Source organism: Arthrobacter sp. Z4-13 (genome assembly GCF_054792705.1).
On the sequence record NZ_CP096459.1, the window covers coordinates 228105 to 340939 of the forward strand.

Consider the following 112835-nt stretch of genomic DNA (forward strand, 5'->3'; position numbering starts at 1 on the left):
GCGGCTCGATCTTCTCAACCTGCCCCAGCGCCTGGCCCAAATCCGTTTCCGCCGAAAGATACAGCGATTCAGCCACCGCGTCGATGCGCTCGGCACGGAGCTTCACCTGCGCCGCGGACTCCTCGCCGGTGACATAGAGGACGTCCTGCGCCGTCCGGGCAAACTTCGCAGCGACGTCCAGCAGCAGCGTTGACTTGCCCACGCCAGGTTCACCGGCCAGCAGGATGACGGCCCCCGGCACCAGGCCGCCGCCCAGCACCCGGTCCAGTTCATCGACGCCGGTAGGCAGGAACGCAGCAGTGGTCGCGTCCACCTCGGCAATTCGGCGGGCGGGCTCCGCAACCGTTGTTGCCGCCGTCGTACGCGCAACGGCGGTCCCCGTTTCCTCAACGGTGCCCCACGCCTGGCACTCGCCGCACCGGCCCACCCATTTGACGGTGGTCCAGCCGCACTCGGCGCACTTGTAGGCGGGCGCCTTGGAAGCCCGGAAAGTCTTTGTTGCCATGGGTTCCACCCTAGTGGCGGGCACTGACATTCCCCGCTTGCGCTGGCAGACCAGGCGGCCGGGCAAACCAAAGCAAACCGGGGAAAGCACTTGCCGGTGACCGCGCCCACCTGTATAGTCGAACGTCGAAGGCAATTTCGCCTACAGGATTGTTACCCGGAAACGGGGCAAGACCTGAGAAGCACAATACGTGCGTCTCGGGTCTTTTTTTATGCCCAAAAATAGACAGAGAGGTCTGACATGCCAAGTGTGGACTACCGGTCGCTGGCCGAGGATATCTTGCAGGGAGTGGGCGGCGAGAAAAACGTCGCCAGCGCCACCCACTGCGCAACCCGGCTCCGGCTCAAGCTGCGGGACGACGCAAAAGCGAATACGGCCGCCATCGAAAAACTGCCCGGCGTGATCACTGTGATGAAGGCCGGCGGACAGTACCAGGTGGTCATCGGCAACAACGTCCCCACGGTCTACGCCGAGCTCGGCAAGATCACCAAGCTGACCGGAGACGAGGCCGGTTCAGACGATGAACCGGTTGCGCACGGCAACCTCTTCAACCGCTTCATCGACCTGATCTCCTCGATCTTCTCCCCGGTCATCTGGCCGCTGGCCGCAGCAGGCCTGCTCAAGGCATTCCTTAGTATGGCCACCCAGTTCGGCTGGCTGGACCCCGCGTCGCAGACCAACGTGATCCTGGCAGCCACAGCGGACGCCCTCTTCTACTTCCTGCCGATCTTCCTGGCAGTCACCGCCGCGAAACGGTTCAAGACCAACCAGTTCACGTCAATGGCCATCGCCGGCGCACTGGTCTACCCGAGCATCGTGGCCCTCGCCGCGCAGGCCGAACCGGTGAACTTCGCCGGCATCCCCGTGGTGATGATGAACTACACCAGTTCCGTCCTCCCGATCATCGTGGCGGTCTGGCTGCAGGGCTACCTGGAGCGCTTCCTCACCCGCGTGCTGCCGTCGGCCATCCGCAACTTCACCACGCCGCTGCTGACCCTGCTGGTTATGGTCCCGTTGGTCCTGCTGACCGTCGGTCCCGTCACAACCCTTGCCGCCCAGGGCCTCTCGGCAGGCATCAACGCGGCCTTCACCTTCGCGCCGTGGCTCGCCGGCGGCATCATGGGCGGTTTCTGGCAGGTCTTTGTCCTCTTCGGCCTGCACTGGGGCCTGGTTCCGGGCATGCTGAACGAGATCGCCACCCAGGGCTACTCCCTCCTCCTCGGTCCGCTGCTGGCAGCCGTGCTGAGCCAGGCCGGCGCAACCCTCGCTGTCATGTTCCGCACCCGCAACAAGGCCCGCCGCGCCGTTGCCGGCCCGGCAGCACTGTCCGGATTCCTTGCAGGCATCACCGAACCCGCCATTTACGGCGTCAACCTGCCGCTGAAGAAGCCGTTTTACTTCGGCATCGCGGGCGGCGTCATCGGCGGCGCGATCGCAGCTGCCGGCGGCAGCGGCGCCACGGCGTTTGTGTTCCCGTCCCTCCTCGGTCTTCCCGCCTTCAGCACCGTCGGCAACTTCGCCCTGCAGCTGTTGGGCACGGGCGCTGCAATCGCCATTGCCTTCCTGTTGACCTTCTTCTTCGGTCCCCGTGAGGAGGCAGCGGCAGCGTCCGACGCCGGCACCTCCGTTCCCGAAGCCGCTGCGGATATGCAGGCGGCAACTGAGCCCGTCCCGGCTTCCGCTGCGACCGCCGAGACCGGCACTGCCACCGGCAGTGTCCAGATCCTCGCGCCCGTTGCCGGGCAGGCGGTGGCCCTGGCCGACGTCAAGGACAAGGTGTTCGCGTCCGGGGCCATGGGCAAGGGCCTGGGCATCATTCCGGCCGACGGCCGCATCTACTCGCCGATCTCCGGCTCCATCAAGGCGGCCATGAAAACCGGCCACGCCTTCGGCATCAAGTCCGATGACGGCGTGGAGGTCCTGGTCCACATCGGCATCGACACCGTCCAGTTGCAGGGCCGCGGTTTCGAGTCCGCCGTCACCCGCGGCCAGCAGGTCCGCGCAGGCGACCTGCTCGCCGTCGTCGATCTTGGCGTGGTGACCGAAGCGGGCTACGACACCACCACCCTGGTGATGGTCACCAACACTGCCCAGCTGGGCAGCGTGGAGCCGGTGGCCGGCGGCACGCTTGCCCAGGGCGACACCGCCATCACCGTCCAGGTCTGAGTCCACCTCCCGTCTCCACTTTCCAGTCCTACTGATGAAGGAATGATTACTGTGACCACCACTTTCCCCGACGGATTCCTCTGGGGCGGCGCTACCGCCGCCAACCAGATCGAAGGCGCCTACAACGAGGGCGGCAAAGGCCTCTCCATCCAGGACGTGATGCCCAAGGGAATCACCGAAACTCCCACGGAAGGCCCGACGCCGGAGAACCTCAAACAGGTGGCGATCGACTTCTACCACCGCTACGAAGAAGACATCGCCCTCTTCGCGGACCTGGGATTCAAGGTGTTCCGCTTTTCCATCGCGTGGAGCCGGATCTTCCCGCTCGGCGACGAGGAAACCCCCAACGCCGAGGGCCTCGCGTACTACTCCCGGCTCCTTGATGAACTCGAGAAGCACGGCATCGAACCGCTGGTGACCATCAGCCACTACGAGACCCCGCTCCACCTGGCACGGAAGTACAACGGCTGGACCAACCGCGAGCTGATCGGCTTCTACGAACGCTACTGCCGCACCCTCTTTGAGCACTTCGGCGGCCGGGTGAAGTACTGGCTGACGTTCAACGAGATCAACTCGGTGATCCACGAGCCGTTCCTGTCCGGCGGCATCCCCACACCCAAGGAACAGCTCACCAGGCAGGACCTCTACCAGGCCATCCACCACGAATTGGTGGCTTCGGCGCGGGCCACCAAGCTGGCCCACGAACTGATGCCCGGCGCCCAGGTTGGTTGCATGATCATCGCCCTGCCCACCTACCCGCTGACGCCGGACCCCTCCGACGTTGTGGCCGCGATGCACACGGGGCAGGACAGCTACGCGTTCGGTGACATCCACTGCCGCGGCGAGTACCCCGGCTACCTGCTGCGCTACTTCCGTGACAACGGCATCGAGCTGGACATCACCGCGCAGGACCGCGAGGACCTGAAGAACACGGTGGACTTTGTCTCCTTCAGCTACTACATGAGCATCTGCGAGACGGCCGATCCCGCCAAGAAGGTCAAGGGCCCGGGAAACATCATGGGCGGCGTTCCCAACCCCACCCTCAAGGCTTCCGAGTGGGGCTGGCAGATCGACCCGCAGGGCTTGCGGGTGGCGCTCAATGACTACTGGGACCGCTGGCAGAAGCCGCTCTTCATTGTGGAAAACGGCGTCGGCGCCAAGGACCAGCTCGTGGAGGTGGACGGGGCCAGGACCGTCATCGACGATTACCGCATTGCGTACCTCAACGACCACCTGGTGCAGGCCCGTGAGGCCGTGGACGATGGGGTGCAGCTCCTGGGCTACACCGCGTGGGGATGCATCGACGTGGTCAGTGCCTCCACCGCGCAGATGAGCAAGCGCTACGGCTTCATCTACGTGGACCGCAACGACGACGGCACCGGCTCCCTTGAGCGCTACCCGAAGAAGTCCTACGGGTGGTACAAGGAAGTCATCGCCACCAACGGCGCGAGCCTGAAGAACTAGCGCCAGTCTGAAAGACTAGCGCCAGCAGAGTCTTCGGACAGGTACGGTGGCCAACAGCGCCCCAAAGCCGCCGTATCTGTCCGAAAACTCAAGGCTGGCCACCGGTTCCGCTCAATGACGAAAGGAGGACGACGTGGAGGTGTTGCGCGTTTTCAACAACAACGTCGTCCTCGCCCGTGCCGCCGACAGGGGAGAGGTCATCCTCACCGGCCGCGGCATCGGGTTCCAGGCCAAACCCGGCCAACAGGTGGATGAAGCCAAGGTGGTACGCGTCTTCGTTCCGGAGGACGGGCGCAACGCCGATAACTTCGGCGCCCTGGTGGCAGCCATTCCGCCCGAACACATCGCGCTGGCCGACCAGGCGCTGGAAATTGCCCGCGGCGGAATGGCAGGGCCACTAAACTCCACCACCGTTGTGGCGCTCGCGGACCACCTGAGCTTCGCCATCAAGCGGTTGCAGCAGGGCCTGAACATCGAATACCCGCTCCGGGCCGAGATTGCCCACCTGTACCCGCACGAGCTGCGGATGGGGCAGCAGATCGTTGGCTTCGTCAACGACAGGCTCGAGGAACAGCTGCCCCGCGACGAGTCCGTTGCAGTGGCACTCCACCTGGTCAATGCAGGCTTCGCCAGCGGCGACCTGTCCTACACCTATCAAATGACCGGCGTCTTCGCGCAACTCTTCGAGGTCCTGGAGCAGGCCTATGGGCGGGCGTTCGACCGGGAAACAGTCAACGCCGCCCGCTTCATCACGCACCTCCGCTACTTCTTTGTGCGTGCGCACACCGGACGGCAGTTGGCGGAAGGAGCAACCGGACTGGGGTCGGCCATCCGCGAAGCCTACCCAGAGGCGTTCGGCACCGCCTTGAAGCTGCAGGCTGTCCTGGAACTCCGCCTCGGCCAGCCTCTCACCGATGACGAAGTGACGTACCTGACCCTTCACGTGGCCCGAATGGCCGACGACCTGCGCCTCAGCCAGGGTGCGGAAACCGGCCGCTAAAGCGCAGGAAGCACGTCCCGCGCCTCACGCGCGTCCATGCCGGCGGCCTCCAGCAGGTCCACCATCAGCGGGCGGTACAGCATCACCACGGTTTCGCCTTCCAGCCTCTGCACCTCCAGCAGCTTCGGATGCAGGCGCAGGGCTATCTCGCTCAGGTCCCGGCGGGCGGTGCGCAGGTGGGCGCGGCGGACGCCGTCGTGCGTTTCCGCCAGGCCCAGTGAAAGCTCATCAATCGCGGCAGCCGTCTCCTGCAGCACCTCCGCGATGTTTTCCGTTGCCTCGTCGGAAAGGGCTGCGTGGTTGATGGCGCTGGTCAGCCGGCGCGCAAAGACCCGGCTGTTCCGCAACGCCAAATCGATGAAATCCAAAGACTCCTTCAGCCGGTCCAGTTCTTCCCTGTGCCTCCTGTAAGCAGGGGCAAGCCTGGCCACCTCGCCGGACGCCCGCAGGGAATGCCGCATGCCATCCACCAGCGGCTGGCAGTTCCGGCCGCGGACCAGCGCGTGCCAGGCCCTTGTCGAATCGCTGTCCACCAGGGCATCGGCACATTCACGCAGTACTTCGGCGAGCTCGTGCAAAAGTTTTTGGACGTCCCTGCGGGGCTCCCGGCGCGGGTCCTTGGGCGCCAGGATAGTCACCAACAGGGCGAACAGCCCACCGATCACTGCGTCGATGCTCCGTGTGAACGGCCCGCCGGACGGCGCCGGCAGCAGCACTACCAGCAGCGACTGCAGGGCCAGCTGGGTGGTGAAGATATTTCCGCTGTCCAGAAAGCGGGCCAGCAGGATGGAGAACAGAAGGACGACGGCGGCCTGCCAGATCCCGCCGCCCAGCCAATGCAGGAGCAGATCACCTACCGCGATCCCTATAGTGCAGCCCAGTCCCACTTCCAGCACGCGCCGCAGCCGCGGCTCCCGCGAGAAACCCAGGGCAATCAAGGAGGAAGTGGCTGCGAACAGGGGGCCGGAGTGCCCAAGGACGTACTCGGCGAAGGCATAGGCGCCCACGGCGCAGACCGTCATCTGGACCCCCGGAAACAGGGAATTGCGGCTGCGGATCAGGCCAGTGCGGATACGTCCGTGCAGGAAACGCCTGCCTGCTGAGAGTCCTGCTGCGGGAGCCATGACGTCCAGTCTATTGCTGCCCGGCCGGAATACTTTCCCACCTGCGTACTACGGCCGGACATGTGATCTGCGCAATGGGAACCCGGTACTTGTAAGCCAAAATCCCGCCGTCGTTAACGTTCCGTTCACTTTGGGCAGCCCATCCCTTTACCTGCGCCCCCTAACTTCGATGAAGGTACAAAACGTACGCATCGCGCTGCAGGGTTCTCCGTCCCTGTCCGCACTGAATAACCCTGGAAGGGGTACATCTAGTGAAGGCACTCCGCTTCGGCCGCCACGCGGCTATCGCTGTTATCGCAGCCGGCGCTCTCGCGCTCACCGCCTGCGGTTCAGACAACGCCACGGGCACCGCACCCGCCGGCACCCAGACGTCCGGAACCAAGGTCACCGGCACCCTCACCGGCATCGGCGCTTCCTCCACCGGTGCAGCCATGGACGCCTGGAAGGCCGGCTTCGCGTCCGCAAACCAGGGCGCCACCGTGCAGTACTCCCCGGACGGCTCCGGCGCAGGCCGCAAGGCCCTCATCGACGGTTCGGCACAGTTCGCCGGTTCGGACGCCTACCTCAAGGACGAAGAGCTCGAGAGCTCCAAGGCCGTGTGCGGTCCCGACGGCGCCATCAACATCCCGGTCTACATCTCCCCGATCGCCGTGGCCTTCAACCTCCCCGGTATCACCGAGCTGAAGCTCGACGCCGCCACGGTGGCCAAGATCTTCCGCGGCGAAATCGCCAAGTGGAACGATCCCGCCATCGCGGCCCTGAACGAGGGCGTTGCCCTGCCCGACCTCAAGGTCACCCCGGTGAACCGCTCGGACGACTCCGGCACCACCACCAACTTCACCGACTACCTGGCCTCGGCAGCTCCTGAGGTCTGGACGGACGAGTCCGATGGCGTCTGGCCTGCAACCCTGCAGGGCGAGAACGCCAAGGGCACCTCCGGTGTGGTCAAGACCGTCACCGACACCCCCGGTGCCGTGACCTACGCCGACGACTCCGCTGTTGGCGGCACCCTCGGTACCGCGTCCATCAAGGTGGGCGAGGAATTCGTCAAGATCTCTGCTGAAGCAGCAGCCAAGGCCGTGGAAGCAGGCACGCCCGTTGAAGGCCGCGCCAGCACCGACGTTTCCATCAAGCTGGACCGCAAGACCACCGCTGCCGGCGCTTACCCGGTGGTCCTCGTTTCCTACCACGTGGTCTGCAGCGCATACGACAAGCAGGAAACCGTTGACCTGGTCAAGGCCTTCGAGAACTACGTAGTCTCCGGGGAAGGCCAGCAGGCCGCCGCGGATTCCGCCAAGTCCGCACCGCTCTCCCCGGCCTTGGCCGAGAAGGCTACCGCGGCCATCGAGTCCATCAAGGTCAAGTCCTAATAACCGCTCTGAAACCGGGTTCCCCGCCTGCCGAGAGGCAGTGCGGGGAACTTGGCTTTGGACACAGCCTCTTCCCCTCCCAGTAATCGATCGAAGGGCCGTCGAATGACCGCCACCTCCCTGACCAGCACCCAGGGCGCCGGCCGCGCCGGGGACAAAATCTTTTCGGGTGCCGCGCTGGCCGCCGGCTGCCTCATCCTCGCCGTCCTCTTCGGCGTCGCACTTTTCCTGGTGGTCCAGGCGATCCCGGCGCTGACCGCACCGGCCGCCGAGATCCAGGGCGGTGAAGGCTTCTTCGCCTACATCTGGCCCATCGTGATCGGCACGCTTATCGCAGCCGTCATCGCGCTGGTCATCGCCACGCCCATCGCCATCGGCGTCGCGCTGTTTATCTCGCACTTCGCCCCGCGCGGGCTCGCGTCCGGCCTCGGGTACGTCGTGGACCTGCTCGCTGCCATCCCGTCGGTCATTTACGGCGCCTGGGGTGCAGCGTTCCTGGCCAAGGAAATCTCCCCGGCCTACAACTGGCTCGCCGCAAACATGGGCTGGCTGCCGATCTTCCAGGGCCCGGCCTCGGCCACCGGCAAGACCATCCTCACGGCCGGCATCGTCCTCTCCGTCATGGTGCTGCCCATCATCACCTCACTGTCCCGCGAGATCTTCCTCCAGACCCCCAAGCTGCATGAGGAAGCCGCCCTTGCCCTGGGCGCCACCCGCTGGGAAATGATCAAGATGTCAGTCCTGCCCTTCGCCCGCCCGGGCATTATCAGCGCCGTCATGCTGGGGCTGGGGCGCGCCCTCGGCGAGACCATGGCCGTCGCCCTGGTGCTGTCCTCCGGCGCCCTGACCGCAAGCCTGATCCAATCCGGCAACCAGACCATCGCGGCCGAGATCGCCCTGAACTTCCCTGAGGCCAGCGGACTCAAGGTCAGCACGCTGATCGCCGCCGGCCTGGTCCTGTTCGTTATCACCCTGGCCGTGAACATGATCGCGCGCTGGATCATCACCCGGCACAAAGAATTCTCGGGAGCCAACTAAATGACCTCCACGCTTACTCCCGTCCGCAGCAAGCGCTCGGCGCTTACCAAGGGCCAACTGCCCAAATACGCGCCCTACGTGGTCCTGGCCGTCGCGCTGATCGTTGCTGCGGCCATCCTCGCCCTGGTCGGTTTCAATCCGTTCGGCTGGGGCATCGTCTCCGCGATCCTGTTCGCTATCGGCCTCGTGTCCTGGAGCGCAGCGGTGGAAGGTTCCCGCAAGGCGAAGGACAAGCTCGCCACCTGCCTGGTGGTGGGATCCTTCCTGGTGGCCCTGCTCCCGCTCTTCTCGGTGATCTGGACCGTGCTGGTCAATGGTGTACCTGGACTACTCACCCCGGGCTTCCTCGGCACCTCCATGAACGGCGTCACCGGTGTTTTCGACAACCGTGCAGTTGAGCAGGGCACCCCGGTCCTGGGCGGCATCTACCACGCCCTCCTGGGCACTGTGCAGATCACGCTGCTGGCCACCGCCATCTCAGTCCCGGTGGGGCTGCTGACCGCCATCTACCTAGTGGAGTACGGCAACGACGGCCGGCTCGCACGGGCCATCACGTTCTTCGTCGACGTGATGACAGGCATCCCGTCCATCGTGGCCGGCCTCTTCGCCGCAGCCTTCTTCTTCGCCGTGGTGGGCCCAGGCACCAAGACCGGCGCCGTGGCCGCCGTCGCGCTGTCCGTGCTGATGATCCCCGTGGTGGTGCGGTCCAGCGAGGAAATGCTGAAGATCGTTCCCAATGAACTGCGTGAAGCCGCGTACGCCCTGGGCGTGCGCAAGTGGCGGACCATCGTCAAGGTGGTCATCCCGACGGCGATCTCCGGCATCGCGTCCGGCGTCACCCTGGCGATCGCCCGCGTCATCGGCGAAACCGCGCCCATTCTGGTGACCGCGGGCTTCGCCACCAGCATCAACTCCAACGTGTTCAGCGGCTGGATGGCCTCGCTGCCCACGTTCATCTACACCCAGATCCTGAACCCCACGTCACCGGCCAACCCGGACCCGTCGTCACAGCGGGCCTGGGGTGCCGCCCTGGTGCTGATCATCCTGGTGATGATCCTCAATCTGGGCGCACGGCTGATCGCCAGGGTCTTCGCCCCCAAAACAGGCCGCTGACCGCCTGCTCCTTCCGGTCCTCCGGGCCGGACAATAGACTTCAATTCATACCCAGTTAGTGAAGGAACATCATGTCTAAGCGCATCGACGTCAAGGACCTGAACGTGTACTACGGCGATTTCCTCGCGGTGGAAGACGTCACCATCAACATCGAGGCCAAGTCCGTCACCGCGTTCATCGGCCCGTCCGGCTGCGGTAAGTCCACCTTCCTGCGGACCCTGAACCGCATGCACGAGGTGCTTCCCGGTGCCCGCGTGGAGGGCGAGGTCCTGCTCGACGGCGACAACCTGTACGGCCCCGGCGTGGATCCCGTCACCGTCCGCTCGCAGATCGGCATGGTCTTCCAGCGGCCCAACCCGTTCCCCACCATGTCCATCCGGGACAACGTGCTGGCCGGCGTGAAGCTGAACAACAAAAAGATTTCCAAGGGCGAGGCCGACGTCCTGGTGGAACGCTCGCTGAAGGGCGCGAACCTGTGGAATGAGGTCAAGGACCGCCTGGACAAGCCCGGGTCGGGCCTCTCGGGCGGCCAGCAGCAGCGGCTCTGCATTGCCCGGGCCATTGCCGTGGAACCGCAGGTGATCCTGATGGATGAGCCCTGCTCTGCACTGGACCCCATCTCCACCCTGGCCATCGAGGACCTCATCAACGAGCTCAAGGACCAGTACACCGTGGTGATCGTGACCCACAACATGCAGCAGGCAGCCCGCGTCTCGGACCGGACCGCTTTCTTCAATATCGCGGGCACCGGCAAGCCCGGCAAGCTGATCGAGGTCGGCGACACCCACACCATCTTCAGCAACCCCACCCAGAAGGCAACTGAGGACTACGTCTCCGGCCGGTTCGGGTAAAGCCGCAGCCTGAGTAGCCGCTGTCGGGCGCTACTCAGGCACTTCCAGCTGGAAGCCGCACCGGCAGCGCAGGACCCTGGTGGGAAGTGAGACGGCGCTGAGTCCGCCGCTGCCGCTGCCGGTGCGGTAGCAAAGGCGTTCAATTTCGAACCCGGCTGCCTCCATGGGGAAGCCGCAGTGGACGTACTCATCACCGAACAGGATCACCTTGGCCATCCAGCGCACCTGGTGCAGGGCCGCGGCCACGTCCGCCGCATACGCCAGGTGTTCATGGAACCGGCGGCAATCACTGCAGGTGTAGGAAACGGTGACCAGGTCGCCGTTGGCTGCCCCCATCGCTGCGATGGCGTGGATGGTGAGGTGGTGTTCCGTCCCGCAGATTTCGCATTCCATATGCCGTGGCTGGGGCAGCGAGTGCCGGGGATTCGAGTTGGACACGAGGCCTGCTCTTTTCCGCGCTGTGCATCCGGGCCGCCGGTATTCTGCAGCGGCGTTGGTCCGCGGCCCTGGACCCGGGGCGGCGGATGTCGGCCCCGGCAGCGGCGCGTGGGGGCGTACTTTCGAATCTACGTCAGACGGGTCAGCCTGTATAGGGCAGCATATTTCCACCGGATGGAAAGCCAGGTTCCTCTGGCCGCTGACGGTGACGCTGACGCCGTCGTCCCAAGCCCGGAAACGCGGTGGCTCCGCTCAGTTCGCCAGCGGGGACAATGCCAGGGCCAGGACAAAGGCAAGGGCAGCCGTCGCCGCCGGCGTCAGGATCCAGAGCGCCACGATGCGGATCACCAGCTTCCGGTTGGTCACCGAAAAGTTCTGGTTCTCGCCGGCTCCCAGCACCCCGGAGGTGACTGTATGCGTGGTGGAGAGCGGCCACTGCAGGCCAATGGCACCCACAAACAGCATGATGGCGCTGAAGATCTGCGCCACCGAGCCGCGCAACGGATCAACCTTGGTGATTTTGTAGCCGATGGTGTGCGAGATCCGCCAGCCCCCGTACAGCGTGCCGGCAGTGATCATCACCGCCGTCAGCAGCGCCACCCACACGGGAACAGTGCCGCCGTCGGAATAGCCCGCTGCCAGCAGGGCGAGGATCAGCACGGCGCTGATCCGTTGCCCATCCTGCAGGCCGTGGCCAAAGGCCACCGCCCCGGCAGCTATGGACTGGCTCCGGCGGAACCGCTGGTTGACCACGTTGGGTTGTGTATAGCGGGCAGCCCAGGTGGCCGGGTACACCAGCAGGAAGGCGCCGCTGTAGGCCACCAGCGGCGACAGCACCAGCGGCAGGACCACCTGGAACAACAGGGAGTGGTCCGCCCCGCCCACGCCGGTCCCGCCCACTGCGAGGCTGGCGAGCCCGGCCCCGGCAAGGCCACCCACCAAAGCGTGCGTGGAAGAGGCCGGAATGCCCCGCCACCACAGCAGGATGCCCCAAACGACGGCACTGCCCAGCCCGGCGAGCAGGATGCTGAGGCCGTCCGTCCCGGCGGGCAGGTGGATCCAGGTCTGGCTGACAGCCACGGCCAGGAGGGCGCTCAACAGGGCGCCAAGGAAGTTAAAGAAGGCAGCCAGCAGCACTGCCACGCTGGGTGTGAGTGCGCGGGTCCGGACGGCTAGTGCCACCGAAGTGGAGACGTCGCGGAAACCGTTGACGAACGCGAATACGGCTGCCAGCAGGACCACCGCGCCGAAAGCGACTGCCGTCACCTCAGGATTCCTTGACGATGATGCTGCCTACCTGGGTGGCAATGCGCCGCATGTCCTTGGTGACGTCCACCAGCTGGTTGGCGACATCGCGGTTCCTTGAGTACTGCGCCCACTTCATGTCACTGATCATGTCCGCCACCCACACCCGGTGCGTCCGTTCGGCGCGCTTGGCCAGGCGAAGGATCTCGATCCAGTAATCCTCCAGGTCGTCCAGGTTGTCGAGCCGCCGCATGGCGTCCACGGTGAGCTCGGCCTGCCTGCTGATGATTTCCAGCTGGTCCGCGGCACGCTTGGGCAGCCGCTCCAGCCGGTACAACGCCACGAGTTCCCCAGCGGCATCCAGCTTCTCGATGGCCTCATTGAGGTAGCGGGACAGGGCGTACATGTCTTCGCGGGGGAGCGGGTTTACAAAGCTGGTGCGCATGTGGGTCAGGAGGGCAAAGTGCAGCTCGGCGGACCTGGCCTCGTGGTTGTGCATGTCTTCGACAAGCTTGCTGTGCTCTGCGGCGGGTACGCCGAGGATTTCGGCCAGGGTGGCGCTGGCCAGCACGATCTGCTGCGCCATCTGCGATAAGAGGTTCAGCCCGGCGGGCTCCTGGGGAAAAAGGCGCAGCTTCACGTAGTAACCGGTCTCCGGGATAAGTACAGGGCGGAAGTTGCCTGCCGTGTGACTTGACCCCGGCGCGCAACTGACGCTAACTCTACCGGCCTGTAACTGCACCCCCGAAATGGGCAAACAGGAAACGGGCAAACGGCAATTGGGCAGAAAAATGGTGCCGAACCGGATACGCCTCTCGGCGGTAGGCCGCTCTAGGCGGCTGAATGTTGAAGCCCGGGGGTTTCGCGGCTCGGCACCAGTTTCAGTGTTCTACGTTGGTTGGCCCAAGTCAACATTGACAGATACGGGCCCTTGGGCCAGTGGGGTTCGGTCAGTCCAGCTCACCCAGGCGCCATGCGTTGGCAGCGTGCTCGAGGTCCTCAGCGGTTTTCACCAGCTGATGGGAGTTGCGGGTGAGCCTGCTGGCGTGCGCCTCGTTGCCGTGCTCGGCACCGTCGGCGAGAGTGGCCTGGCCGAGGGCCACCACGCGGCAGAAGGCAGCGGAACGTTCCAGCGCAACGTCGAACTCGCCGTCGAACGCGCCCGAAAGGATGGCGTCAGCCATCACTTTCATTTCGTCAGCTCCGGGAGGTTCGGCGGCGCCGGCTACCACGTTGGAGACCTGCGCGGTGTCCTTGCCCGCGCGGAAGTACACCGAGATGCGCTCCGGGTCCTGGACGGTGGCCGCGCGCAGGGCATACAGCCGCCACAGCGCGCCGGGCAATGAACGGGCCGGGCTCTCGGCCCACATCTCCGCGATCGCCTCCAGGCCCTGCTCGTCGGCAAGCTTGACCAACCGATCGGTCACCACGGGGTCGTCGCTGTCCCGCCCGTGGCGGACCAGCGCCTGGGCAGCCAGGTGCGCGGCTTCGGACACGCGGGCGGGGTCGGCGCCGCCGGCGAAGGGTTCGAAGTCGACGGGCGCGAAAGGCTTCGGCTTGTGGTGCCGGTTGGCGCCGCCGTAATGACTGGAACCTGTTTGCTCGCTCATGCCCCCCACGCTACTCCTGTGCCCAGCGGGAAATCGAGCATCAGGACATTGCCGCCGGGCGCCATCGCAGGCCCGACGGCGGGGCCAGGCCTGTGTGCGAATGGTGCCCTGGCCATGGGTTAGAGTATTAACGTCCAGAAATGGATGGGCCGGGTTGGCCGGCACATTGTGCCGAAGCAGCCCGGCTGGGGCCTTTAGCTCAGTTGGTAGAGCATCGGACTTTTAATCCGTGGGTCGTGGGTTCGAGCCCCACAGGGCCCACTCTTTTAGCGAAGAGCGGGAAATCCCCCGGCAGCCTCCCCGAGGCCGCCGGGGGATTTTTTGTTGGCGGCAACCGGCACAATGGGGACATGACAAAAAGCAGCACCGGCCGGCTGCCGCGTCTTGAGGACGTGGCCGAACTTGCCGGCGTCTCGCACCAGACCGTTTCCAGGGTGGTCAACGGCCACCCCAATGTCAGCAAAGCAACCCGCGACAAGGTCGAGGCGGCCATCGCTGAACTCGGCTACCGACGGAACACCGCAGCCCGCAGCCTCGTCACCCGGCGCTCGCAGACTATCGGTGTGCTCGGCAGCGAGCTTTCCCAGTACGGCCCGGCCAACACCCTGCTCGGAGTGGAGCAGGCCGCCCGGGACGCCGGCTACTTCGTCAGCATTGCCGCGCTGCGTTCCGTGGGCAGGGACGCGATCTTCGATGCGCTGCGGCATTTCCTGGACCAGGCGGTGGACGGGATCGCCGTCCTGGTGCCGCATACCGAAACCCTGCGCATCCTGGAGGAGTTCAATCCCGGTGTGCCGGTGGTGGCCGTCGGCTCGGTGGGCAACGAAGCCGTGAGCGGGGCGATGGTGGACCAGAGGCGCGGGGCGGAGATCGCCGTCGGGCATCTCATCGAACTGGGACACAGCCGGATCGGGCACGTTGCCGGGCCGGCGGACTGGATCGACGGCGCCCTGCGCACCGAGGGCTGGCGCGCTGCACTCCAGCACGCAGGGCTTCAGGACGACCTGCTGCTGGAAGGCGACTGGAGCGCGGGCAGCGGCTACGCGATCGGGCGGCAGTTGGCAGCGGAACGCACTGCCACCGCTGTCTTCGTGGGCAATGACCAGATGGCCCTCGGGGTGCTGCGCGCCTTCAACGAGGCAGGGGTCCGAGTGCCCGACGACGTCTCCGTGGTGGGGTTCGACGACCAGCCGGAGTCCGGCTACTTCACCCCGCCGCTCACCACCGTGCGGCAGGACTTCGAAGAGCTCGGCAGGCGCTGCATGGACGCCATGCTGAAAGAGATTGAGGCGGGCGCCGCCGTCAGCTCAACTGTCGTCATCCCGGAGTTGGTGCGCCGGGAGAGTGCAGCCCCGCCCAGCCAATAGGGCCTGCTTCACGCTAGCCTGAACAGATGCCCCAGCCTGAACAAATGCCCCGCAACAGCGCCCTGTCCCGCCTTCTCGGCGCCGGAGAAACCCTGGCAGTTGACGGGGCACTGGCCACGGAGCTTGAGGCGCACGGCTGCAACCTTGAGGACCCTTTGTGGTCCGCAAAAGTCCTGCTGGAGCAGCCGGAGCTCGTCCGGCAGGTCCATCTGGACTACTTCCGGGCAGGAGCGCGGGTTGCCATCACGGCCAGCTACCAGGCAACGCCCTTGGGGTTTGCCCGCCGCGGCATCCCGGAAGCCAGGGCCCTGGAGCTGGTGGCACTAAGCGTCCGCCTGGCCGATGAAGCGCGCCGCGAATACCTGGCGGGAGATCCGGACGCCGCCCCGCTCCTGGTTGCCGGTTCCGTCGGGCCGTACGGGGCCTACCTTGCGGACGGCTCCGAGTACCGCGGCGACTGTATCCTCAGCCGGAGGAAGTTCCTGGAGTTCCATCGGCCGCGGATCGCAGCCCTGGTGGAGGCTGGAGCGGACGTCCTTGCCTGCGAAACGCTGCCGTCCCTTCCCGAGGCGGAGGCCCTGCTGGAACTGGTCAAGGAGTTCGACGTCGATTCCTGGCTGACGTTTACGCTGCGGGACGGGGCGCATATCAGTGACGGCACCCCCTTGGAGCAGGTGGCGGCGATCGTAGATGAAGAGCCGCTGGTGGCCGCCCTCGGCGTGAACTGCGTGCCGCTCGACTTGGTCTCCCCGGCGCTGGACGCACTGGGACAAGCCACCCGGAAGCCGCTGATCGCCTACCCCAACTCGGGTGAGACCTATGACGCAGCCACCAAGACCTGGTTGGCTGCCCCGCTGGCTGCCGGTGCGGCTGACCCCCGCCGGCCCGGCAGCCTTGCCGAAGGGGCCGAAACGTGGCTCCAACTCGGGGCGCGGATGGTGGGCGGCTGCTGCCGGACCTCCCCGCAGGACATTGCTGCCCTGGCCGGTGTCGTGGCCAGGTCCTAAGCTGCGGGGGAGCCTTGCCTGCCCGCCGGGATGCGGCGGGACCAGCCGGCAAGCCGGGGCCAGTAAGTGATAGCGGCATACGATGCCAACGCCGCGGCCATGTGCAGGTAAAGCATCAAATGCAGTGAATAGCCCACGGGCGCGGCCGTCTCGCCGGCCGGCGTTGGTTCCTGGCTGACTCCGCCGTGCCCGTGCCCTGAGAGCCCGTTTCCCGAGCCGCCGGAAAATACCGCGAACCCCAGGTGAAGCAGCTGCTGGGCCACTCCGCACAGAAGCAGCAATGCCCAGCCCGGCAGCGGGAAGCGCCCCAGGATTGCCGCCACCATGCCAAGCAGCGCGGCCAGTGCCCCAAGAATCATGAGGCTGGGCGCGGGGCCTCCGCCCGCAAAGTGGGCAGCCAGTCCGAGGCCGGTGGAGAGTGGGCCAGCAAGCCAGGCAAAAGAGCCGGCGCGGGCACGTGGTTCCGCGTCCTCCATCGAGCTCCTTCCGGTTCTGCTGGGCTTCGTTCTGTCCTTACCCCCTTTGGCAGCGTCCCACACTTTCTCCGCGTATCCGCCTCCATGTGCAGGGAAAGCTTTCGAAGCGAGCATTGACATCCATCTTGTTAGCGCTCACAATCGAAGGGGCCGCGAAGCTGCGGCAACTATCGGAGGAACTTTCAATGGACGTCACAGTGGACCCGGACAGCTACGTCATCGGTGTGGACTATGGAACGCTCTCGGGCCGGGCCGTGGTGGTCCGCGTCCGCGACGGCAAGGAACTCGGCAGCGGGGTGTACGAGTACCCCCATGCGGTGGTTACGGACCGCCTTCCCAAAGACCTGGCGGAAGTCTCCGGCAAGCCAGCCGCCCGGCTCCCTGGAGAATGGGCGCTTCAAGTACCCAACGACTACCGCGATGTCCTGCGGGTTGCGGTGCCGGCCGCTGTCGCCGAGGCAGGGATTGACCCTGCCGCCGTCGTCGGAATTGCCACGGACTTCACTGCCTGCACCATGGTGCCGGCCAAGGCGGACGGCACCCCGCTGAATGAAGTCCCCGGGTTCGAAAACCGGCCCCATGCCTACGTAAAGCTGTGGCGCCACCACGCCGCGCAGGGCCAGGCCGACCGGATCAACCAGTTGGCTGCCGAACGGGGCGAGGAGTGGCTGCCGCGCTACGGCGGGCTGATTTCCTCGGAGTGGGAGTTCGCCAAGGGACTGCAACTCCTGGAGGAGGACCCGGAAGCCTACGCGGAGATGGACCACTGGGTTGAAGCTGCCGACTGGATCGTCTGGCAGCTGTGCGGCCAGTACGTCCGCAATGCCTGCACTGCCGGGTACAAGGGCATTTACCAGGACGGCCGTTACCCGTCGGAGGACTTCCTGGCGGCCCTGAATCCCCAGTTCAAGGGTTTTGTCAGCACCAAGCTTGAGCACACCATCGGCCGCCTCGGCGAAGCCGCCGGGTATCTCACCGCTGCGGCTGCTGCCTGGACCGGCCTGCCCGAGGGTATCGCCGTCGCCGTGGGCAACGTGGACGCCCACGTCACCGCTCCTGCTGCGCGGGCAGTGGATCCCGGCCAGTTGGTGGCCATCATGGGCACCTCCACGTGCCACGTCATGAACGGCACCGAACTGCGCGAAGTGCCCGGCATGTGCGGGGTGGTGGACGGCGGAATCGTGGACGGACTTTGGGGCTATGAAGCCGGCCAGTCCGGCGTAGGCGACATCTTCGCCTGGTTCACGAAGTACGGTGTGCCGCCCGAATACCATGAGTCAGCCGAAGCAGCCGGCCTCGGCATTCACGAATACCTCACGCAACTGGCCTCCCAACAGGCCATCGGCGAGCATGGCCTGGTCGCGCTGGACTGGCACTCGGGCAATCGCTCAGTGCTGGTGGATCACGAACTGTCCGGCATCGTGGTGGGGCAGACCCTGGCGACGCGCCCCGAAGATACGTACCGCGCACTGCTCGAAGCCACCGCCTTCGGCACGCGGACTATAGTGGACGCCTTTCGCGATTCCGGCGTCCCGGTCAAGGAGTTCATCGTGGCCGGCGGCCTGCTCAAGAACCCGCTCCTGATGCAGATCTACGCGGATGCCACCAACCTGCAGCTGTCAACGATCGGTTCGGCCCAGGGCCCGGCCCTCGGCTCCGCCATCCACGCCGCCGTCGCGGCGGGAAAGTACACAAACATCCGCGAAGCCGCCGCGGCCATGGGCTCTGAACCCGGCGAGGTCTACAGTCCTATCCCGGAGAACGTGGCTGCGTACGAGGAGCTGTTCCAGGAGTACAAGACCTTGCACGATTACTTCGGCCGCGGCAGCAACAACGTGATGCACCGGCTGAAGGCCATCCAGCGGAGGGCGGCCGGTTCTGTTTTTGAAGCTGCGGCCAACTCTTCCGCAGTCGCTGCGGAGGTGTCAGCGTGAGCGCCGGAATCCTGGACACCATTGCCCGGGTCCGCGAGGAAGTGTGCGCCCTGCACGCCGAGTTGACACGTTACGAACTGGTGGTGTGGACGGCGGGGAACGTCTCTGCCAGGGTTCCCGGCAGCGACCTCATGGTGATCAAGCCCTCCGGCGTCTCCTACCAGGATCTGACCCCGCAACAGATGGTGGTCACGGATCTTTACGGGGTGCCCGTGGAGGGCGACGCAACAGGTGAATGGAGCAACCCGGCCCTGTCGCCGTCGTCGGACACTGCCGCGCATGCCTACGTTTACCGGCATATGCCCGAGGTGGGCGGGGTGGTGCACACGCACTCCACCTACGCCACTGCGTGGGCCGCGCGTGGAGAGGCGATCCCGTGCGTCCTGACCATGATGAGCGATGAGTTCGGCGGGTCCATCCCGGTGGGGCCGTTCGCGCTGATCGGCGATGATTCAATCGGCCACGGCATCGTGGAGACGTTGAAGAACTCCAATTCCCCGGCCGTGCTGATGCAGAACCACGGACCGTTCACCATCGGCAAGGATGCCAAGTCAGCGGTGAAAGCGGCAGTCATGTGCGAGGAAGTGGCCCGCACGGTCCACATCGCACGGCAGCTGGGCGAGCCTCTCCCCATCGACCAGGGCCACGTCGACTCCCTCTATGCCCGCTACCAGAACGTCTACGGCCAGTAACAGCCGTCGGCCCCACCAGAACCTAGTCCCCAGGAGAACCCATGAGCACCGCAGCAAACACTTCCCTTGACGGCTACGAGGTCTGGTTCCTCACCGGAAGCCAGCACCTCTACGGCGAGGACGTCCTCAAGCAGGTGGCCGCCCAATCACAGGAGATCGCCAACCAGCTCAACGCCTCCTCCTCGGTGCCGGTGCGGATCGTGTGGAAGCCGGTCCTCACCGACTCGGACGCCATCCGCCGCACCGCGCTGGAGGCCAACTCGGACGATTCCGTCATCGGGGTCACCGCCTGGATGCACACCTTCTCGCCGGCCAAGATGTGGATCCAGGGCCTTGACCTGCTCCGCAAGCCGCTGCTGCACCTGCACACCCAGGCCAACCGGGACCTGCCCTGGGCGGACATCGACTTCGACTTCATGAACCTGAACCAGGCAGCCCACGGCGACCGCGAGTTCGGCTACATCCAGTCCCGCCTCGGCATCGCCCGCAAGACGGTGGTGGGGCACGTCTCCAACCCTGAAGTGGCCCGCCAAGTGGGTTCCTGGCAGCGCGCCGCCGCCGGCTGGGCCGCCGTCCGGACCCTGAAGCTGACCCGGTTCGGCGACAACATGCGCAACGTGGCCGTCACCGAAGGCGACAAGACCGAGGCTGAGCTCCGTTTCGGCGTCGCCGTTAACACCTGGTCCGTCAACGAGCTCGCCGATGCGGTGCACGGCGTCGCGGAGGCCGACGTCGACTCACTCGTTGCGGAGTACGAGGACCTTTACGACGTGGTTCCGGAGCTCCGCGCAGGGGCGGACCGCCACGAGTCCCTCCGCTACGGTGCCCGGATTGAGCTGGGCCTGCGCAGCTTCCTGGAAGCCAACGGCTCCGCAGCATTCACCACGTCCTTCGAGGACCTCGGCGCGCTCCGCCAGCTCCCCGGCCTGGCCGTCCAGCGGCTGATGGCAGCCGGGTATGGCTTCGGCGCCGAGGGCGACTGGAAGACCGCCATTCTGGTCCGCGCCGCGAAGGTCATGGGTGCGGGCCTGCCCGGCGGGGCGTCGCTGATGGAGGACTACACGTACCACCTGGAACCCGGCGCGGAGAAAATCCTGGGCGCACACATGCTGGAGGTCTGCCCCTCCCTGACCGCAACCAGGCCGCGCCTGGAAATCCATCCGCTCGGCATCGGCGGCAAGGAAGACCCCGTACGCCTGGTGTTCGACGCCGATGCCTCCCCGGGTGTGGTCGTCGCCCTCTCGGACATGCGGGACAGGTTCCGCCTGGTGGCCAACGCCGTCGACGTCGTCCCCCTGGACCAGCCGCTGCCCAACCTCCCGGTGGCCCGCGCACTCTGGCAGCCCAAGCCGGACTTCGCCACCTCCGCCGCCGCCTGGCTTACCGCCGGCGCGGCGCACCACACCGTGCTGTCCACCCAAGTGGGCATGGATGTGTTTGAGGACTTCGCGGAGATCGCCAAAACTGAACTGCTCACCATCGATGAAGGAACCACCATCCGCCAGTTCAAAAAGGACCTTAACTGGAACGCCGCCTACTACAAACTGGCCGGCGGCATCTAGGCACCCTTGCTGTGCCTTTCGGCAGCTTGCCTAGTGCCCGAAGTGCGCGCGCGGAGGGCCCTCAGGCAGCCGCTCGAGGATGTCTTCCGCCACCCTTCGGACCTTGATGTTCCGGTGGCTTGAGGCCTTGGCCAGGATCGAAAAAGCCTCGTGGTAGGAGCACCTGTTCTGGGCCATAATCACACCGCAGGCAACATTGATGGACGTGCGGCTGTCCAACGCCAACCGCAGATCCGAGGCGGTGGACCTCGCGGTGTGCAGGTCAAGGGCCATCTGCAGGCTCTTGGCCGCGAGGCCGGCGAAGGCCCGCGCCTCTGAAATCACCTGCAGCGGGAATGCCTTGGCGTCCTGGGCAAAAAAAGCCAGGGCTGCACTGGCCTGGTGATGAGGCGTGCCATCGTCCCGCAGCTCGCCCGCGCCCTGATCCAGACGGAGGCGAACGCCGAGGACACTGCCCAGGCTGGCCAACTGCAGCTGATGGCAGTACCGCGGCCAGCGGAAATCGCCACTTCGTTGCAGCACGGCCACGGGATGTCCCCCGGTCAGGACCTCACTGACCGGCCCTTCGCCCGATTCCTGCTCCCACTGCAGCAGTCGGATGACTTCCGGCGATGTGCCCGTGATGGCCGGCGTCCGCTTCGTCTGGTGCACCACTACGGCAGCTTCAATGACGAGGCCTGCCGTGCGGACCACGGCCCGGACGGATGCGGCGGCAAGGAGTTCGAGGGAATCGTGCAGTATCTCCGTGCCGGTCATCAGGTCCAGCAGGATTCCGTCCGGCTTTCCTGCTGCGGATGCGGCTGTCCTGGGCGGCGTGGGTGCAGTGTGCCCCGATGCGGAGTTTCCGCGTGAGCCGTTTCCCGGCGGGGCGGCACCCTGCCGTTGGCCGTTGGGGCCCTGCGGAGAAGCAAGAGGGCCGGCGACGGCTGGGGGAGAGGCCTTGGTCTCAAAGGCCTCCTCGTCGCCGGCCCCGTTTAGTACCCGGGTCCGTCGGACCGGGAAGTCGGAGCTTGCGTATCGTGCATGCATTGCGTCTCACACCCCCTCGTGAGCAAGTACCGCGAGCCAGAACACGTCTTGTCTCTGTGAAAAACCTAGTTCGTGGGCGTCCGGGGAGAACGCGTAAGCGGTACTCGTTTTTGTAATTAGGTACTACTTGGTTTTTGGCCGGTACTACCTGTACTTGGTGTCTTCGCAGGTGGGCGTCCCGGGGCTGTCCGGGGCCCCGCGGAGCGCACACGTGGCGGAAGTCCCTCCACTGGGCTTGACTCCGGACCCGCTACGGCCAACAATATTTCTATAACGTTGTAAATTAGCCGGAAAGAATCAGGAACGAGGACGTTTTCGTGGCAGCAACAGAACCGGGCGGCACCGTCGAGACCAGCGGCGCAGGAATTACCTCAGCAAAGGTCACCATGGACCCCGCTTTTGCAGTGGGCCCTGTCCGCCGCCGGACATTCGGTGCCTTTGTGGAGCACCTGGGACGCTGTGTGTTCACCGGCATCTTCGAGCCGGACCATCCGCAGGCGGATGAGGACGGCTTCCGGAGCGACGTGCTTGAGCTGACCCGCGAACTTGGAGTGTCCACGGTCCGCTACCCGGGCGGCAACTTTGTGTCCGGCTACCGCTGGGAGGACGGTGTGGGCCCGGCAGACAAGCGGCCTGTCCGCCTTGACCTTGCCTGGCACTCAACCGACCCCAACCTGGTGGGCGTCGACGAGTTCGCCAAGTGGTCAGCCAAGGCCGGCGTCGAAACCATGATGGCCGTGAACCTCGGCACCCGGGGCACGCAGGAAGCGCTGGACCTGCTGGAGTACTGCAACATCGACGGCGGCACGGCCTTTTCGGACCAGCGCCGGACCAACGGCGCAGAAGACGGCTATGGCATCAAGATGTGGTGCCTGGGTAACGAGATGGACGGGCCCTGGCAGATCGGGCACAAGAATGCCCTGGAGTACGGCCGGCTCGCCGCCGATACCGCCCGCGGCATGCGCATGATCGACCCCGGCCTGGAACTGGTGGCCTGTGGCAGCTCCGGCCCCAGCATGAGCACCTTTGGCGAGTGGGAGCGCGTCGTCCTCTCGGAGACCTACGAGCTGGTGGACCTCATCTCGGCGCACCAGTACTTCGAGGACTTCGGCGACCTGCAGGAACACCTCTCTGCCGGCCACCGGATGGAAGCCTTTATCCACGACATCGTGAGCCACATCGACCACGTGAAGTCGGTGAAGAAGTCCGCCCGGCAGGTGAATATCTCCTTCGACGAATGGAACGTGTGGCACATGAGCCGGGACGAGTCCCGGGCACCCAGCGGCAAGGACTGGCCGGTAGCCCCCGTCCTGCTCGAGGACACCTACACGGTGGCGGACGCCGTCGTCGTGGGCGATCTCCTGCTGACCCTGCTCAAGAACACGGACCGCGTCCACTCCGCCAGCCTGGCGCAGCTGGTCAACGTGATCGCCCCCATCATGACCGAGCCCGGCGGCCGCGCCTGGAAGCAAACAACCTTCCACCCCTTCGCGCTCACCTCACGGCACGCCTCCGGGACCGTGCTGCAGCTCGCCGTCGAATCCCCGCTGGTCAGCGGCGGCAAGACGGTCGACTTTGCCGCCGTGTCCGCCGTCGCAACCTATGACGCAGACAAAGGCGAGGCCGTGGTGTTCGCCGTCAACCGCTCGGCCACTGACGCGCTCGGACTTGATGCCGTGGTGTCCGGCCTGGGCAATGTGAGCGTTGTTGAGGCCCTCACCTACACCAACAAGGACCCGTACTGGCAGGCAACTGCGGATGATTCGACCTCCGTCCTGCCGGCGGAAAACGTGTCCGTCAAGGCCGACGGCGGCCGCCTCACCGCCGACCTTCCGGCAGTTTCCTGGTCCATGATCCGGCTCGCCGTTGGCAGCTAATCCTTCCGGGGAGGGGGCGTCATGACGACGGCCGCGCGCAGGTGGGAGGATGGTCGGCATGGAACTGCATATCACGGGTGACCCCGCCGCGGACAGGTTGTTGAGCGAGGACGCTTTCGCATTGCTGACGGGCATGCTGCTGGACCAGCAGGTGACCATGGAATCGGCGTTCGCCGGGCCCGGGAAGATCAAGACCAGGATCGGGTCCATGAAGCCCGAGGCCATTGCCTCGCAGGATCCGCAGGCCTTCGTTGAGATGTTCAAGGAACGGCCCGCAGTCCACCGCTTCCCGGGTTCGATGGCGGCACGTGTGCAGGCGCTCGCCGAAACGGTGCAGAGCGAGTGGGACGGGGATGCCGCCGGGATCTGGACCAAGGGCGGGCCCGACGGCGGTGAGGTGCTGCGCCGGTTGAAGGCGTTGCCCGGCTTCGGCGAGCAGAAGGCCAAGATCTTCCTTGCCCTGCTCGGCAAGCAGTGCGGCCTCAAGGCGCCGGGCTGGCGCGAAGCGGCCGGGCACTATGGCGAGGAGGGCGCGTACCTTTCGGTTGCGGACATCGTCGATCCGGAGTCCCTCACCAAGGTGCGGGCCAGCAAGCAGGCTGCCAAGGCCGCGGCCAAGGCGGCCAAAGCGAAGGGCTGACAGGCTCGTCGCTGTCCTCGTCTTTCCGGCGGTTCCCGCACGGACGGCATCTTCTGCAACGATGTATGCCAGGAACAGCGGAACCACAAGAAGGAGCCATGATGGCGGTCACCATGAACGACGTAGCGAGGGCGGCGGGCGTCTCGTTGAAGACGGTGTCCAACGTCCTGAACGACTACGAGTTCATCCGGCCCGCCACCAAGCAGCGGGTTCAGGACGCCATCGCCGAGCTCGGGTACGAAGCCAACCTCACCGCCCGCAGCCTCCGCTCCGGCAAGACCCGCATGCTGGGCCTGGTCCTGTCCGACCTCTCCGCGCCCTATTACGCGGAACTGGCCTCCAGGCTGATGAAAGCCGCAGCCCAGCGGGGCTACCGGGTCCTGGTGGAACAGTCAGACGCCGTGGCGGACGTGGAGCTGAACGCCCTTCAAGGGCCGTTCCGCCAGTTGACCGACGGCCTGCTGTTCACGCCGCTGATGATCGACGCCGAGGCCATCGCAGCCCGCCTGGGCAACAAACCCCTGGTCATGCTGGGTGAACACATCCTCGATGCCCGCTTCGACCTCGTCACCATGAAGAACGAGGAAGCCGCCGCCGCCTTGACCGCCCATCTGCTGGCCGCCGGCCGGCGTCGGATCGCCGTCATCGGTGCGCATCCGGAGGAGTCCGCCGGCAGCCCCGGACTCCGCCTCAACGGCTACCGGAAGGCGCTGGAGCAGGCCGGGGTTCCGTTCGAGCCGGCGTTGATCGCGCCGTGCGAGTGGCGCCGGGACAACGGCGCGGTTGCGGTTGCGGGACTCCTGGAAGAGGGTGTGGAGTTCGACGCCGTGTTCGGCCTGAACGACGTCCTCGCCCTGGGTGCCATGCACGAACTGCTGATCCGCGGTGTCCGGGTGCCGGACGAGGTGGCCGTGGCCGGCTTCGACGACATTGGCGAGGCACGGTTTGCGTCGCCGCCGCTGACCACCGTTGCGCCGGGCATGGAGGAGATCGCCGAACGCTCCATAGCCCTGCTGCTCGACCGGATCGAGGGGCAGGAAACGGCCAGCCAGGGCGTTCATGTGGAGTCCGGGTTCCAGCTAAAGATCCGCGAATCCGCACCCTAGTTTCGCCCGGCCATCCGCAGGGTACGGTTTCCGGCAGAGCTCAACGAGGGAAAGGTGCCCACATGATTGCACTTCTTGTCATCGACATGCAGAACGCCTACTTTGAGGCGCCGGAACTGGCAGCACAGCAGGACCGGTTGGTGGGCTCCTGCAACAGGATGCTGAAGGCTTTTAAGGCAACCGGCCACAAGGCGTTGATGGTGGGTACCGAGCACGAGCGGGACAAATCCACGTGGACGCTGAACATGCTTGACGATAACCAGGGCTTCATTTTCCGCGGCACCGAGCAGGCGCAGGCTGTGCCCGGCCTCGCAATCGATGGCCTGCCGCAGCTGAACAAGACGCGCGACAGCGCCTTCGTGGGGACCAACCTGCTGGCCCGGCTGCGCAACTGGGGTGTCGACGAGGTGGTGCTTGCCGGAGTCTCCACCCACAACTGCATCGCCCAGACCGGCGCTGACGCCTTTGCCCACAACATCCGGGTTACATACGCCAAGGATGCCATGGCCTCTGAGGACAACCAGGACGCTGCGGACATGCTGCGCATCCTTTCCACCAGTTACCGCCAGCCCGTCCAGTCCAGCGACGAGATCGTGGCGCGGTTGCAAAAGGCATAGGTCCGCAAGGCAAGGGGTAAAGCGCGACGGCGGCACCTACGGAAGTGCCGCCTTCGCGCCTTTGCTATGTGCTCACGCCAGCAGACTTTGAAGGGCGTCTGCCAGGGTCTGGGCCCCTATTTCGGCGTCTTCGTCCAGCACATGTTCTTCGGGGGAGTGGGATACGCCGCTGGGGTTGCGGACGAAGACCATGGCGGTGGGAACGCAGGGTGCCAGGACCCCGGCGTCGTGCCCTGCCCCTGTGTCCAGGATGGGCGCCTGGGGCAGGGCGAGCTGGAGTTCCTTTTGCAGTCCGGCATCGAAATTGGCGGTGGGGCTTAGTGATTCCTCCCGGAGTTCGACGCGGCAGCCTTCCTCGGCGGCAATGACCTGCGCTTGCTGATGGATGCTCTCCACCAGGGCAGCTGTCACGGCGTCGTCGGGGTGCCGTACGTCCAGCCAGAAATCCACCCGGGAGGCAATGACGTTGGTTCCGCCCGGGACAGGCTGCAGCCTTCCCACCGTCGCCCGTGCATGCGGCTGCTTCCGGGCCATATCCCTAACGGCCATCACCATCCGGGACGCAGACACCATGGGATCATGCCGGTCGGCCATCAGAGTGGTGCCGGCATGGTTGCCCTGGCCGTGGACGCTCAGGCGCCAGCGCCCGTGCCCCAAAATGGAGGAAGCAATGGCGATGGGCTGGTCGAGGTCAATCAGCCCGCGGCCCTGTTCAACGTGAAGCTCAACGAACGCGCCGATCTGGCCCAGGCGTTCCTCATCGCGGCCCAGGAAGCGTGGGTCCAGCCCGTTGGCGCGGGCAACGTCCGCAAACGTTGAACCGTCGGGGTCACGGAGGTTGCGGGCCTTGTCCGGATCGATGGCGCCGGTCATCAGCCGGGAACCGAGGCAGGCTACACCGAAGCGGGAGCCTTCTTCCTCCGGGAACACCACCACCGCAAGCGGACGCGTGGGAACGGCCATCCGCGCCTTCAGGACGTCCACTGCCACCAGCGCGGAGGCGACGCCGAGCGGCCCGTCAAAGGGGCCGCCGCCGGGTACGGAGTCGAGGTGGCTTCCGGTGACCAGGCTGTTGCTGCGGTCTCCGCCGGGGACGTCCCACCAGGCCCAGATGGCACCGTTGCGGTCCGTTTCCACGCTCAGGCCACGCTTTTCGGCCTGTTCGATGAACCAGTTGCGCAGGTCCAGTTCGGCGGTGGAGTACACCGGGCGGGTGTAGCCGCCGCGGAGGGCGTCCGTGCCGGTGCCGGCTATTTCGGACATCAGCCCCGTGACAGTCGCCGTGGGAGCCTGGGCCAGGGGAGTGGTTTCCGTTCCGGCCATCAGCGGGCCGCCACTGCTGCGCGGCTGGCCTGCGCGGCGAGCCGGAACTGGTCCGGCACGGATCCTGCACCCGTTGCCAGATCGGCCGCAAGCTGGCCAATCAGCGGGGCGAACTTTGCCCCGTGACCCGAGCAGGGCGAAAGGACGGTGATGCCGTCCGCCCGGTCCAGGATGAAATCCTCTGTGGGGGTGTTGGTGAACAGACAGGTGGTTTCGGCATAGGGTTCGGGAACCAGGCCCGGCAGGTACCGTTCGACGTACTCGATGACCCGACGCCGGTTGTCCGGTGCGATTTGGCCGTCCTGGTCCGCAGCGGACGGCAGGATTTTGCCGCCGTTGTATTCGGCGACCTTCTGCCCGTGGAAGCCGGCGTCGCGGCCGCCCGGCAGGCCGTAGGCCTGCCAGCCCTCGCGTTTGTGGATGAACGTAGGCCAAGGCGTCGTGCCGCCGTCGTGCCCGCCAACGTAGGGGAAATGGTAGGCCTGTTCCTGCCGCACCTCAAGGGGCGGCATGCCGGCCAGGAACGATGAGGGCAGCGCCAGCGATCCCAGGAGCTGGGGGAGCCATCCGCCTGCTGCAACAATGACATTGGCCGCGCGCAGGGTACGGCCGTCCCCGGAAGTGAGCACGTAGGCACCGGCCGATCCGGAGATCGAAGCTACCGCCCAGTTGTTGCGGAGTCCGGCGCCGTGGGCAACCGCCTGCTCAACCATGGAAGCCACGGATTCGTGGGCGTCGATCACGCCGGCGCCCGGGTGCCACAGTACTTGGGTGTCGAAGGCGATCTGGGGCCAGCGGCGGTTGGCCTCTTCGGGGGTGAGGAGCTCGTGGTCGATGCCGCGTGCCGCCAGTACCCCCGCCAGGCGCTCAGGCTGGCGGATGGCGCCGTAGTCCACGGCGCCGGTGGGGGTGATGAGCTGCTTGCCGCTGAGGCGGGCGAGTTCGTCCCAGCCGCTTTTCGCCTCCTGCACGAGGCGCGTGTAGAACTCCTCCGGGTAGGCATAGCGGAAAATCCGGGCGGAGCCGTGGGAGCTTCCTGCGTCGTTTGCGGGGGTTGAACGCTCGAGCAGCGCCACCTCGTGGCCGCGTATGGCGAGGTGCCAGGCGGTGGCAGCTCCTGAAAGCCCTGCACCGACAACGGCATACTCGGTGGATCCCATGGATTGCTCCCTGTGCATTGAGGTGTTGGTTCATGGTCTCCATTCAGTAACCCACCCAGAGATCCCTAGCGTCCAATATCATTTGGCTAGCAATTATTAGCGTCAATCGAAAGAATCGCCATGGAACTCCGGCAGCTGCGGTACTTCCTGGTCGTCGCGGACGAGCTGCACTTTGGCCGGGCCGCGGAACGGCTGCACATCACCCAGCCACCCCTGACAGTCGCCATTCGGAGGCTTGAGCGCGAGCTTGGCGTCCAGCTGTTTGACCGCACCACCCGCCGCGTCACCCTGACGGCGGCCGGGCAGGCGTTCCGCGACCGTGCCCAGGCGGCCATCGCCGACCTGGATGCCGCAGCGGGTGATGTGGCCGACGTCGCGGCAGGCAAAAGTGGAAGGATCAGGGTGGGCTTCGTCAGCTCCGCCAGCTACACCACCGTCCCGGAAGCTATCCGCACTTTCCGCCAGCACCGGCCGCGCGTGGACCTGGTGCTGCATCCGCTCACCAGCGGGGAGCAGATAGAGCAACTGCTGGACGGGGATCTTGACCTTGGCCTGATCCGGGACCCGGGTGAGGTTCCCGGGCTGAACCTCGAGCTGCTGAGCGCCGAGGACCTGGTGGTGGTCCTCCAGGAAACGCACCACTTGGCAGCCCGCGATGAGATCCGCCCGCAGGACCTCGAAGCCGAACCGATGATCCTGTTCCCTTACGGCCTGATGCCCGGCTTCGTGGCGCGGGTCCTGCGGTTGTTCGAACCCCTGGCGGTGCCGCCCACCGTGGTACAGCGGGCCATACACCAGGAAACAGTCCTGGGCCTGGTAGCCGCGGGGTTAGGGGTATCTGTCCTTCCGGAGTCGGTGCAGCGGTTCCAGATGCCGGGCGTCACCACCCGACGCCTCACCGGACGGCCGCAAACCGAGCTCCACATAGCACGTCCTCCCCGGTTTTCCCCAGCGGCGGAAGACTTCGTTGCCTGCCTGAAGGGCGGCATCCCCGGATAACCCTCATTTCCTCCGCTGACGGATGCCCGAAACGTCGCGGAAACGTTCGGCACCTACTGTGGGTCCCACGCCGTCCGCTGGCCGTCGAAGGGAACCCGATGCATCTGATGCCACGTGAGCAGGAAAAGCTTCTGATTGTGGTGGCCGCTGATCTCGCGCGCCGGCGCCAGGCCCGCGGACTCAAGCTCAACTACCCCGAAGCCGTGGCCATCATCAGTTACGAGCTGATCGAGGGCGCCCGGGACGGGCGCAGCGTGGCCGACCTCATGAGTTACGGCACCGCCCTGCTCAGCCGGGAAGACGTGATGGAAGGCGTGCCGGAAATGATCCACGACGTGCAGATCGAGGCTACATTCCCGGACGGCACCAAACTCGTCACCGTCCACGATCCCATCCGCTGAAGGGCAGGCCATGATTCCAGGAGAGTATGTTCTTCGCACCGAACCGCTGACGGCGAACGCAGGCCGGGAGGCGATCGACGTCGTCGTCACCAACACCGGCGACCGGCCCGTGCAGGTGGGCTCGCATTTCCACTTTGCCGAAACGAACGCCGCGCTGACCTTCGACCGGGAGGCAGCATACGGGCGCCGCCTGGACATTCCCGCCGGAACCGCTGCGCGGTTCGAACCGGGGGACTCCCGGAACGTGCGGCTCATCGAACTGGCCGGCACCCGCGAAGTGTACGGACTGGGTAACGCGGTCAATGGGCCGCTGACAGAGCCCGCGGGGTTTGGCGGAGCGCGGCACGCAGCGAAGGAGACTGCCAAGTGAGCTTCGACATTCCGCGCCGGCAGTACGCCGACCTGTACGGCCCCACGACCGGTGACGCCATCCGCCTGGCGGACACCGACCTGTTTCTTGAGATTGAGAAAGACCTCACCGTGTACGGCGAGGAGGTGGTGTTCGGCGGCGGCAAAGTGATTCGCGACGGCATGGGCCAGAACGGCCAGGCCACCCGGGATGAGGACGTTCCGGACACTGTCATCACCAACGCGGTGATCCTGGACTACACCAGCATCTACAAGGCCGACGTCGCACTCAAGGATGGCCACATCTTCAAGATCGGCAAGGCCGGCAACCCGCAGATTACCGACGGAGTGGACATCGTGATCGGCGCGAGCACTGAAGTCATCGCCGGCGAGCGCAAGATCCTCACGGCCGGGGGAGTGGACACACACATCCACTTCATCTCCCCGGACCAGATCCCGGCGGCGCTGACCAGCGGCATCACCACCATGATCGGCGGCGGCACCGGCCCGGCCGAAGGCACCAAGGCCACCACGGTAACTCCCGGGAAGTGGCACATCCAGCGCATGCTGCAGGCCGCCGAGGGCTTCCCCATGAACATCGGCCTGTTCGGCAAAGGCCACGCATCCGCCGTCGAACCTCTGGCCGAGCAGATCCGCGCCGGCGCCATCGGGCTGAAGGTCCACGAGGACTGGGGCTCCACCACCTCCTCGATCGACACCTCCCTGACAGTGGCGGACGAATACGACGTCCAGGTGGCCATCCACACCGACACCCTCAACGAGTGCGGCTTCGTGGAGGACACCATCCGCGCCATAAACGGCCGCGTCATCCACACCTTCCACACTGAGGGAGCGGGCGGCGGGCACGCCCCGGACATCATCAAAATCGCCGGGATGCCCAACGTCCTGCCCGCGTCCACCAACCCCACGCTGCCCTATACCCGCAATACCATCGAAGAGCACCTGGACATGCTGATGGTCTGCCACCACCTCAACCCGGACATCCCCGAGGACGTGGCGTTCGCAGATTCCCGGATCCGGGCAGAGACCATCGCCGCCGAGGACGTCCTGCAGGACCTGGGCATCTTTTCCATCACGTCCTCCGACTCCCAGGCCATGGGCCGTGTGGGCGAGGTGATCACCCGCACCTGGCAGGTGGCGGACAAGATGAAGAAGCAGCGGGGCGTTTTGGAAGACCCCAGGGGGGACGAAGCGGCCGGAGCGCATGGTTCCGAGGCGGGCCTGGGTGCGGGCAGCGACAACTTCCGGCTCAAGCGCTACGTTGCCAAGTACACGATCAACCCGGCGATCGCACAGGGCATCGCGGACTCCGTCGGTTCGGTGGAGGTGGGCAAGTTCGCAGACCTGGTCCTCTGGGACCCGGCGTTCTTCGGCGTCAAACCGGAGCTGGTGCTCAAGGGCGGCCAGATCGCCTACGCGCTGATGGGCGACGCCAACGCCTCCATCCCCACTCCGCAACCCCGCACCATGCGGCCAATGTTCGGCGCGTACGGGAAGGCCGTGCAGCAGTGCTCCATCACGTTCCTGTCCCAGGCAGCGATCGACGCCGGCGTGCCCCACAAGCTGGGGCTGGAAAAGGTCATCAGACCCGTCTCAGGAATCCGTACGCTGACCAAGGCCGACCTGAAATACAACGACGCCACCCCGGACATCCAAGTGGATCCGGAAACCTACAAGGTAACCGTCGACGGCGAGGACGTCACCTGCGAGCCGTCCGACGTGCTGCCCATGGCCCAGCGCTACTTCCTGTTCTAACCTCCCCTCCCTGACAACCCAACCCGGAGCACCCCGTGATCATTGAAAAAGTCCTCGGCAACCTGCATGAACTTCCGGACCCGCACGCCTACGCCAACCTCCACCAGGAGAAAGTGGTGCTGCCCAGCGCGCAACTGGTCAAACGCATCCAGCGCGCGACGACGGACCACGGCAAGGAGATCGGCATCCGGCTGCCGTCGGGCTCCGGCTACCTGCGCGACGGCGACATCCTGCACGTGGCCGAGTCCAACATGATCGTTGTATCAGTGCTGCCCACCGACGTCCTGGTGATCTCGCCACGGACCATCCACGAAATGGGCGTCGTGGCACACTCCCTCGGCAACAGGCACCTCCAGGCCCAGTTCTTCGATGCCTCGTCCGAATACGAAGCCGAGGTCATGGTGTGCGCTTACGACCACACCGTCGAGGACTACCTTCGCCACGCTGCCGTGCCCTACTCCCGCCAGGAACGCGTTATGCCTGTGCCTTTTCGCCATGCTGAGCACAGTCACTAGTAACCCTGTCGCCGTGCTGAGCGCTCGAAGGGATGTGTTGGCTGGCGGCGCCGCGAGGGATATGGGGCCGTGCCCGCTTCGCGGTGCCCGCCACGCCGCGGCCCCATATCCCTCGCGTCGCTTTGCTCTCTCCAGTTGGGCGGCGGTTCGGTGAGCGGTTATCAGCTTGCTTTGCAGCAGCTTACTGACTCTGCGCTTCCTACTGGGGCGTTTGCGCACTCCTTCGGTTTTGAGAGCTATATCGACGCCGGGGTGGTTCGTGATGAGGCTTCTTTTGGGCGGTGGTTGGCTGCTTTTATCTCGCAGCAGTTGACCTACTCTGATGGGTTGGCCATCCGGTTTTTTTATGAGGGGGCTGATGTTGTGGAGCTGGATTCGCTGCTCTCTGCTTCCCTGTTGCCTCGGCAGGTTCGGGAGGCTTCCGTGAAGATGGGGCTTCGGTTGCTTGAGATCGGGGTGGAGGTCTTTCCCTCTGCGGAGCTGGGGCTGTACCGGGACCTGGTGAGCACCGGCCGGGCCGCTGGGCATCAGCCGCTGGCGTTCGCCGTCGTCGCCCGTTCACTCGGCGTCCCGTTGCAGGAAGCGCTCGCCGCCTACCTTTTCGCCACAGCCACGTCCCTGACGCAGAACGCGGTCCGGGCTATCCCGCTCGGCCAGAACGCCGGCCAGCGGCTCCTCAGGCAAGCGGCCGACGACGTCGCTGCCGCCGTCGAACGGATCCCGCACCTGGCGCCGGACGACTTCGGGGCCGTCAGCCCCGGCCTCGAAATTTCACAAATGCGGCACGAACGCCAACGTGCCCGGATGTTCATGAGCTGACTGTGCTTTTGGATAAAAGGAGGAAAAATGAGCGAACCCATCAAGATCGGCATCGGCGGACCCGTTGGAGCCGGCAAGACCCAGCTCGTGGAGCGTCTCACCCGGCACATGAGCGGCGAGATATCCATGGCCGCCATCACCAATGACATCTACACCATCGAGGACGCCAAAATCCTCGCCGCCAACGGCATCCTCCCCGTGGACCGGATCATCGGCGTCGAAACCGGCGGTTGTCCGCACACCGCCATCCGCGAAGACACCTCCATGAACACCGCCGCCATCGAGGAACTCAAAGCCCGGCACCCCGACCTCCAGGTCATCTTCGTCGAATCCGGCGGCGACAACCTCTCCGCCACCTTCAGCCCCGAACTCGTCGACTTCTCCATCTACATCATTGATGTGGCCCAGGGTGAGAAGATCCCCCGCAAAGCCGGCCAAGGGATGATCAAGTCCGACCTCTTCATCATCAACAAAACCGACCTCGCCCCACACGTGGGGGCAGATCTCGCAGTCATGGAGCGGGATTCCAAAGAATTCCGCGGATCCAAGCCGTTCTGCTTCACCAACCTCAAGACTGATGAGGGCCTCGACAACGTCATCGATTGGGTGCGCAGGGACGTCCTGATGCTCGATCTGGCGCAATAGACATGCCTGCCGTTGACCTCCACCAAGGTGACGTACCTGCTGAGGCGGCGAGGCCGGATTTGGGGGCCGCGGCGTGGCGGGCACCGCGAAGCGGGCACGGCCCCAAATCCGGCGAAGCCGCCGGACTCAGCCACGGACAGGCACCCATGGGTGAGCTTGAGCTCCGGGTCGCCGTTCGTGGTCAGCGATCTGTGGCCGAGCACCAGTTTCATCGGGGTGCTCTTCGCGTACTTCGGCCGCACTATCTGGATGACACCGGGCAGGTTTGCTACGTCGTGGTGAATCCTGGCGGGGCCTATCTTGGGGCGGATCTTTTTGTCCTCGATGTTGAAGTGGGGGATGGTGCCGATCTGTTGCTGACTACCCAGTCTGCTACCAAGGTTTATCGGACTCCTGGGTCGTTTGCTGAGCAGCGGATGGTTGTCCGGCTGGGGGAGGGGGCCCGGTTGGAGCTGGTGCCTGACCAGCTCATCGCCTACCGGGAGGCCCGTTACCGGCAATTTACCCAGGTGACCTTACGGCCGTCGTCGTCGCTGGTGATGGCGGAGGTGGTGACACCCGGATGGTCGCCGGACGGGACCGCCTTCCGGTACGAGGAAGTCCGGCTGCGGAACGAGATCCGGGTGGAAGGCGGGGGAGGAGAGCCGGAACTGCTGGCGCTGGACAACCTGCTGATCCGGCCGCCGTCGGATGATGTCACCGGTTTGGGGTTCATGGGGGGCTTCAGCCACCTCGGTTCCCTGGTCGTGGTGGACACGCGCGTGGACCAGGCACTCGCCGATGAGCTCCACGGCGTCACGTCGGCGCACGATGCCCTGACCGGGATCTCGCTGACCCGGAGCATAGCGGGAACCACCGGGCTGGTCCTCCGCTCACTGTCCAACAGCACCGGGGAACTGAATGTCCTTCTCGGCGCCTGCACCACCCTCCTCCGGGAGCGTTGGCACGGTCAGGAACCACTGAACCTGAGGAAGCACTGATGACCGCCATGACGAACATCGCCACCCTTTACCGCCAGCGGGAAGCATTGCCGCTGCGGACCCGCCTCTTCTTCACTTTCGGTGCGGTAGCTGCGCTGCATGCCGCCGCCGTCGTACTTCTGCTCTCCGGCAACACGGGCGCGCAGGCCCTCACCTGGGGCCTGGTCCTGACTGCCTACCTCGCGGGCGTCAAGCACAGCTACGACTGGGACCACCTGGCTGCCATCGACAACTCGACGCGCAAGTTCGTGGCGAACCGGCAGGACCCGGTCAGCGTGGGTTTCGCGTTCAGCCTGGGGCACAGCTCGGTGGTGACCCTGGCGGGCGTGTTGGTGATCGCTGGCGCGGCCGTCGTGGGGGAGTTCATGCAGGACGGGTCCGCCGGAAACCTGGTGCTCGGGCTGATCGGCAGCGGGGTTTCCGGCCTGTTCCTGCTGGCGATGGGCCTGTTTAACGGTTCCGCCTTTGCCCGCTCCGCGCGCGCTTACCGCCGGGCGCGGACGGGTGCGGCGATCGATCCCCTGGATCTTGAGCCGCAAGGACTGGTGGCCAGGCTCCTCGCCCGGCCGCTGTCCAGGGTGCGCCGTCCGCGGAACATCTACGTGATCGGATTCCTGTTCGGGCTGGGCTTCGACACCGCCACCACTATCGGCTTGCTGATGATGACGACGGCGGCGTCCTTAGCCGGAGTGCCGGCGTTCGCCCTGCTTGCCCTGCCGCTGGCATTCGCTGCCGCCATGACATTGTGTGATTCGCTCAACGGTGTCGCCATGATGCGGATGTACCGCTCCGCGCTGGACGACCCGCAGCGGAAGCTCGGCTTTAACGCTTTGGTCACCGGGATCTCCGCAGTGTCCGCCCTGTTCATCGCCGTCATTACGCTGGGTGGCTTCGCCAACGCCGCCTTCGCCCTGGAGGACCCGTTGACGCTGTGGCTTGGGTCGATCGACCTTGGCGACGCCGGGCTCTTGCTGGTCGCGCTGTTGCTGGCTGTCTGGGGTGCGGCTGCGTTGAAGGGGCGGGTGCCGGGCGCCCCAAGGCAACAGAGCTAGTCAGGCGGCCATCGGGCCCCTGCTCTTCCGGTGCGGACGGCCCCTCATTCCCGAGGGAACCTTCCCGGCCGCCGGAACCTTTGCCTGCTCCGAAACCCGTGCCGTGGAACCCGATGGCACGTGCCCGCCGTCGGGGACTGCGCTGTCCGCGTGCAAGTGGACCCCGTGCTCGATCAGGACGCTGGAGCCGATCCGCGAGTGGCTGCCGATATGCACCCGGTTTCCGATTACCGATCCCCGCCCGATCCGTACGCCGTCGCCAATAACGGCCCGGTCGCCGATAATGGCGTCACGGTCGATCCAGCTGCCATGGCCAATGCGGCATCCTGAGCCAATCCGGGCGCCGTACTCCACATAGGTCATGGGGCCGATGCGTGCGCTTTCGGCCACGAATGCACCGGGGGCGGTCAGGCCGCCGCCATTGGCATGGCGGACATAACGGGTGACCTTCCCGGCGTCGTCTTCAACAGAGACATACTTCGCGTTCATGCAATCCCTCGTTCGAATGCGCGGCGCTTTCCGCACATTCAGTTAACGGTTCGGAACTCAAATGGATTCCCGGGCGCACTGCCATAACACAACGGGCGCGCTGGAGGGCCGCAGAGGGGCCCGCCAATCGTGGGAAGGGCGCCGTTAAGCTACGAGGTTGGCTGCTGCGGAGTCCATGTGGGCATGGATTGTGGTGCGGGCGAGGGAGGCGTCACCGGTTTCGATGGCCGCCACGATGTCGCGATGACGGTCAACGTTCATGTTCTTGACGCCCTTTTCCAGGCCGCCGAACATGATGGACATTCGGATGGAACCTTCCAAGGACTGCCAGGAGTGGAGCAGCGTTTCATTGCCGGTCAGTCGGCACAGAGTCCGGTGGAATTCCATGTCCGATTCAATCCGCTCCTCCAAAGACGCATCCTGGGCCGCCTCCATTACGCCAATGGTCTTATGGAGGGACTCGATGGCATGGGCGCGGTCCGGGAGCTCGCAAAGGGTGCGGGCCGCAAGGGATTCAAGGGCGGCCCGGACGGCGAAGATGTCGCGGATTTCCTTTTCGTCCAGGTGCCGGACGGACAGCCGGCCGCGGGGCCCTGCGGCGAGGAGGCCTTCCTGTTCAAGCTGGCGCAGCGCTTCCCGCAGTGTTCCCCGGCTGATCTGCAGCATTTCGGACAGTTCAGTTTCCACCAAGTGCCGCCCCGGGGCCAGTTCACCGCTGGTGATGGCGGTCCTCAGTGCCGAGAGCGCCTGCTCGCGCAGGCTTTTCTTTTGCAGTCCCAGCAGCGGTGCTGTCAGTCCGGCCATGGCTTCCGTCCTCAGTGTTATAAGTCGACTGTTTACAGTCGGTAGTTCGATAGTACGGCAGAAAGCACGGCACCGGGCTGGACCAGTGCCGTGCCTTCTCCATCTGCTGTAGCCGTGATCAGCCGAGTTCGGCGAGGACCTTTTCGACGATGCGGTCTACGGCAAGGCCGTAGCGGTCGTGGAGGGTGGGCAGTGCCCCGGCGTCGAGGAACTGATCCGGCAGTGCTACCGGGACCACGCGCTTGCCAACGCCGGCGGTGACGACGGCGGACGCGACTGTTTCGAACAGGCCGCCCACCACGGAGTGGTTTTCCAGCGTCACGGCCAAGCGGTCGGTGTTGATTTCGGCGAGGACGGTGGCGGCGTCGAAGGGCTTGATGGTGGGGGTGTGCACGACGGCGACATCCACGTTGTGTGCCGCCAGCGCCTTGGCTGCCTGCAGGGCCCGCATGGTCATCAGGCCCGAGGAGATGAACACGACGTCGTTGCCGCCGCGCAGGACCTTGGCCTTGCCGAGTTCGAACGTGTAGTCGTACTCGTCCAGGACGGTGGGGACGTTGCCGCGGAGCAGGCGCAGGTAGGTGGGTCCGTCACTGGCTGCCAGTTGGGGGACGGCCTGCTCGATGTCGATCGAGTCGCAGGGGTCCACGATGGTCAGGTTGGGCATGCCGCGGAAGATTGCCATGTCCTCGGTGGCCTGGTGGCTGGGGCCGTACCCGGTGGTCAGGCCGGGCAGGCCGCCCACGATGTTGACGTTCAGGTTCGGTTCGGCGGCGTCCAGGCAGAGGAAGTCGTAGGCGCGGCGTGCGGCGAACACCGAGTAGGTGGACGCAAACGGCACCAGCCCGGTTTCGGCCAGGCCGGCAGCCGCGCCGAAGAGCAGCTGCTCCGCCATGCCCATCTGGAAGAACCGTTCCGGGAAGGCTTTGGCGAAGATGTGCATGTCCGTGTACTTGCCCAGGTCCGCGGTGAGGCCGACGATTTTGTCGTTCTCCTGCGCGGCCTTCACCAGCGCGTGCCCGAACGGGGCGGATGCGGTCTTCTGGTCCGGGTCGGCGAAGGACGCGATCATCGCCGAGGTCTTCAGCTTCGGCTTGGCGGCTGTTGTCGTGTCCGGGGCCTCGGTGGTGGTGCTCACTTGGTGTCTCCTTCGGTGGCTTCGTAGCCGGCGGTGAGCTGCTCGCGGCAGGTCTGCCATTCGTGTTCTTCGATGCGCATGAAGTGCGCCTTTTCGCGGTCCTCCAGCAGGGGAACGCCCCGGCCCACCTTGGTGTCGCAGAGGATCACGGAGGGGCGTCCGACGGCGGTGGCCTGGGCGGCTGCGTTGTCGAACGCTGCCAGCAGCGCTCCGACATCGTTCCCATCCACCCGCTGGGTGTACCAGCCGAAGGATTCCCATTTCTCGGTCACCGGCTCGGTGCGCAGTACCGTGTCTGTTTTGCCGTCGGCCTGCAGGGCGTTGATGTCCACCATTGCGGTCAGGTTGCCGAGCTGGTGGTGGTGGGCGCCCATTACGGCTTCCCAGGTGGAGCCTTCGTCCAGTTCGCCGTCGGAGAGAAAGTTGAAGACGCGGGCGGTGGAGCCCTGGTAGCGCAGGCCCAGGGCCATGCCGACGGCGATGGTCAGTCCGTGGCCCAGGGAGCCGCCGGAGATTTCCATGCCGGGGGTGTAGGTGGACATGCCGGACATCGGCAGCCGTGAATCGTCTGAGCCGTAGGTTTCCAGTTCCTCTACCGGGACGATCCCGGCCTCGGCGAGGGCTGCGTAGTGGCCGATGGCGTAGTGGCCGGTGGAGAGCAGAAACCGGTCCCGGGCCTCCCAGTGCGGGTCCTCGGCACGGAACCGCAACTGGTCGCCGTAAACAGTGGCCAGCATGTCCGCAGCCCCCAGGGCCTGGCCCACGTAGCCCTGGCCCTGAACCTCGCCCATGTTCAGGGCGTGGTGCCGGATCCGGTAGGCCGCCGCGCTGATTTGCGCGATGCGGTCCTGAGGAACGTCGGTCCGGGCAGCGTCGGCGGAGGTCACCCCGGCCTGGGTTGCGCGGTCCTGGTTGGCTTCTGTTGGCATTGCTGGCTCCGTGTTCGTTTCGTGCGTGACAGTCATTAGACGCTCACCGTGTTGGGGGTGCTTTTAGTGGCTTCCTCAGCAAGTTGGCGTTCGCGCTTGCCCCAGGTCTCCCGGGTGGCCAGGGCTGCCCAGAGGCCGATGGCGGCGTAGAAGCTGAAGAGCAGGGCCGGGCCCATCCAGCCAAGAGCAACGAACAGCAGTGTGGTGATGAAGGGGGTGAACCCGGATACCATCGCGGAGATCTGGTAGGCCAGCGAGGCTCCGGAGGAGCGGGTCTTGGCCTGGAACAGCTCCGGGAACCAGGGGCCTTGGGCGCCGGCCAATGAGTTCTGGCAGACGGCGTAGGAGATGGCCACGGTGGCGATGATGGCTATGAACATGCCGGTGTTGACGAGCAGGAACATGGGGATCCCGAAGAGCAGGGCGAAGGCTGTTGACCAGACGTAAAGCGGCCGGCGCCCGATCCGGTCCGTCAGCCGTGCCCAGGCGGCTGTAGCGAAGATGCCGATTGCGGAGGCGATGCAGAGGGCCACGAGGGTTTCGGTCTTGTTCGCGAGCTGCTCAGTGTGAAGGTAGGAAATCATATAGGTGATGGACACGGCGTAACCGGCAGTCTCGGCAATGCGCAGCCCGATGCCCTTGACGATGTTGCGCCAGTCGGTCTTGATGACCTCGATGATGGGGGACTTCACGATGGCGCCGCTTTCCTTGACCTCGTCAAAGACTGGGGACTCGGGAACTTTGGCACGGATGATCAGTCCGACAGCTACCAGCACGATGCTGGCCAGGAATGGAACGCGCCACGCCAGCTCGCCACCGAGGTTCACGCTCACCAGGAAGACGAGGTTTGCGAGCAAGAGCCCCACGGGGAAGCCGGCCTGGACGATGCCGGTGTACTTGCCCTTGGATTTCCAGGGTGCGTGCTCGTAGCTCATCAGGATGGCACCGCCCCATTCAGCGCCGAACGCGAGACCCTGGACGATGCGGACAAACACCAGCAGTGCGGGAGCCAGCAGACCCACTTGCTCGTAGGTCGGCAGCAAGCCGATGAGGAAGGTAGCCACCCCCATGAGGATCAGCGAGGCCACCAGCACAGGCTTCCGGCCTACTTTGTCGCCGAGGTGCCCGCCGATGACTCCGCCAATGGGGCGGGCAGCGAAGCCGACACCGAGAGTAGCGAAGGCGGCAAGGGTGCCGGTGACGGGGTCACCAGTGGGGAAGAAGGCAGTTCCGAAGTACAGCGCAGCGGCGGTGCCGAAACCGATGAAGTCGTAGGTCTCGATGACGGCACCGACACCCGAGCCGACTGCAACACGCTTTGCGTCCTTAGTGCCGTGCACCTGGCCGCGCATTTTGAGAGCTTCATTGCTCATGGTGGTTCCCTTCCGAATAGCGACTCACAAAGCATGCCGCTGTCGACTGTTAACGATGGTACCTCCCAAGTGTGATCCGCATCATGACGCAATGTCAACAGTCAACTCTGAGGGTTGACTGTTGACATTCAGTAACCGTATTGTGGTGGACATCACTGCTGCACCTGGGACCGAAGTCCGATGTCGTGCCAAACCACCAAGGAGCAATCATGACCACCATTCAGCGCACCGCCGTCCTCACCGGAGCAACCTCGGACCGGGGGATCGGCATCACCACCGCCCGCCGCTACGCCAGTGAAGGTTGGGCTGTTGTCATCCTGGACCTCGACGGTGAGAAGTCAGCCAAGGTCGCAGCGGACATCGGAAATGAGTTCAACGTGCCGGCCTTTGGCCACGAAATCGACGTCGCCAATGAAGCCTCGGTCACCGCCGCCCAGGCCGCGGTCGCCGCCGAGGTCACCGCCGGCAACCTGCCGCCCGTGGGCGCCCTGGCCAACATCGCGGGTATCACCTCCCCGCTTCCGTTTCTTGAGACCACTTTGGAGCTGTGGCACAAGGTGATGGACGTGAACGCGACGGGCACCTACCTGGTGACCAAGGCATTCCTGCCGGACATGATTGACAACGGCTGGGGCCGGATCGTCAACATGTCCTCCGTCTCCGCCCAGCGCGGCGGCGGCGTGTTCGGCAAGGTTCCGTACTCCGCAGCCAAAGCGGCCATTCTCGGTTTCACCAAGGCCCTGGCGCGGGAGCTCGGAGCCACCGGCGTCACCGTTAACGCCATTACGCCGGGCGCCGTTGACACGAACATCCGCGTCGGCAGCACCGATGAGCAGGAAGCCGCGATCAACGCAGGGATCCCGCTGGGCCGGAACGCGACCACGGAAGAAGTGGCGGCCGTGATTACATTCCTCTCGTCCGGGGACTCGGCGTACCTCACCGGCACCACCATCGACATCAACGGCGGAAGCCACCTTCACTAAACCCCAGCGGCAAAAGTGCACTGGCATGAAGGACGGAGCGGAGCAGTGGGATGAAGCCCTATCGCTACCATGACTGGAGCCGGCTGATTGGAGCGCCGGTGGAGGTCAGGAGGGACTTCGAGATTGTGCGTGCCGGCACCGTGGATGATGCAATGGCGGATTCGTCTGCCTTGTGGCTGGCGGCGGATGCCAAGGGAGGCAGGGCCCTCTTCACTGCCGCAGAGGGTTACGAGGTGTGGATCCGCCCGCAAAAACTTAATGGGAATCTCTGCTTCAAAATGGCTGCTGCGCAATTGTCGGGGTCCCGCCCCGCCGGTGGATCCCGGTAGGCAGGTTCCTGGGCTGCCGGGTTCAGTATCAAGGATGTGGATGGGTGCACTCCTAGGAATGTTCAGCCAGACGCGTGCAGGCGTCCCATAAGCGCCTGCGGGCTTCCGGGTCCGACCCCATGCCCGGCGTCGGAAGCTCCTTTCGCTTCGTCCAAAGCTTCCCTGAGACCTCCGCTGCTTCGGGCGACATGGCGAGCCAGACGGCTGTGTCAGCGGCCTTTTCGGCCGGGGCGCCGAAGGTATTGGTAACCCAGCGGAACGGCCCCCCGACATCCTGGAGCAGTGCCGTGTTTTTGACGAGGCCGGGATGCACGGCGTTTGCCACCACGCCCGTACCGCGCAGGCGGTCCGCGAACTCCTGGGTAAGGAGGACGCGGGCAAGCATGGAAGGCGGCGTGGACCGAAGGAAGCTGTATTTGCCCTTCGCCGTTTGAAGGTCGTCAAAGTTGAGCATGGTGTTGCCGTATCTTGAGGCAACGTTGATTATTCGTGCCGAAGTCGGTGCTGAAGCCGAAGCGGGCGCGGCTGCGGTTCCGGCGTCTGCCTTTGCTGTAACGGCGGCGCGCTTGAGCCCATCCGCCAGCAGGTTCGTCACCAGGAAGTACGCCATCACGTTCGTGGCGAAAGTCAGTTCGAGCCCGTCCGCAGTCACGTGGCGTTCCTTGCGGAAGACGCCGGCGGCGTTGACAAGCACGTCCAGCCTGTCGTGGCGGGACAGGAATTCGGACGCCGCGCGCCGGATGGAGGACTGGGCTGAGAGGTCACAGGCCAGCGGCTCAAGCCGGGCGCCCGGGACCAGCCTGCTGATTTCTGCAATAGCTGCCTCCGCCCGGGCAGCCGACCGTCCAACTACGACGACGGCGGCCCCCTCGCGCGCCAGGCCTGCGGCTACCGCTTTGCCCAGCCCGCCCGTCGCGCCGGTTACCAGCGCCAGGCGCCCATCCATCGATCCCATCGCTGCCTCCTCAGTACATCGGAGTGGGCTCCTAAAGCGTGGCTTCGCCGCCACAAGTTGGCCCGGCGCCTTCAGATTACGCCCCACCACGCGCTGTCCCACTGGATATTTTGAAGACGTTGTGTGTGGAAAACGCTGGTAGGTAGACTGGTCTACCTACCAGCGTCTTAAGGAGTGTCCGTGCCCCCGTCTGCAGTGTCTCTCCCAACCAGGAAGTCCGCCCGTGGACTGTTGCTTGCGGCAGCGGCACGGCTCTTCTACGACCAGGGGGTCGGAGCTACGGGCATCGACGCCATCACCGCCGAGGCGGGGGTCGCGAAAAAGAGCCTGTACAACAACTTTGCGTCCAAGTCGGACCTGGTGGCCGCGTACCTGGAGGACCGGCACGAGGAATGGCTTGGCCTCTATCGGGACCGGCTGGACAAGGTGGCCGGACCGGGAGAAGGCGTGCTGGCCATTTTCGACGCCTACCTCGATCATGCCCACTTTGCCTATGAGCACGGATTCCGGGGGTGCGGACTGCTCAACGCCGCGGCGGAACTGCCGGCCGGCAGTCCGGGGCGCTTGGCGGTGCGGCGCCACAAGGAGGGAATCGAAGACCTCCTCGCGGCGCATCTGGCGGAGCTGCTCCCCGGGCAGGAAGAGCGCCGGACAAGGCTCGCCAGCCATCTGGCCTTCCTGCTCGAAGGCGCCATGGTCCGCGCGGGCCTCGAAGGTGGGGACATCCGGCTCCTCGAGGGCCGAGCCATCGCCGCGCAACTGCTGGACGAGCTGTGACGGCTGCGGCCGGCCGCATGTCCGGTCCGTTCCGGGGCGCTGTTTTTGTGCTGGCCGCATCGGTGCTATGGGGCACCACGGGAACTGCTGCCACCTTTGCCCCGGGGGTCAGCCCGCTGGCAATAGGGGCGGTTGCGATGGGAGTTGGCGGATTGCTGCAGGCTCTGTACGCGGCTTATCCGATTCGCGCGGAATGGCCGCGCCTATGGGAGCAATGGCGCTTGGTGTCCCTGGGGGCACTCGCAGTCGCGGTGTATCCGCTGGCCTTTTACAGCTCGATGCATCTTGCCGGCGTGGCCGTGGGGACAGTAGTTTCCATCGGGTCGGCCCCGGTGGCGGCAGCGGTGATCGAGCGCCTCGCGGACCACAAGCCGCTCACCCGCCGCTGGATGGCCGGGGCGCTGCTCGGCGTGGGGGGTGCGGTGCTGTTGTCATTTGCCGGGCACCGGTCCGACGGCGGCGGCGCAGGTCCCGCGGCCGAGTCTTGGACCGGTCCTGCCGGAATAGCCCTGGGCCTGGTTGCAGGCATCACGTACGCCCTCTATTCGTGGGCGGCGCACCGCCTCATCAACGGTGGCACTTCCTCCCGTGCCGCGATGGGAACGGTGTTCGGAGTGGGCGGAGTGCTCTTGATGCCTGTCCTGTTTTTCACCGGCCGCCCGCTGTTTGAGTCCTGGGCAAACTTCACGGTGGGGGCGTACATGGCCCTCGTTCCGATGTTTGCCGGGTACGTCCTGTTCGGGTGGGGGCTGTCCCGGGTGCGTGCCAGTACGGCCACGGGCCTTTCCCTGGTGGAAACCGTGGTGGCAGCGGCATTGGCGGTGCTGGTGGTGGGGGAACGGCTGCCGGCAGCAGGCTGGATCGGAGCCGCGACCGTCCTGGCTGGCCTGTTCCTCCTGGTTCCACGGGCTTCAGCGCAGGGCCCGCAACACAGCACTAAAGCAGAGCTACGTCGGCTGTCCGCGCCGCCTGCGCCGGCCGAGGGGAGGCTTGTGCAGTGCGAGGCAGGCGCCGAAAACCATCAGCAGAAACCCGGTGATGCCTATGCCAAGCACTTTGCCGCTGACGCCGGCGACGAAAAGCACAAGGCCGAGCATGCCCGCGGCTGAACCGTAGTAAAAGCCTGCCCTGAACCGGCGTGAGGGGTAGCCGGACAGCAGCTCCATCGCCAAGTGGGGATCGTCGGCGATCAGCCCGAGCTCCAGCTCCTTGAGGAGCCTCCGCTCCTCCTCGGACATTGGCATAGGACGCCCTTGAATTTCATACGGGAGTATCGATACGACCGTAGGATTCTTGCCCGGTTGAGTCAATAGTCCGGGGCTCCCGCTTCTGTTGGTTATCCGGTGTGTCTTGGTCCTTCTGCGACGTTACGGCCGGGAGGCAGGATGACGGCGGGACTGGCCTACCGTCGTCGTAATTCTGCAAACTCCAGCGAGGGCACAATGGCACCGGCGTCCCGCTCCACGAAGTTGGTGCCCGGCGGAACAACGTCATCGATGGCATCCAGCACGGATTCACCGAGCCGGATTTCGGCCGCCCGCAGGTATGCCGCCAGGTGTTCTTCGCTGCGCGGCCCAATGATCACGCTGCTGATGGCCGGATGCGACAGGGCGAAGCCGACGGAAAGGTCAACCAGCGACAGTTCGAGTTTGTCCGCCAACCGGGCCAGGGCATCCGCGGCATGCAGCTTGCGCTCGCTGGAGGGACCGGAGATGTCGTAGCGGCCGGGAAGGGAGTGCACCCGGGTGGGCGCGTTTCCGGACTCCAGGACAAAGCTGCCCGACAGCCAGCCGCCCGCCAGCGGGCCGTACGCGAGCACACCGAGGCCGTACTGCTGGGCGATGGGGAAAACGTCGCGTTCGTTGGCGCGTACCAGCATCGAGTACGGCACCTGGTTACCCAGCGGCGGGATCAGGTGGTTGGTGGTGGCGAGCCACTGCGCCTCCACCAGTTGCGCCGGTGTAAAAACCGAGGTGCCGTAGTAGAGGATTTTTCCCTGCCGGATCAGGTCATTGAGGGTGGTGATGGTTTCGAGGACATCGGTGTTGTAGTCCGGCCGGTGCGCCTGGTACAGGTCAATGCGGTCAGTCTGCAGGCGGCGGAGGCTGCCCTCCACAGCCTGGGTGATCCACCGCCGGGAGTTGCCGGCATGGGCAGGGTTGGGGCTCATCTGGCCGTGGAACTTGGTGGCGAGGAAGACGTCGTCGCGGCGGCCCCGCAGTGCCCGCCCCACCACCTGCTCCGATTCACCCTGCGAGTAGACATCGGCGGTGTCTATCGCGGTGATGCCCGAGTCCAGGGCGGACTGGATAATGCGGATGCCCTCTTCCGCTCCAGTTGGCGCACCGGGCGCTCCGCCCGTTCCCTCGCCGAAGTTCATGGTGCCAAGTGTCAGCGGGCTGATAGGGGTGCCTGATCGCCCGAACACCCGCAGCTCGCTGAGGCTCATCGCCGGTCTCCTCCGATATTCTTCGGCACGTTGCTTCCGATACATGCCCTCGATCGTCACGACGCTACACAGGACGGCCGCGCTCCGGCAGGTTCCCGCCGCAGAGCTTCTCTTTTCGACTTCCGAAGTAATGCAGGGGCTCCGGTATGACGTTTTATGGAGCACTGGAAGGATGGAGCTGGAAGGACCTGCCGCATATTGGGGCATAGGCACGCGACCGCGCGGCCGACATCCTGCACCGCGTGAACCCGGGCGCGGTCAGCACACACTTCGAGCCGTGAACTGCAGTAACAGCATGCTCCGGTTTCGCCTCTGAGCCGCCCTGCAATAATCTGAACCAACGGTTGTGCGCGGGGGTGCAGGCGCCCGGTGCAACAGGCAGCACTGTAAGTTCGAGCCACATCACACCAGACGAGGCGGACACACATGACGGCTTCAGACCAGCAGCACCCACAGCGATCGCAGATGCCCGCGGATCCGCCGGGCGTACCACCCGCTGCCCGCGAAGCTGCTGCCCCCGAAGCTCCGGCCCTCGAAGTTCCTGCCGGGGCCGTGGACCCGCACCTCCTCCAGCAGTTGGCGGACGTACATGGAGTGGGAACCTCCTTCCAGGGCTGGGACGGGCTGCCCCACCACGTTGCCGAAGAAACCCTGATCAAGGTCCTGGCCTCCCTGGGCGTGCAGGCCCACACCAACAAACTCATTGAGGCGGCACTTGCGGAAGCGGAATTGGCTCCGTGGCGGCGCATGCTGCCTCCCGCCGTCGTGATCCAGCAGGGTGAGCCGGCCCAGGTCCCGGTCCATGTGCGGGACGGTGCCAAGGCGCAGGTAAGCATCACGCTGGAAGGCGGTGCCGGGTCCAGGGATGCTGCCCAGCAGGACCTCTGGGTGCAGCCGCGGGATGTCGACGGCACGGTTACCGGACGTACCACCTTCGCCCTTCCGCAGGACCTGCCGCTGGGCTGGCATACCCTGCATGCCGAATCCGAAGGCGCCACCGCGTCCACCACCCTGGTGGTGGTGCCCTCGCGGCTGACCACAGCCGCGCCACTCGAAGAGCGCCGCGGCTGGGGACTGGCCACCCAGCTGTACTCCGTGCGCTCCAGGCGGTCCTGGGGCATCGGTGACTTCGCTGACCTGGCTGACCTTGGCGCGCTGAGCGCAGCCCGCGGGGCAGACTACGTTCTGGTTAATCCGCTCCACGCCGCCGAGCCGGTTCCGCCTGTGCAGCCCTCGCCGTATTCTCCATCCACCCGGCGGTTCTTCAACCCGCTGTATATCCGCATCGAGGCGATCCCTGAGCTGGCCTACCTCAAGCCACGCAAGCGGGCGGCAGTGGAGAAGCTTCACGAGGACGTGGCTGCCCTGAACAAGGACGGGGCCCGGCTGGACCGCGACTCGGTTTATGCCGCCAAGCTCCAGGCACTGGAACTGCTCTACCACGCACGCAGGTCGCCGGCACGGCAGGCAGCCTTCGACGAGTTCTGCCGCATCTCCGGCAGCGGACTGGATGATTTTGCCCTGTGGTCCGCGATCCGGGAGGACCTTCCGGCCGGGGACCCCTTCTGGTCGGATCCCGCCAGCGCCCTTGGTACGCCGCAGGCCGAGGCGCTCCGGGAAAAGCTTGCGGACCGGATCGGGTTTCACCGCTGGCTGCAATGGATCTGCGACGAACAGCTTGAAAATGCCCAGCAGGCAGCCTTGCGTTCCGGCATGCGGCTGGGCGTTGTCCACGACCTCGCCGTGGGGGTGGACCACAGCAGTGCGGACGCGTGGACGCTTCGCGACGTGCTGGCTCCCGGCACCAGTGTCGGCGCGCCGCCGGACATGTACAACCAGCAGGGCCAGGACTGGGGCCAGCCGCCATGGCATCCGGCCCGGCTTGCGGAAGCTGGCTACATTCCCTTCCGCAACATGCTGGCCACGGTGCTGCGGCACGCCGGCGGTGTGCGGGTGGACCATATCCTGGGCCTGTTCCGGCTCTGGTGGATCCCGTCCGGCAACGCCCCGGGCGACGGCGCCTACGTGCGCTACGACCACGAAGCATTGATCGGCATCCTTGCCCTCGAAGCGCAACGCGCCGGCGCTGTGGTGATCGGCGAGGACTTGGGCACCTTTGAGCCTTGGGTCCGCGACTACCTTGCCGCCCGCGGCATCCTGGGAACCTCCATCCTCTGGTTCGAGTACGACGGCGACTCGCCCCTTGCGCCCGAAAAGTACCGCATGCAGGCACTCGCCAGCGTGAACACCCACGATCTTCCGCCCACCGCCGGCTACCTCGCCGGTGACCACGTGGCTTTGCGCAGCGGCTTGGGCCTTCTGGAGCGCTCCGAGGCGGAGGAACGGGCCGAGCATAACGCCTCCCTGGAGAAGATGCTGGCCCTGGTGCGCGAGCGCGGCTACCTGCCTGACGAGGTTTCCGGCGGTTCGGGGGCGACCGAAGAACGGACCATCGAGGCGCTGCACCTGCTGCTGGCGCAGGCTCCGTCGGTACTGCTCGGGGTTGCGCTGGTTGACGCAGTGGGGGAGCGGCGGGTCCAGAACCAGCCCGGTACCACCGAAGCCCTGTACCCGAACTGGCAGGTGCCGCTGGGTGGGCCGGACGGCAGACCTGTAAGCCTCGATGACCTTCCCGCCAATGCACGGTTCAACTCGCTGCTGGCGGCGGTGGAGGAGGCCCTGCGCGACTAGGTTGCTCGGCCAGGTTAACAGTCAGGAGAGCGCGATGGGTGAGGGACCAGTACTGGTAGTAGGCGGCACCGGCATGCTGGGCGGCCAGGTGGTGACGGAACTGCTGAACCGGGGAAAACAAGTGCGTGCCTTGGTGCGCCCCGGCTCGGATGCTTCCCGGCTCGAGTCTGCGGGTGTGGAGATTGCCCGTGGCAACATGATGGACCCGGAATCGCTGCAACGGGCCATGACCGGTGCCGATGCCGTTGTCAGCACGGCCGCCGGCTACACCCGGCACCGCAAAGGCGACACTCCGGAAACCGACACCGTGGGCAACTCGAACCTCGCCGAAGCGGCCAAGCGCTCCGGGGTCCGCCGGTTTGTCCTCACCAGCATCCTCACCTGTGACCAGACACCCGGAGTCCCGCATTTCTGGCACAAGAGGCTCATGGAGGACCGGCTCCAGGCCTTGGGCGTGCCGTTCGTGGCCTTGCGGCCCGGCGCCTTCCTGGACCAGGTGACCCGGTTTGGCGGGGACCCCTTCAGCAGGCACAAGGTGATGTGGTTCGGATCGGCCGGAATCCCGCTGACGTTTACGCTCACTCCGGACGTCGCCGGATACCTGGCCGCGGCTGTGGATGCTCCCGGCATCGAGGGCCAGCGCATCGATATCGGTTGGGACAGGCCCATCGCCATGCAGGAGTTCGCCGACCTCGCCGGGCAGTTGACGGGTGAGGAGATGCTCGTCCGGTCGGTTCCCCTTCGTCTCCTGCGGGCGGCGGGGACCCTGATGGGACCGGTCAACCCTATGGCCAAGGACCTGGCTGCGATGATCGGCTGGTTCCAGACCGGCCGGTACGTGGCCGACACCACCCGGCAGCGGGAGGTGTTTGGGACGCCGCCCGCAGCAGAGGACGCAGTCCGGCGGCTGATCACCAGCCTGGGGCACCCTGTGCAGATCTAGGTTTTCCTCTGGCGGGACTGCTCCCAACCAACAGCGGGGCCACCTGCCGCTTCCCCTGTTACGGGACGGCGGCAGGTGGCCCTTGCTCCAGCGGCTGGAAGCTTTAGCCCGCCATGATCAGGTGCGTGACGTGGTCGTAGCGGAAGGTGACCGCTCCGCCGTCGTGCTCAAAGGCGATGTCGGCACCAGGGCTGGCCCCGCCCGCCCCATAGCTGACGCCCCAGGACCGGTTCAGGGCGGCCTTGAAGGCGTAGGTGCCGGCGGGCAGGTCCGGTACAGACAGCTTCCACACGAGGTCAGCCGGATCCAGCACCAGTTGGGCCTGGTCGCACGCCGGCTCCCAGTCCGCGGCACAGCCGAGTTCGCTGTTCATGCTTCCGGGGGCGGATACTGCACCAGGCTGCTGCGAGGCGTACACCGCGCTGATCACATGCGTGCTGTTGTCGTAGCGGAACGTGACCGGACCGCCGGGATGGTCCAGCACGAGGTTGGGCCCGTTGAAGGCGCCGCCCGCCCCGTAGTTCGCGTCCCAACCGCCATTGAGCGCGGCCTTGTACTCGTACTGCCCGGCTGGAAGGTCAAGGGTGAGGCGCCAGATTTTGTCCGCCGGGTCCAGGCTCATCATGGCCCGGGTGCAGGCCGGATCCCACTGAGCGGCACAGCCCATCGCCTGGTTGAAGGACCCCACCGCTGTCACTGAACCAGGCTGCGGCGCCTCGCCCACAGTTACAGTCCGGACGTCGCTGACCACGTCGAAACCAGGGCCGGCCATAGTGGCCCGGTACTGCACCTGGTCGCCGTCCGCCAGTTCGGCTACGTCGTCCTTGACCGAATACGCCGGTGACGAATCGTCCGTTCCCACCGGCGTCCACTCCCCGCCGGCTACGCTGCGCTCAAACGAGACCACATGGCTGGCCTTTTCCGGGTCCGCCGTGGCGCTGACTTCCACCGGGCCTTCCACACTGCTGCCCTCGACGGGCTTCTGCAGGGTGAGGATCGGCGCCGGAACTGCTGCCGTGCGGGACCGGGACGTGGCGGTGTGCCTTCCGTTGTCCAGCACGGTGGCGCGGTACTCCACGGCTGTGCCGGCATCCAGCCCCGCGACGTCATGGAACACCTGGTACGGCGCAGTGTCGTCGGTGCCGATGGGCTGCCAGCCACCGCTGGCCGTCTTGGCCTCGAAGGTGACCTCATAGAACGAGGAACCGTCGACGTCGGCCGTCACTTTAAGGCGCGCGTTATCACCCTGCGCTGCAGCAGGCTCCTGAAGGACGACGGCGGGCGCCGCCTTGGAGTGCGGGATCCGGCCCGACGACTGGTAGACCACGGCGGACAGCGGGGGAACGGTGACCGTCAGCTTGCCGTCCGCGGAGGTTTTCGCCTCTGCTGCTGCGTCCCCGTAGACGCGGGTGTAGTTGCGCTTGGCGATGTAGGTGGGCACCTGCGCGGTTTGTGCCTGCTCACTGTTGTTCAGCGCCACCACGTACTCGCGCTGGTCCTCGGCGTCGGTGCGGGAGAAGGCGTAGATGCCTTGCCCGTCGGAAGCGTAGCGGTGCTGGTGGGCGCCGTCGCGCAGTGCCGGGTGCTCCTTGGTGAGCTGGGCGAGTTGGCTGATCTTTGAGTAGAGCGGGTGGCCGGTGTTGAAGTTGTCCGTGGCGTGGGTGGCATCGGTGCCCAGCAGGTCGTCGTCGAGGTACTCCGACACCTTGCTGGCGAAGAGCGTCTGCCTGGCGTTCTGGTCGCCCCCGGGATTCCCGGTAAAGCCCTGCTCATCGCCGTAGTAAATTACGGGATTGCCGCGGGAGAAGTACATCAGCTCGTGGGCCAGTTGGTCGCGGGCCACCTGCTCAGAGTCGGTCGAACCGGGGTTGTCTGCGGCGATGAAGCTGCCGATGCGGCCCATGTCGTGGTTCCCCAGGAAGGTGGGCAGCTGGTAGACGTTGGAATCGGCGTCTGTGTACCAGTCATCACCTGCGAAGAAGGTTTCCAGGGTGCCGGCGTCCTGGCCCTTGGAGGCGAAGTTGCGGGCGGCGTCCTGGAAGGGGAAATCCAGCACTGCCTGCATCTCATTCCGGGTGGTGAATTGCGAGGTGAAGCTCTTGGTGGTGTCGAAGACTTCACCGAACATAAAGAACTCGTCCTTGCCCTGTTCCTGGGCGTAGCGCAGGACGTCAGGGCCGAATTCCTGCCAGAACTCGTTGTTGACATGCTTCATCGTGTCGATCCGGAAGCCGTCGACACCGAAGTCGCCAATCCAGGTTTTGTAGATGTCCTTCATTCCGGCCACCACCTTGGGGTGCTCGGTGAAGAGGTCGTCCAACCCGAAGAAGTCTCCGTAGTACGAGTCCTCGCCTGCGAACGTGGTGTCACCGCGGTTGTGATAGTAAGTGGGATCGTTGAGCCAGGCGGGGACTTTCAGGTTTTCCTCGCCCGGCTCAAGGACAGGTTTGTAGGGAAACGACGCCGCAGGGTCCAGTGCAGGGAAGCTCCGGGAGCCCGCGTAGTCCCGGTCGTCGAACTCGTCGCCTTCCGCCGTCTTGTAAGGCACTTCATCCTTGGACGTGTATCCCTTGCGGGCGGCGCCTTCGTAACCGATGACGTCCGCGGTGTGGTTGGTGATGATGTCGAAGTACACCTTCATGCCGCGGCGGTGGGCTTCGTCGATCAGGGCCTTGAGTTCGTCGTTGGTGCCCAGATGGGGATCGATCTGGGTGAAGTCCGTGATCCAGTAGCCGTGGTATCCGGCCGACTTGTCCTCCGGCTGGACGGCCTTGTTTTTGAAGCTCGGGGTGAGCCAGATGGAGGTTGTGCCCAGGCCCTGGATGTAGTCAATCTTTTCCAGCAGGCCGGCGAGGTCCCCGCCGTTGTAGAACCCCTTTTGTGTGGGGTCGAAGCCGGACACCATGGGATTGTTGCCCAACCCGCCTTGATCGTTGGCCGTGCTTCCGTTGCTGAAGCGGTCGGCCATCACGAAGTAGAAGTTCTCGTCCGTCACGGGGGCGCGGAGGCTATGGAGGGCCGAGCCTGCGCCCGGGCCCTTGGGATCGGGGGTTGCCTGCGCAGGAAGAACCGAGGATGAAACGGCTACTGCGGCTGCCAGCAAGGCAGCGGCAGTGCGGGCCGTCGTGGTCGTCCGCCACCTGGTGCCGGGTGCCGCGGCTTGAGGTGCGGTACTGGAGCTTATTTCTGCGCTCGTTCTGGCGTTTTTTCTTGTGCTTCGCTTGGCGCGTTTTTTCGCGCCTGTTTTATCGCTTGTCGGAATGCTCGAGAGGGTGCGGAGTTTCAAGGCAGGAGACCTTTCCTGGTAGCTGCGCTGCTTTACAGGCTTGCCGGAGCAAGGGAATGGCATGGGATGCCAGGTTCGCGAGGCAACCCCAGCCGCCCTGTGAACCACGCCACAACTGTAAGCGCTTGCACTGAATAACTCCAGCGTTTGGAAAGGCCATGACTGACGCCTGCCGCTTTGCCCAGCGGTGCCGGGACTAACCGCGCAGGCCGCGGCCTTACCCTTGCCGGTGCAAGGCCATCTGGCGGAGCAGCTGCCTATCCTGCGGGTACCAAAGCGGTGGGGGAAGGTGTCTCCAGGTTGTGGACCACCGGTCCGGGCAAGCCCGTGACAGGGTCCAGCTCGAAGGTTGCTATGTTGTCCGACCGCTCGTGGGCCACGTGCAGCCATCGGCCGTTGACCAGATGATGCCGCGGCCAGTCACCTCCGCTGGGGAAGTCCTTGACCGGCACCAATTCCGTCCCGCCGGCACCCACCTCCAGCACGCTTACCAGGTTGGAGCCGCGCACGCCCACGTACACGTGCCTGCCCTCCTCGCCGAGGCTGATCTCGGCAGCCGAGTCGTCCGGCAGGCTGTCGCCGGAAGTGGCCGGACCCCGGAAAACGAGCTCGAACGTCCCGGCCTCGGGCCGGACGACGAACACCTCAACCGAGTATTCCGAAACCACAAATACGCTGCCGCGGGCGTGCTGAACCAAATGGCGTGGACCGGACCCGAAGGGGAGAGCCACCTCGTGGTCTGCAGCCAGGCCAGTCCCGGGCACGTAATTCCAGATCCGGAGGGTGTCGTGGCCCAGGTCGGTCGTCATGATGCGCCCGTCCTGCAGCATCAGGCTGGCATGGGCGCGGCTCTGCCGGGGCTCGCCCGGAGTTTGGCTGGCGTGCGGATCCACCGAGGGCAGCGCGGAAAAGCGCGCGGTGATGCTGCCGTCGGAATCCAGTTCGTACAGCAGGACCTGGCCGTCGCCCCAGCAGGTAGCGGTGAGGAAGCGGCCATGGGGGTCCACCGCCACGTGGCAGGTGGCTTCTCCCGAGGGGTGCGGATCGCCGAGGGGCTCCAGCCCAAAATCCCCCGTGCGTTTAAAGGCCCTGACCATCTTGCGTTGCTCGGCCACTGCGTACACCACAGGCAGAGTGGGGTGAACGGCAACGAACGACGGCGAGTCAGTCTTGGCCGCGGTACCCAACCACTCGAGCGAGCCGTCAGGGTGTGCGGACAGTGCGCCGATTCCTTCCGCGCGTCCACCGCCGTCGGCAGTGTAGGTGCCGGTCCAGATCAGGGTGTGCGGGGCAGTGGAAGTCATAGGTTTATCCTGCCAAAAAAAGCCCCGCAAATACGGGATATTGAGGTTTAGCATTGGATTCCAGCGGCCGCAAAGGAGGTGAGTCCGATTCCTGCTTCATCAGCTTTGGGCAATTCCTTGTGCCGTTCGGGCCCTCAGGCCTAATGACGTGCGAGTGTCCACGGATCACCGAAAGGCGTTTCATGCCAGCTCCTGAATCACTTGCTCCTCCCAGCTTTGCCGGTCTTGTGTCAACGCTGCGGGCGGCTGGCTGTGTGTTCGCAGAAGATGAGGCTCACCTGCTCTTGTCCGAAGCTTCCAGCGTCGCTGAGCTTTTGATGTGGGTGGAAAGGCGTGTTTGCGGTGAACCCCTTGAGTGCATCGTTGGCTGGGCCGAGTTCTGCGGACTCCGCATAGCAGTCGATTCGGGTGTTTTTGTGCCCCGCCGCCGCACCGAACTGCTCGTTTCGGAAGCTGCCGCGCTGCTGCGGGAACGGCTAAAGCTTTCCACGTCGTCGTCCGCCGTCATTGTGGATTTATGCTGTGGATCCGGGGCAGTGGGCGTGGCAGTAGCCACCCAGGTGTCCGTAGGGGAACTTCACTCGGCGGACATCGACCCAATTGCCGTGGAGTGCGCCAGACGGAACGTGGCAACTGTTGACGGACACGTCCATCGAGGGGACTTGTATGCTGCCCTCCCTTCCAGGCTTATGCACCGAATACAGCTCATCGTGGTGAATGCTCCCTACGTACCTACGGGCTTGCTGCCGACAATGCCGCCTGAAGCCAGAATCCACGAGCCGTCGCGTTCACTCGATGGGGGCGCCGATGGATTGGACCTCCACCGGCGCCTCATCCGCGAAGCGCACGAATGGTTGGATCCGAACGGCCATCTTGTTATCGAAACCAGCGAGCGTCAGGCTGCCGGAACTGCGGACATCATGGCGGCCGGAGGGCTTGCCGCACGCACTGTCCACTCTGAGGAGCTGGACGGCACGGTCGTGGTCGGTACCCCACGCTGCTGGTGACTCGACGACCAACGGCGGATCTTCCTGGGAGCAGGCAGCCGACGCCCCCGATCTTGATACTGGAACAGCGTGATGCTGCTCCGGGCAGACTTCGCCGGCGGCGGTCAGATGGGTGGACGGTCCTGTCCAAGGGAGCGCGGCGGACAACACCTGCGCTGAATGCGGCGCCGCGGTCCACCGTTCATTCCCGGGGCGTTGGTGGTGGGGGTGGTTTGAAGTAGTTGTTTTGTTGGGGTTTTTGGTGGGGGTCGAGGTGTTTTGGGGGTGTGTACCAGGGGGTGCCGTTGATGGTGGTGATGGTCCATTGTTCTTTGTGGATGAGGTGGTGGTGGGCGGAGCAGAGGAGTGCGCCGTTGTCGGTGGTGGTGGGGCCGCCGTGGGACCAGTAGGTGATGTGGTGGGCTTCGCACCAGGGGGCGGGGATGGTGCAGTTGGGGAAGGTGCAGCCTTGGTCGCGGGCGGTGAGGGCAAGGCGTTGAGCGGTGGTGAAGAGCCGGGCTTTGCGGCCGAGGTCCAAGAGTTCGCCGTGGGTGCCGAGGACGGCGGGGATGATGTCGGCGTCGCAGGCGAGTTTGCGGAGGGCGGCTGCGGCGACGGGTCCGGTGAACACGAAGTTGCCCGTGCCCGTGCCGGTGCCGGTAGTGGTGGTGTTTGTGGCAGCGGCTGTGCCGGTGCCGGTGCGTGTGCCGCCGTTGCCCGTGTAATTGGTGCCCGTCCGGTGGGGGAGGAGGTCTTGGTAGTTGATGGTGGCGATGATTTGGGGTCGGTTGCCGCCGGTGCTGGGCAGGGTGTTGGTGGCCAGGGCAACTTTCGCGGCACCGACGAGACCGTCGAGTTGTTTCTGCGACCGGGTGCGGCGGTCGAGCTCCACCTCGCCGTCGTGCCAGGGGCTCAGTCCGGTGCCACTGCCACTGCCACTGCCGGTGCCGCTGCCACTGCCGTTGCCGTTGCCACTTCCAGTGCCGGTGCCGGTGCCACTTCCAGTGTCGGTGCTGGTGCCTGTGGTGGTGCGGGGGTTGGTGGCGGTGTTCATGACGGTGAGGAGGTGTTCGTATTGGTCGGTGGTGGCGAAGATTTCGAGGTGGTGCAGGCCGTGGCGGGGTTTGCGGATGAACGCGCCCTGGGTGTGGCGGAGGGCTTCTTCGCTGGGTTCGGTGCCGTCGGCGTCGATGGTGTCGGCCCAGCGGCGGGCGACGCGGGCGAGGAAGTCCGGGTCGGTGGTGGCGGCGGTGGTGGTGAGGTTCTCCTCGATCAGCGCGAGTTTTTCCGGTGTGGTGAGGTGCTGGAGCCGGTTCAGGGTCAGGCTGATGATGGTCCCGGCCCGGGATGAGACAGCCGGGCTGGCCGGGCCCTGACCGGGCGCCGTGACCGCACCGGTGCCGGCGGTGTTTTCGGTACGATCGTCCGGATCGGGGCCGGAGCCGGTGCTGGAATCGTCGGTGCTGGAGTCGTCGGTGCTGGTGCTGGTGCCGGTGTTGTCGAGGTTTGGGGCGGGTGTGGGCGCGAGGGCGGCGGCGAGGTGTTCGCGCGGGGCCGGAATGGTGTCGCCCGTGAGGGTGGTGGCGGGCAGGATGTCCGCGGCGAGGGCGAGGCGGCGGTGGGCTTCGCTCTTGCCGATACGCAGCCGCTGGCGCAGGAACTCGGCGGTGTTGGCGCACCCGTCATCGGCCGGCGACGTGACAACCCGATCCTGCCTGTCGGTCCCGGCCCCGGTGCCACTGCCGACTGAACCGCTGGCAGTTGAACCGCTGGCAGTTGAACCGCTGGTGGTTGGGCCGCTGGCAGTTGAACCACTTGCCGCTGCGCCCTCGGGCCAGGCGGCGTCCGTCTCATCCAGGGTTTCAACGCCGTGGTCCCAGCCGGTCACCCAGTTTTTGCCCGTCCGGGAGCGGCAGGCACGGGCGGTGCCGGCGTCCGCTATGGCCTGTGCCCGGGTACGGTCAACGACACCGGCGGCCAGGATCTGCAGGTATTCCACAGCGCGGGAGAGCTCCTCCACCTGCCCGGCAAAATCAGCGGCTTCAACGTAGTCAGCCGCCGCAAGCCTTGAGGGGGCAGCAGCGGCGGCAGCAGTCAGGAGCCGGCAAATCTCCGTCAGAGTGTCCGCCGCATCAGCACTCGCCCCGGCGACCGGGGCGAGTGGCGCGGCTTCAGCCGGCCCAGCTTCAGCCCGCACAGCATCAGCCCGCACGGCGTTATCCGGCACAGCTTCGTCCGGTTCATCTTCATGAGGGGCGGGCCTGGCGGGAACGACACGAAGGTGACCGGTAAGACTGAGGCGGGAGTCGTCGTCGTACGCCTGAGGGCCACGGCCGGGATTGCTCCCAGCCCGCGTCAGCACGGCGTTAGAACCGCCGAACTCCGCAAGCTGATCCCCCATGGCTTCCATAGGGCAACTCTGCCAAAGACCCCTGACAAAAGTGCTCGCAAAAGCCGCTATGTGGAAAACCCAGGCACCAGTCACGGAAGCCGGTAGCCCGGGCACTGAGACAGCTGGAGGGAAGTTAGTGGACATGCCGCTGGCCGCCGCGTCCCCCAAGGATCGCGACGGCCAGCAAAGCCATCCAGTTGTAGCACATCAGCGCTGCGGCCTCTTGTCACAAGGGATGCCGCGCGTGATGAGCAGCCGCCAAAGCTAAGCTTTGGACTCCGGTTCGCCGCTGGAGGTGTCCAGGTTAAGCGTCTCGGGGTGGGTGCTGTGCGCGGGGATGTGGCCGCTGTCAAGGCCGGACCCCCCGGTAGTCCCGGCAGGAGTCCCGCCGCTAGTGCCACCTCTAGTCCCTGCCGTCCCGGCAGAGGCAGCTGTTGTAGTGGCGCCGTCGGACGTGGACTTGCTGTCCCCGGACCCGCCGTCACGGTGCATGGCCGAGCCGATGACGGTGCCTGCGCGGCGGGCCGCCTCGGTCAGCTGATCCGCAACTTCAGGGGCTTTCTCCTTGATGGCCTCCGTTGCCACGGACACCTTGTCCTGGACTGGCTTGCTGTCCCAGATGCCTGCAGCGCGTGCCTTGAGCTTGTCGTAGGCTGCCCGGCCCGACCGCGATCCGAGAACGTACCCGGCGGCGATTCCGACGCCCAAAAGAAATTTGTTTTTCATAATGAACTCCTGCTCCCTGAGAAGGTTTCAGTTCCGGCCAGAGAGGCCGGGAGATAGGAAAACCGGCCGGGGGATGATGACCCCGGGCCGGTTTTCCTGGCTAGCGCGCCAGTTAGCTGCGCACACCGCGCTTGGCGATCATGCCGTAAACCAGCAGCACGATGAGCGCGCCGCCGATGGCCAGCAGCCACGTCTGCAGGGAGAAGAACTCCTGCAGTCCGGTGCCGAAGAGCATGCCGCCGATCCAGCCGCCGAGGAGTGCTCCGACGACGCCCAGGACGAGGGTGATGATCCAGCCGCCACCCTGCCGGCCCGGGAGGATCGCCTTAGCGATCGCACCAGCAATAAGTCCGAGAATTAGAAATGCAATAAATCCCATTTTTTGTTCCTCTTCCTAAGTAAAGGAGGCCTCCGGATCCCGGAAGCACTTCATCCTTCTGCCTCAATAGTAATCATGCTTACTATCTTTTTGCCAACCCCGATTCGCAGAAAAACCCTATTTCAACCCTGTTCAGTGGCCGGTGACATCCGAATCGTTGCCCGCGTTAGGACCCTCGTCGAGGATGGCCAATTCCGCTAGATCCTGCGCATCCAGGGCGAAATCAAAGATGTCCAGGTTCTCCCGCATTCGCTCCGGATTGGCCGTTTTGGGAACTGTCACAATTCCGTTCTGAACGTGCCACCGAAGGACCAGTTGGCCGGGCGTTTTGCCATACTTTTCACCCAGCTGGGACAGAAGTGGGGCGCTCAACAGACCAGCGCCGTCCCCTCCCAGCGGGCTGTAGGACTGGGTCACGATTCCGTGCCGGTCATGGAACTCGCGCTCGGACGTCCGGGTGATGGCCGGGTTCAACTGAATCTGGTTCACCGCCGGCATAACCTCTGTCTCTGCCATCAGCCGCTCCAGGTGCGCGGGCTTGAAGTTGGAAACACCAATGGAACGGACCTTGCCCTCTGCCTGCAGCCGCTCGAAGGTCTTCCAGGTAGAGACGTACTCATCGCGCTGGGGTAGCGGCCAATGGACCAGGAGCAGGTCCACGTAGTCGAGCCCCAGCCGCTTCAGTGACCCCTCCAGCCCTTCAATTGCACGATCGCTGCCCTGGAACTGGCCATCAACCTTAGTGGTGATAAACACATCATCCCGGTCCACGCCGCTGGCCCGGATACCGTTGCCCACGCCCTGTTCGTTGCCGTACTTCACGGCAGTATCGATGTGCCTGTACCCGGCTTCGAGGGCTTGTACGACGGCGGTCGCCGCCTGATCGTCGTCCAGCGGCCAGGTGCCAAGACCTACCTGCGGAATGGAGTGTCCGTCATTAAGTTTGATCAGCGGTGCAAGTGTCATTGCAACAGTCTCTCCCTTAGGCCTTCGCCGTCCTAGCCCCCAAACGAACGCAGGATGTTTTCGGCGTTGTGGGCCAGGGCCACGCGTGCGTTGTCCGAAACCTTGTCCGGGCCCTTCTGCTGGCCCAGGAACTTCACGAAGCGCTGCAGTGCCTGCGCAGCCTTGGGGGCATCGCCGTCTTCAACCGCCTTCGCAGCCTGCTGGATGCCCGCCGTCAGCTGGCTGCCCACCGGCCCTGTCACGTCTCCCGACTCCACCAGGTCCTCCAAAACGTGCTGCAGCGCCTTAACGCTGCCCGGAAGCCAAGCGGCCCTCAGCGGCACATCCGCGAAGTCCATGTCAGAGGCGAGGTAGAAGTCCGTGTAGGCCGGCTGGTTGTAGGCGGTGTTCTGGCGTGCAACTTCCGCACGGTACTGCGGGTCGTGCATCAGCGTGTAGAGCTTGTGATTGGTCACTTCGGTGCTGAGGTACATCCGCAGGGCAGAGCTGTCCGCGGTCCGCACCAGCAGTTCCTCCCGCCAGTCACCCACCACGTCCGCCACCAGGCTCGGGTTGCCCTTGGTGCCGTTGTTGGTGCGGGTATCGGTGGCGGTAAGGAGCCGGCCGCGCTTCCAGTCATCGATGGTGGGCGTCTGGTCTCCGGACCCGTTGACAAGCTGCGTGGTCATGTCCGCAGCCCACTTGATGCTCATGTTGGTGCCGGGAGTTTTCGTGGGCGAGAGCTTGTCGCCGTCGGCTGACTGCATGCCGATGGCCCAGTTCTCGATTCCGGGAACGGCAGGATCAACATCACCGATCATGCCGCGGCCGGTGTCTTTGCCGGAGTAGGCGCCGAATAGAACCTTGCCGGTGGCGGCGTCCCGCATGGCGTAGCCGTAGGGCGCATAAGTGCTGCCCTCGTGCACACTAAAAATCTCTTTGCCGGGACGTGCGGGGTCGATGTCGGTGACGTGCATGGCGTCGCCGTGGCCCAGCCGGGCTTCGTCACCGGGCGTGGCGCTGCCGGCCGGCATGGTGTCGAAGGAGCTGTAAAGGAGCGAGCCGTCGTCGTCGATGGTGGCCGAGCCGTAGACGACCTCCTGTTTGCCGTCGCCATCCACGTCCGAGGCACTCAGTGAGTGGAAGCCCTGCGTGGTGAGCTTTCCGAACTCCGGGTCCGTGCCGTCACGGCCGTGCGGGCCGTCATTGAAGGGGTTGGTCATGGGGGTCCAGCCGGAGTCCACGTTCCACACGGGGGAGAGGTTCGATCCGTCCCACGTGTAGGCGGCCAGCGTGCTGCGTGTGTAGTAGCCGCGGGCGAAGACGGCCGCCGGCTTCTGGCCGTCCAGATAGGCGACGCCGGCGAGGAACCGGTCCACGCGGTTGCCCGGCTCGATGCGGGACATGGCGTAATCGCCCCACATGAGGCCGTCGTCGTGCCGGCCCGGCTCGTAGGCAACGGTCTTCAGTTCCTTGCCCGTGGCGCCTTCGAACACCGTGAGGTACTCCGGGCCGGAGACGATAAAGCCGTCAAAGGCGCGCAGGTTGTTCCGGGCACTGCGCGAAGGGGCGTAGACGTCCATGAAATAGTCCGTCACTGCCTCGGCGTCGGCCTGGGACAGCGGGTACTGGTACTTCGGCGCGATCCCGAACGCTTCCTCCAGCGTGGCGGGCCAGTTGCCGGCCTTCACTTCCGGGTGTTCGGTCCAGCCCTGGAAGGTCTTCACCATGTGCTGGTAGTAATCGGTGGCGCTCATCCGGTAGTCGTCGGAGTTCGAGTAGCCGGCCTGGATGTCTGATTGCAGCAGGGAGACGAAGCTTTCAGAAGCAACGCTGCCGTCGGCGTTGAAGTTGGTGCTCTTGGTTCCCGGCGCCGTTTTCATCATCATCTCTGCGCGCCCGTCGCCGTCGAAGTCGTTGACCAGGAGCTGGGTGTAGTGGGCGCCCGAGCGGATGTTCACGCCGAGGTCGATGCGGTGGAGGAGGGTGCCGTCTGCTTTGTAGGTGTCAACGTAGGTGTTCCCGGTGTACCCCACTTGGGAGACGTCCTTGGAGTTGTTCGGGTCCCATTTGACGATGAATTCGTACTGGCCGTCGCCGTCCACGTCGCCGATGGAGGCGTCGTTCGCGGCGTAGGTGTACGACTGGCCCGTGGGCGTCACACCGTCGGCCGGCTTCTTGAGCGGAATGTCCGTGAAGTTGCCGCCCCACGACATGGCGGTTGCGCTGCTGTCCACTTCAACGCCGCCGACGACGGCCCGTACCTGGTATTCGGACGCTGCGGTTCCAGTGGTGTCCTGGTAGTTGGTGCTGTCTGTGACCGTTGCCAGCTTTCCGCCATCCCGGTAGACGTTGAAATCGGTGCCGGTCAGGCCCGTGGCGGAGGCGCCGGTGGCTTCGTGGCCCAGGAGGCGCCAGCTGAGGAACACACCTTCTGACGTTTTGGCGGCCACAAGGCCGCGGTCCAGGTGTTCCAGCTGGACGCCTGAGGCACCGGGCTTGGGAGATCGTTCGACGGCGGAGGCCGGGGCGGAGAGACAGCCGACGGTGAGTGCGAGGCCAAGGGCTGCAACCGACAGAAGGCGCGCAGGGGTACGGGAGGGATTCACCAATGAATCCTTTCAATTTCGAGACGGGAAAACGCTTCCCCAGTAACTTAGAGGAGGAGGAGGGCGTAAAACAAGCCTTGCGGCAGGGTTCGAAAGAGGGTATTTAGAACGTTGTAGATTTTGGTTCCCGACGTCAGAACGTATGTTCACCGCAGGCACGTCAAAAGAGTCAGGCTCCCCGGCGGGCCCATCCAGTCAACTGGTCGCTCAGATCCATGAACTGCTGGTTAATCACCTGCACCCCGGGATTGGCGTTGTACCAGTTCACGATTTCCCGGGCCCCGTCCGCAAACGGGATGGTGGCGCAATAGTCCGGCACCAGGGACTTGATCTTCGTGTTGTCGAAGACCACCGAATGGGAGCGGTCGCCCAGCAGATTGGGTCCAAGTTCGTCACTGTGCGCGGCGATGGTTTCGGACGCCACGTGCACCAGTTCCGGCTCCGGCACGCCGGCCGCCCGGGCGAACAGTTGGTAGATCTGGTTCCAGGGCAGGTACTCATCGGAGGTGATGGTGTAGCTCTCACCCACAGCCTGGGGCCGGCCCAGCAGCCCTGCGAAAGCCTTGGCGAAGTCCTTGCTGTGCGTGAGGGTCCAAAGGGACGTGCCGTCCCCGTGCACCATAACCGGCAGCCCGGCGCGCATTCGGTGGATATCCGTCCAGCCGCCCACCATGGCGATCTTGGTGCGGTCGTAGGTATGCGACGGCCTCACCACTGTGAGCGGGAAGTCCTGCTCACGATAGGCCTCGTACAACAGTTCCTCGCAGGCAATTTTGTCCCGCGAGTACTGCCAGAACGGGTTTTTCAGCGGTGTGGACTCCCGGATCGGCAGCCGCGTAGGCGGCTTCTGGTAGGCGGACGCGGAACTGATGAACACGTACTGCCCGGTACGGCCGGTGAACAAATCGATGCTGGCCTTGGCCTGGTCAGGCTGGTACGTAATGAAGTCTGCGACGGCGTCGAACTCCCGCCCTGCCAGCGCCTCCTGTACCGCTGAAACGTCCCGGACGTCCGCGTGCAGGATTTCCACTCCTGCCGGGACCGGCCTTGCGGACCGGCCCCGGTTGAGGATTGTCAGCCGGTGGCCCAGCGCGACGGCGCGTTGTGCCGCCGTCGCGCTGATGACCCCGGTGCCGCCGATGAAAAGGATGGTTTTCGGTGCCACTGTATCGGCGACAGGTCCGAGTGGATTCACCACGCGTAGTCTTCCGGCGCCGTGCGGTGCCCGGGGAAGATGTCGTCGAGCCGCTTGAGCGCATCGGCGTCGAGCGTGACGTCCAAAGCCCGGATGGCGGCGTCGAGCTGTTCCTGGGTCCGCGGCCCGACAATAGGTGCCGTGACGGCGGGCTGGTGCAGCAACCAGGCGAGGGCGATGTCACCGGGCTCCTGGCCCAGATCATCGGCAAAGTCCTCGTACTGCTGGATCTGGTCCTGGTTCTTCTTGAGGGTTTCGGCTGCCCGGCCCTCAGCCCGCCGGACGCCCTGCCGTTCCTTCTTCAGCACCCCGCCCAGCAGCCCGCCCTGCAGCGGGGACCAGGGGATAAGCCCCAGACCGTACTGCTGGGCTGCCGGAATCACCTCCAGCTCGACCTGGCGCATCAACAGATTGTAGATGGACTGCTCGCTGACCAGGCCGGTGTAGTGGCGCCGCCGGGCGGCCTCCTGGGCCTGGGCGATGTGCCAGCCGGCGAAGTTGCTGCTGCCCGAGTACAGGATCTTGCCCTGCTGGACCGCGACCTCGATGGCCTGCCAGATCTCGTCCCACGGGGTGTTCCGGTCAATATGGTGGAACTGGTAAACGTCGATGTAGTCCGTCTGCAGGCGCTTCAGGCTCGCATCCAGTGCACGGCGTATGTTCAGCGCGGACAGCTTGGATTCGTTGGGTCGGTCCGTCATGGTGCCGTAAAGCTTGGTGGCCAGCACGGTGTGCTCGCGCCGCTCGCCGCCCTTGGCGAACCAGCGGCCGATGATTTCCTCGGTCCACCCCCGGTGTCCGGCTCCGCCGTACACGTTGGCGGTGTCGAAGAAGTTGATGCCCTGGCCAAGTGCGGAGTCCATGATGCTGTGGGCTTCGGTCTCCTCCGTGTGGGGACCGAAGTTCATGGTGCCCAGGCAGAGCCGGGATACTTTGAGGCCGGAGCGGCCCAGTTGGGTGTACTGCATTGAAAAGTCCTTTCGGTGATTGAGGCCTGCGGAGCAGGTTCTACAGCTGCGTAAAGGAGGCGACGGCGGGATCTGACCCGAGGCGCGCTCCGGACTCAAGCGCCGTGATGGCGGAAAGTTCGTCCTCGGAAAGGGTGAGGGCTGAGGCGGCGAAGTTTTCCCGGATCCGCGTGGCCTGGCTGGACTTGGGGATCACGATGTTTCCGGCCGCAAGATGCCAGGCGAGCACCACCTGGGCGGTGGTGGCGTTGTGGGCGCTGGCGACGGCTGTCACCGCATTACCGTTCAGGTCGGCGCCCCGTCCCAACGGGCTGTAGGCTTCCACCGCGATGCCCAAGCGCCGGCACTTGTCCGCCAGTTCCGCCTGCTGGTAGCTGGGGTGGAGCTCAATCTGGTTCACGGCCGGAACAATTTCCGCGGACTCCAGCAGGTCGTCCAAGTGGTCCGCAAGGAAGTTGGAGACTCCGATGGCACGGATCTGGTTGTTTTCGTACAGCCGCTCCATCTCCTTCCAGGCCTGGACATACAGGCCCTGCGACGGAACCGGCCAGTGGATGAGGTACAGGTCCACGTAGTCCAGGCCCAGTGCTAAACGGCTGTTCTGGAATGCTTCCTGGGCCCGGTCCTGCTCGCCGTTCCGGAGCTTGGTGGTGACAAAAATATCCTCGCGGGGGATGCCGGTGGCGGCGATTGCGGCTCCCACGCCGGCTTCGTTGCGGTAGGCCGCGGCAGTATCGATGTGGCGGTATCCGGCCTCAAAGGCGTCCTCCACGGTCCGCTGGGTGTCTTCCGGCGGTACCTGGAAAACACCAAAACCAAGCTGGGGGATAGTAACGCCGTTGTTAAGTGTCAGCTCTGACATGGGGGCTCCTTGAACGGTGCGGGTAAGGGTGCCGTCGGCTCGGCCCTAAGCTCGAAGTGCCGAGAAAACGGTTTCTGTTGGCTCGCTACTGAGCCTATGCACTTTTGGCCCCGATGTCAGCACGCAAGCCTGATCTTGTTTTTCCTAGGACTGCCGGTCCTACCTTCGTTGTAGAAGTGCGTGGGCAGCACGGGTCACAATGGTCTTCATGGGTCAAAGCGCCGAGTTCGGAAAATTCCTCAAAGCCATGCGTTCCCGGTTAAGCCCCGAGGACGCCGGGGCCGGTCCGTCCACCCGTGCGCGGAGGGTGCCCGGCCTTCGCCGGGAGGAAGTGGCGCGGCTGGCGGGAGTCAGCACGGATTACTACGTCCGCCTGGAACAGGGCCGGAACATCCACCCTTCGCGCACCGTCCTGGATGCGGTGTCCGGGGCGCTACGGCTCAGCAGCAGCGAGCACGCTCATATGATGGATCTTTTGGAGCACTGTGCCGCCACGCCCCGCTTGGCCGGGCAGGCGGCGCAGGGCGTCCGCCCGGCATTGCGCCATCTCCTCGAGGCAATAGGCGATGTTCCCGCCATGGTGCTCGGCCGCCGCAGTGACGTCCTGGCCGGGAACCGCTTGGCTTTCCTGCTCTTTACGGATTTCCCGGCGCTTCCAGTGGCGGAAAGGAACCTCACCCGGTGGCTCATTCTCGACCCGGCCGCCCGGGCGCTGTTCCGGGACTGGAAGACGGTGGCTGCCGAAGCTGCCGGCGCGCTCCGCCTGGATGTCGGCCGGCATCCCAACGACGCGCAGGCCAACCAGCTGGTGGGGGAACTGGCGGTCAACAGCGAGCACTTCCGGCAATGGTGGGCGGGGCACCGGGTGGCCACCAGGTCGGCGGGGACTGTCCGCCTGCACCATCCCACCATCGGGGACCTGGAACTGAACTTTGAAAACCTCGTCCTCCCGGAGGACCCGGACCAGACGCTCAGGATCTATTCCGCCCGGCCTGGGTCGCCGTCGGCGGATGCCCTTGCCTTGCTGGGCAGCCTCGGTGCCGCAAGCCTCGGCGCCGCAAGCTTCAGTGCCGGGAGCCCCAGCGACGGGAGCCCCAGTCCGCTGCCCGGGCCTGTGCGGCAGCGCAGGCTGGCACCAGGCGCCCCCGCACCTGTGGCGGAAGGTGCGGAGTAGCGGCCCAGCAGCGGCGATACCCGCTGTACATTTGGCCAGCAGCAGTGGCCAATTCTGGCCACGAGCCCATTGGGAACGTCCTCCAGCCTTCCTAGGGTGGAGGAACAAGTCTCACTCAAGGATGGTCTCAACGATGAAACGCATCGCCCTGCTGAAGGAACGCCAGGCTTCCGCCGCCACCGGCGCCCCCTCTACCGCCACCGGTTCGCACTGTCCGGCTTCCGGCCTGTGGAGCCCCGACCTCGACCCGCACACCGTGTTGTCTTTCTTCGAAGGGCACGTTTTTCCAGCGTTCGACGGCGTTCCCACCGTCTGGCGGCGGCGCACGGCAGGTGCCGTATCAGCTAATTAGCTCTGGTTGAACCAAAACTGGCCCGCAGTTAGCGTCCTCACAACGAGGGGACGTCAACTGCGGGCCAGCGGACTTGGCTTAGTGTTCTTCCAGCCGGAAACCGAGCTTCATGGTGACCTGCCAGTCAGCGATTTTGCCCTCTTCCAGGTGGCCCCGGATTTCCTTGACCTCAAACCAGTCAAGGTTGCGGAGGGTCTGGGATGCCTTGGCGATTCCGTTCCGGACGGCGTCGTCCACTCCCTGATCCGACGTGCCGACAATTTCAGAAATGCTGTACGTGTGGTTGGACAACTTCGCTCCTCGTGATTGCCTTGGGGCTCCCGGTTGCGGGCCGTTCTTGAAGACTAGTGGCACTTCCAGAACGTTGACCAGCCCTTGAGGCGGGAACTGCGGCCCCGCCCGCGCGGGTAACCCTTCAGGGTTGCGCGGTCTACTTCGCCTCAAGCACCAGGTTCTTGAGGTCGTCGAGGGTCTGCTGCATGTGGGCGTCCATTGCCTCCCGCGAACGCGCAGCATCACGGGATTCCAATGCTTCGGCGATGTTTTGATGATGACCGATGGCGTGCACCTGGATCTCGCGCACCGCTGACGTTTCGGTCCGCCGCTTTTCCAGGACCCGGTGGAGCGGTTCGAAGAGAACGGCCACAAACACGTTCTCGGAAGAATGCAGGATCAGGTCGTGGAACGCGAGGTCCGCTTCCACGAAGGCCGCGACGTCGTTCACCTCGTGGGCGGCGCGCATGGCGGCGACGTAGCCGTGAAGCACCTGGATGTCCGCGTCGCTGATACGCCCCGCGGCGAGTTCGCAGGCACCGGTCTCCAGCATGCGGCGGAGTTCGATGAGCTGGACGGACGCCTCCGCTTCGTTCTTGCCCTCGGAGGCGGCCCGCAGCACTGCCTCCAGCGAGGCCCACCGGTTGAGTGGGTTCACAAAGGTGCCGCGCCCGCGCTCGACACTAAGGATCCGCTGCGCCTCAAGGGTTTTCATTGCCTCGCGGACGGTCATCCGGCTCACTTCATGGGCGGCGCTGAGTTCGTGCTCACCCGGAACAGTGGCGCCGGGGGGAAATTCGCCCGCAATGATGCGGTCCAGGAGCTCATCCGCCACCTGGCCTACCAGCGACTTCCTTGCCATGCTGCCCCCGTCAGTGCCCCTCGTGCATATGCCAGACAAATCTACTTGCGCGTCTTTATGTCCTATGCCACACTAGCATCAGATGCAAGATGTCAGACATCTTACAGATCCCTTTTACACCAGGATCCCGCCCGGATTCATACACAACGGAGTGCACTGTGACGCTTGAAGCAGACGTTCTTGCCGCCTACCCCGCCGAAGTCCGGATTCCCGCCGACCTGGTGGCCGGCACGCTGGCTGCCTCCAACGCGGAGACCCCGCGTGTCCTGGTAGTGCTCGACGACGATCCCACCGGAACGCAGTCCGTGGCAGATTTGCCCGTGCTCACCCGCTGGGATGTGGAGGACTTCATCTGGGCCTTCGGCCAGTCCAAGCCTGCCGTTTACGTCCTCACCAACACCCGCAGCCTGGACCCCGCAGAGGCCGCCGCCCGGAATGAAGAAGTGGTCCGCAACGCCCTCGCCGCCGCCGGATCCACCGAGGACCTGCGCCTCGGGTTCGTCAGCCGCAGCGATTCCACACTCCGCGGCCACTACCCCCTGGAGCCGGACGTCATTGCCGCCACGGTTGCGGATGTCAGTGGAGAAAAGACCGACGGCGTAGTGCTGGTTCCAGCCTTCCCCGACGCCGGGCGGGTCACCATCGGCGGCGTCCACTACATGCGCGGCACCGGCGACGCAGCCGGAACGCTGACCCCGGTGTCCGACACCGAGTTCGCCAAGGATGCCACGTTCGGCTTCACCACCTCTGTGATGGCCGACTACGTCCAGGAGAAATCCCAGGGCCGCTTCGCTGCAGATTCGGTGATCGTCCTGGACCTCAACATCATCCGCGCCGGCGCCGTAGCCGAAGGTTCCTCCGGGGACGCGGCAGCCAGCGCAATGATCAGCGCCAATGCCATCGCCGACGCTATCTCGGCGGCCACAGACTCCACCCCGATCGTGGCCGACATCGTCACCGAAAATGACCTTCGCGCTTTGTCCCTTGGCCTGGAAGAAGCTGAACGGCGCGGCAAGAAGTTGCTTTACCGGGTGGGTCCGCCATTTGGCCGTGCCCGGATCGGCCAGGAAATCCGCACCGAACTCAGCGGCCCCGAGGCCTACGCCGGCAACACCCCGTCCGAGGCTGGCGGGCTCATCGTCGTCGGCTCCCACGTTGGCGTCACCACCCGCCAACTCAAGGCCCTGACCGAACAGCACAGCGCGGCCCGGATCGTTGAGATCGACGTCGAAAAATTGCTTGCCGCCGAAACCGAAACGGCCGCTGACGCCTACCTGGACCAGACCGTTGACACAGTTGTCGAAGCCCTCCGCGGCGGCGACGTCATCGTCCACACCAGCCGGCTGCTGATCAAGACGGACGACCCCGCCGAAAGCCTGCGGATCGCGCGCACCGTGTCGGCCGCCGTCGTCGCCGTGGTCAACCGGACCCTCAAGACGTTCCCCCCGCGGTTCGTCATCGCCAAGGGCGGCATCACCTCCTCGGACGTTGCCGCTCATGGCCTGGAGATCCGCCACGCCATTGTCCGAGGCCCCATGCTGCCGGGCATTGTCTCGCTGTGGGAGCCGGTGGACGGCCCCGCCAAGGGCATCCCGTACATCGTCTTCGCCGGCAACGTGGGCGATGACCAGTCCCTCGCCGACGTCACCCGCAAGCTCAGCAACACTTTCTAGCATCTTCGCCAAACAATCCCGCCAAAATTCAATGGAGAACACCATGACCAGCAACTACACCGTTACCGTCCTGGGCCTCGGCGCCATGGGCCTGCCCATGGCCACCCGCATGGCGTCCCAACTGACCGTCCACGGCTTCGACATCGCCGAGCCCCGCCTGAAGCTCGCCGAAGAAGCCGGCATCGCCACGTTCGCCACTGCCCGCGAAGCTGCCAAGGGTGCCGACGCCGTGCTCCTGGCCGTCCGCAACGGCGAGCAGCTGAACGACGTCCTCTTTGGCGGGAACGGCGTGGCCTCCGTGCTCGAGCCGGGCGCCGTCGTCATCCTCGGCAGCACCGTAGGCACTGAAGCCATCCCCGCCACGGTTGCCAAACTGGCCGAATACGGCGTGGAGCTCGTTGATGCCCCGCTGTCCGGTGGACCCAAGCGTGCCGGCGAAGGCGACCTGCTCATTGTGGTCGGTGCTTCCCCGGAGGCCCGCGGGAAGGCAGCCCCCGCGCTGGAACTGCTGGCCTCCACCCTCACCGTGGTAGGCGACAAGCCCGGCGACGGCCAGGCACTGAAGACCGTGAACCAGCTGCTGTGCGGCGTCCACATCGCCGCCGCTGCAGAAGCCATGGCCCTCGCCGACGCGCTGGGCCTTGACCAGGCGAAGACCCTCGCCGCCCTCGAAGCCGGTGCCGCCGGTTCCTTCATGCTGTCCAACCGCGGCCCGCGCATCCTCGAGGCGTACAACGAGGAAGGCGCCGAGGTCCTTTCCCGCCTGGACATCTTCGTCAAGGACATGGGCATCGTGGGCAAGGCCACCCGCGCCGCCGGCCTCGCAGCCCCGGTTGCCGCCGCCGCCGAGCAGCTCTACCTGCTGGGCCAGGCGCAGGGCCTCGCCGCCGCCGATGACTCCGCCGTCATCAAGGTTGTTGCCCCCGCCAAACGGACCAAGTAGCAAGCCACTTCCCCGAAAACGTACGTCGACGGCGGTCCCCCCTCCGCCGTCGCCGTACCCACCCAGCTCGCTAGGCTTAACTAGCGACGTCAAAGGAGACACACGATGAGCGCACTTGCTCTTCTGGCCATAGCAGTGGCGGGCGTCGCCCTGCTGCTCGTGGCCGTCATCAAGTTCAAAATCCCTGCTTTCCTGGCCCTGCTCGTGGTCAGCGTGGCAGTTGCCCTGGTGGCAGGCATCCCGCTGCCGGACATCATCAAAACCGTTACTGAAGGCATGGGCGGAACCCTCGGATCCGTAGCCATCCTGGTTGGCCTGGGCGCCATGCTCGGCAAAATGATCGAGATTTCCGGCGGCGCACAAGCCCTCGCCGGCAAGTTCACCCAGCTGCTCGGCCCCCGCAGGGTCGTCGCCGCCCTGACCGCTGCCGCTTTCCTGCTGGCCATCCCGGTCTTCTTTGATGTCGGGTTCATCATCCTGATCCCCATCATCTACGGATTTGCCAAGGCCGCCGGGGTCAACCCGGTCAAGTTCGGCCTGCCCGTTGGCGGCATTATGCTGGCCATCCACGTGGTTGTCCCGCCGCACCCCGGCGTCGTTGGCGGCGCCGGCATCCTCGGCGCAGACATCGGCTGGACCACCATCATCGGCCTTGCCCTCTGCATCCCCGTGGGTGTCCTGGGCTACTTCGTTGCCCGCCGGCTGAACCGGCGTGACTTCACCATGCTGCCCGCCACCGCCGAGCAGTTCCGCCTCTTTGGCACCGGCACCTCGCAGGTCGAGCAGGAAGCTGCGCAGGGCGCTTCCAATGTCGCGGTCAAGAGCGAGGTCAAGACGGCTCCCAGCCCGGCAATGATCATCACCCTGATTGTGCTTCCGATCCTCATGATCATGGTGGGAACTGTCGGCGCGGTCATCCTTCCCAAGGACAGCTTCGCTTCCCAGCTGGCCGCCTTCATTGGCGCCCCTCTGATTGCGCTCCTCACGGCCCTGGGACTGGCGTATTACTTCCTGGGCATCCGCCGCGGCTGGTCCTCGCAGCACACCGGTGAGGTCATGGACTCGGCATTGGCCCCCACCGCCATCGTTATCCTGGTCACCGGCGCCGGCGGCGTCTTCGGCAAGGTGCTCACCGTCTCCGGCATCGGCACGGCCCTCGCGGAAGGCCTGCAGTCTGCGGGCCTCCCGGTCATTTTGATGGCCTTCGTCCTCGCGGCGATCCTGCGTGCATCGCAAGGGTCCGCAACGGTAGCCATCATCACCACCTCGGGCCTGCTGGCAGCGTCCGTGGCGGACGGCGGTTTCTCACCATTCCAGACGGCCCTCATCCTGGTAGCCATGGGCTTCGGCGCTTTGGGCCTCAGCCACGTGAATGACTCCGGCTTCTGGATCGTCACCCGCTTCCTTGGCCTCTCCGTGGCGGACGGGCTCAAGACCTGGACGGTGCTCACCACCATCCTGGGCCTTGCAGGCTTCGCGCTCACGTTCCTGGTCTGGATCCTTACCGGCGGACTCACCGTCTGATGCGCACCCGACTCGACCACCTGGTCACCTCGGCCCTCCAGCAGGGCTCCGCCGTGCCGGCCTTCACCTGCTACGACTTCACTACCGCGCTGGCCGTGGTGGCCGCCGCTGAGGAATCCGGCCGGGGCGTCATCCTGCTCGTGGCCCCCAAGACTGCCGCTACGTCCAATGGCCTGCGCCTCATCGGCGCCCTCCGGGGCCTCGCTGACGCCGCGTCCGTCCCGGTGGCCGTGCAGCTGGACCACGCAACTGACCTTCAGGTAATGGCCGACGCCGTTGCGGCAGGGGCGGACTCCGTCCTCGCGGACGGTTCGTCCCTGCCTTACGAGGACAACATCGCACTGGTCGTTGCGGCCCGGGCCCTGCTGGGTCCTGACGTGGTGCTGGAAGCCGAGCTGGGCGGCCTCGCCGGGGACGAGGATCGCGCGTTCAGCGCCGACCAGTCCGGCGTAGCCGTGGCCGGTCTGACGGACTCCGCCCAGGTGGAGGACTTTGTCTCCAGGACCGGAGCGGAGCTGCTGGCTGTCGCCGTCGGTAACGTCCACGGCAAGTACAAGGGGGAGCCTCAGCTGCGCTGGGACGTCCTGCAGGATATCGCGGTGCGGACACACATTCCGCTGGTGCTGCACGGAGCCTCCGGGATCCCTGTAGAGGAGCTGGTGAAGGCTGCGTCGATGAACGTTGGCAAGGTCAACTTCAACACTGAGCTCCGCACCGGCGTCCTCGCCACTTTGCAGGAGCACTTGCCGGGGACCCGGTCCGACGGCGAGAACCTCCAGGGGCTCCTGGGCCACTGGAACGAGAAGGCCAAGGACTTCGCCACGGGAACACTGGCAACACTCACTCGGTAAAAACAGGCGTACTGCCGGGAGTTTTTGGACACGTACCGTGACGTGCGGGCGTTTCGGGGTCCCCGGATCTGTCCAAGAACTCCAAGGGGGAGGGCGGCCAGGATCAAGCCATGATCCTGGCCGCCCTTTTTTGCCTTGCTGGCCGCGGTGGTCCGCGTCTCCATCTTCACCATGCAGCGATCTTTGGCCCAGTTGTGATGTTGAAGGGTAAGCCGGGGCATTGCCAGCGCGGTGAAGTAGTGCCAGTGTCGAACCATGACCGAGAACACGTTGTCCACCGAGGATAAGTTCGCTCCTGACGTCTCGCTGAGGCGCAACGACGCGCATCACCGCTATGAGCTGCATGTGGGGGGCAAACTCGCCGTCCAGTCCTTCTACCGGGACCTGCCCGGCCATATCGACTTCAGCCACACAGAGACGTCGCCGGACTTTGAGGGCCAAGGCCTGGGCAAGGTCCTGGCCCACTTCGCGCTGGATGACGTGGTGGCAGCGGGAAAGCGGATCATCCCGCACTGCCCGTTCATCGCGGGCTACCTCCGCGGGCACGAGGGCTACGAGCAGTGCGTCGACTGGCCGGACAGTCCAGCAATGAACGGTTCAGGTGCTTGAGCAGGCCTGCGCCGCACCGACAACCCTTCACGAAAAACATTTCTTCCTGCCCGTGCCCGCGTAGCGCGTTATTGTGCCGCCGCACCGGGTACCTTTCCTGAGCGCGGTCTTGCAGAGGGCGCACGCTGTGGAATGCGCGCCGTTTTTCGGGTCAGCGCACACCGGGGAGGAATCCGGGATGAATCACCAGGAACAACTGTTTGATGTGGCTGTCGTCGGGGGCGGGCCGGCCGGGCTTAGTGCGGGTGTTGCCTTGGCCAGGGCGTTGCGGTCCGTGGTAGTGATCGACGCCGGCGGGCAAAGGAACCTGCCCGCAGAAGGCGTGCACGGGTTCCTTACCCGCGAGGGCATGAGCCCCAAAGAGCTTCTGGCTGCCGGACGGGAAGAACTGGCTGAATACGGCGGGGAAGCCGTCACCGGGTTTGTAAAGTCCGCCAGGCGCGATGGCGACAACTTTGTGCTCTCGCTCGAGGACGGCTCAACCTGCCGTGCCCGCCGGCTGCTGATCACTTCGGGAATTGAAGACCAGCTTCCCGACCTGCCGGGCGTGGCCGACCGCTGGGGCCGGGACGTACTCTATTGCCCCTATTGCCATGGCTGGGAAATCCGAAACCGGAAGGTGGGAGTAATGGCCTCCGATGCCCACGCAGTCCTTCAGGCCCTGACTTTCCGGCAGTGGAGCCCAGACGTGGCCCTCCTGCTCAACGGTGAATTGGCGCTCAGCCGGGGCCAATCGGAACAGTTGGCCGCGCGGTCCGTCAAAGTGGTTGAAGGCCGCGTCTGCGGGCTGGTGGTCGAGGACGACAAGCTCACGGCGGTCACGCTCGCAGACGGATCGGCAGTAACGCTGGAAGTGCTGGTGGTCAGCCCCGCAACCGTCAGCCGGGTCACCATGCTCGAGGCCTTGGGGCTGAAACCGGATGGCCTCGAAGAAGGGCCGGGGACGTGCCTGCCGACCGATGAATCGGGGCTCACGTCCTGCCCGGGAGTTTGGGCTGCCGGTAATGCAACCGACGTTTCCGCCCAGGTGATGACGGCGGCGGCCGCCGGACTGAAAGCTGCCGCCGCCATCAACGCGGACTTGGTGCTGGAGGACACGCGCCGGGCAGTGGAGGCCGCCAGGACCCCCGCCTCCCGCTAGCTGACTGGCCCTGTTGGCTGACCAGCCTGACCAGCCCGGTTAGCTGGCGAGGGCGTGCAGGCTGAATGCCGGGACATCGATGGTGAAGCCGCAGGCGCAGCGGTAAGTCTCCACGTTGGCGGGCGGGGAACCGGCCCCGACCGGAATGACCTGGGCGTCGTCAACCTGGACGGGCTGATGCAAAGGCATCGCGTCCGGATCGACCAGCTGCATAGGGGCACGGCAGTGCATCCGTGAACTCAGGGTGACCAGCAGCCCCGCATCCACGGGACGGATGAAGCTCAAGGGAGATTCTTCCCCGGCTTCTTGCTCCATGGGGACTGACAACTGATTTTTTACTGCGGTGGTCACGATGGTCATCCTTGGGCTTCTTCACGGAACTACCGGCGTTGGCAGCTCCGCCGCGAACTGCTTGCGGAGGTTCAATTACCCCACAACCTAAGCATGCTTACTAATCTTTGGGCAAATCCGCTGTGCCCCAGCACACATCATCAGCCGTCCAGTTGCAACGCCCCCGATGCCTGCCTGCAGCCCTGACTGCCGGTCACTGACTGCGCCGGCGCTGCCACTGGAATGCGTGCCAGAACAGCAGTCCGATGACAGCAGCAAGCCCTGCGACGATTGCGTAAGGCGCGAAGGTGAACATCAGGAAAGATGCCGGCATCCCTGAAGTCGTCGGGCCCACCATGGAGTTGGCGTTGAGGAAGATCAGGGCTCCGCCCCCGATCAGCAGGATGGCCAGCAGCCACAGAACAACGATGAATGGGTTGACGGCGGGAGCGGTGTGGTGGGCGGAATCTTCCCCTGCTCCGGTTTGGACTGCCCCCGCTATCGGGTTCCCATCCTGGTCCACTTCCCGGAACCCGATTGCACCAGCTGACTGCTCCATATTTCCCCCTGTTAATGCGCAGCCCGCGGCCGCTCGTAGGCCAACCCTAACGCCGCCACGACGTTGCCGTCTTGTCGCACCCTGCTTCGATAGCGGGGCATTTTGCGGCAGGAGTAGCTTGAGGCGCCAGTCAATGACGGTCCGATAAGCGAAAAGGCAGGGGAGCGAGGGCCCTTCCGGGAAATACATCACGGAAGTTTGATTAAAAGGCTGCCCTAAGTAAGGCTTACCTTTGCAAGTGGATGAACGCCGACCGAAGGAAGACCAGTGCCGCTGATGCCCCGCCTTGACGAGTTGCAAGTGGATGCCCCGCCCCATAGCCCCGAACCGCCGGGCCAGGACTTTGGCTCCCGTGTGGAACTCGCCCTTGGGGCCAGCAACCACCTTTTCAACACGCGGAACTCGCCGCGGTACGTGGCGCAGGTGCTGCAGGGCGTCACTGCCGTGGCCACCAAACTGGAGCGGACCACCCAACCATTCACCGGCGTCGCGCCTTCCCAGTTGAAGGCGCGGGTAGGGGCGGTGGACCTCGAAGCGCCCCTGCCGGACACTGCTGCCGCGCTGCAGGAACTCGACGACGTGTACCTGCGCGACGCCGTCTACTTCCACGACACCAAGTACGCGGCGCACCTCAACTGCCCGGTGGTGATTCCCGCGCTGGTGGGTGAGGCGATCCTGTCCGCCGTGAACTCATCGATGGATACCTGGGACCAGAGCGCAGGGGCCACCATGATTGAACGCCGCCTCATCGACTGGGCCGCGGAAAAGCTGCACCTGGGCAGCAATGCCGACGGGGTATTTACCTCCGGCGGCAGCCAGTCCAACCTCCAGGCCCTGTTGATCGCCCGCAACCACGCAGTGGCCGGGCTGAGGCAGGACCCGGCCCGCAGCGGCCTCCGGCTCCCGGCGCTGCTGGACACGCTTCGAATCTTTACTTCCGAGGACAGCCACTTCAGCATCCAGAAGTCGGCGTCCATGCTGGGCCTGGGGTTCGACGCCGTTATCACCGTGCCGTACACGCGTGACCACCGGATGGACCCCGCCGCCCTGGCGGAGGCGATGGCGGAAGCGCACGACGCCGGCCTGTCACCCATGGCGGTTGTCGCCACCGCGGGAACTACCGACTTTGGTGCGGTTGATCCGCTGGCAGAGCTCGCCGCACTGGCCCGGGCCTACGGCGCCTGGTTCCACGTCGACGCCGCGTACGGCGGCGGCCTGATGGTCTCCGGCCGCTACCGCCACCTCCTGGACGGAACGCGGCTCGCCGATTCGATCACCGTGGACTTCCACAAAACTTTCTTCCAGCCGGTCAGCTCCAGCGCACTGCTGGTCCGCAACCGGACCATGCTGCGACACATCACCTACTACGCCGATTACCTGAACCCGGAAAGCGCTGCCCTGGCCGAGATCCCCAACCAGGTGGACAAGAGCATCCAGACCACCCGCCGCTTCGATGCGCTCAAGCTGTGGCTGACCCTCCGCATTATGGGCGCGGATGCGATCGGGGCCCTGTTCGACGAAGCCATCGACCTTGCCGCCCGCGTCGGCGCGCTCCTCGCCGCCGACGACGACTTTGAACTCGCCGCGCCACCGCAGCTCAGCACCCTGGTCTTCCGGTTTCGGCCCCGCCTGGAAAGCGGGGAGCGGCTCTCGGAGGACGCTGCCGACGCCTTGAACCCGGCCATTCGCGCCGCCGTCTTCGCCTCCGGGGAAGCTGTGGTTGCCGGGACGAAAGTCGGCGGCCGCCACTACCTCAAGTTCACCCTCCTCAACGCGGAGGCCACGCTTGAAGACATTGCCGAAATCGTCACCCTTCTGCGCCGCACCGGCGCCGGGCTGCTGCAACGCGAGGTGTCCGCATGAGCGCCCCCACCAACAGCAGGATCCATGACTTCGCTGCCGTCGGCGTCGGCCCCTTCAACCTGGGCCTCGCCGCACTCACCGAGCCCGTGGAAGGACTGGACGGAATTTTCCTGGAACAGCGCGAATCCTTCGATTGGCACCCCGGGATGATGCTGGAGCCCGCCCACCTGCAGGTCCCCTTTATGGCCGACCTCGTCACCATGGCAGACCCCACCTCGCGCTACTCGTTCCTGAACTTCCTCAAGCAGACCGGCCGGCTTTACCGCTTCTACATCCGGGAGAACTTCTACCCGCTGCGTGCCGAGTACAACCAGTACTGCCAGTGGGTGGCCGGGCAGCTGCCCGCCGTGCGTTTTGGCACAGCTGTGCTGGATGTGACGTACGACGACGGCGTGTACCGGCTTTCCGTCTCCGGCTCCGAAGGGCCGGAGGTGCTGCTGGCGCGGCGGCTGGTGCTGGGCACCGGCACCTCCCCTTACGTGCCGGAGGCGGCTGCAGGCATTCTGGCCGAGGCGGCCGCGGGCGGCGGGGGAGTGGTCTTCCATAACGCCGATTACCTGGCCCGGAAGGCGGAACTGCAGCAGCAGCGAAGCATCACCATCCTGGGGAGCGGCCAGAGCGCTGCGGAGATCTACTGTGAGCTGCTTCAGGAATCGGACGCGCACGGCTACCAGCTGAACTGGGTGACCCGCTCGGGCCGCTTCTTTCCACTGGAATACACCAAGCTGACCCTGGAGATGACCTCACCCGAGTACGTGGACTACTTCCATAAGCTCCCGCAGCACCAGCGCGACCATCTCAACAAGACGCAGAAAAATCTCTACAAGGGCATCAACTCCGACCTGATCGACGCCATCTACGACCTGCTCTACACCAAGAGCATCTCCGGCATGGTGGACACCCGGCTGTTGACCCACTCGACCCTGACCGCCGCCCAGTGGGACCCGGAAGCCGGCACCCACACCCTGCACCTTCAGCACGGTGAGCAAGGCAGGTCCTACACACTGGACAGCGGAGCCGTCGTGCTGGCCACGGGTTACGGCTACCAGGAGCCCGGCTTCCTGGCCGGCGTACAGGACCGGATCGCCCGGGACGCCGCCGGGAGGTTCGCTGTGGACCGCAACTACAGCACCGGCGTCGAACCCGGGGAAATCTTCGTCCAGAACGCGGAACTGCACAGCCACGGGTTTGTCACTCCGGACCTGGGCATGGGCGCCTACCGCAACTCCTGCATCCTGCGGGAAATTGCGGGGCGCGAGGTCTACCAAGTGGAGCGCAGCATCGCGTTTCAGCAATTCGGAGCGCCGGCGTACAGGGGAGCGCCGGCAGGCATTGCGGCGCCTGCGAATCTTGAAACGGCGTCAGAGGCTGGAACAGGGGTGCCGGCATGAGGTTTACGTTCCGCTGCCTCGACGCGAAGGCCGACGCGCCGCTTGTCCACCGCTGGGTGACCCAGCCGTACGCCTCGTTCTGGGGCATGCTTTCCGCCAGCTTGGACGACGTGGTGGAGGAATACGCAAAGATCCAGGCCAGCGGTCATCACCACGCACTGCTGGGGCTCGACGACGGCATCCCAGCTTTCCTGATGGAGGAATACCTTCCATCGTCCTCGCCGCTGGCGGCTATCTATCCCGTCCTCCCCGGGGACCTGGGGATGCACCTCCTGGTGGCGCCGCCGTCGGACGGACCACAGCCGGGGTTCACCGCCGCCGTGATGGACGCCGTCCTCGGCCGGCTGTTCGCCAAGCCCGGGGTGGACCGCATTGTGGTGGAGCCGGATGCGCGCAACACCAAAATCCACGCCCTTAATGAACGGTTGGGCTTCCAGCCCGCCGGGGTAGTGACGCTGCCGGGCAAGGACGCGCTGCTGAGCTTTTGCAGCCACTCCGATTACCTCGCCGCCCGCGCGGCACTGCCCCTCACCCATTCCACCCTGCAGGAAGCCGCACTATGACCATCCTCAAATCCTCCACTCCTGCCGCCGGCACCGACCTTGCCCCCACAGCTGCCGCCCCGCACCTCACGGGCGACCGGTGGGACAAAGCGAACCGGCACCTGCTCCGCAAGGCGCTCGCCGAGTTCTCCCACGAACGCATCCTGGCCCCGGAACGGCTCGGCGGTGAACCCGTAACAGGCGACAACGAAAACTACCGGGTGCGCAGCGACGACGGAACGCACGAGTACCGCTTCAGCGCCCGCGTCCTCGAACTTGGCCATTGGTCCATCAACGCCGGTTCCATCCGGCACTTCCACGAGGGCACCGAAATGCCGCTGGACGTGCTCGAGTTCATCACGGCGTTCTCGGGCGTCCTTGGCATCAACATCCAGATGCTCCCCGTGTACCTCGAGGAGATCAGCAGCACACTGGCAAGCCACGCCTACAAGCAGTGGGCCGGCCAGCCGTCGGCTGCAAAACTCGCCGCGGGAGTCACCGGGGGCTGGGACCGCGCCGCCGACTTCCAGGCCATCGAGCGGAGCATGACCGAAGGACACCCCTGCTTTGTGGCAAACAACGGGCGCCTTGGCTTCGGCCTCGATGACTACCGCGCTTTCGCTCCCGAAACCGGCGCCCCCGTGCAGCTGGAATGGATCGCCGTGCACCGCAGCCACGCCGTCTTCACGTCGAGCGCCGGGCTGGATTACCGGGCCCACCTGGAGGCCGAACTCGGCGCGTTGCTAAGCGATTTCGACGCCGACTTGCAGGTGCTTGGCCTAAACCCAAACCAGTACTTCCTGATGCCAGTGCATCCGTGGCAGTGGGAAAACAAGCTCAGCGTGACATTCGCGGCTGAGATCGCCCGGCAGCGCATCGTCTATCTGGGCACTGGGACGGACACCTACCAGGCGCAGCAATCAATCCGAACGTTCTTCAACACCAGCGCTCCGGACCGCCACTACGTCAAGACCGCCATGTCCGTGCTGAACATGGGTTTTATGCGCGGCCTGTCGCCGCAATATATGAAGGCGACCCCGGCCATCAACGACTGGCTGCGGGACCTGATCGAGGAAGATTCCGCCCTGCAACAGCGCGGCTTCACCATGATTGGTGAAATCGCCGCCATCGGCTACCACAACGGCTACTACGAAACCGGGTCCGCCAACGGCTCGCCCTACCGGAAGATGCTGTCCGCGCTGTGGCGGGAAAGCCCGCTGCCGCTCCTTCAGGACGGGCAGCAGTTGGCCACCATGGCGTCGCTCCTGCACGTGGACTCCGCGGGCAAGCCGGTGGTTTCCGCCTTTATCGAGCGTTCAGGGCTGGCGCCCGAGGACTGGCTGCGGCGGTACTTCGAGGCCTACCTTGTTCCGTTGGTGCACTGCCTCTACCGGTACGAACTTGCGTTTATGCCGCACGGCGAGAACGTGATCCTTGTCCTCGAGGACGGGGTGCCGGTGCGGGCCATCATGAAGGACATCGCCGAGGAAATCGTGGTGATGGGGGACAGGCTGGACCTGCCCGAAGACGTATCGCGGATAAAGGCGGCCATCCCGGAGGATGAGAAGGTGCTGGCCATCTTCACAGACATCTTCGACTGCATCTTCCGTTTCATGGCCGCACTCCTCGAGGAGGACGGCAAGCTCAGCGAGGAGGAGTTCTGGCGCACCGCTGCCGCCGCCATCAAGGACTACCAGGCCCAGCATCCCGAGCTGGCAGACCAGTTCTCACGGCACGACCTCTTCGCCGCAGACTTCGAGCTGTCCTGCCTCAACCGGCTGCAGCTGCGCAACAACCAGCAGATGCTGGACCTTTCGGATCCCTCCGGCGGGCTTCAGATGGCCGGGCGCCTGGCGAATCCGCTGGTGAGGTTCGCGGAACAGTAAACCCAGGAAGACACCGGTGGCTAGGCTGGCAGCATGACAACAAAAACCACCGGGGCAACAGCCCTCATCACGGGTGCCAGCGCGGGCCTGGGCTCTGAGTTCGCACGCCAGCTCGCTGCCCAGGGCTGCAACCTGGTGCTGGTGGCGCGGAACCTGGCCCGCCTTAAGGAAACAGCGGCGGGCCTGGAACGGCGCTACGGAATCACGGCTGAGGTACTGCCCGCGGACCTGACGGACGACGCCGGTGTGGCCGCCGTCGTCGGACGCCTGTCCGATCCGCAGCGGCCGGTGGGAATCCTCGTCAACAACGCAGGGATCGGTCTGCTGCACAACTTCGAGGACAACCCCATCTCGGAGGAGAAGAAGCACCTGAAGCTGCATGGCGAGACGGCCATGGAGCTCACGCACGCTGCACTGAAGGGCATGCTGGAGCGGGGCGGGGGCCGGATTATCAACGTGGCCAGCATCGCCGCGTTCCTTCCCAGGGGCACTTACTCCGCCGCGAAGGCCTGGCTGGTGAGCTTCAGCCGGTGGGCCAACCTGACCTACCGCCGGCGCGGCATCAGGGTCACCGCAGTGTGCCCCGGGTTCACCCACACGGAGTTCCACGACCGGATGGGAATGGACAAGTCTGTGGCCCCGTCGTGGGCCTGGCTGAACGCAGAGCGGGTTGTCCGGGAGGGCCTGGCGGACAACGCCCGGGGCAAGGCGGTGTCCATCCCGTCCAAGCGCTACAAAATGGTGGCGGCGGTGGCACGGGTGGCGCCGGCAAGGCTAGTGGCGGGACCGGCGCGCAAACCCAAATAGAACTGCCGGGCTGCGCGTACCAGCCCGCCGGACAGCCACCACCACCGCAATTCCCACCAGGGCACCCACCAGCGTTTCGGCACCGCGCTCCAGGATCAGGACTGCGGGGTCGATGGGGTCGGCAAGCTGGGTCATCAGGAGGATCACCGGCGTAAAAGAGACCATGGCCAGGCCGTAATGGCGGGCCATGAACAGCTCGGTGGTGAACTGGAAGAGGATGACCAGGAGTGCCAGCACCACGGCCTGCGGGGCGGGGAACAACCCTGCCAGGGACCAGGGGCCGGGCAGGATAACGACGGCGGTGACCCCCAGTCCCACGAACGTCCCCACGATGCGGTGGATGCCGCGCCGCACGCTGCTGGGCAGGTCCGCGCCGGCGAGGGGTACCGCCGCCGCGGCCATGGCCCAGTGCGGGTGGCCGCTGCCGGAAAGGACGCCGACGGTACCCGCGGCGCCTACAGCGAGCACGTACCGGGCGGCGTGCACCAACATCTCCGCTTGGCGGGCGGGGTTTCCGGCAGGGACGCCCCGGACCGCACCGCGCTGCCATGACCTGCGGCGGATCCAGCCGCCGAAACCCACCAGAATGGAGAAAACAGCCGACCCCGCCGCGATAAGCATGGCCACGTGCCACGGAACCTCCGTGGGTACCGACGCGCAGGCTCCCAGTGCGAGGATGCCGAAGAACGGTCCGTTGGGTTTGAGCCGTACCCGGTCAGCGAACACCGACCCCATGCCGGCCAGCACCGCTTCGACGGCGACGAGCCACCAGGAGTGGAGGTGGTTGACGGACAGGAACAGACCTACCGCAACCCCGCCGAGCAGGACTACCGCGGCCTGGGCCTGGTGCCGGAGACGAAGCTGGTGCGGCTCGGAGCGGCCGTACATGCCCGTCAAGGCACCGAAGACTGCGTACATCATGAGGTCTGTGTGGCCTGCGGCCAGGAGCAGTAGCGAGGGAACTGCAACGCTGATGGCTACCCGCAGGGCCGCGAGGTGGTCCCGGTTGGCCGGTTCCAGCCGATGGAGGGCGCGCACCTGCTCCACGAGAAGCTTCATGCCGCACCGTCCCTGCTGGTCGCTGGATCCCTTCCGGGCCTCTCGGAACGTATCACCGGCAGCTCCATCCGGGCCATTTCCGGAGGGGCACCGGGACATAAATGGACATAGCGCCAAGGGCTGAAGTGGCAAGGCCAAAACCGCACGGCTAAGGCCCGCCCTGTGCGTTCCCGGAAGGACTGCGCAGGACGGGCCCTTGGAAGCGTGGGCTACAAGGTCTGCCCGGACCGGACCCTGCCGGTCGGTTGCGGTGCGTGCCCGCGTACGAGCGCTACACCCGCTCGGGAATCTTCCCGGCGGTGCTCGAATCCGTGATGTCCTGGGTCTCGAACGGGAGTTCGTCAAGATCGATCAGCGGGTTTTCATCCTGAGTGGCCACCAGTTCGCGGGCCTCTGCCTGGGTGTCCACGCTGGGCATGGAGCCCGGCAGCGGGCGCTGGGCCGATTCCTTCAGGAAGTAAATAGCGACCGCGCCCACCAGTGAGGTGCCCATCAGGTAGTAGGCAGGCATCATGTCGTTGCCGGTGGCGCTGATGAGCGCCGCCACGATGAACGGCGTTGTTCCGCCAAAGATGGCCACCGAGAAGTTGTAGGCGATGCCCATCGCGCCGTATCGGCTGGACGTGGGGAACTGGGCCGGGAGCGCGGAGGCCAGGTTGGCCACGTAGAACGTTACCGGGAACGCGATCAGGGAAAGTCCGGCCAGCGTGGACCAGATTTCGCCGACGCCGATCAGCATGAATGCCGGGGTTGCCAGCACAACCGTGCTCAGCGCACCGATCCACAGGACCGGGCGGCGGCCGATCCGGTCGGACAGCTTGCCGGTGAGCGGGATGCAGAGGCTCATCACCACCAGTACGGGGATGGTCAGCAGGGTGCCGTGCACCTCGTCGTAGCCCTTGGACTCCGTGAGGTACGTGGGCATGTAGGAGGTGAGGGCATAGCCGGCGGTGTTGGCCGCAGCAACCAGGATCATCGCCACGATGATCGAGCGCCAGTAGGCCTTCACGATTCCCACCGGGCCCTTGACCGTTGCTTCATCCGAAGCGGCGGCATGCTTCGCGAGGTCTTCCTGGGCGTCCAGGGTTGCCTGGAATTGAGGAGACTCCTCGATCTTGCTCCGGAAGTAGACGGCGATCAGGCCCAGCGGACCGGCAACCAGGAACGGAATGCGCCAGCCCCACTCCTCCATGGCCGTCTGGCCGAGGGTCAGCTGCAGGGCGGACACCAGGGCGGCGCCGAGGGCGAAGCCAAAGTAGCTGCCCATGTCCAGGAAGCTGGCGAAGAAGCCGCGGCGCTTGTCCGGAGCGTACTCGCTGACGAACGTGGTGGCACCGGCGTATTCGCCGCCGGTGGAGAAGCCCTGGACGATCTTCAGGAGCACCAGCAGGCCTGCTGCCCACAGCCCGATCTGGGCGTAGCCGGGAAGGAGCCCGATGGCGAACGTGCTTGCCGCCATGATCATCAGCGTGGTGGCGAGGATCTTTTGGCGGCCCATCTTGTCGCCAAGCCAGCCGAAGATTACGCCACCCAGCGGGCGGGCGATAAACGTGGCGGCGAAGGTTCCCAGCAGGAACAGCGTCTGGGTGGTGGGGTCGGACTCCGGCAGGAAGACGGGCCCCATGGTGGTGATGAGGTAGCCGAACACGCCGACGTCGTACCATTCCATGGTGTTGCCCACGATGGTTCCGCCGAGGGCCTTCTTCAGCATGGGCTGGTCAACCACGTTGACGTCCGACTCCTTGAGCCGGCGGCGCTTCAAAATCTTTGGCTTGCGCGGACCTTTGGCAGCCGCGGCTGTGCCGGGGGGTGTAGCTGGGTTGGTTCCGTAGGCGTTGTGCATGACTGCGGAAGAGTCGGTGATGCTTCGGTCTGTGGGCATTTGGGCAACTCCCGTGGAGGTCATTTGCTTGCGACTTGTAGCTGCCCCGCTCCGGGCAGGCCTTCAATTTTACGCGAATCCCATAGCGCCTGTGCGTTTGATGCCGTAGGATCGCTCCCTTTGGGAGCCTTTCTGGCCGGTTGCGGGAAAGTTCTTTCCCGCTTTTTCCCGCGCCAGCACTGGGATCGGTGACATCCGGTGCCATCGTTACCGAATCTTTTTCATTTTGGACGCACGAAACCCCTTTTTGCCCCGGATCCGCGCGGAAAAAGTGACGCCGCCCACGGCTTCCGGAGTCCTCCCGCAGGCCGCCCGCAGGACCTGCAGGGCCGCCGTTGTCCTTGCCTGCAGCCACCGCTGCTTTAGGGGTTCACAGGTGCCCTGCGCTTCCTTATGGTTGTGCCATGGGAACACTTTCTTTTAGGTAGGCGGTCGCCTGCGGCCAGGCCACTGCCGGCCCCCTTCAGTCGCGAAAAGGCCCTTCTGGCCTCTATTGGTAGCACTTCATTTCATTGCGGAAAGGAAGAACAATGGCTGACGAAAACACAGGAAAGCACATAGCGCCGGAGCTCGCCGATCATCTCGCTGAAGCAATGGCCACCCCGGATATGCCCGGTGCAGCTGCCCCGCTGGCCCCGGCGGGGCCGGGCGGACCGGGCAGCTGGCCCGATGGCAACGGGAAGCGGCGGCATCCCAAGGATCGCGGCTCCAGCCACGGCCGCGTGGGGCAGGGGGCAGCGGTCACGGCGGTCCACCGCACTGGCCGGCCGCAGATGCCGCACTCGTCCTGAGGACGCGCAAGACAAGAACCCTGACACCTAAAATACCCGGGGACACCGGAATTCCGGGGTCCCCAGGTATTTTGCGCGTCGCCTGTTTTCGCAGGCCCGCTGCGCTCACTAAGCCTCAGGCACAACGTCTTCCGGATCCTTGTCGAGCCGCCAACCGCGCCAGACCGGATGGCGGAGCCGCCCTGTCCCGGTCCATTCGCTGTACGTCACTTCGCCAACAAGTTGCGGGGCCACCCAGTGGGCGTCCGCCGAATCCTCGCGTGGAACGTCCTGGAAGGGGCACGTTTTTCGGGCGAGGCGGTCCACGGTCTGCCGGAGTTCCGTCAGTTCCCGGAAGCTGAAACCGCTGCCCACCCGGCCCACATAGCGCAGGCTCCGGCCCTCCGGGATGCCTACCAGCAGCGAGCCCACCGAGCCCTGGCGTGCGCCCTTGCCGGGCCGCCAGCCGCCCACCACCACCTCCTGGGTCTGGTCGAGCTTGAGCTTGATCCAGGTCCGTGTCCGCTGCCCGCTTACGTACCGGCTGTCCATGCGCTTCGCCATTACGCCTTCAAGGCCCAGTTCCTGCGCGCTCTCCAGGATGTGCTCCACCCGGTCCTCGAGGACAGTGGAAAGGTCCACCGGGCTGTCCGACGGGCTGAAAAAGTGCTCCAGCCGCCGGCGCCGCTTGGCGAGGGGCATTGTGCGCAGGTCAGTGCCGGCGTCGAACAGCAGGTCAAAAAGCATTAGCCGGACCGGGATCGCCCTGCGTGCTTTGGCGACGTCACCGGGCCGGGTGAGTTTCATGCGTCCCTGGAGCAGCCCGAAATCCGGCCTTCCCGAAGACCCGACGGCGATGATCTCGCCGTCCGCGACAAACGGCTGGGCCGGCCAACTGTCCCTGTCCGTAAACTCGGGGTAGGTCCTGGTGACGTCGTTCCCGTTGCGGCTGAAGATCCGGACTGTCTCCTCGTCGGCGACGAGGACGGCGCGCACCCCGTCCCACTTGAGTTCGAACTGCCAGTCGCTGCCCTGCAGGTCCGCTGTCGTTCCTGACGTGGCCATCATGGGGCCGAAGTCCTCGGGTGATGCGGAAGCGGAAGTCGGCCCCGGTGCCTGGGACGGCGCTTCAGCTTCCTCCGGCTCTCTCGCGTCCTCTTCTGTTTCATCATCCGGCTCTTCAGCCTCCGCCGGTTCCTCTCCCACCGCCTCTTCCGCCGCCACGTCAGCCTCATCTTCCGGCTTCTCGGCTTCCTCCGGCGCCGCGTGGCGGTGCCGGCTGCCCGAATGGTCCTTGTCCATGAGGTGGATGAGCCATTGGCCTTCGGAGTCCCTGCCCTGGCCGCGGCCGGTGTGGATTAACGCGAACTTCCGGGTGCCGCCCAGCCCGCCGCCCTCCGATCCGGTGAGCGTGACGATGACTTCCCTGCCGTTGATCCACTTGTGCAGCTCGTACGTGCCGGTGTCCCAGATGGTCATTTCACCGGCCCCGTACTCCCCTTTAGGGATGGTCCCGTTGAACGTGAGGTAGTCCATCGGGTGGTCCTCGGTCTGGACGGCCAGGTGGTTCTTGCCGCCGGATTCGGGAACGCCCTTCGGCAGCGCCCACGACACCAGGACGCCCTCGTGTTCCAGCCGGAGATCGAAGTGAAGCCGGCTGGCGTGGTGTTCCTGGATGACGAATGCGTCACCACTGCCGGCCGCACCGCTAAACGGCTCGGGCGTTGCCTTGGGATCACGCATGGAACGGTACTTGACAAGGCGGGGATTGCCGTCGTCGTGCTCTTCGTTGCTCGTGCCCTGGGCAGCCGGGGCACCTCCTGAGGGTTTGACGACGACGCCGAAGGGCTCCGTGCCGTCCTGCACCCTGCGCAGCACCTCCCGGTAGTCCAGGTGCCGAAGGCCTGGCGAACTGATTTCCTGCCAGGTCCGCGGCGCGGCGACCGTTGGGGTGTGGCGTCCGCGGAGCGAATACGGAACGATGGTGGTTTTGGCCGCGTTGTTCTGGCTCCAGTCCACCAGCACCTTGCCTTTGCGGAGGGTCTTCTTCATGTCGCTGACGGCGAGGTCGGGGTGGTCGGCCTCCAGAGCCCGCGCCAACTCGCGGGCAAAGGCCGAGATCTGATCGGAGGTCTGGCTCCGGTCCAGTGCGGCGTACAAATGGATGCCTTTGCTTCCGCTGGTCACCGGCACCGGATCCATGCCCACGTCCTCGAGGATCGAGCGTGCCAGGAGCGCCACCTCCACGCACTCCTCCAGGCCTGCACCTTCGCCGGGGTCCAGGTCCAGGACCAGCCGGTCCGGATTCAGCTGGTTGCCGTGCGAATCCACCTGCCACTGGGGAACGTGGATTTCCAGGGAGTTGATCTGGCCGAACCAGGTAAGCGTGGCGGGGTCGTTGACCATCGGATAGTGGATGGTCCGGTCCTTGTGGGTGATGGCGGCCCGCGGCAGCCAGCCGGGAGCGGAGTCCTCAAGGTTCTTCTGGAAAAACACCTCACCCGGCTTCTCCGCGGTGCCCACGCCGTTGACCCACCGCTTCCTGGTAGCCGGCCTGCCGGCGGCAGCGGGGATCAGGACGTGGGCCACCGCGGCGTAATAGGCGAGCACGTCGGCCTTGGTGGTGCCGGTCTCCGGATAAATGACTTTGCCCAGGTTGGTGAGCGTCAGTTCCCGGCCCGCAACCCGGACACGCTCCTTACCTGCGGCCATGGGGCTTCACCTCCGGCCCTGCGTGATGTTGACTTGAGGAATGAGAGCCATCTGGAAAGGTGCCATCGCGTTCGGCCTGGTCAACGTGCCCGTGAAGGTCTACAGCGCAACCGAAGATCATGACATCAGTCTGCACCAGGTCCACAACGCCGACGGCGGCCGGATCCGCTACCAGCGCAGGTGCGAAGTCTGCAGCCAGGTCATCGATTATTCGGACATCGAGAAGGCCTACGAGGAGGACGGCCGGACCGTGATCCTGGCCAAGGACGAGCTCAAGGCCATTCCGGCAGAGAACAGCCACGAGATCGAGGTGGTGCAGTTCGTCCCGTCCGAGCAGCTTGAACCCATGATGTTCGAGAAGAGCTACTACCTGGAGCCGGACTCCAAGTCGCCCAAGGCCTACGTGCTGCTGCGCCGGGCGCTGGAGGACACGGACCGTGTAGCCATCGTCCAGTTCGCGTTGCGTGAGAAGACGCGGCTGGGTGCCTTGCGGATCAAGGACGACACCTTGGTCCTCCAGTCCCTGCTCTGGCCGGACGAGGTGCGCGAAGCAAACTTCCCTTCCCTGGAGGCAGACATCAAGATCTCCCCGCAGGAACGCGACATGTCCGCGGCCCTGGTGGAGTCCATGGCGGCCGACTTCGACCCCGCCCACTTCACCGATGACTACCAGGCGCAGCTCCGGCAGCTCATCGAGGCAAAACTCGAGCAGGGCGACTCGCTGGATACTGACGAAACGTTCGGAGTGGAAGCCGGCGAGGGCGGCAAGGGCGAGGTCATTGACCTGATGGAAGCACTGAAACGGAGCCTGGACCGGAAACGCGGAGGCGGCGGATCCGATGCTTCCGCAGCAGCCTCGGGAGACGGGGAACCGGGCGCTGAGGCCGGCAGCGACGACGAAGAAGATACCAAGCCGGCGCCCAAGAGGGCCGCCGCAGGCAAGCCGACGGCGGGCAAGTCTGCCGGCACTAAGTCCGCCGCCGCGAAGTCGGCGGGCGCAAAGTCCAGCACCGCAAAGACCGGCACGGCAAAGTCCAGTGCTGAAAAGTCCACCGCCACCAAGTCCACCGCCACCAAGTCCACTGCAGCGAAGTCCACGGCCAGTAAGACCACTGGCAAGCCTGCCGCCAAAAGCACCAGCAGCAAGGCAACCGGCACCAGGGCGCGCAAGCCGGCGTAATGGACAGCGGCCTGCTGTGCCTGTTCCGTGGGTTAATGCCATGAGTATGAAACTACTAAGCCTGCTTGCTTTCCGGTAGTCGGCGCCACTTCCTGCCGGGCTGCCTGCAGCAGGTCTCTTGCGGCTGCCGTCTTGGGGCCTGCTATCTCTACAATCCGTCTCTTTACAGCGGAGTTCGGCGAGTCCACAATGAGTCGCATCGCAGCCTCCGCTGTGCCCGCAGCGCGCTGTTCACTCACTGACGACTCATCACAGTAGAGAGGCACAGTCATGACGGACCAAACAGATGTTGTGGAGGCGGACAGGGCGCTCAAGCAGAAGCACCGGGCCATGTGGGCGTCAGGGGACTACCCCGCGCTTGCCGATGAATTGCTTCCCGAACTGGGAGCCGTCCTGGTGGAAGCCTGCGGCCTCAACTCGCGGCAGCGGGTCCTGGACGTCGCCGCGGGGGCAGGCAATGCAGCTATCCCCGCCGCGATGATGGGTGCGAAGGTAGTGGCGAGCGACCTCACCCCGGAACTGTTCGACGCCGGCCGCCACCAGGCAGCGGACCGCGGCGTGGAGCTGGAATGGATGGAAGGCGATGCGGAGGCGCTGCCCTTCGGTAATGACGAGTTCGATACCGTGATGTCCTGCCTCGGCGTGATGTTTGCACCCCACCACCAGCCGGCAGCCGACGAGCTCCTGCGGGTGTGTAAACCGGGGGGCACCATCGGGCTCCTCAGCTGGACTCCCGAGGGATTCATCGGCAGGATGTTCGCCACCTTGAAGCCGTTTGCCCCGCCTCCGCCACCGGGTGCGCAGCCGGCACCGCTGTGGGGGAGCGAGGACCACGTGCGCGAACTCTTTGGCGACAGGATCACCGAAGTCCAGACCCGGAAAAAGACCCTGGGGGTCCGTAGTTTCCACCAGCCGGAGGACTTCGTCCGCTATTTCAAGTCCCACTACGGACCCACCATCTCGGTCTATAAATTCATTGCCGAAGACGGGGACAAGGTGAAGGACCTGGATAAGGCGCTGACGGAACTGGCCGAGTCGTTTGGGGACGCCCATGGCGATGCCCCGTTCAGCATGGAGTGGGAGTACCTGCTCTTTACGGCCAAAAAGGCCAAGGGTAATGCCAGGTGATTATGTAGCCACGTCCTCGGCTACCGTAAATGCGCCTCCCGCCAGGGTATGGGACATCATCACGGACCCGGCCGCCACCAGGGAGTTTATGTTCGGTGCCGAGCTTGTCACGGACTGGACGGTGGGCGGGCCCATCACCTGGAAGGGCACCTGGGACGGCAAGGACTACCAGGACAAGGGCGTAATCCTTGACGTCGAACCTGGCCGAAGGCTCGTCTACACCCATTTCAGCCCGCTGGGCGGCCGGGAAGAGAATGCGGAAAACTATCACACGCTGACCTGGGCGCTTCAGGACCTGGGCGGCCGGACGCTGCTGGTGTTGTCGCAGGACAATAACCTGAGCGCGGAGGCGGCGGAGCACTCAAAAGGCATGTGGGACCAGCTGATGGCGGAGGTCAAGAAAATCGCCGAACGTGGCTAACCCAGCTGGTTGGTCGGGATTCGCTTAACCGCAAGCGGCCGCCGTCGGGCACTTCCCTCAGTGGGGAAGGCCCGACGGCGGCCGTTCGGCTTTGCTGCCTTGGCAGCAGGAGTGCCTGGGCGGCGTTGCTGCTACTCGGCGTCGTGGTCCGTTTCCAGGATCTGGACCAGGCGTTCCAGCGCCGTGTCAGCGCCGTCGCCCTCGGCGCGGAGCACCACCACGTCGCCGTGGGAGGCGCCCAGGCTCATGAGGGACAGGATGCTGGCGGCATCCATGGCCTCGTCGGCCGGCTCGCCTTCGCGGGCAATGGTGATGTCCAGGTCGAACTCGCCGGCCGCCTCCGCGAAGATGGCGGCAGGGCGGGCGTGCAGGCCCACGCGGCTGGCGACGGTTGCGGTGCGTTCTGGCATTTTTGCTCCTTATGTCTTTCGGCAGGCTGGGGGTCAGTGCCGGGTAGGTAGTGGGCGGGTCAGACCGTTGCTGGGACGGTTTCAACCGTAGCAGTGGTCTTGGGGGCTGCCCAGCGCTTGAGTGCCACCACAGCCAGCGCGGTGATCACCGTTCCAACCGCAACCGCGATGACGAACATAATGAAGTTTTCGATTGCGAAGAAGACGAAAATTCCACCGTGGGGCGCCTTGGAACCAACGCCTGCCGCCATCGAAATTGCACCCGTCACCGCTCCACCCAGCATGCTGGCAGGGATGACGCGCAGCGGGTCGGCAGCTGCGAACGGGATGGCGCCTTCCGAGATGAAGGATGCTCCCAGCAGCCATGCTGCTTTTCCGTTTTCTCGCTCAGCCAGGCTGAAGCGCTTCTTGTCCAAGACCGTTGATGCCAGAGCCATGGCCAAGGGCGGCACCATGCCGGAGGCCATGACGGCTGCCATGATCTGCCATGGCGCCTGGTTGTCCAGCGTTGCGGCACCAAGACCGGCGACGGCGAAGGCGTAAGCGACCTTGTTGACCGGGCCGCCGAGATCGAAACACATCATGAGGCCCAGGATGACGCCCAAGGCGATCGCGCTGGCGCCGGTCAGGCCGGACAGCCACCCGTTAAGTCCTTCAGTGAGAGCAACGATAGGCCCGCCAAGAACCAGGAACATTAGACCAGAGGCGAAGATGGAGGCAAGCAGCGGGATGATCACAACCGGCATCAGGCCGCGCAGCCAGCGGGGGACAGACCAGGTTCCAATCAGGTGCGCCATGTAACCGGCCAGCAGGCCGCCAACGATGCCGCCGAGGAAGCCGGCACCCATGAAACCGGCTACGGCACCGGCCACGAAACCGGGGGCTATGCCGGGCCGGTCGGCGATGGCGTAGGCAATGTAGCCTGCCAGTGCCGGGACCAGGAAGCTCATGGACAGTGCGCCGATCTTGAACAGCACCGCGCCGAGGTAGGCACCCAGCGGGCCGATGGCCTGTTCCGGGTATTCACTGGGCAGGTTGAAGAAATTGTTCGTGGTCACGATGGTGTCCGCGAAATCGGTGATCAGGTAGCCACCCAGCAGGAAGCCGAGGGCGATCAGCAGGCCGCCGCCGGCTACGAACGGAATCATGTAGCTGACGCCGGTCAGCAAGGCCTTCTTCAGCTTCTGGCCGATGTGCTCCCCCTTTTCGGCGGCGGCGTTCTCGGCCTGTTCCTCCGCCCCGAAATGGGGGACGCGGCGGGCGTTCGGGTTGTCCGCGGCGGCCAGTGCTTCCTGGATCATCTTGGCGGGCTCATCGATGCCTCGCTTGACCGGGGCGTTGATGACGGGCTTGCCGGCAAAGCGTTCCTTGCCACGTACGTCCACGTCCACGGCGAAGATCACGGCGTCGGCAGCGGCGATAACAGCGGGATCCAACGGCTTGGCGCCGGAGGAGCCCTGGGTTTCCACCTGCAGGTCGACACCGGCTTCCTGGGCCGCCGCTACCAGGGAATCCGCTGCCATGTAGGTGTGGGCGATGCCGGTGGGGCACGCGGTCACGGCTACAAGGCGTTTGGGGCCAGAGGCGGCGGAGCCAGCAGCGTCGGAGTTTGCCACTGCGGAAGCGCCGGATTGGCCGGCAGCGTTCAGTGATCCCGCAGTTGCATGTGCCGGTGCCGCGGCTGCATGGGCCGCGGGCTTGTCTGCGAGTGCGCCGTCCACCAGTTCCACGATCTCCTCGCGGGACGCGGCATTGCGCAGGGCTGCGGTGAAGTCCTTCTTGATCAGGGACCTGGCGAGCTTGGACAGCAGCTTCAGGTGCTGCTGGTCCGCGCCGTCCGGGGCTGCGATGAAGAAGATCAGGTCCGCCGGGCCGTCCTTGGCGCCGAAGTCCACCTTGGGGTCAAGGCGGGCCATGGCCAAGGTGGGTTCCGTGACTGCAGCGGAGCGGCAGTGGGGTATGGCGATGCCGCCGGGGATGCCCGTGGCGGTCTTCTGCTCGCGGGCGAAGGCGTCCGCAAAGAGGCCTTCGACTTCTGACGCGCGTCCGGTGGCAGCTACTTTGCTTGCCAGGTGCCGGATCACCGTTTCGGGGGAGTTGCCCAGGTTCTGGTCGAGGTCGACCAGTTCCGTGGTGATGAGCTGGGTCACTGTCAATCCTTTCGAAGGGCCGTGATGGTTACGGCATCCGGTGTGGTTTGGTGGACTGCCGGGACGGTGGAACCCGGCAGGGAGGCGGCGGCGGCACCATGGGCCACTGCCTGGCGAAGGCAATCGGCCGGGGCGGCGCCCTGGCCGTGGGCGAGCAGGTAGCCGGCAAGGGCTGAATCGCCCGCGCCGACAGTACTGACCGCGGCGACCGGCGGGTGCGTGGCCAGCCACGCGCCGTCGGCCGTTACCAGGACAGCTCCCTTTGATCCGAGAGTTGCCAGCACAGCACCCACACCGGAACGTACGACGGCGGCGGCTGCTGCTGCGGCAGCAGCCGGGTCCGCTTCCAGTTCGTCAGCGGTGGCCGGGGAGGCGAAGCCGGCTGCAGCAGCCAGTTCCGCCAGTTCTTCGGCGTTGGGTTTGAGGAGGTCCGGTTTTCCCGAACCATTGCCTTCCTCGCCGCTGGAGACGGCGGCGGCAAGAGGGGCGCCGGAGGAGTCCACCGCAATCTGCGGGGCGTTTCCGTTTCCGGCAGACCGGAGCCGGCGGGCCACGGTGGCGTAGAAGTCGGTGGGGAAGCCCGGGGGAAGCGATCCGGCCAGGACCACCCAGCTGGCACCGCGGGAACTCTCGAGCAGCAGCTTCATCAGGGCTTCCTGCTGGGCCGCGTCGAGCAGCGGTCCCGGCTCGTTGATCTTGGTGGTGATTCCGCCAGGCTCGGTGAGCGCAACGTTGGTACGGAGCGGCTCATTGATGGGGAGGGACACGAAGGGCACCCCGCTTTCGCGCAGGCCGGCCAGGACGGGATCGCTGTCCGCGCCGGGAAGTACCGCCACCGATTCCAAACCGGATGCCACCAGTGCCCGGGAGACGTTGACGCCCTTGCCGCCGGACTCCTGGCTGACGGAGACGGCGCGCTGCACTTCGCCCCGTTCCAGCGGACCTGGCAGGGCAACAGTCCGGTCCAGGCTCGGGTTGGCCGTAAAGGTGACGATCATGCGATCACCACGTCTACGCCGGCTTCTTCAAGGGCGGCTGCAAGTTCCGGCCCGGGTTCGCTGTCTGTAATCAAGATGTCCAGATCTTTCAGGGAGGCGAACTGGACCAGGGTTTCCGTGTCCAGCTTGGAGGAGTCGGCCAGCACCACAATGCGGCGGGCCGAACGGACGAAGGCTGCCTTAACGGCCGCTTCTTCAGGATCGGGAGTGCTCAGGCCAAAAGACGAGTGGATGCCGTTGGTGCCGATGAAGGCGATGTCCGGCCGGAACCTGCCGGCCGCGTCAACAGTTGCCTGTCCTACGGCAACCTGGGTGATTCCGCGGACCCGGCCGCCCAGGACCTCGAGGGCTATCCCGGGAATGCTGGAGAGCTTGCCGGCGATGGGCACCGCGTGGGTGATGGCCACCAGGTCCGCACGCGGTTCCGTGGGGTCGGCAGGTTCGACGGCGGTGCGGCGGGCGAGCAGGTCCGCGAGCACTTCGGTGGTGGTCCCGCCGTCGATCAGGACGCTGCCGGCGGAGTTGCGGGGGATGAGGGCAAGCGCGGCCTCGGCGATCCGGATCTTCTGGTCAGGACGCTGGATGGCCCGTTCGTTGATGCTTTCCTCGGTGGTGCTGAACCGGTCTGCCGCTACAGCGCCGCCGTGCACGCGGCGGACAGTCCCGGCGTTCTCGAGGGTGGCAAGATCCCGGCGGACGGTTTCGGTGGTGATGCGGAAGCGCTCGGCCAGGAGGGTCACGCTGACGCGGCCGGTGCCGGCTACAAGCTCGGCAATCTTTTGCTGGCGCTCCTCGGCGAACACATACCCTCCGTTGCGTAAGGCTTGATGGTGCGGATGCTGACGGTTCTGCTTCACATGATGGGAGCGCCTTGCTGGTGCGTGATTGGCATCACATGATGTTGAGTTACTTGACTTTATCTTTGCTTGTGTTGGTTTGTCAATGGAAACCAACACGAAACAAAGTATGGGGCTTCCCGGCTGGACCGGCACGGCTACAGGCTCCTTCCCAACCTGCCTCGTTAGGCTGATGCGATGGAAACAGTTGTGTGGTCCAAGCACGAGGCCGAGCGGGCAGGCACCCCGTTACTGGTGATGATGCACGGCTACGGCACGGACGAGTCGCGCATGGTCCGGCTCTTTGAGTACCTGCCGGCCGAATTCACCTGCGCGGCGCTGCGTGCTCCCATGGCCATTGGCGACCACTATGGCTGGTTCCTGCTGGACTACTTCCTCGCCAATGATTTCGCCGACGTTATCAAGGCCTCGAGCGCCGTCCAGACCTGGATTAACACCGTAAAGGGCCAGCACAGCAGCGTGAGCCTGCTTGGTTATTCGCAGGGCATGGCGATGGCCAGCACGCTGCTGCGGCTCCATCCCAAGGATTACGAGGCTGTTGTGGGGCTTTCCGGGTTTGTGCTCGAAAATGAGCTGCTGTCCCTCACTGAATCCTTTGACAGCAGGCCGCCCTTTTTCTGGGGGCGGGACAAAGCCGATTTGGTCATCAACGAAGACGCCATCGCGTACACCGGAGAGTGGCTCCAAACCAATACGCTCCTTACCGCCAGGACCTACCCGGGCATGGGCCATGCGATGTCCAAGACGGAAATGGTGGATGTCAGTGCGTTCCTGCGCCATTACGTGCTGAGGGCGAACGGGCCCGCCGCGGCCTAGCCGGGCTCTCCCCTCCTGTGAAGTGCATCACCTGACTGGCCGCAGGAAAAAACAGTTGCCAGCAAAATTTGTAAGCGCTTACACTCGTTTTCGGCCATTATTCGGCCCTGAACTGGGCGGACAAGGAGATCAGCGCTGTGCGGACGGTTTACTGCGGCCCGATACGGCCTGGTGCCCTTGCCGGCGCCGTCCTTGCTGAACGTTCCGCCGGCTTGTCCTGTGGCGGGCAACACGGTCATGATGGAATACAACGATCAGCAAGCTTACGGCCGCCGGATCCCGCGCGCCGGCGGTTTCATGCCGCACCTGCAGGTCGTCAGGGCATCGAGGCCTCCCCACTCCAAGCATCCCCGCCTTCGAGGCTGCCCGCCGTCCTGAAAGGACACCGCACCGCTGATGACTGAAAACACCGCCACAGAGCACGCACCCGCAGAACTCTCCGCGTGGGCAGGAGCGTCCGCCATCCTCTTCGACCTGGACGGCGTGCTGACCCCCACCGCCACCGTGCATGAGCAGGCCTGGCAGGAACTGTTCGAAAGCTACCTCGCATCGCAGCCCCAGGTGGCCGGCTACAGCGAAAGCGACTACTTCGACCACATCGACGGAAAGCCGCGCTTCGACGGCGTCCGGGACTTCCTCGCCTCACGCGGGATCGTACTGCCCGAGGGCCCCACCGGCGACGACCCCGCCAACATCACGGTGCAGGGCCTGGGCAACCGGAAGAACCGGATCTTTAACGACATCGTGAGCGCCGGCGTCGAGCCTTTCGCGGCTTCCGTCAGGTTCCTCGAAGCCGCGCTGGAACGTGGGCTGAAGGTCGCCGTCGTCTCTTCCTCCCGTAACGCACCCGCTGTCCTGGAGGCGGCGGGACTTAGCAGTCACTTCCCGGTGGTAGTGGACGGCGTGGTGGCAGCCACGGAAGGCCTGCCCGGAAAGCCCAGCCCCGCCACCTACGAATACGCCGCCAAACTGCTGGACCTTCCCAGCGAGGAATGCGTGGTGGTGGAGGACGCAGTCTCCGGTGTCCAGGCCGGAAGCGCCGGCTCGTTCCACTCCATAGTCGGGGTGGACCGCGGCGCCGGACGGCAGACACTGCTCAACGCAGGGGCCACCGTTGTGGTCAACGAGCTCGACGAGCTCCTCTAGCCGCACCGCAATTTCCCCCAAGGCAGCCTTCCCCGGGCAGCCGCCCCGCTGCTTCCCCGGCAGCTCCGTACCCCACCAACCCCTCGGCACGCCGAGCCGGCCCCACCGGCAGCAATGTCACTCGCACAAGGACCCCAACACCATGGCTCTGATTTCCGCGGACCGCGAAAGATTCCCCAACACACCCTGGCAACTCGTCGAAACACGCCACGAACAGGGCACTGAAGGGACGCTGGAAACCCTCTTTGCGCTGGGGAACGGACACTTGGGAATCCGCGGTGCCCACTGGGCGGCTGCCGACTCTGACCTGCCCGGCAGCTTCATCAATGGCCTGCACGAAATCTGGGACATCAAGCACGCCGAGAATGCCTTCGGCTTTGCCCGCACCGGCCAGCGCATCCTGTACATCCCGGACGCCAACAACTTCGCTGTCATCATCGACGGCGAAGCCCTCAGCCTGGCCGAATCCGAGGTGCTGGACTACCGGCGCTCCGTCGATTTCTCCACCGGCGTCTACGAATGCCGGATCACCTGGCGGTGCCGTTCCGGCGCGTACGTCACCACCACGGAGCGTCGCTCCGTTGGATTCGCCTCCCGGGGAACCCTCGGCATTTCACTCGAGGTGGCCACGGACCGTGATGTCTCGGTGGACGTCACCTCCTCCGTAATCAACCGCCAGGACCAGCCGGTGGAAGACCACTCCGTTCACGATCCCCGCCGCGCCGGCCGCCACGCCGGCCGGGTGCTGCTGCCCCTGCGCCTCGACGGCGGTGACGGGTCCCTCCGGCTGGCTTGGGAGGCCGCCGAGTCGAAGCAGCGGGTGGGCGTTGCCGTGGACCACTGGACGTCCGCGGGCCACCAGCCGTTCGACACCCTCGTGGACCAGGACGACAGCAGCGTGCGCTACGTCCTGGCAGTGAGCGCGGACGAGCCGTTCCGCCTGGAGAAGAGCGTCAGCTACGCCGCCGGCCCTGCGATCCAGGACCCGTCCGTTGACCCGGCCTCGGTGGCCGAAGCAAACCTGCGCGCCGTTCAGGACGTCTTCGCCGAAAGCGAAGCGCACTACCGCGACTATTGGGCCACCTCGGACATTATTGTGGCCGGCCAGCCCGAGCTGCAGCAGGCCATCCGGTGGAACCTCTTCCAGCTTGCCCAGGCAACCGCCCGTGCGGACGTCGCCGGCATTCCCGCCAAGGGCGTGACCGGTTCCGGCTACGAGGGCCACTATTTCTGGGACCAGGAGGTCTACCTCCTGCCGTACCTGACGTACACCAATCCCGACGGCGCCCGCCAGGTACTGGAATTCCGCCACGGCATCCTTCCCGAAGCCAGGATCCGGGCGAAGGAACTCAGCGTGGACGGTGCGCTCTTCCCGTGGCGCACCATCAACGGGCTCGAAGCCAGCGCCTACTACGCCGCCGGCACCGCCCAGTTCCACATTGCAGCCGCCATTGCCTTTGCCACCAACCGTTACGTCTGGGCCACGGGGGACGCCGCGTTCCGTGACGGAATGGGCGCCGAGCTGCTGATTGAAACCGCGCGTATGTGGATTTCGCTGGGCTTCTTCGGCAAGGACGGGCTCTTCCACATCCACGGCGTCACCGGGCCGGACGAATACACGGCCGTGGTCAACGACAACCTCTACACCAACGTCATGGCGCGCTTCAACCTGCGTGCTGCCGCTGCTCTGGAACACGCCGGCGTCAGCCAGGAAGAGCGGCAGCTGTGGGAGGCTGCGGCGAACCGTATGCAGCTGCCGTTCGACGAGCGGATGCAGGTCCACTCGCAGGACAACGACTTTATGCACCTTGAACCCTGGGACTGGACCACACCCCGCTCCAAGTACCCGCTGCTGCTGCATTTCCACCCGCTGGTCATCTACCGCCACCAGGTCCTGAAGCAGGCTGACACCGTCCTGGCCATGTTCCTGCAGTGGCAGGACTTCACCGCCGAGGAAAAACAGCGGGCCTTCGATTTCTATGACCCGCTGACCACAGGCGACTCAACGCTCTCCGCCTGCGTCCAGGGCATCATGGCCGCCGAAGTGGGATATTCCCGCGAGGCGCTTGAGCACTTCACCAACGCCGTGTTCATCGACCTGGACGATACGCACGGCAACACCATCGACGGCGTGCACATCGCCTCTGCCGGCGGAGTGTGGAGCTCCCTGGTCTGCGGTTTCGCGGGCCTGCGGGACCAGGGTCCGGTCCCGTATTTCGACCCGAGGCTGCCTGCCGAGTGGGAAGGCCTGACCTTCCACCTCAAGATCCGCGGCTGCCTGCTGCTGGTCGAGCTCGACGCCGGTGCCATCACCCTGACTGTCCAGGACGGCGGGGCTCTCGAGGTGGACGTTTGCGGACAGCTGCTCAGCGTGGGTGCCGAGCCCATCCGGGTGGCACTTGAGCCCGTGCCGGAACCAGAACCCACGGTGTTCCCGAGCGGACATCCGACGGCGAGCATCCCGGTGGTGCGCGCCAACAGCTAGGCGCCTCGGGGCCGCACCCAATGACGCCCTGCAGCCTAGTCTCCCGACGCCGTCGAACGTTCCACAACAGGAGCCCTGTCCAGCGGGTGGGCCAGTTCGTCGTCGGGCATGCGTGCCACCGTCATGGCGATGACCGCCATGACGGGGCAGACGAGGCCGGCCACGAGGAAGATCAGCCAGATGGGCAGGACCTCGGCGGCCGGCCCGGCCAGGGCCATGGACACGGGCATCAGGGCGAGCGACACAAAGAAGTCCAGGCTGGAGACCCTGCCCAGAAGGTGGGGCGGTACGCGCCGCTGCAGCAGGGTGCCCCAGATGACCATGCCCACGCTGCCGGTCACGCCCCAGATGAACAGGGCAGCGGCGAGGACCCAGAAGCTGTCCATGATCCCGACGGCGGCCACCGGCAGGCTGCCCGTGCCCCAGGACACCATCATCACCGTGAGGTAGCGCCGGGGCAGCCGCAAGGACGCCGTGAACAGTGAGCCCAAGGCTGCGCCTACGCCCATCACGGCGAGGAGGAAGCCGAACATGCGCGAATCGCCGCCCAGCTGGTCCCGCACCACAAACGGCAGCAGCACCTCGATGGGGCCGATCAGGAACAGCACCGAGATGCACGCCCACAGCAGGGTCCACAGCAGCCATGGGGTGCGCAGTGTGTAGCTGACGCCCTCGCGCAGGTCCTGGAGGAAGGACGACCTGCCGCGCCCGGCACCCGCAGCGAAGGAACCGTCTTCGGCCCCGTTCACGGGCGCGTCCAGCGAATGCTGGCCCAGGAAGTTGAGGACGATGAAGGCCGAGAGATGGCAGACCGCCACCGCCGTAACAGCGTGCGACGGCGAGAGTGCGGCCACCACGACGCCCGCCACGGCGGGACCTGCAGCCTGCTGGAGCACCGGCCGCATGGAACCCTCCACGCCGTTGGCTGCGAGCAGGTCCTCGGCAGGAAGGATACGCGGCAGGATGGCGGAATAGGCGGGGAAGAAGAAGGCCGCTCCAACACCCAGCACAAAGGAGCCCGCAGCCAGATGCCAGAGTTGCAGCCACCCGGCCATGGCCAGCCCGCTGACAGCGGCGATGACGGCGAGGTTTGCCCCCTCCACGGCGATGATCAGGCGGCGCTGCGGAATCCGATCGGCGGCGATCCCGCCGGCCAGGAGGAAAGCCACCAGGCCCACACTGCCGGCGGCAGCCACCAGGGACAGCTCCAGCGGTCCGCCGCCCAGATGGATCACCTGGTAGACCATGGCGACGGCCCACATCCCGGAACCAAAAATGGAGATGGCCAGCGCCGAAATCAGTACCCGGTACTCACGGTGGGCAAACGGCCGCAGGGCTTTGGGAGCGGGCATAGGGCAAGTCTAGGCTGTGGACAGATACCCGCACAGCCGGCAACTACCCTCACGGCCAGGTGGGGAAGGGGTGCCGTGGCCTAGTGTTAAGCAACCTTAGTATTAGGAAAGGCCGCATCCGACGCGGCCGGCGAGACCAACAGAGGTGACCATGGCCAGGCGCAGCAATCCCGCAGTACGAATCGCACACGAAACCGCCCACAATGCCGTCTTCGACGCAGACGGCAAGCCCAAGCCGGGCATCCACAATATGCTCCTGAAAGCTGTGGAGATCCAGCGCCCGCTGGTCCTGGCCTACATCCGACGGCTGCAGCGCAAGCACCCGCGCGCCACGGCCGCCCAGCTGGCGGACATCCTGGAGCGCGACTACCTCCGCGCCGTCACCGGTGGGGGTGCAGTGGTTGGCGCCACCGCCGTCGTTCCCGGGGTAGGCACCGTGGCCTCCCTCGGCCTCTCCGCCGCTGCGACCGTTGGCTTCCTCGAGGCAACTGCCCTTTACGCCACCTCACTCGCTGAGTTGCACGGCATCCGCCTCACCAACCCGGAAAAGGCCAGCACCATGGTGATGGCCCTGATGCTCGGCGAGGAAGGCACGGCACTGCTCGGGACGCTCAGCGGCCAGGCGGCGGGGAACGGTATTAGTGCCTCCGGTGCCTGGGGCAACGTGCTGTCGAAGTCGATGGCCGTGCCCGGCTTCGGTTCAGTACGGAACCGGATCCAGAAAGCCTTCCTTAAGAACCTCCTCAAGCGCCAGGGCACCGCGCTGTTCGGCCGGGCGCTGCCGTTCGGCATCGGCGCAGTGGTGGGCGGAGCCGGTAACCTCATCATGGGGCGCGCGGTGGTGTCCAACGCGAAGGAAGCGTTTGGCCCCATGCCCGACACCATCCCTGGCGAGCTCAACGCCGCCGCACCGAACAACCTGACGCTGGAAGGCAACAACTTTGGACCTCAACGCTGACCTCGGCGAATCATTCGGCTCCTGGAACATGGGGGACGATGCCTCGATGTTCCGGCTGGTCACCAGCGCCAACGTGGCCTGCGGCTTCCATGCCGGAGACCCCGTCACCATGCTGGACAGCTGCCGGGCGGCCTATGAGCTGGACGTGACCGTGGGCGCGCACGTGGGCTACCGCGATCTCGCCGGCTTCGGCCGCCGCTCGCTGGACATGTCCTTCGACGAGTTGTTCGGCGACGTGCTGTACCAGTTGGGCGCGCTCGACGGCGTCGCGCACGCCGTGGGTGCCTCCGTTGACTACGTGAAGCCGCACGGCGCGCTGTACAACCGGCTGGTGCACGACGCCGACCAGGCCTCCGCAGTGGTGGCCGCCGTGAACTCCTACGATCCCGGCCTGCCCATCCTCGGCCTGCCGGGTTCGGAGCTGCTGAAGCAGGCCCAGGAAGCCGGGCACCCGGTCTTTATCGAAGCATTTGTGGACCGCGCCTACCTGGCTGACGGAACGCTGGTGCCGCGCTCCCAGGAGGGTGCCGTCCTGCACGACGTCGACGCCATCGTCGAGCGGGCCGTGCGCCTTGCCACCAAGGGCGAGGTGGTGGCCCTGGACGGAACAGTGGTGCAGGTTCGGCCCGATTCCCTGTGCATCCATGGCGACACTCCCGGTGCCGTCGAGATGGCCGCAGGCGTCCGGGCAGGACTTGAGGCCGCGGGCGTTGAACTGGAGTCCTTCGCCTAAGGCCGCAGCTACGCGTCAATGGCGCCGGTGCCGGAGCGGAGCCCGGAAAAACTCACCCGAAAATCAGGTGCGCCACCGTGAAAATCGTGAGCCCGGCCAGTGAACCCACCACAGTGCCGTTGATCCGAATGAACTGCAGGTCCTTGCCCACCTGGAGCTCAATCTTTTGTGAGGTTTCCTCGGCGTCCCAGCGGGCAACAGTATCGGTGATGACGCCGGCGATATCAGAGCGGTACGTCCGAACGAGGTAGCCGGCGGCGTCGCCGATCCAGGCATTTACCTTTCCGGCCAGTTCGGGATCGTTGACCAGGCGCGAACCGAAATCGCGGACTGCTGCCTTGAACTTGATGGTCAGGTCGCTGTCCGGATCGTCCACGGCCCCGAGCAGGGCGTTCTTCACGGTGCCCCACGTCCGGGAGGCGAGTTCCTGCACCTCGGGGTCACCCAGGACCTGTGCCTTGATGTCCTCGGCGCGCGCGATCATCGCCGGATCGTGCTGCAGGTCCTGGGCCAGGTCGTTGAGGTATTTGTCGATGGACTGCCGCACCTCGTGGTTGGGGTTGGCCTGGACCGCCCGGACGAACTTGAGGATCTCCACGTACACCTTGTCGCCCACCAGGCCGTCCACGAACTGCGGAACCCAGGTGGGGGAGCGGTCGGAGACCAGATGGGTTACGGTGTCGTGGTTGTCATCCACCCAGTCCGCGGCCCTGTCCACGAGCAGGTCCACCAGCTTGTGGTGGTGCCCGTCGTGGAAAATCCGCTCGGCCATCCTTCCCACGGGAGGTCCCCACGGCGGAGTCAGCAGGTGCTTGCGGACCATGCCCTCGATGACCGCCTGGACGTCGTCGTCGTTCAGGACCTTGAATGCGCCGCGGATGACGGCGGCACCTTCTTTGGCCACCCGCTCGGCGCCGGCCGGCGTGGCGAGCCATTCGCCGGCCCGGCGCGCGATGTTCACGCTGGCCAGTTTGTCCTGGACCACCTGCTCGGAGAGGAAATTGGTCTCCACGAATTCACCGAGCGAGGCGCCGATCTGGTCCTTCCGGCGCGGAATGATCGCAGTGTGCGGGATCTTGATGCCCATGGGGTATTTGAACAGCGCGGTGACGGCGAACCAGTCGGCCAGCGCGCCCACCATGCCGCCCTCCGCGGCAGCGCGCACGTACTGGAGCCACGGGTACTCCTTCTGCAGCGCGAACGCGAACACAAAAATCACCGCCATGGCGATCAGCAGTCCCAGCGCCACCAGCTTCATTTTCCGCAGCGCTGCCGCCTTTTCGGCATCGCCGGCACTGAGCTGCTGGCCGACGGCGGGACCCGCCTTCGCACGGCCCTTCTCATGAGGCGGGGCGGAAGGAGCGGGCCTGGTGGGTGCTTCCCGGGTAGTTGTCTCAGAGTTCACCTGCATGTGCCAAGCCTAGTCCCGCAGTGCGGGGCAGGTCGGCTACCGTGTCTCCATGACTACTGATGAGTCAGTGCCGCACCGGCCGCGGGTCTTTGCCCACCGGGGCTCCAGTGCCGCGTTTGCCGAACATACCCGCGCCGCCTACCTGCAGGCGCTGGCGGACGGAGCGGACGGTGTGGAGTGCGATGTCCACCTCACCCGCGACCAGCACGTCATCCTCCTGCACGACGCCAACCTGGACCGCACCTCGGATGGAACCGGGCCGGTGGCCGAGCGGACGTTGCGGGAGCTGCGCCGCCTGGACTTTTCATCGTGGAAGGGCGCACGTATCCCCGAGGTGTTCGGTGCTCGGTCCGAGCAGTTCCTGACCCTTCCGGAACTGCTCGAGATCCTCCGCGGCGCCGGACGCCCGGTGGGGCTGGCCATCGAGCTGAAGCACCCCAGCCCGTACCAGCTCAAGCTGGAGGACCGGGTGCTTGAGGTCCTCCGGGGCGAGGGGTGGGACGCCAGGAGCTCAACCGTGGACAACGTGGCAGTGACCTTCATGAGCTTCAGCCCGGAATCTGTCCGCCGCCTCCTTCGGTCAGTACCGGCCGAGTACATCTGCCAACTGGTGGATGACGTGGATGTGCGTGAGCTGCGGCAAGAATTGGGTTGGGGGCTGATCACGGGCGGTGCGATCGCCAACGTGATGAAAGCCGCGCAGCTGGAAGGCGAGCGGATCCTGGACGCCGGCGAGGCCGCCCTGGCCGGCCCCGGTGTGGACTACGTCCGCCGCCACCCGGCCACCATCCAGCGGTGGCTGGAGCTGGGCCGGCGGTTCCGGGTGTGGACCGTGGACTCGGAGCAGGACGTGGCGCTGTGCCAGGGCCTCGGCGTCCACGAGGTCACCACCAACGTGCCGGCACGCGTCCTCAGCCAGCTGCAGGTCGCCTCGCCGCAAGGAAGGTAGGCGGGCAAGTGAACGAACCTTCTGGCGGCCTGCCCGTCCAGGCCCTGGATCACGCCACCGGGTACGGTGTTGCCGCGGCTGCCGTCGCGCTGTTGGCCAGGCGCCGGCAGACCGGCTGGGGCGGTGCGGCCTGGCTGTCGCTGGTCCGGACTGCAGAAGAGCTTATCGCCCTGCCGGCCGTGCGTTCCATGGGTGGGGAAGGCGTGCCGCCGCACGGCTCCCGCCTGGGCCCGACCGGATGCGCGGGCCTGACGGTTACAAAGGCCTGCCACGCTTGTGATTGAGTGGAGCCATGCCTTTTCCCCGGTCCGGCCGGGCCCGCCAGAGCCTTTCCGCTGCAGCCATGAGCGCCCTGCTGTTGGCCAGCGCCATGAAACACTTCCGCGATCCCGGCTTCTACCGCCAGGTAGTGCCTGATTACCTCTGCCTGATGGATCCGCAACAGCAAGGAACGGGCGACGGCGGTGCTGCCGCCGGCGACGGGACTGCTCCCGCCAACGGCACTGCTCCAGCTGCCGGAACTGCTGCCCGCAGCGGCACGGCTGCCGTCGACGGCGGGCCGGAACCCCTCCGCCGTCAACCTTTTGCCGTAATGGCCAGGGAGGAATGGATCGCGTTAAGCGGGCTGCTGGAACTGACGGCCGCCGTCGGCATCCTCGTCCCGCTGACACGCAAGGCGACCGCAACCGCCCTCACCGCCATGTTCACCACGTTCCTGGCCGGCCATGCCGATGCCCTCCGCCGCGCTTACGGCCCGCAGGGGACGCCTTGGCAGCGCAAGGTGCACACCCTGCGATTCCCGCTTCAGGCGCCGCTTATCCTCTGGGCGTGGACCCTCCGGAAGCCCGGAGCTGGTTCGTGGCAGTGAAACTCCTGGCCTCCCCTGCTGTGCGCGTGGGGCTTTCCATCAGTGTTGCCACCGGCCTGTACGGGATATCGTTCGGTGCACTCTCCGTCACGTCCGGGCTGGACTTCTGGCAGACCATGGCGCTAAGCCTGCTCCTGTTCAGCGGCGGTTCGCAGTTCGCATTCATCGGGGTAGTGGGTGGAGGCGGGTCAGGCATTGCAGCGATGAGTGCAGCCACCCTTCTGGGCATGCGCAACGGCATCTATGGGATGCAGCTCAACTCCCTGCTGCATCCCACCGGGTGGCGCAAGTACGTTGCCGCCCAGGTGACCATTGACGAATCCACGGCCACCAGCACTGGGCAGACGGACCCCGCTGAGCAGCGCCGGGGTTTTTGGGCAGCCGGCATCGGCATTTACGTGCTTTGGAACCTGTTTACCGCTGTGGGGGCGCTGGCCGGAAGCGGGCTGGGGGATCCTAAGCAGTGGGGACTGGATGGGGCAGCAGTGGCGGCCTTCCTTGCCCTGCTCTGGCCCCGGCTGAAGGGCCGCGAACCGATCGCGATTGCGGTGGCGTGCGCCCTGGCGACGGTGGTGGCAGTGCCATTTGTTCCGGCTGGCGTCCCGATCCTGGTGGCAGCCGTGGTGGCCGCCGCGTTCGGCTGGTTCAGCCACGGCCGGAGCGACGAGGGCCTCGAGCCGGACGTGGAGCCGTACCGGGAGCACCATCACCGCAGCAATGACAAGCACCGCAGCGAGCCCCATTACCGCGGCGAGCGCGGGCAGCAACGCAACGAGCCCCGCCAGCACGGCGACGGCCACCACGGCGGCGAAGGCGGCACCTCGGGGGCTGATTCATGAGCCTCTGGGTGTGGCTGCTGATTGCCTGCGCCTTGGCGTACGCGTGGAAGCTGATGGGCTACTTTGTTCCGGCCAGGCTATTGGAGAATCCCCGGATGTCGCGGGTGGCAGGCACCATGACCATCGGGTTGCTTGCGTCCCTGACAGTGGTGAACACGGTGGCGTCAGGGCAGGCACTGGCAGCCGATGCGCGCCTGGGTGCACTGGCTGCAGCAGCGATCGCACTGGCGCTGCGGGCACCGTTCCTGGTGGTGGTGGTGGCCGGCGCGGGAACTGCAGCGCTGCTCCGGATGATTGGCTGGAGCTGAACCAGCCACTAAGAACATGACGTGAATCTCTTCTCTTGCCCGTGGTGGGTTTGTACTATGAGAGCGGCTATGCAGTTGGCCCCGGCGATCCGCATGAATGGTAACGATGGAAAATCAACTGCACGCTTCCGGGGCAAGAGCCGGAAGACCTCATTCAATCAAGAATTCACGATGGCGGGCGGGACTGCCTGCCAAGCGCTTCTTTACGCGCTTTTCCGGTATATCCGACGTCCCGGCCGAGGATTTGGAGGCCCTGTCCGAAAGCCTCATGCGGGCTATGGACGCGGACCCGGCGTCGCACATTCCGGCGCTGCAGGCGATGGTGCGCCGGGAGATCCGGGCCAGGGGAGCAGGGGACGGCAACTAGCCTGGGCAGTTCATCAATAGGCCCGGACAGCAGGGAACGTCCCGGCACCAGCGGGACTCCCGGCGTCGTAAAGGGCAAGGGGTCAGGCTACCCCGTGCTGCGCGGCGCCCTCAGGTGCAGTTGACCGGCGCGAGATTTCTTCCACCGCCATCTCGTACCAGACCTGGGCGCCGAACTCGGGCTCGGGAGTATCAAGGTTCTGGTAGAGGGCATCCAACAGTTTTGCCAGTTCCTCTGCCGGCAGGGTGGGAAGAACTTCCTCGGGGCCGCGCGGATCGTTGATGTAGTGGAAAAGTTTGGAACTGTTCATCGCGCTGCGGCCGTGTGCCGGAGGTGCAGGAACTGTGGCATGGATGGCTCCATCTGGAGAGATACAGAGGCTGGCTGCGTAACCCACTTGAAGTGTATTGCACCCGCTGGAGGCCCACAATGGGGAGGACAGCTTCGCGCGGCCAGTATTCCCGCGGCTAGATTGGCGGCTGACCCGCCAGGGAAGCGGCCGGCAGAGGTACTTGGACTGGGAGCGGCCGGCTGGGCCGGACGGACCGGATGGCGTCCTCCACCAAGGCCAGCGGGCGGCGCCAGGCGTCGGATCCAGGTTCCATGGTGTCCACCACTCCGATGAGCATGGCGAGCAGCCGGAACATGTCCGTCATGGAGATGTCCGCGCGCAGGCTGCCCTGGCCCTGGCCCCGTACCAGCAGCACACTCATCGAGTCCATCAGCGAACCAGTGATGCCCGTCAAAAGCTCCCGGCGCCCGGCCACGGCTCCCAGGAGATTGGCGTCATCGCTGGCGGCGGCCATCAGGGCCTCCATGACCCGCAGGAGCCCGGCGGCGGCGTCGATATCGGCCAGGGCGCCGTCCACAACAGGGTCCACGGTGAGCCGCAGCTGCCTGTTGAGGGCTGCAAGTACCAGCTCCTCCTTGTCCGAAAAATTACGGAACAGGGTGGCGGGGCCTACCCCGGCTGTGGCCGCAATCGTCTGCAGCGGTACTTCCGGCCCGAACTCGCGGAAGCATTGGCGCGCCGCCGTGATGATCTTGTCCACGTTCCGCGCTGCGTCGGCGCGGAGCGGCTTGCGGGCGACTGCGAGGCTCATGCCAAAAGGTTAGCAATCGAGGCTCCGGCGATCACCGTTACTGAAGGGTAGGGGGTTTTGTGACGACCACCGCGGCCGCCCTGCCCTGCAGTACCGCCGGCGCCATGGCACACTGGGCTTCATGCTGCTTGCGTTTTCTGTCGCCCCGTCCGGTACTCCCAGCGAAGGTTCCCGGCCCGGTGACGCTTCCGTTCATGACGCCGTCGCCGCCGCCGTGAAGATCGTCCGGGAGTCGGGCCTGCCGAACAAGACCGACTCCATGTTCACCACCATCGAGGGTGAATGGGATGAAGTGTTCGACGTCGTGAAGCGCGCCACGGAGGCGGTGGGCCGCTACGGCAGCAGGGTTTCCCTGGTTATCAAGGCGGACATCAGGCCCGGATATTCCGGCGAGCTGACCGCCAAAGTGGACCGCCTGGAAGAAGCCCTCTCCGAAGGGTCCTGACCCCGGACGTCCCGGCCGCCGTCGTCCGCGAATTTCTCTGGACCCGCGCGTGGGCGCGTGCCAAACTGTGCCCATGTTTGAGCACAAGCCCCAGCCAGAGTGGATTGCCACAGAAAAGTTCCTGTCCGACGTCGTGGTCCATCCGGATCCGGCCGTGCTCCGGGCTGTGCAATCCGCCGCCCACGCTGGGATGCCGGCCATCGAGGTGGCGCCGAACGCGGGTAAGCTCCTCAAGCTCCTGGTTCAGCTCTCCGGCGCCCGCCGCATCCTGGAGATAGGCACCCTGGCCGGCTTCAGCACGATATGGATGGGGCAGGGCCTGCCCGACGACGGCACTTTGGTTACGTGCGAATTCCTGCCAAAGCATGCTGAAGTGGCGTGGGCCAACATTGACCATGCAGGCTTGGGGCAAAAAGTCGAGATCCGGCTTGGACCGGCACTTGACACCCTCGCCGCGCTGGCAGAGGAAGACCGGGAACCATTCGATTTCATTTTCATCGATGCGGACAAGGAGAACAACAGCCGCTACCTGGAATGGGCAATCCGGCTTGGCCGTTCGGGGACAACCGTGGTCCTGGACAACACGATCTGGGAAGGTGCTGTGTTGAACCCCGGAATGGACCCCGTCAACGCACAGGGAATAGTTGATGCACTGAGGCTGCTGGGCGAGCATCCCCGGCTCGATGCCACTGTCATCCAGACTGTTGGCTCCAAGGGCTGGGACGGGTTCGCGCTGGCGCGCATCCGGTAGCCCTCCCTGGTCGGTTATCCCGACTTCCGGCTCAAATTAGTAAGTATGCTTAGAGTAATTCGCCGGTTGATCCGCAGCCGGGTGGAAAGCCAGTGGAGGAAAATGATGAAAGCGTCGCCCACCCTTGCAAGCAATCTGCAGATGGTACTCACCGACCTCATTGAGTTGCACCTCCAGGGTAAGCAGGCTCACTGGAACCTTGTGGGCACCAATTTCCGCGACCTGCACCTTCAGCTGGACGAAATTGTTGCCGCCGCCCGCCTCTTCGCCGATCAGGTGGCCGAACGAATGAGGGCTCTGCAGGCCCTTCCCGATGGCCGCAGCAGCACTGTTTCCGCCGGCAGCCGGCTGGAGGAGTTTCCGCAAGGCCTGGTCACCACGAAGGACACGGTCAAGCTCGTTACTGTCCGGCTCGAACGGACAGTCCAGGCGATGCGGGATGTCCATGACGAAGTGGACGAGCAAGACCCCGCCAGCGCAGATCTGCTTCATGCTGCGATCGAGCGCTTGGAACAGCTGGCCTGGATGGTCAATGCCGAGACCATGGCTGCCACGGCACCAGTCACCGAGCCGGCCTGATCCCTGCCCACTGCCGGGGAAGGAAGAAGGGGCTGCCGAGGTGTTGAACTGCTCCCCGGAAGTCAAAACTGAATTTCTCAGTCCAACTTCCGGGGACCAGTTCATGTCCGCAGCAGCCCCTTCATACTGGACTCAGTCTTTCTTGAAAGCGTCCTTGACCTTCTCGCCAGCCTGTTTCAGGTCCGCTTTGGCCTGGTCCATCTTGCCTTCGGAACGAAGGCTCTCGTCATTAGTGGCCGCACCGGTGGCCTCTTTGGCCTTGCCGCCCATCTTCTCGGCGGCATTGTCGATCTTGTCATCCAAACCCATGATGATTCTCCCTTCAGCGGGTGACCGGCGGACGGTAATGCACCGGCCATGCTCCATGCTAACCACCCGCAGGTGGCTTCGACAGGTTAGGAAGGGTACGTCAGACCAGATCAGGTGCGCTGGCCACAATGTAGTCAGCGGCGGCCGGGCCGGTCATGGACAAATTGTTGCTGTCCGGGTTAATCCCCTGTGCCTGCAGTGCATCCCAGAGGGCTTCCGGAGCCTGAAGCGGGGCTTTCTGGAGAAGGCACCAGCTGGTGTAGAGCCCGTAGAGCTCATCACGTCCGAGGCCCAGTCCCGGTTCCCTGTCCGCGACGACCGCTTCAGCGATAAATTGTTCAAAATGGCTAGCAGGCATGTTTGCTCATTCGGGGTCGATCGTGATGCCGCCGTATCTGCTTCAGCGACCTGCTGGCTCCTCAGGGAGTCAAGCAGAATAATCATGAAGGTATGGCAGCATGGATCACTTTGTCCAGTCGGGCGGGGGTACCTCGCTGAAAATCGAGGGGGCCGACGGCGACTGGGGGGACTGGCCTCGGTCTCAGAAGAGGCCATCTCACCGCCGACCCCGCCTTTGCCCCGGCCCACCGTGATGACCCGGGAAACCTAAACAGGACCTCCACTACAATTTTCCCCCATCTTGAAGGTCCTGCCTAGTCCCCGGAAACTACGGCTGCCGTCTGCGGGATTCTGCCTGCCGGCCGCCGCCTCCGGTTCCCACCTGCTTAGTCCGGGCTGGCGCCACGGTCACGCAGCTTGTCCCGAACGCGGTCACGATGCGGCTGCCTGGACTGGCCGTCGTCCTGATTGCCGGCCTGGCCGTTGTCGCCGTTCCCTCCGGAATCCCCGTCCTTGCCGTTCTCCGCACTGTACTTCTCGCGCAGTTCACGTCCGTGCTGGATGTCCTCTTCCTCCTGCTTCTGCAGCTTCTCGCTCTTCTTGGTGTCCCGCGGCGGCAGCTGGATGGTATCTTCAGCCTCGATACCCGCCTGGAGCTGGCGGCCCCGTTCCATCTCGGCGTCGAACTCAGCGCCAAAGAGCAGGGACATGTTCAGGATCCACAGCCACAGCAGCATCACTATGACGCCGCCCAGGGCGCCGTACGTCTTGTTGTAGTTTCCGAAGTTGCCCACGTAGAAGCCGAAGCCCAATGACGCCAGCAGGAAGACGAACAGGGCAATGCCCGAACCAAGGCTCATCCACTTGAATTTTGGTTGCTTGACGTTGGGCGTGGCGTAGTAGAGGACGGCGATGATCACGATGATGAGCGCCACCATGACAGGCCACTTGGCGATATTCCAGATGGTG

Annotated in this window: 108 protein-coding genes, 1 tRNA gene and 1 pseudogene (2 of these 110 cut by a window edge); 64 read left to right on the forward strand and 46 right to left on the reverse strand. The window is 65.3% G+C overall.

The genetic code is table 11. The features are described 5' to 3' along the window. Positions 1–505, reverse strand: the 5' end (the start) of a protein-coding gene (radA, locus tag M1E07_RS02900) for a DNA repair protein RadA (RefSeq protein WP_461188804.1). The gene continues 869 nt to the left of window position 1, outside the view; 505 of the gene's 1374 nt are visible here — the first part of the coding sequence; the start codon lies at positions 503–505; its stop codon lies off the left edge, out of view. A gap of 240 nt (positions 506–745) precedes the next feature. On the opposite strand from radA, the gene M1E07_RS02905 reads away from it, so the two are divergent. The 3 genes from M1E07_RS02905 to M1E07_RS02915 all read left to right on the forward strand — a co-directional run bounded on the left by M1E07_RS02905 (position 746) and on the right by M1E07_RS02915 (position 5135). After that, positions 746–2671 carry a beta-glucoside-specific PTS transporter subunit IIABC gene (locus M1E07_RS02905; RefSeq protein ID WP_461188805.1) on the forward strand — a complete coding sequence of 642 codons (1926 nt, stop codon included), beginning with the start codon at positions 746–748 and terminating at the stop codon, positions 2669–2671. Positions 2672–2713: 42 nt separating this feature from the next. Further along, a complete protein-coding gene (locus M1E07_RS02910) occupies positions 2714–4135 on the forward strand; it encodes a glycoside hydrolase family 1 protein (protein WP_461188806.1) in 1422 nt (473 codons plus the stop codon). A 133-nt stretch (positions 4136–4268) separates the two neighbouring features. Further along, the gene (locus M1E07_RS02915) at positions 4269–5135 is read left to right on the forward strand and encodes a PRD domain-containing protein (RefSeq protein WP_461188807.1); all 867 of its coding nucleotides are present in this window, start codon (positions 4269–4271) and stop codon (positions 5133–5135) included. Here the strand turns inward: M1E07_RS02915 and M1E07_RS02920 are convergent. Beyond that, positions 5132–6259, reverse strand: a complete 1128-nt coding sequence (locus M1E07_RS02920) for an FUSC family protein (protein ID WP_461188808.1) — start codon at positions 6257–6259, stop codon at positions 5132–5134. The genes M1E07_RS02915 and M1E07_RS02920 overlap by 4 nt on opposite strands. Positions 6260–6510: 251 nt before the next feature. Between M1E07_RS02920 and pstS the strand changes: the two genes are divergently transcribed. The 4 genes from pstS (at position 6511) to pstB (ending at position 10631) form a co-directional block, all read left to right on the forward strand. After that, the gene (pstS, locus tag M1E07_RS02925) at positions 6511–7629 is read left to right on the forward strand and encodes a phosphate ABC transporter substrate-binding protein PstS (protein WP_461188809.1); all 1119 of its coding nucleotides are present in this window, start codon (positions 6511–6513) and stop codon (positions 7627–7629) included. A gap of 105 nt (positions 7630–7734) precedes the next feature. Next, complete coding sequence (pstC, locus tag M1E07_RS02930) at positions 7735–8667, forward strand: phosphate ABC transporter permease subunit PstC (protein ID WP_461188810.1); 933 nt, start codon at positions 7735–7737, stop codon at positions 8665–8667. Continuing rightward, the gene (gene pstA / locus M1E07_RS02935; RefSeq protein WP_461188811.1) at positions 8668–9780 is read left to right on the forward strand and encodes a phosphate ABC transporter permease PstA; all 1113 of its coding nucleotides are present in this window, start codon (positions 8668–8670) and stop codon (positions 9778–9780) included. It begins immediately after the preceding gene. A gap of 71 nt (positions 9781–9851) precedes the next feature. Then, positions 9852–10631, forward strand: a complete 780-nt coding sequence (gene pstB, locus M1E07_RS02940; RefSeq protein ID WP_461188812.1) for a phosphate ABC transporter ATP-binding protein PstB — start codon at positions 9852–9854, stop codon at positions 10629–10631. A 30-nt stretch (positions 10632–10661) separates the two neighbouring features. Here the strand turns inward: pstB and M1E07_RS02945 are convergent, their stop codons facing one another. The 4 genes from M1E07_RS02945 to M1E07_RS02960 all read right to left on the reverse strand — a co-directional run bounded on the left by M1E07_RS02945 (position 10662) and on the right by M1E07_RS02960 (position 13924). Continuing rightward, on the reverse strand, positions 10662–11069 hold the full coding sequence (locus tag M1E07_RS02945) for a hypothetical protein (protein ID WP_461188813.1): 408 nt from the start codon (positions 11067–11069) through the stop codon (positions 10662–10664). Positions 11070–11321: 252 nt separating this feature from the next. Further along, positions 11322–12335, reverse strand: coding sequence for an inorganic phosphate transporter (locus tag M1E07_RS02950; RefSeq protein WP_461188814.1), 1014 nt, complete (start codon positions 12333–12335; stop codon positions 11322–11324). Between the two features lies 1 nt (position 12336). After that, positions 12337–12954 carry a nuclease PIN gene (locus M1E07_RS02955; RefSeq protein ID WP_461188815.1) on the reverse strand — a complete coding sequence of 206 codons (618 nt, stop codon included), beginning with the start codon at positions 12952–12954 and terminating at the stop codon, positions 12337–12339. A 310-nt stretch (positions 12955–13264) separates the two neighbouring features. Then, positions 13265–13924 carry a hypothetical protein gene (locus M1E07_RS02960; RefSeq protein WP_461188816.1) on the reverse strand — a complete coding sequence of 220 codons (660 nt, stop codon included), beginning with the start codon at positions 13922–13924 and terminating at the stop codon, positions 13265–13267. Positions 13925–14112: 188 nt separating this feature from the next. Here M1E07_RS02960 and M1E07_RS02965 point away from each other — a divergent pair. The 3 genes from M1E07_RS02965 (at position 14113) to mmuM (ending at position 16298) form a co-directional block, all read left to right on the forward strand. Continuing rightward, positions 14113–14185, forward strand: a tRNA-Lys gene (locus tag M1E07_RS02965). Positions 14186–14274: 89 nt separating this feature from the next. Then, positions 14275–15291: a LacI family DNA-binding transcriptional regulator gene (locus tag M1E07_RS02970; RefSeq protein WP_461188817.1), complete on the forward strand. Its 1017-nt coding sequence runs from the start codon at positions 14275–14277 to the stop codon at positions 15289–15291. 44 nt (positions 15292–15335) lie between these two features. Further along, the gene (mmuM, locus tag M1E07_RS02975; RefSeq protein WP_461188818.1) at positions 15336–16298 is read left to right on the forward strand and encodes a homocysteine S-methyltransferase; all 963 of its coding nucleotides are present in this window, start codon (positions 15336–15338) and stop codon (positions 16296–16298) included. Here the strand turns inward: mmuM and M1E07_RS02980 are convergent. Next, the gene (locus tag M1E07_RS02980; RefSeq protein ID WP_461188819.1) at positions 16295–16774 is read right to left on the reverse strand and encodes a hypothetical protein; all 480 of its coding nucleotides are present in this window, start codon (positions 16772–16774) and stop codon (positions 16295–16297) included. The two genes, mmuM and M1E07_RS02980, sit on opposite strands and share 4 nt — an antisense overlap. A gap of 185 nt (positions 16775–16959) precedes the next feature. Here M1E07_RS02980 and araB point away from each other — a divergent pair, with 185 nt between their 5' ends. From araB to araA, 3 genes are read left to right on the forward strand one after another with little or no spacing between them, the layout of a single operon-like run. Continuing rightward, entirely contained in the window at positions 16960–18708 is a 1749-nt protein-coding gene (gene araB, locus M1E07_RS02985; protein ID WP_461188820.1) for a ribulokinase, read from the forward strand. Continuing rightward, a complete protein-coding gene (locus M1E07_RS02990; protein WP_461188821.1) occupies positions 18705–19400 on the forward strand; it encodes an L-ribulose-5-phosphate 4-epimerase in 696 nt (231 codons plus the stop codon). The genes araB and M1E07_RS02990 overlap by 4 nt, the downstream gene beginning before the upstream one ends. Before the next feature lie 41 nt (positions 19401–19441). Continuing rightward, the gene (gene araA, locus M1E07_RS02995; RefSeq protein WP_461188822.1) at positions 19442–20962 is read left to right on the forward strand and encodes an L-arabinose isomerase; all 1521 of its coding nucleotides are present in this window, start codon (positions 19442–19444) and stop codon (positions 20960–20962) included. Between the two features lie 30 nt (positions 20963–20992). On the opposite strand, the gene M1E07_RS03000 is transcribed toward araA, so the two are convergent. Then, positions 20993–21991 carry a GAF and ANTAR domain-containing protein gene (locus tag M1E07_RS03000; protein ID WP_461188823.1) on the reverse strand — a complete coding sequence of 333 codons (999 nt, stop codon included), beginning with the start codon at positions 21989–21991 and terminating at the stop codon, positions 20993–20995. Between the two features lie 386 nt (positions 21992–22377). Between M1E07_RS03000 and arfA the strand changes: the two genes are divergently transcribed. The 4 genes from arfA (at position 22378) to M1E07_RS03020 (ending at position 26231) form a co-directional block, all read left to right on the forward strand. Then, positions 22378–23868, forward strand: coding sequence for an arabinosylfuranosidase ArfA (gene arfA / locus M1E07_RS03005; RefSeq protein WP_461190469.1), 1491 nt, complete (start codon positions 22378–22380; stop codon positions 23866–23868). Between the two features lie 49 nt (positions 23869–23917). Then, positions 23918–24508 carry an HhH-GPD-type base excision DNA repair protein gene (locus tag M1E07_RS03010; RefSeq protein WP_461188824.1) on the forward strand — a complete coding sequence of 197 codons (591 nt, stop codon included), beginning with the start codon at positions 23918–23920 and terminating at the stop codon, positions 24506–24508. Between the two features lie 101 nt (positions 24509–24609). Beyond that, entirely contained in the window at positions 24610–25614 is a 1005-nt protein-coding gene (locus M1E07_RS03015; RefSeq protein ID WP_461190470.1) for a LacI family DNA-binding transcriptional regulator, read from the forward strand. Between the two features lie 62 nt (positions 25615–25676). Then, complete coding sequence (locus M1E07_RS03020) at positions 25677–26231, forward strand: cysteine hydrolase family protein (RefSeq protein WP_461188825.1); 555 nt, start codon at positions 25677–25679, stop codon at positions 26229–26231. Positions 26232–26303: 72 nt separating this feature from the next. Here the strand turns inward: M1E07_RS03020 and M1E07_RS03025 are convergent, their stop codons facing one another. Beyond that, a complete protein-coding gene (locus M1E07_RS03025) occupies positions 26304–27554 on the reverse strand; it encodes an allantoate amidohydrolase (protein WP_461188826.1) in 1251 nt (416 codons plus the stop codon). Further along, a complete protein-coding gene (locus M1E07_RS03030) occupies positions 27554–28714 on the reverse strand; it encodes an FAD-dependent oxidoreductase (protein WP_461188827.1) in 1161 nt (386 codons plus the stop codon). Before M1E07_RS03030 ends, M1E07_RS03025 begins: the two co-directional genes overlap by 1 nt. A gap of 120 nt (positions 28715–28834) precedes the next feature. Between M1E07_RS03030 and M1E07_RS03035 the strand changes: the two genes are divergently transcribed. The 9 genes from M1E07_RS03035 (at position 28835) to M1E07_RS03075 (ending at position 36249) form a co-directional block, all read left to right on the forward strand. Continuing rightward, positions 28835–29713 carry a LysR substrate-binding domain-containing protein gene (locus M1E07_RS03035; protein ID WP_461188828.1) on the forward strand — a complete coding sequence of 293 codons (879 nt, stop codon included), beginning with the start codon at positions 28835–28837 and terminating at the stop codon, positions 29711–29713. A gap of 98 nt (positions 29714–29811) precedes the next feature. Then, on the forward strand, positions 29812–30114 hold the full coding sequence (locus M1E07_RS03040; protein ID WP_461188829.1) for an urease subunit gamma: 303 nt from the start codon (positions 29812–29814) through the stop codon (positions 30112–30114). Positions 30115–30124: 10 nt separating this feature from the next. Continuing rightward, positions 30125–30484 (forward strand): urease subunit beta, encoded by a 360-nt coding sequence (locus tag M1E07_RS03045; protein ID WP_461188830.1) that lies wholly within the window; start codon positions 30125–30127, stop codon positions 30482–30484. Beyond that, on the forward strand, positions 30481–32238 hold the full coding sequence (ureC, locus tag M1E07_RS03050) for an urease subunit alpha (protein ID WP_461188831.1): 1758 nt from the start codon (positions 30481–30483) through the stop codon (positions 32236–32238). The genes M1E07_RS03045 and ureC overlap by 4 nt, the downstream gene beginning before the upstream one ends. Before the next feature lie 35 nt (positions 32239–32273). Further along, entirely contained in the window at positions 32274–32753 is a 480-nt protein-coding gene (gene ureE, locus M1E07_RS03055; RefSeq protein WP_461188832.1) for an urease accessory protein UreE, read from the forward strand. 150 nt (positions 32754–32903) lie between these two features. Next, on the forward strand, positions 32904–33572 hold the full coding sequence (locus M1E07_RS03060; protein ID WP_461188833.1) for an urease accessory protein UreF: 669 nt from the start codon (positions 32904–32906) through the stop codon (positions 33570–33572). Between the two features lie 27 nt (positions 33573–33599). Continuing rightward, positions 33600–34217: an urease accessory protein UreG gene (gene ureG / locus M1E07_RS03065; protein ID WP_461188834.1), complete on the forward strand. Its 618-nt coding sequence runs from the start codon at positions 33600–33602 to the stop codon at positions 34215–34217. A gap of 146 nt (positions 34218–34363) precedes the next feature. Continuing rightward, positions 34364–35197: an urease accessory protein UreD gene (locus tag M1E07_RS03070; protein ID WP_461190471.1), complete on the forward strand. Its 834-nt coding sequence runs from the start codon at positions 34364–34366 to the stop codon at positions 35195–35197. Beyond that, a complete protein-coding gene (locus tag M1E07_RS03075) occupies positions 35197–36249 on the forward strand; it encodes a HoxN/HupN/NixA family nickel/cobalt transporter (protein WP_461188835.1) in 1053 nt (350 codons plus the stop codon). The genes M1E07_RS03070 and M1E07_RS03075 overlap by 1 nt, the downstream gene beginning before the upstream one ends. Here the strand turns inward: M1E07_RS03075 and M1E07_RS03080 are convergent, their stop codons facing one another. From M1E07_RS03080 to M1E07_RS03100, 5 genes are all read right to left on the reverse strand, one after another. Continuing rightward, positions 36250–36738 carry a DapH/DapD/GlmU-related protein gene (locus tag M1E07_RS03080; RefSeq protein WP_461188836.1) on the reverse strand — a complete coding sequence of 163 codons (489 nt, stop codon included), beginning with the start codon at positions 36736–36738 and terminating at the stop codon, positions 36250–36252. A gap of 144 nt (positions 36739–36882) precedes the next feature. Then, complete coding sequence (locus M1E07_RS03085) at positions 36883–37542, reverse strand: GntR family transcriptional regulator (RefSeq protein ID WP_461188837.1); 660 nt, start codon at positions 37540–37542, stop codon at positions 36883–36885. 118 nt (positions 37543–37660) lie between these two features. Next, positions 37661–38680, reverse strand: a complete 1020-nt coding sequence (locus tag M1E07_RS03090) for a transketolase family protein (protein ID WP_461188838.1) — start codon at positions 38678–38680, stop codon at positions 37661–37663. Continuing rightward, positions 38677–39609 carry a transketolase gene (locus M1E07_RS03095; protein WP_461188839.1) on the reverse strand — a complete coding sequence of 311 codons (933 nt, stop codon included), beginning with the start codon at positions 39607–39609 and terminating at the stop codon, positions 38677–38679. The genes M1E07_RS03090 and M1E07_RS03095 overlap by 4 nt, the downstream gene beginning before the upstream one ends. A 35-nt stretch (positions 39610–39644) precedes the next feature. Continuing rightward, entirely contained in the window at positions 39645–40982 is a 1338-nt protein-coding gene (locus tag M1E07_RS03100) for an MFS transporter (protein WP_461188840.1), read from the reverse strand. 209 nt (positions 40983–41191) lie between these two features. On the opposite strand from M1E07_RS03100, the gene M1E07_RS03105 reads away from it, so the two are divergent. Both M1E07_RS03105 and M1E07_RS03110 read left to right on the forward strand, forming a co-directional pair. Next, positions 41192–41965, forward strand: coding sequence for an SDR family NAD(P)-dependent oxidoreductase (locus M1E07_RS03105; protein WP_461188841.1), 774 nt, complete (start codon positions 41192–41194; stop codon positions 41963–41965). A 50-nt stretch (positions 41966–42015) separates the two neighbouring features. Continuing rightward, a complete protein-coding gene (locus M1E07_RS03110; protein ID WP_461188842.1) occupies positions 42016–42294 on the forward strand; it encodes a hypothetical protein in 279 nt (92 codons plus the stop codon). Positions 42295–42346: 52 nt separating this feature from the next. Here M1E07_RS03110 and M1E07_RS03115 read toward each other — a convergent pair whose 3' ends face one another. Next, positions 42347–43240 (reverse strand): SDR family NAD(P)-dependent oxidoreductase, encoded by an 894-nt coding sequence (locus tag M1E07_RS03115; protein WP_461190472.1) that lies wholly within the window; start codon positions 43238–43240, stop codon positions 42347–42349. 189 nt (positions 43241–43429) lie between these two features. Between M1E07_RS03115 and M1E07_RS03120 the strand changes: the two genes are divergently transcribed. Both M1E07_RS03120 and M1E07_RS03125 read left to right on the forward strand, forming a co-directional pair. Next, positions 43430–44026: a TetR/AcrR family transcriptional regulator gene (locus M1E07_RS03120; RefSeq protein WP_461188843.1), complete on the forward strand. Its 597-nt coding sequence runs from the start codon at positions 43430–43432 to the stop codon at positions 44024–44026. Then, positions 44023–45135: a DMT family transporter gene (locus tag M1E07_RS03125; protein ID WP_461188844.1), complete on the forward strand. Its 1113-nt coding sequence runs from the start codon at positions 44023–44025 to the stop codon at positions 45133–45135. The genes M1E07_RS03120 and M1E07_RS03125 overlap by 4 nt, the downstream gene beginning before the upstream one ends. Here the strand turns inward: M1E07_RS03125 and M1E07_RS03130 are convergent. Next, a pseudogene (locus M1E07_RS03130) lies at positions 45091–45270 on the reverse strand (DUF3040 domain-containing protein); the annotation flags it as partial. The gene M1E07_RS03125 and the pseudogene M1E07_RS03130 overlap by 45 nt on opposite strands. A 158-nt stretch (positions 45271–45428) precedes the next feature. Next, entirely contained in the window at positions 45429–46475 is a 1047-nt protein-coding gene (locus tag M1E07_RS03135) for an aldo/keto reductase (protein ID WP_461188845.1), read from the reverse strand. 426 nt (positions 46476–46901) lie between these two features. Between M1E07_RS03135 and malQ the strand changes: the two genes are divergently transcribed. Both malQ and M1E07_RS03145 read left to right on the forward strand, forming a co-directional pair. Further along, complete coding sequence (malQ, locus tag M1E07_RS03140; RefSeq protein ID WP_461188846.1) at positions 46902–49166, forward strand: 4-alpha-glucanotransferase; 2265 nt, start codon at positions 46902–46904, stop codon at positions 49164–49166. A 34-nt stretch (positions 49167–49200) separates the two neighbouring features. Then, on the forward strand, positions 49201–50109 hold the full coding sequence (locus tag M1E07_RS03145) for an SDR family oxidoreductase (protein ID WP_461188847.1): 909 nt from the start codon (positions 49201–49203) through the stop codon (positions 50107–50109). Between the two features lie 103 nt (positions 50110–50212). Here M1E07_RS03145 and M1E07_RS03150 read toward each other — a convergent pair whose 3' ends face one another. After that, entirely contained in the window at positions 50213–53077 is a 2865-nt protein-coding gene (locus M1E07_RS03150; RefSeq protein ID WP_461190473.1) for an alpha-amylase family glycosyl hydrolase, read from the reverse strand. Between the two features lie 575 nt (positions 53078–53652). Then, a complete protein-coding gene (locus M1E07_RS03155) occupies positions 53653–54699 on the reverse strand; it encodes a lactonase family protein (protein WP_461188848.1) in 1047 nt (348 codons plus the stop codon). Positions 54700–54881: 182 nt separating this feature from the next. Between M1E07_RS03155 and M1E07_RS03160 the strand changes: the two genes are divergently transcribed. After that, positions 54882–55706, forward strand: a complete 825-nt coding sequence (locus M1E07_RS03160) for a putative protein N(5)-glutamine methyltransferase (protein WP_461188849.1) — start codon at positions 54882–54884, stop codon at positions 55704–55706. Positions 55707–55887: 181 nt separating this feature from the next. Here M1E07_RS03160 and M1E07_RS03165 read toward each other — a convergent pair whose 3' ends face one another. From M1E07_RS03165 to M1E07_RS03200, 8 genes are all read right to left on the reverse strand, one after another. Then, positions 55888–58095 (reverse strand): HNH endonuclease signature motif containing protein, encoded by a 2208-nt coding sequence (locus M1E07_RS03165; protein WP_461188850.1) that lies wholly within the window; start codon positions 58093–58095, stop codon positions 55888–55890. Between the two features lie 246 nt (positions 58096–58341). Further along, positions 58342–58803, reverse strand: coding sequence for a YtxH domain-containing protein (locus tag M1E07_RS03170; protein ID WP_461188851.1), 462 nt, complete (start codon positions 58801–58803; stop codon positions 58342–58344). A 112-nt stretch (positions 58804–58915) separates the two neighbouring features. Then, positions 58916–59182 carry a GlsB/YeaQ/YmgE family stress response membrane protein gene (locus tag M1E07_RS03175; protein ID WP_461188852.1) on the reverse strand — a complete coding sequence of 89 codons (267 nt, stop codon included), beginning with the start codon at positions 59180–59182 and terminating at the stop codon, positions 58916–58918. Between the two features lie 132 nt (positions 59183–59314). After that, a complete protein-coding gene (locus M1E07_RS03180; protein ID WP_461188853.1) occupies positions 59315–60148 on the reverse strand; it encodes an aldo/keto reductase in 834 nt (277 codons plus the stop codon). A gap of 32 nt (positions 60149–60180) precedes the next feature. Continuing rightward, a complete protein-coding gene (locus M1E07_RS03185) occupies positions 60181–62736 on the reverse strand; it encodes a rhamnogalacturonan lyase (RefSeq protein ID WP_461188854.1) in 2556 nt (851 codons plus the stop codon). A 169-nt stretch (positions 62737–62905) separates the two neighbouring features. Continuing rightward, the gene (locus tag M1E07_RS03190; protein ID WP_461188855.1) at positions 62906–63934 is read right to left on the reverse strand and encodes an SDR family oxidoreductase; all 1029 of its coding nucleotides are present in this window, start codon (positions 63932–63934) and stop codon (positions 62906–62908) included. Beyond that, a complete protein-coding gene (locus M1E07_RS03195) occupies positions 63928–64899 on the reverse strand; it encodes an aldo/keto reductase (protein ID WP_461188856.1) in 972 nt (323 codons plus the stop codon). The genes M1E07_RS03190 and M1E07_RS03195 overlap by 7 nt, the downstream gene beginning before the upstream one ends. A 40-nt stretch (positions 64900–64939) precedes the next feature. Next, positions 64940–65761, reverse strand: coding sequence for an aldo/keto reductase (locus M1E07_RS03200; RefSeq protein ID WP_461188857.1), 822 nt, complete (start codon positions 65759–65761; stop codon positions 64940–64942). Between the two features lie 199 nt (positions 65762–65960). Here M1E07_RS03200 and M1E07_RS03205 point away from each other — a divergent pair, with 199 nt between their 5' ends. Continuing rightward, entirely contained in the window at positions 65961–66935 is a 975-nt protein-coding gene (locus M1E07_RS03205) for a helix-turn-helix domain-containing protein (RefSeq protein ID WP_461188858.1), read from the forward strand. Between the two features lie 133 nt (positions 66936–67068). Then, positions 67069–67287: a hypothetical protein gene (locus tag M1E07_RS03210; RefSeq protein ID WP_104043364.1), complete on the forward strand. Its 219-nt coding sequence runs from the start codon at positions 67069–67071 to the stop codon at positions 67285–67287. Between the two features lie 78 nt (positions 67288–67365). On the opposite strand, the gene M1E07_RS03215 is transcribed toward M1E07_RS03210, so the two are convergent. Together M1E07_RS03215 and M1E07_RS03220 are read right to left on the reverse strand one after the other, a co-directional pair. Further along, positions 67366–67578, reverse strand: coding sequence for a dodecin (locus M1E07_RS03215; protein WP_142043055.1), 213 nt, complete (start codon positions 67576–67578; stop codon positions 67366–67368). A gap of 139 nt (positions 67579–67717) precedes the next feature. After that, positions 67718–68422, reverse strand: a complete 705-nt coding sequence (locus M1E07_RS03220; protein ID WP_461188859.1) for a FadR/GntR family transcriptional regulator — start codon at positions 68420–68422, stop codon at positions 67718–67720. 158 nt (positions 68423–68580) lie between these two features. Between M1E07_RS03220 and M1E07_RS03225 the strand changes: the two genes are divergently transcribed. From M1E07_RS03225 to M1E07_RS03250, 6 genes are all read left to right on the forward strand, one after another. After that, a complete protein-coding gene (locus M1E07_RS03225) occupies positions 68581–70095 on the forward strand; it encodes a four-carbon acid sugar kinase family protein (RefSeq protein ID WP_461188860.1) in 1515 nt (504 codons plus the stop codon). Between the two features lie 43 nt (positions 70096–70138). Further along, positions 70139–71038, forward strand: a complete 900-nt coding sequence (locus M1E07_RS03230) for an NAD(P)-dependent oxidoreductase (protein WP_461188861.1) — start codon at positions 70139–70141, stop codon at positions 71036–71038. Positions 71039–71143: 105 nt separating this feature from the next. Further along, positions 71144–72562 carry a GntP family transporter gene (locus M1E07_RS03235; RefSeq protein ID WP_461188862.1) on the forward strand — a complete coding sequence of 473 codons (1419 nt, stop codon included), beginning with the start codon at positions 71144–71146 and terminating at the stop codon, positions 72560–72562. Continuing rightward, complete coding sequence (locus tag M1E07_RS03240) at positions 72562–73413, forward strand: class II fructose-bisphosphate aldolase (RefSeq protein ID WP_461188863.1); 852 nt, start codon at positions 72562–72564, stop codon at positions 73411–73413. Before M1E07_RS03235 ends, M1E07_RS03240 begins: the two co-directional genes overlap by 1 nt. A 255-nt stretch (positions 73414–73668) precedes the next feature. Beyond that, positions 73669–74022 carry a GNAT family N-acetyltransferase gene (locus tag M1E07_RS03245; protein ID WP_461188864.1) on the forward strand — a complete coding sequence of 118 codons (354 nt, stop codon included), beginning with the start codon at positions 73669–73671 and terminating at the stop codon, positions 74020–74022. 178 nt (positions 74023–74200) lie between these two features. Further along, positions 74201–75163 (forward strand): NAD(P)/FAD-dependent oxidoreductase, encoded by a 963-nt coding sequence (locus M1E07_RS03250; protein WP_461188865.1) that lies wholly within the window; start codon positions 74201–74203, stop codon positions 75161–75163. A gap of 39 nt (positions 75164–75202) precedes the next feature. Here M1E07_RS03250 and M1E07_RS03255 read toward each other — a convergent pair whose 3' ends face one another. After that, positions 75203–75523, reverse strand: a complete 321-nt coding sequence (locus M1E07_RS03255) for a hypothetical protein (RefSeq protein ID WP_461188866.1) — start codon at positions 75521–75523, stop codon at positions 75203–75205. Between the two features lie 184 nt (positions 75524–75707). Next, positions 75708–76052 (reverse strand): hypothetical protein, encoded by a 345-nt coding sequence (locus tag M1E07_RS03260; RefSeq protein WP_461188867.1) that lies wholly within the window; start codon positions 76050–76052, stop codon positions 75708–75710. Positions 76053–76328: 276 nt separating this feature from the next. Here M1E07_RS03260 and M1E07_RS03265 point away from each other — a divergent pair, with 276 nt between their 5' ends. Genes M1E07_RS03265 through M1E07_RS03285 form a run of 5 tightly spaced genes read left to right on the forward strand, consistent with a single transcriptional unit; the run spans position 76329 to position 82541 of the window. After that, entirely contained in the window at positions 76329–77915 is a 1587-nt protein-coding gene (locus M1E07_RS03265) for a pyridoxal phosphate-dependent decarboxylase family protein (RefSeq protein ID WP_461190474.1), read from the forward strand. After that, on the forward strand, positions 77912–79306 hold the full coding sequence (locus M1E07_RS03270; RefSeq protein ID WP_461188868.1) for a lysine N(6)-hydroxylase/L-ornithine N(5)-oxygenase family protein: 1395 nt from the start codon (positions 77912–77914) through the stop codon (positions 79304–79306). Before M1E07_RS03265 ends, M1E07_RS03270 begins: the two co-directional genes overlap by 4 nt. Next, complete coding sequence (locus tag M1E07_RS03275; protein WP_461188869.1) at positions 79303–79869, forward strand: GNAT family N-acetyltransferase; 567 nt, start codon at positions 79303–79305, stop codon at positions 79867–79869. The genes M1E07_RS03270 and M1E07_RS03275 overlap by 4 nt, the downstream gene beginning before the upstream one ends. Next, on the forward strand, positions 79866–81734 hold the full coding sequence (locus M1E07_RS03280) for an IucA/IucC family protein (protein WP_461188870.1): 1869 nt from the start codon (positions 79866–79868) through the stop codon (positions 81732–81734). Before M1E07_RS03275 ends, M1E07_RS03280 begins: the two co-directional genes overlap by 4 nt. Positions 81735–81767: 33 nt before the next feature. Continuing rightward, positions 81768–82541, forward strand: a complete 774-nt coding sequence (locus tag M1E07_RS03285; RefSeq protein WP_461188871.1) for an SDR family NAD(P)-dependent oxidoreductase — start codon at positions 81768–81770, stop codon at positions 82539–82541. Here M1E07_RS03285 and M1E07_RS03290 read toward each other — a convergent pair. Next, positions 82509–83600, reverse strand: a complete 1092-nt coding sequence (locus M1E07_RS03290) for an FUSC family protein (RefSeq protein WP_461188872.1) — start codon at positions 83598–83600, stop codon at positions 82509–82511. The genes M1E07_RS03285 and M1E07_RS03290 overlap by 33 nt on opposite strands. Positions 83601–83871: 271 nt before the next feature. Then, entirely contained in the window at positions 83872–85482 is a 1611-nt protein-coding gene (locus M1E07_RS03295; RefSeq protein WP_461188873.1) for an MFS transporter, read from the reverse strand. 530 nt (positions 85483–86012) lie between these two features. Between M1E07_RS03295 and M1E07_RS03300 the strand changes: the two genes are divergently transcribed. After that, positions 86013–86273, forward strand: coding sequence for a hypothetical protein (locus M1E07_RS03300; protein ID WP_461188874.1), 261 nt, complete (start codon positions 86013–86015; stop codon positions 86271–86273). Positions 86274–86381: 108 nt separating this feature from the next. Here M1E07_RS03300 and M1E07_RS03305 read toward each other — a convergent pair whose 3' ends face one another. Further along, positions 86382–88964, reverse strand: coding sequence for an ATP-dependent DNA ligase (locus tag M1E07_RS03305; protein WP_461188875.1), 2583 nt, complete (start codon positions 88962–88964; stop codon positions 86382–86384). A gap of 40 nt (positions 88965–89004) precedes the next feature. Between M1E07_RS03305 and ku the strand changes: the two genes are divergently transcribed. From ku to M1E07_RS03320, 3 genes are all read left to right on the forward strand, one after another. Beyond that, complete coding sequence (ku, locus tag M1E07_RS03310) at positions 89005–90144, forward strand: non-homologous end joining protein Ku (protein ID WP_461188876.1); 1140 nt, start codon at positions 89005–89007, stop codon at positions 90142–90144. A 270-nt stretch (positions 90145–90414) separates the two neighbouring features. Then, positions 90415–91272 carry a class I SAM-dependent methyltransferase gene (locus M1E07_RS03315; protein WP_461188877.1) on the forward strand — a complete coding sequence of 286 codons (858 nt, stop codon included), beginning with the start codon at positions 90415–90417 and terminating at the stop codon, positions 91270–91272. Then, positions 91262–91693 (forward strand): SRPBCC domain-containing protein, encoded by a 432-nt coding sequence (locus M1E07_RS03320; protein ID WP_461188878.1) that lies wholly within the window; start codon positions 91262–91264, stop codon positions 91691–91693. The genes M1E07_RS03315 and M1E07_RS03320 overlap by 11 nt, the downstream gene beginning before the upstream one ends. A gap of 131 nt (positions 91694–91824) precedes the next feature. On the opposite strand, the gene M1E07_RS03325 is transcribed toward M1E07_RS03320, so the two are convergent. Genes M1E07_RS03325 through M1E07_RS03340 form a run of 4 tightly spaced genes read right to left on the reverse strand, consistent with a single transcriptional unit; the run spans position 91825 to position 96054 of the window. After that, positions 91825–92103 carry an HPr family phosphocarrier protein gene (locus tag M1E07_RS03325; protein WP_104043337.1) on the reverse strand — a complete coding sequence of 93 codons (279 nt, stop codon included), beginning with the start codon at positions 92101–92103 and terminating at the stop codon, positions 91825–91827. Positions 92104–92162: 59 nt separating this feature from the next. Next, complete coding sequence (locus M1E07_RS03330) at positions 92163–94253, reverse strand: PTS fructose transporter subunit IIABC (RefSeq protein WP_461188879.1); 2091 nt, start codon at positions 94251–94253, stop codon at positions 92163–92165. 2 nt (positions 94254–94255) lie between these two features. Next, entirely contained in the window at positions 94256–95251 is a 996-nt protein-coding gene (locus M1E07_RS03335) for a 1-phosphofructokinase family hexose kinase (RefSeq protein WP_461188880.1), read from the reverse strand. Beyond that, a complete protein-coding gene (locus tag M1E07_RS03340) occupies positions 95248–96054 on the reverse strand; it encodes a DeoR/GlpR family DNA-binding transcription regulator (RefSeq protein WP_461188881.1) in 807 nt (268 codons plus the stop codon). The genes M1E07_RS03335 and M1E07_RS03340 overlap by 4 nt, the downstream gene beginning before the upstream one ends. A gap of 231 nt (positions 96055–96285) precedes the next feature. On the opposite strand from M1E07_RS03340, the gene M1E07_RS03345 reads away from it, so the two are divergent. The 3 genes from M1E07_RS03345 to M1E07_RS03355 all read left to right on the forward strand — a co-directional run bounded on the left by M1E07_RS03345 (position 96286) and on the right by M1E07_RS03355 (position 100555). Then, positions 96286–96924: an alpha/beta hydrolase gene (locus M1E07_RS03345; RefSeq protein WP_461188882.1), complete on the forward strand. Its 639-nt coding sequence runs from the start codon at positions 96286–96288 to the stop codon at positions 96922–96924. 396 nt (positions 96925–97320) lie between these two features. Next, the gene (locus M1E07_RS03350; protein ID WP_461188883.1) at positions 97321–98070 is read left to right on the forward strand and encodes an HAD family hydrolase; all 750 of its coding nucleotides are present in this window, start codon (positions 97321–97323) and stop codon (positions 98068–98070) included. A gap of 142 nt (positions 98071–98212) precedes the next feature. Further along, positions 98213–100555 carry a glycoside hydrolase family 65 protein gene (locus M1E07_RS03355; RefSeq protein ID WP_461188884.1) on the forward strand — a complete coding sequence of 781 codons (2343 nt, stop codon included), beginning with the start codon at positions 98213–98215 and terminating at the stop codon, positions 100553–100555. Between the two features lie 35 nt (positions 100556–100590). Here the strand turns inward: M1E07_RS03355 and M1E07_RS03360 are convergent, their stop codons facing one another. Continuing rightward, the gene (locus tag M1E07_RS03360; protein ID WP_461188885.1) at positions 100591–101907 is read right to left on the reverse strand and encodes an MFS transporter; all 1317 of its coding nucleotides are present in this window, start codon (positions 101905–101907) and stop codon (positions 100591–100593) included. A gap of 151 nt (positions 101908–102058) precedes the next feature. Between M1E07_RS03360 and M1E07_RS03365 the strand changes: the two genes are divergently transcribed. Beyond that, complete coding sequence (locus tag M1E07_RS03365) at positions 102059–102865, forward strand: hypothetical protein (RefSeq protein ID WP_461188886.1); 807 nt, start codon at positions 102059–102061, stop codon at positions 102863–102865. After that, on the forward strand, positions 102849–103598 hold the full coding sequence (locus M1E07_RS03370) for a LamB/YcsF family protein (RefSeq protein ID WP_461188887.1): 750 nt from the start codon (positions 102849–102851) through the stop codon (positions 103596–103598). Before M1E07_RS03365 ends, M1E07_RS03370 begins: the two co-directional genes overlap by 17 nt. 52 nt (positions 103599–103650) lie before the next feature. Here the strand turns inward: M1E07_RS03370 and M1E07_RS03375 are convergent, their stop codons facing one another. Then, entirely contained in the window at positions 103651–105009 is a 1359-nt protein-coding gene (locus M1E07_RS03375) for a DUF445 domain-containing protein (RefSeq protein ID WP_461188888.1), read from the reverse strand. 49 nt (positions 105010–105058) lie between these two features. Here M1E07_RS03375 and M1E07_RS03380 point away from each other — a divergent pair, with 49 nt between their 5' ends. The 6 genes from M1E07_RS03380 to M1E07_RS03405 all read left to right on the forward strand — a co-directional run bounded on the left by M1E07_RS03380 (position 105059) and on the right by M1E07_RS03405 (position 108340). Further along, the gene (locus M1E07_RS03380) at positions 105059–105958 is read left to right on the forward strand and encodes a glycerophosphodiester phosphodiesterase (RefSeq protein WP_461188889.1); all 900 of its coding nucleotides are present in this window, start codon (positions 105059–105061) and stop codon (positions 105956–105958) included. A gap of 8 nt (positions 105959–105966) precedes the next feature. Next, entirely contained in the window at positions 105967–106242 is a 276-nt protein-coding gene (locus M1E07_RS03385) for a hypothetical protein (RefSeq protein WP_461188890.1), read from the forward strand. Positions 106243–106250: 8 nt separating this feature from the next. Then, on the forward strand, positions 106251–106826 hold the full coding sequence (locus tag M1E07_RS03390; RefSeq protein ID WP_461188891.1) for a DoxX family protein: 576 nt from the start codon (positions 106251–106253) through the stop codon (positions 106824–106826). After that, a complete protein-coding gene (locus M1E07_RS03395; protein WP_461190475.1) occupies positions 106823–107665 on the forward strand; it encodes an AzlC family ABC transporter permease in 843 nt (280 codons plus the stop codon). Before M1E07_RS03390 ends, M1E07_RS03395 begins: the two co-directional genes overlap by 4 nt. After that, the gene (locus M1E07_RS03400; RefSeq protein ID WP_461188892.1) at positions 107662–107973 is read left to right on the forward strand and encodes an AzlD domain-containing protein; all 312 of its coding nucleotides are present in this window, start codon (positions 107662–107664) and stop codon (positions 107971–107973) included. The genes M1E07_RS03395 and M1E07_RS03400 overlap by 4 nt, the downstream gene beginning before the upstream one ends. A gap of 106 nt (positions 107974–108079) precedes the next feature. Beyond that, a complete protein-coding gene (locus M1E07_RS03405; protein ID WP_461188893.1) occupies positions 108080–108340 on the forward strand; it encodes a hypothetical protein in 261 nt (86 codons plus the stop codon). An 82-nt stretch (positions 108341–108422) separates the two neighbouring features. On the opposite strand, the gene M1E07_RS03410 is transcribed toward M1E07_RS03405, so the two are convergent. Both M1E07_RS03410 and M1E07_RS03415 read right to left on the reverse strand, forming a co-directional pair. After that, a complete protein-coding gene (locus M1E07_RS03410; protein ID WP_461188894.1) occupies positions 108423–108650 on the reverse strand; it encodes a hypothetical protein in 228 nt (75 codons plus the stop codon). Positions 108651–108807: 157 nt separating this feature from the next. Beyond that, the gene (locus M1E07_RS03415) at positions 108808–109443 is read right to left on the reverse strand and encodes a TetR/AcrR family transcriptional regulator (protein WP_461188895.1); all 636 of its coding nucleotides are present in this window, start codon (positions 109441–109443) and stop codon (positions 108808–108810) included. A gap of 121 nt (positions 109444–109564) precedes the next feature. On the opposite strand from M1E07_RS03415, the gene M1E07_RS03420 reads away from it, so the two are divergent. From M1E07_RS03420 to M1E07_RS03430, 3 genes are all read left to right on the forward strand, one after another. Further along, on the forward strand, positions 109565–109888 hold the full coding sequence (locus M1E07_RS03420) for a thiamine-binding protein (protein ID WP_461188896.1): 324 nt from the start codon (positions 109565–109567) through the stop codon (positions 109886–109888). Positions 109889–109961: 73 nt separating this feature from the next. Then, positions 109962–110639, forward strand: coding sequence for an O-methyltransferase (locus M1E07_RS03425; protein WP_461188897.1), 678 nt, complete (start codon positions 109962–109964; stop codon positions 110637–110639). 105 nt (positions 110640–110744) lie between these two features. Then, positions 110745–111218 (forward strand): Dps family protein, encoded by a 474-nt coding sequence (locus M1E07_RS03430; protein WP_461190476.1) that lies wholly within the window; start codon positions 110745–110747, stop codon positions 111216–111218. Between the two features lie 132 nt (positions 111219–111350). Here M1E07_RS03430 and M1E07_RS03435 read toward each other — a convergent pair whose 3' ends face one another. The 3 genes from M1E07_RS03435 to M1E07_RS03445 all read right to left on the reverse strand — a co-directional run. Further along, on the reverse strand, positions 111351–111527 hold the full coding sequence (locus M1E07_RS03435) for a CsbD family protein (RefSeq protein WP_256249403.1): 177 nt from the start codon (positions 111525–111527) through the stop codon (positions 111351–111353). A gap of 100 nt (positions 111528–111627) precedes the next feature. After that, entirely contained in the window at positions 111628–111885 is a 258-nt protein-coding gene (locus M1E07_RS03440) for a hypothetical protein (protein ID WP_461188898.1), read from the reverse strand. Positions 111886–112252: 367 nt separating this feature from the next. Further along, a protein-coding gene (locus tag M1E07_RS03445) for a YihY/virulence factor BrkB family protein (protein ID WP_461188899.1) crosses the window boundary here: on the reverse strand, positions 112253–112835 show its final stretch. Its footprint extends 614 nt past the window's final position; only the last 583 of its 1197 coding nucleotides appear in the window; its start codon lies off the right edge, out of view; the stop codon is at positions 112253–112255.

Coding starts and splice junctions, on each gene's coding strand:
- M1E07_RS03000 (WP_461188823.1), bottom strand. CDS start 21,991: ATGCATGCACGATACGCAAGCTCCGACTTCCCGGTCCGACGGACCCGG.
- M1E07_RS03365 (WP_461188886.1), top strand. CDS start 102,059: ATGGCCAGGCGCAGCAATCCCGCAGTACGAATCGCACACGAAACCGCC.
- M1E07_RS03355 (WP_461188884.1), top strand. CDS start 98,213: ATGGCTCTGATTTCCGCGGACCGCGAAAGATTCCCCAACACACCCTGG.
- M1E07_RS03150 (WP_461190473.1), bottom strand. CDS start 53,077: ATGGCCGACCGCTTCAGCAACGGAAGCACGGCCAACGATCAAGGCGGG.
- M1E07_RS03315 (WP_461188877.1), top strand. CDS start 90,415: ATGACGGACCAAACAGATGTTGTGGAGGCGGACAGGGCGCTCAAGCAG.
- M1E07_RS03075 (WP_461188835.1), top strand. CDS start 35,197: ATGACCGCCATGACGAACATCGCCACCCTTTACCGCCAGCGGGAAGCA.
- M1E07_RS03200 (WP_461188857.1), bottom strand. CDS start 65,761: ATGTCAGAGCTGACACTTAACAACGGCGTTACTATCCCCCAGCTTGGT.
- M1E07_RS03020 (WP_461188825.1), top strand. CDS start 25,677: ATGATTGCACTTCTTGTCATCGACATGCAGAACGCCTACTTTGAGGCG.
- M1E07_RS03325 (WP_104043337.1), bottom strand. CDS start 92,103: ATGCCAGAACGCACCGCAACCGTCGCCAGCCGCGTGGGCCTGCACGCC.
- M1E07_RS03160 (WP_461188849.1), top strand. CDS start 54,882: ATGCCAGCTCCTGAATCACTTGCTCCTCCCAGCTTTGCCGGTCTTGTG.
- M1E07_RS03245 (WP_461188864.1), top strand. CDS start 73,669: ATGACCGAGAACACGTTGTCCACCGAGGATAAGTTCGCTCCTGACGTC.
- M1E07_RS02905 (WP_461188805.1), top strand. CDS start 746: ATGCCAAGTGTGGACTACCGGTCGCTGGCCGAGGATATCTTGCAGGGA.
- M1E07_RS03100 (WP_461188840.1), bottom strand. CDS start 40,982: ATGAGCAATGAAGCTCTCAAAATGCGCGGCCAGGTGCACGGCACTAAG.
- M1E07_RS03030 (WP_461188827.1), bottom strand. CDS start 28,714: ATGGGATCCACCGAGTATGCCGTTGTCGGTGCAGGGCTTTCAGGAGCT.
- ureG (WP_461188834.1), top strand. CDS start 33,600: ATGAGCGAACCCATCAAGATCGGCATCGGCGGACCCGTTGGAGCCGGC.
- M1E07_RS03180 (WP_461188853.1), bottom strand. CDS start 60,148: ATGACACTTGCACCGCTGATCAAACTTAATGACGGACACTCCATTCCG.
- M1E07_RS03265 (WP_461190474.1), top strand. CDS start 76,329: ATGCCCCGCCTTGACGAGTTGCAAGTGGATGCCCCGCCCCATAGCCCC.
- M1E07_RS03420 (WP_461188896.1), top strand. CDS start 109,565: ATGCTGCTTGCGTTTTCTGTCGCCCCGTCCGGTACTCCCAGCGAAGGT.
- pstB (WP_461188812.1), top strand. CDS start 9,852: ATGTCTAAGCGCATCGACGTCAAGGACCTGAACGTGTACTACGGCGAT.
- M1E07_RS03195 (WP_461188856.1), bottom strand. CDS start 64,899: ATGCAGTACACCCAACTGGGCCGCTCCGGCCTCAAAGTATCCCGGCTC.
- M1E07_RS03220 (WP_461188859.1), bottom strand. CDS start 68,422: ATGGCAAGGAAGTCGCTGGTAGGCCAGGTGGCGGATGAGCTCCTGGAC.
- M1E07_RS03285 (WP_461188871.1), top strand. CDS start 81,768: ATGACAACAAAAACCACCGGGGCAACAGCCCTCATCACGGGTGCCAGC.
- M1E07_RS02970 (WP_461188817.1), top strand. CDS start 14,275: ATGACAAAAAGCAGCACCGGCCGGCTGCCGCGTCTTGAGGACGTGGCC.
- M1E07_RS03380 (WP_461188889.1), top strand. CDS start 105,059: ATGACTACTGATGAGTCAGTGCCGCACCGGCCGCGGGTCTTTGCCCAC.
- M1E07_RS03255 (WP_461188866.1), bottom strand. CDS start 75,523: ATGACCATCGTGACCACCGCAGTAAAAAATCAGTTGTCAGTCCCCATG.
- pstC (WP_461188810.1), top strand. CDS start 7,735: ATGACCGCCACCTCCCTGACCAGCACCCAGGGCGCCGGCCGCGCCGGG.
- M1E07_RS03025 (WP_461188826.1), bottom strand. CDS start 27,554: ATGGCCGGAACGGAAACCACTCCCCTGGCCCAGGCTCCCACGGCGACT.
- M1E07_RS03240 (WP_461188863.1), top strand. CDS start 72,562: ATGCGCACCCGACTCGACCACCTGGTCACCTCGGCCCTCCAGCAGGGC.
- M1E07_RS03405 (WP_461188893.1), top strand. CDS start 108,080: ATGGAAAATCAACTGCACGCTTCCGGGGCAAGAGCCGGAAGACCTCAT.
- araA (WP_461188822.1), top strand. CDS start 19,442: ATGAGCACCGCAGCAAACACTTCCCTTGACGGCTACGAGGTCTGGTTC.
- M1E07_RS02910 (WP_461188806.1), top strand. CDS start 2,714: ATGATTACTGTGACCACCACTTTCCCCGACGGATTCCTCTGGGGCGGC.
- M1E07_RS03320 (WP_461188878.1), top strand. CDS start 91,262: ATGCCAGGTGATTATGTAGCCACGTCCTCGGCTACCGTAAATGCGCCT.
- M1E07_RS03115 (WP_461190472.1), bottom strand. CDS start 43,240: ATGGATGGGCGCCTGGCGCTGGTAACCGGCGCGACGGGCGGGCTGGGC.
- M1E07_RS03335 (WP_461188880.1), bottom strand. CDS start 95,251: ATGATCGTCACCTTTACGGCCAACCCGAGCCTGGACCGGACTGTTGCC.
- M1E07_RS03230 (WP_461188861.1), top strand. CDS start 70,139: ATGACCAGCAACTACACCGTTACCGTCCTGGGCCTCGGCGCCATGGGC.
- M1E07_RS03165 (WP_461188850.1), bottom strand. CDS start 58,095: ATGGAAGCCATGGGGGATCAGCTTGCGGAGTTCGGCGGTTCTAACGCC.
- M1E07_RS03010 (WP_461188824.1), top strand. CDS start 23,918: ATGGTCGGCATGGAACTGCATATCACGGGTGACCCCGCCGCGGACAGG.
- M1E07_RS03280 (WP_461188870.1), top strand. CDS start 79,866: ATGACCATCCTCAAATCCTCCACTCCTGCCGCCGGCACCGACCTTGCC.
- M1E07_RS03070 (WP_461190471.1), top strand. CDS start 34,364: ATGGGTGAGCTTGAGCTCCGGGTCGCCGTTCGTGGTCAGCGATCTGTG.
- M1E07_RS03205 (WP_461188858.1), top strand. CDS start 65,961: ATGGTCTTCATGGGTCAAAGCGCCGAGTTCGGAAAATTCCTCAAAGCC.
- M1E07_RS03260 (WP_461188867.1), bottom strand. CDS start 76,052: ATGGAGCAGTCAGCTGGTGCAATCGGGTTCCGGGAAGTGGACCAGGAT.
- M1E07_RS03435 (WP_256249403.1), bottom strand. CDS start 111,527: ATGGGTTTGGATGACAAGATCGACAATGCCGCCGAGAAGATGGGCGGC.
- M1E07_RS03080 (WP_461188836.1), bottom strand. CDS start 36,738: ATGAACGCGAAGTATGTCTCTGTTGAAGACGACGCCGGGAAGGTCACC.
- M1E07_RS03015 (WP_461190470.1), top strand. CDS start 24,610: ATGGCGGTCACCATGAACGACGTAGCGAGGGCGGCGGGCGTCTCGTTG.
- M1E07_RS03250 (WP_461188865.1), top strand. CDS start 74,201: ATGAATCACCAGGAACAACTGTTTGATGTGGCTGTCGTCGGGGGCGGG.
- M1E07_RS03135 (WP_461188845.1), bottom strand. CDS start 46,475: ATGAGCCTCAGCGAGCTGCGGGTGTTCGGGCGATCAGGCACCCCTATC.
- M1E07_RS03300 (WP_461188874.1), top strand. CDS start 86,013: ATGGCTGACGAAAACACAGGAAAGCACATAGCGCCGGAGCTCGCCGAT.
- M1E07_RS03295 (WP_461188873.1), bottom strand. CDS start 85,482: ATGCCCACAGACCGAAGCATCACCGACTCTTCCGCAGTCATGCACAAC.
- M1E07_RS03290 (WP_461188872.1), bottom strand. CDS start 83,600: ATGAAGCTTCTCGTGGAGCAGGTGCGCGCCCTCCATCGGCTGGAACCG.
- M1E07_RS03175 (WP_461188852.1), bottom strand. CDS start 59,182: ATGGGATTTATTGCATTTCTAATTCTCGGACTTATTGCTGGTGCGATC.
- M1E07_RS03105 (WP_461188841.1), top strand. CDS start 41,192: ATGACCACCATTCAGCGCACCGCCGTCCTCACCGGAGCAACCTCGGAC.
- malQ (WP_461188846.1), top strand. CDS start 46,902: ATGACGGCTTCAGACCAGCAGCACCCACAGCGATCGCAGATGCCCGCG.
- M1E07_RS03170 (WP_461188851.1), bottom strand. CDS start 58,803: ATGAAAAACAAATTTCTTTTGGGCGTCGGAATCGCCGCCGGGTACGTT.
- M1E07_RS03045 (WP_461188830.1), top strand. CDS start 30,125: ATGATTCCAGGAGAGTATGTTCTTCGCACCGAACCGCTGACGGCGAAC.
- M1E07_RS03375 (WP_461188888.1), bottom strand. CDS start 105,009: ATGCAGGTGAACTCTGAGACAACTACCCGGGAAGCACCCACCAGGCCC.
- ku (WP_461188876.1), top strand. CDS start 89,005: ATGAGAGCCATCTGGAAAGGTGCCATCGCGTTCGGCCTGGTCAACGTG.
- M1E07_RS03390 (WP_461188891.1), top strand. CDS start 106,251: ATGCCTTTTCCCCGGTCCGGCCGGGCCCGCCAGAGCCTTTCCGCTGCA.
- M1E07_RS03350 (WP_461188883.1), top strand. CDS start 97,321: ATGACTGAAAACACCGCCACAGAGCACGCACCCGCAGAACTCTCCGCG.
- M1E07_RS03440 (WP_461188898.1), bottom strand. CDS start 111,885: ATGCCTGCTAGCCATTTTGAACAATTTATCGCTGAAGCGGTCGTCGCG.
- M1E07_RS03155 (WP_461188848.1), bottom strand. CDS start 54,699: ATGACTTCCACTGCCCCGCACACCCTGATCTGGACCGGCACCTACACT.
- mmuM (WP_461188818.1), top strand. CDS start 15,336: ATGCCCCGCAACAGCGCCCTGTCCCGCCTTCTCGGCGCCGGAGAAACC.
- M1E07_RS02980 (WP_461188819.1), bottom strand. CDS start 16,774: ATGGAGGACGCGGAACCACGTGCCCGCGCCGGCTCTTTTGCCTGGCTT.
- M1E07_RS03085 (WP_461188837.1), bottom strand. CDS start 37,542: ATGGCCGGACTGACAGCACCGCTGCTGGGACTGCAAAAGAAAAGCCTG.
- araB (WP_461188820.1), top strand. CDS start 16,960: ATGGACGTCACAGTGGACCCGGACAGCTACGTCATCGGTGTGGACTAT.
- M1E07_RS03095 (WP_461188839.1), bottom strand. CDS start 39,609: ATGCCAACAGAAGCCAACCAGGACCGCGCAACCCAGGCCGGGGTGACC.
- M1E07_RS03275 (WP_461188869.1), top strand. CDS start 79,303: ATGAGGTTTACGTTCCGCTGCCTCGACGCGAAGGCCGACGCGCCGCTT.
- M1E07_RS03035 (WP_461188828.1), top strand. CDS start 28,835: ATGGAACTCCGGCAGCTGCGGTACTTCCTGGTCGTCGCGGACGAGCTG.
- M1E07_RS03360 (WP_461188885.1), bottom strand. CDS start 101,907: ATGCCCGCTCCCAAAGCCCTGCGGCCGTTTGCCCACCGTGAGTACCGG.
- M1E07_RS03345 (WP_461188882.1), top strand. CDS start 96,286: ATGGAAACAGTTGTGTGGTCCAAGCACGAGGCCGAGCGGGCAGGCACC.
- M1E07_RS03415 (WP_461188895.1), bottom strand. CDS start 109,443: ATGAGCCTCGCAGTCGCCCGCAAGCCGCTCCGCGCCGACGCAGCGCGG.
- pstA (WP_461188811.1), top strand. CDS start 8,668: ATGACCTCCACGCTTACTCCCGTCCGCAGCAAGCGCTCGGCGCTTACC.
- M1E07_RS02920 (WP_461188808.1), bottom strand. CDS start 6,259: ATGGCTCCCGCAGCAGGACTCTCAGCAGGCAGGCGTTTCCTGCACGGA.
- M1E07_RS03270 (WP_461188868.1), top strand. CDS start 77,912: ATGAGCGCCCCCACCAACAGCAGGATCCATGACTTCGCTGCCGTCGGC.
- M1E07_RS03040 (WP_461188829.1), top strand. CDS start 29,812: ATGCATCTGATGCCACGTGAGCAGGAAAAGCTTCTGATTGTGGTGGCC.
- M1E07_RS02960 (WP_461188816.1), bottom strand. CDS start 13,924: ATGAGCGAGCAAACAGGTTCCAGTCATTACGGCGGCGCCAACCGGCAC.
- M1E07_RS03430 (WP_461190476.1), top strand. CDS start 110,745: ATGAAAGCGTCGCCCACCCTTGCAAGCAATCTGCAGATGGTACTCACC.
- M1E07_RS03410 (WP_461188894.1), bottom strand. CDS start 108,650: ATGAACAGTTCCAAACTTTTCCACTACATCAACGATCCGCGCGGCCCC.
- M1E07_RS03145 (WP_461188847.1), top strand. CDS start 49,201: ATGGGTGAGGGACCAGTACTGGTAGTAGGCGGCACCGGCATGCTGGGC.
- M1E07_RS03235 (WP_461188862.1), top strand. CDS start 71,144: ATGAGCGCACTTGCTCTTCTGGCCATAGCAGTGGCGGGCGTCGCCCTG.
- M1E07_RS03110 (WP_461188842.1), top strand. CDS start 42,016: ATGAAGCCCTATCGCTACCATGACTGGAGCCGGCTGATTGGAGCGCCG.
- arfA (WP_461190469.1), top strand. CDS start 22,378: ATGGACCCCGCTTTTGCAGTGGGCCCTGTCCGCCGCCGGACATTCGGT.
- M1E07_RS03210 (WP_104043364.1), top strand. CDS start 67,069: ATGAAACGCATCGCCCTGCTGAAGGAACGCCAGGCTTCCGCCGCCACC.
- M1E07_RS03305 (WP_461188875.1), bottom strand. CDS start 88,964: ATGGCCGCAGGTAAGGAGCGTGTCCGGGTTGCGGGCCGGGAACTGACG.
- M1E07_RS03400 (WP_461188892.1), top strand. CDS start 107,662: ATGAGCCTCTGGGTGTGGCTGCTGATTGCCTGCGCCTTGGCGTACGCG.
- M1E07_RS03425 (WP_461188897.1), top strand. CDS start 109,962: ATGTTTGAGCACAAGCCCCAGCCAGAGTGGATTGCCACAGAAAAGTTC.